The sequence below is a fragment of the Mesorhizobium sp. PL10 genome, from assembly GCF_053714315.1.
This window is the reverse complement of record NZ_JBSKBR010000003.1, coordinates 110,298-221,649: the sequence shown is the minus strand read 5'-3', so window position 1 is coordinate 221,649 and position 111,352 is coordinate 110,298. Positions and strand designations below refer to the sequence as shown.

At 62.9% G+C, this 111,352-nt stretch carries 105 protein-coding genes, 1 tRNA gene, 1 pseudogene and 1 riboswitch (1 of these 108 running past the window's edge); of the genes and pseudogenes, 52 read left to right on the top strand and 55 right to left on the bottom strand.

Features of this window, described 5'->3' with window-relative positions; all coding sequences use genetic code 11:
• From ACWGTO_RS07250 to map, 6 genes are all read right to left on the bottom strand, one after another.
• On the bottom strand, window positions 1-132 hold the beginning of the coding sequence (locus ACWGTO_RS07250; RefSeq protein ID WP_454574189.1) for a heme-copper oxidase subunit III family protein. The gene continues 591 nt to the left of window position 1, outside the view; the window shows 132 of its 723 coding nt (coding positions 1-132); it begins with the start codon at window positions 130-132; its stop codon lies beyond the left edge, outside the window.
• 13 nt (window positions 133-145) lie between these two features.
• Window positions 146-850, bottom strand: a complete 705-nt coding sequence (locus tag ACWGTO_RS07245; protein WP_454574188.1) for a cytochrome c oxidase subunit 3 — start codon at window positions 848-850, stop codon at window positions 146-148.
• On the bottom strand, window positions 847-2,616 hold the full coding sequence (ctaD, locus tag ACWGTO_RS07240; protein ID WP_454574187.1) for a cytochrome c oxidase subunit I: 1,770 nt from the start codon (window positions 2,614-2,616) through the stop codon (window positions 847-849). Before ctaD ends, ACWGTO_RS07245 begins: the two co-directional genes overlap by 4 nt.
• Before the next feature lie 23 nt (window positions 2,617-2,639).
• The gene (locus ACWGTO_RS07235) at window positions 2,640-3,524 is read right to left on the bottom strand and encodes a cytochrome c oxidase subunit II (protein ID WP_454574186.1); all 885 of its coding nucleotides are present in this window, start codon (window positions 3,522-3,524) and stop codon (window positions 2,640-2,642) included.
• A 271-nt stretch (window positions 3,525-3,795) separates the two neighbouring features.
• Complete coding sequence (gene radC / locus ACWGTO_RS07230; RefSeq protein WP_454574185.1) at window positions 3,796-4,578, bottom strand: RadC family protein; 783 nt, start codon at window positions 4,576-4,578, stop codon at window positions 3,796-3,798.
• A 35-nt stretch (window positions 4,579-4,613) separates the two neighbouring features.
• A complete protein-coding gene (map, locus tag ACWGTO_RS07225; protein ID WP_454574184.1) occupies window positions 4,614-5,441 on the bottom strand; it encodes a type I methionyl aminopeptidase in 828 nt (275 codons plus the stop codon).
• 325 nt (window positions 5,442-5,766) lie between these two features.
• Here map and ACWGTO_RS07220 point away from each other — a divergent pair, with 325 nt between their 5' ends.
• The 3 genes from ACWGTO_RS07220 (at window position 5,767) to ACWGTO_RS07210 (ending at window position 7,222) form a co-directional block, all read left to right on the top strand.
• Window positions 5,767-6,063, top strand: coding sequence for a DUF982 domain-containing protein (locus ACWGTO_RS07220; RefSeq protein ID WP_454574183.1), 297 nt, complete (start codon window positions 5,767-5,769; stop codon window positions 6,061-6,063).
• Between the two features lie 145 nt (window positions 6,064-6,208).
• Window positions 6,209-6,484: a DUF6074 family protein gene (locus tag ACWGTO_RS07215; protein ID WP_454574182.1), complete on the top strand. Its 276-nt coding sequence runs from the start codon at window positions 6,209-6,211 to the stop codon at window positions 6,482-6,484.
• Window positions 6,485-6,553: 69 nt separating this feature from the next.
• Window positions 6,554-7,222, top strand: a complete 669-nt coding sequence (locus tag ACWGTO_RS07210) for a DUF2161 domain-containing phosphodiesterase (protein WP_454574181.1) — start codon at window positions 6,554-6,556, stop codon at window positions 7,220-7,222.
• 24 nt (window positions 7,223-7,246) lie between these two features.
• Here the strand turns inward: ACWGTO_RS07210 and ACWGTO_RS07205 are convergent, their stop codons facing one another.
• Window positions 7,247-7,600: a hypothetical protein gene (locus tag ACWGTO_RS07205; RefSeq protein ID WP_454574180.1), complete on the bottom strand. Its 354-nt coding sequence runs from the start codon at window positions 7,598-7,600 to the stop codon at window positions 7,247-7,249.
• Between the two features lie 727 nt (window positions 7,601-8,327).
• Here ACWGTO_RS07205 and ACWGTO_RS07200 point away from each other — a divergent pair.
• The 3 genes from ACWGTO_RS07200 to ACWGTO_RS07190 all read left to right on the top strand — a co-directional run bounded on the left by ACWGTO_RS07200 (window position 8,328) and on the right by ACWGTO_RS07190 (window position 9,649).
• On the top strand, window positions 8,328-8,534 hold the full coding sequence (locus ACWGTO_RS07200) for a hypothetical protein (RefSeq protein ID WP_454574179.1): 207 nt from the start codon (window positions 8,328-8,330) through the stop codon (window positions 8,532-8,534).
• Between the two features lie 38 nt (window positions 8,535-8,572).
• Complete coding sequence (locus ACWGTO_RS07195) at window positions 8,573-9,043, top strand: hypothetical protein (RefSeq protein WP_454574178.1); 471 nt, start codon at window positions 8,573-8,575, stop codon at window positions 9,041-9,043.
• A gap of 318 nt (window positions 9,044-9,361) precedes the next feature.
• Window positions 9,362-9,649 (top strand): hypothetical protein, encoded by a 288-nt coding sequence (locus ACWGTO_RS07190; RefSeq protein ID WP_454574177.1) that lies wholly within the window; start codon window positions 9,362-9,364, stop codon window positions 9,647-9,649.
• Between the two features lie 436 nt (window positions 9,650-10,085).
• On the opposite strand, the gene ACWGTO_RS07185 is transcribed toward ACWGTO_RS07190, so the two are convergent.
• The 5 genes from ACWGTO_RS07185 to phaC all read right to left on the bottom strand — a co-directional run bounded on the left by ACWGTO_RS07185 (window position 10,086) and on the right by phaC (window position 14,710).
• Window positions 10,086-10,367, bottom strand: a complete 282-nt coding sequence (locus ACWGTO_RS07185) for a helix-turn-helix domain-containing protein (protein WP_454574176.1) — start codon at window positions 10,365-10,367, stop codon at window positions 10,086-10,088.
• Window positions 10,368-10,538: 171 nt separating this feature from the next.
• On the bottom strand, window positions 10,539-10,742 hold the full coding sequence (locus ACWGTO_RS07180) for a CsbD family protein (RefSeq protein WP_454574175.1): 204 nt from the start codon (window positions 10,740-10,742) through the stop codon (window positions 10,539-10,541).
• A gap of 244 nt (window positions 10,743-10,986) precedes the next feature.
• Window positions 10,987-11,061, bottom strand: a tRNA-Glu gene (locus ACWGTO_RS07175).
• Between the two features lie 305 nt (window positions 11,062-11,366).
• On the bottom strand, window positions 11,367-12,515 hold the full coding sequence (locus ACWGTO_RS07170; protein WP_454574174.1) for a YcbK family protein: 1,149 nt from the start codon (window positions 12,513-12,515) through the stop codon (window positions 11,367-11,369).
• Between the two features lie 359 nt (window positions 12,516-12,874).
• Complete coding sequence (phaC, locus tag ACWGTO_RS07165) at window positions 12,875-14,710, bottom strand: class I poly(R)-hydroxyalkanoic acid synthase (RefSeq protein ID WP_454574173.1); 1,836 nt, start codon at window positions 14,708-14,710, stop codon at window positions 12,875-12,877.
• Window positions 14,711-14,753: 43 nt separating this feature from the next.
• Here phaC and ACWGTO_RS07160 point away from each other — a divergent pair, with 43 nt between their 5' ends.
• The 3 genes from ACWGTO_RS07160 (at window position 14,754) to ACWGTO_RS07150 (ending at window position 17,888) form a co-directional block, all read left to right on the top strand.
• Window positions 14,754-15,218: a hypothetical protein gene (locus ACWGTO_RS07160; protein ID WP_454574172.1), complete on the top strand. Its 465-nt coding sequence runs from the start codon at window positions 14,754-14,756 to the stop codon at window positions 15,216-15,218.
• 90 nt (window positions 15,219-15,308) lie between these two features.
• Complete coding sequence (locus ACWGTO_RS07155) at window positions 15,309-16,526, top strand: LL-diaminopimelate aminotransferase (RefSeq protein ID WP_454574171.1); 1,218 nt, start codon at window positions 15,309-15,311, stop codon at window positions 16,524-16,526.
• A 48-nt stretch (window positions 16,527-16,574) separates the two neighbouring features.
• A complete protein-coding gene (locus ACWGTO_RS07150) occupies window positions 16,575-17,888 on the top strand; it encodes a homoserine dehydrogenase (protein WP_454574170.1) in 1,314 nt (437 codons plus the stop codon).
• Window positions 17,889-17,956: 68 nt separating this feature from the next.
• On the opposite strand, the gene ACWGTO_RS07145 is transcribed toward ACWGTO_RS07150, so the two are convergent.
• On the bottom strand, window positions 17,957-18,379 hold the full coding sequence (locus tag ACWGTO_RS07145; RefSeq protein WP_454574169.1) for a hypothetical protein: 423 nt from the start codon (window positions 18,377-18,379) through the stop codon (window positions 17,957-17,959).
• Window positions 18,380-18,784: 405 nt separating this feature from the next.
• Here ACWGTO_RS07145 and glpX point away from each other — a divergent pair, with 405 nt between their 5' ends.
• Both glpX and recJ read left to right on the top strand, forming a co-directional pair.
• Window positions 18,785-19,768 carry a class II fructose-bisphosphatase gene (gene glpX, locus ACWGTO_RS07140; RefSeq protein WP_454574168.1) on the top strand — a complete coding sequence of 328 codons (984 nt, stop codon included), beginning with the start codon at window positions 18,785-18,787 and terminating at the stop codon, window positions 19,766-19,768.
• 60 nt (window positions 19,769-19,828) lie between these two features.
• Entirely contained in the window at window positions 19,829-21,613 is a 1,785-nt protein-coding gene (recJ, locus tag ACWGTO_RS07135) for a single-stranded-DNA-specific exonuclease RecJ (RefSeq protein WP_454574167.1), read from the top strand.
• 15 nt (window positions 21,614-21,628) lie between these two features.
• Here recJ and ACWGTO_RS07130 read toward each other — a convergent pair whose 3' ends face one another.
• From ACWGTO_RS07130 to folE, 3 genes are all read right to left on the bottom strand, one after another.
• The gene (locus tag ACWGTO_RS07130; protein WP_454574166.1) at window positions 21,629-22,600 is read right to left on the bottom strand and encodes a patatin family protein; all 972 of its coding nucleotides are present in this window, start codon (window positions 22,598-22,600) and stop codon (window positions 21,629-21,631) included.
• Window positions 22,601-22,684: 84 nt separating this feature from the next.
• The gene (hisI, locus tag ACWGTO_RS07125) at window positions 22,685-23,143 is read right to left on the bottom strand and encodes a phosphoribosyl-AMP cyclohydrolase (protein WP_454574165.1); all 459 of its coding nucleotides are present in this window, start codon (window positions 23,141-23,143) and stop codon (window positions 22,685-22,687) included.
• A 33-nt stretch (window positions 23,144-23,176) separates the two neighbouring features.
• Entirely contained in the window at window positions 23,177-23,812 is a 636-nt protein-coding gene (gene folE, locus ACWGTO_RS07120) for a GTP cyclohydrolase I FolE (protein WP_454574164.1), read from the bottom strand.
• A gap of 240 nt (window positions 23,813-24,052) precedes the next feature.
• On the opposite strand from folE, the gene ACWGTO_RS07115 reads away from it, so the two are divergent.
• Window positions 24,053-24,499, top strand: a complete 447-nt coding sequence (locus tag ACWGTO_RS07115) for an iron-sulfur cluster assembly scaffold protein (RefSeq protein WP_454574163.1) — start codon at window positions 24,053-24,055, stop codon at window positions 24,497-24,499.
• Window position 24,500: 1 nt separating this feature from the next.
• Here the strand turns inward: ACWGTO_RS07115 and ACWGTO_RS07110 are convergent, their stop codons facing one another.
• Entirely contained in the window at window positions 24,501-25,433 is a 933-nt protein-coding gene (locus tag ACWGTO_RS07110; RefSeq protein WP_454574162.1) for a LysR substrate-binding domain-containing protein, read from the bottom strand.
• Between the two features lie 93 nt (window positions 25,434-25,526).
• On the opposite strand from ACWGTO_RS07110, the gene ACWGTO_RS07105 reads away from it, so the two are divergent.
• From ACWGTO_RS07105 to blaOXA, 3 genes are all read left to right on the top strand, one after another.
• Window positions 25,527-25,688 carry a hypothetical protein gene (locus ACWGTO_RS07105; RefSeq protein WP_454574161.1) on the top strand — a complete coding sequence of 54 codons (162 nt, stop codon included), beginning with the start codon at window positions 25,527-25,529 and terminating at the stop codon, window positions 25,686-25,688.
• A gap of 90 nt (window positions 25,689-25,778) precedes the next feature.
• Window positions 25,779-26,153, top strand: coding sequence for a membrane protein insertion efficiency factor YidD (yidD, locus tag ACWGTO_RS07100; protein WP_454574160.1), 375 nt, complete (start codon window positions 25,779-25,781; stop codon window positions 26,151-26,153).
• 123 nt (window positions 26,154-26,276) lie between these two features.
• Window positions 26,277-27,089 carry a class D beta-lactamase gene (gene blaOXA / locus ACWGTO_RS07095; protein WP_454574159.1) on the top strand — a complete coding sequence of 271 codons (813 nt, stop codon included), beginning with the start codon at window positions 26,277-26,279 and terminating at the stop codon, window positions 27,087-27,089.
• 6 nt (window positions 27,090-27,095) lie between these two features.
• Here blaOXA and ACWGTO_RS07090 read toward each other — a convergent pair whose 3' ends face one another.
• The gene (locus ACWGTO_RS07090) at window positions 27,096-27,992 is read right to left on the bottom strand and encodes an SAM-dependent methyltransferase (RefSeq protein WP_454574158.1); all 897 of its coding nucleotides are present in this window, start codon (window positions 27,990-27,992) and stop codon (window positions 27,096-27,098) included.
• A gap of 156 nt (window positions 27,993-28,148) precedes the next feature.
• Here ACWGTO_RS07090 and thrS point away from each other — a divergent pair, with 156 nt between their 5' ends.
• The gene (gene thrS / locus ACWGTO_RS07085) at window positions 28,149-30,122 is read left to right on the top strand and encodes a threonine--tRNA ligase (RefSeq protein WP_454574157.1); all 1,974 of its coding nucleotides are present in this window, start codon (window positions 28,149-28,151) and stop codon (window positions 30,120-30,122) included.
• An 86-nt stretch (window positions 30,123-30,208) separates the two neighbouring features.
• Window positions 30,209-31,150 carry a lysophospholipid acyltransferase family protein gene (locus tag ACWGTO_RS07080; RefSeq protein ID WP_454574156.1) on the top strand — a complete coding sequence of 314 codons (942 nt, stop codon included), beginning with the start codon at window positions 30,209-30,211 and terminating at the stop codon, window positions 31,148-31,150.
• A 65-nt stretch (window positions 31,151-31,215) separates the two neighbouring features.
• On the opposite strand, the gene ACWGTO_RS07075 is transcribed toward ACWGTO_RS07080, so the two are convergent.
• The gene (locus ACWGTO_RS07075; protein WP_454574155.1) at window positions 31,216-32,181 is read right to left on the bottom strand and encodes a hypothetical protein; all 966 of its coding nucleotides are present in this window, start codon (window positions 32,179-32,181) and stop codon (window positions 31,216-31,218) included.
• 166 nt (window positions 32,182-32,347) lie between these two features.
• On the opposite strand from ACWGTO_RS07075, the gene ACWGTO_RS07070 reads away from it, so the two are divergent.
• A complete protein-coding gene (locus ACWGTO_RS07070) occupies window positions 32,348-32,932 on the top strand; it encodes a nitroreductase family protein (RefSeq protein ID WP_454574154.1) in 585 nt (194 codons plus the stop codon).
• A gap of 81 nt (window positions 32,933-33,013) precedes the next feature.
• On the opposite strand, the gene ACWGTO_RS07065 is transcribed toward ACWGTO_RS07070, so the two are convergent.
• Window positions 33,014-33,895, bottom strand: a complete 882-nt coding sequence (locus tag ACWGTO_RS07065; RefSeq protein WP_454574153.1) for an HpcH/HpaI aldolase/citrate lyase family protein — start codon at window positions 33,893-33,895, stop codon at window positions 33,014-33,016.
• Entirely contained in the window at window positions 33,895-34,347 is a 453-nt protein-coding gene (locus ACWGTO_RS07060; protein ID WP_454574152.1) for a MaoC family dehydratase, read from the bottom strand. The genes ACWGTO_RS07065 and ACWGTO_RS07060 overlap by 1 nt, the downstream gene beginning before the upstream one ends.
• A gap of 152 nt (window positions 34,348-34,499) precedes the next feature.
• On the opposite strand from ACWGTO_RS07060, the gene ACWGTO_RS07055 reads away from it, so the two are divergent.
• Window positions 34,500-35,621, top strand: coding sequence for a DUF2336 domain-containing protein (locus ACWGTO_RS07055; RefSeq protein WP_454574151.1), 1,122 nt, complete (start codon window positions 34,500-34,502; stop codon window positions 35,619-35,621).
• A 4-nt stretch (window positions 35,622-35,625) separates the two neighbouring features.
• On the opposite strand, the gene ACWGTO_RS07050 is transcribed toward ACWGTO_RS07055, so the two are convergent.
• Both ACWGTO_RS07050 and parE read right to left on the bottom strand, forming a co-directional pair.
• Window positions 35,626-37,695, bottom strand: a complete 2,070-nt coding sequence (locus tag ACWGTO_RS07050) for an FUSC family protein (protein ID WP_454574150.1) — start codon at window positions 37,693-37,695, stop codon at window positions 35,626-35,628.
• 44 nt (window positions 37,696-37,739) lie between these two features.
• Complete coding sequence (parE, locus tag ACWGTO_RS07045; RefSeq protein ID WP_454574149.1) at window positions 37,740-39,794, bottom strand: DNA topoisomerase IV subunit B; 2,055 nt, start codon at window positions 39,792-39,794, stop codon at window positions 37,740-37,742.
• Window positions 39,795-40,032: 238 nt separating this feature from the next.
• Between parE and cpaB the strand changes: the two genes are divergently transcribed.
• From cpaB to ACWGTO_RS07000, 9 genes are all read left to right on the top strand, one after another.
• Window positions 40,033-40,956, top strand: coding sequence for a Flp pilus assembly protein CpaB (gene cpaB / locus ACWGTO_RS07040; RefSeq protein WP_454574148.1), 924 nt, complete (start codon window positions 40,033-40,035; stop codon window positions 40,954-40,956).
• 32 nt (window positions 40,957-40,988) lie between these two features.
• Window positions 40,989-42,434 carry a type II and III secretion system protein family protein gene (locus ACWGTO_RS07035; RefSeq protein WP_454574147.1) on the top strand — a complete coding sequence of 482 codons (1,446 nt, stop codon included), beginning with the start codon at window positions 40,989-40,991 and terminating at the stop codon, window positions 42,432-42,434.
• A gap of 4 nt (window positions 42,435-42,438) precedes the next feature.
• Window positions 42,439-42,705: a hypothetical protein gene (locus tag ACWGTO_RS07030; RefSeq protein WP_454574146.1), complete on the top strand. Its 267-nt coding sequence runs from the start codon at window positions 42,439-42,441 to the stop codon at window positions 42,703-42,705.
• Between the two features lie 45 nt (window positions 42,706-42,750).
• Window positions 42,751-43,965 (top strand): AAA family ATPase, encoded by a 1,215-nt coding sequence (locus tag ACWGTO_RS07025; RefSeq protein ID WP_454574145.1) that lies wholly within the window; start codon window positions 42,751-42,753, stop codon window positions 43,963-43,965.
• The gene (locus tag ACWGTO_RS07020; RefSeq protein WP_454574144.1) at window positions 43,962-45,380 is read left to right on the top strand and encodes a CpaF family protein; all 1,419 of its coding nucleotides are present in this window, start codon (window positions 43,962-43,964) and stop codon (window positions 45,378-45,380) included. The genes ACWGTO_RS07025 and ACWGTO_RS07020 overlap by 4 nt, the downstream gene beginning before the upstream one ends.
• A gap of 4 nt (window positions 45,381-45,384) precedes the next feature.
• Window positions 45,385-46,350: a type II secretion system F family protein gene (locus ACWGTO_RS07015; RefSeq protein ID WP_454574143.1), complete on the top strand. Its 966-nt coding sequence runs from the start codon at window positions 45,385-45,387 to the stop codon at window positions 46,348-46,350.
• A gap of 1 nt (window position 46,351) precedes the next feature.
• Window positions 46,352-47,317 carry a type II secretion system F family protein gene (locus ACWGTO_RS07010; protein ID WP_454574142.1) on the top strand — a complete coding sequence of 322 codons (966 nt, stop codon included), beginning with the start codon at window positions 46,352-46,354 and terminating at the stop codon, window positions 47,315-47,317.
• A 210-nt stretch (window positions 47,318-47,527) separates the two neighbouring features.
• Window positions 47,528-47,998, top strand: coding sequence for a tetratricopeptide repeat protein (locus ACWGTO_RS07005; protein WP_454574141.1), 471 nt, complete (start codon window positions 47,528-47,530; stop codon window positions 47,996-47,998).
• A gap of 224 nt (window positions 47,999-48,222) precedes the next feature.
• Entirely contained in the window at window positions 48,223-49,329 is a 1,107-nt protein-coding gene (locus ACWGTO_RS07000; protein WP_454574140.1) for a GGDEF domain-containing protein, read from the top strand.
• A 12-nt stretch (window positions 49,330-49,341) separates the two neighbouring features.
• On the opposite strand, the gene gcvP is transcribed toward ACWGTO_RS07000, so the two are convergent.
• From gcvP to gcvT, 3 genes are read right to left on the bottom strand one after another with little or no spacing between them, the layout of a single operon-like run.
• On the bottom strand, window positions 49,342-52,152 hold the full coding sequence (gene gcvP / locus ACWGTO_RS06995; RefSeq protein ID WP_454574139.1) for an aminomethyl-transferring glycine dehydrogenase: 2,811 nt from the start codon (window positions 52,150-52,152) through the stop codon (window positions 49,342-49,344).
• A gap of 17 nt (window positions 52,153-52,169) precedes the next feature.
• Window positions 52,170-52,538 (bottom strand): glycine cleavage system protein GcvH, encoded by a 369-nt coding sequence (gcvH, locus tag ACWGTO_RS06990; protein ID WP_454574138.1) that lies wholly within the window; start codon window positions 52,536-52,538, stop codon window positions 52,170-52,172.
• A 6-nt stretch (window positions 52,539-52,544) separates the two neighbouring features.
• The gene (gcvT, locus tag ACWGTO_RS06985) at window positions 52,545-53,645 is read right to left on the bottom strand and encodes a glycine cleavage system aminomethyltransferase GcvT (protein WP_454574137.1); all 1,101 of its coding nucleotides are present in this window, start codon (window positions 53,643-53,645) and stop codon (window positions 52,545-52,547) included.
• Between the two features lie 148 nt (window positions 53,646-53,793).
• Window positions 53,794-53,880: riboswitch (glycine riboswitch) on the bottom strand.
• Between the two features lie 164 nt (window positions 53,881-54,044).
• Between gcvT and ACWGTO_RS06980 the strand changes: the two are divergent.
• A pseudogene (locus ACWGTO_RS06980) lies at window positions 54,045-55,047 on the top strand (hypothetical protein).
• Between the two features lie 112 nt (window positions 55,048-55,159).
• Here ACWGTO_RS06980 and ACWGTO_RS06975 read toward each other — a convergent pair.
• The 7 genes from ACWGTO_RS06975 to ACWGTO_RS06945 form a co-directional block, all read right to left on the bottom strand.
• Window positions 55,160-55,951 carry a molybdopterin-binding protein gene (locus ACWGTO_RS06975; RefSeq protein ID WP_454574136.1) on the bottom strand — a complete coding sequence of 264 codons (792 nt, stop codon included), beginning with the start codon at window positions 55,949-55,951 and terminating at the stop codon, window positions 55,160-55,162.
• A 1-nt stretch (window position 55,952) separates the two neighbouring features.
• The gene (locus ACWGTO_RS06970) at window positions 55,953-56,828 is read right to left on the bottom strand and encodes a cytochrome b/b6 domain-containing protein (RefSeq protein ID WP_454574135.1); all 876 of its coding nucleotides are present in this window, start codon (window positions 56,826-56,828) and stop codon (window positions 55,953-55,955) included.
• A 121-nt stretch (window positions 56,829-56,949) separates the two neighbouring features.
• Entirely contained in the window at window positions 56,950-57,630 is a 681-nt protein-coding gene (locus ACWGTO_RS06965; protein WP_454574134.1) for a DUF1345 domain-containing protein, read from the bottom strand.
• Between the two features lie 139 nt (window positions 57,631-57,769).
• Window positions 57,770-58,237 (bottom strand): YaiI/YqxD family protein, encoded by a 468-nt coding sequence (locus ACWGTO_RS06960; RefSeq protein ID WP_454574133.1) that lies wholly within the window; start codon window positions 58,235-58,237, stop codon window positions 57,770-57,772.
• Window positions 58,238-58,301: 64 nt separating this feature from the next.
• Entirely contained in the window at window positions 58,302-58,871 is a 570-nt protein-coding gene (gene gfa, locus ACWGTO_RS06955) for an S-(hydroxymethyl)glutathione synthase (RefSeq protein ID WP_454574132.1), read from the bottom strand.
• Window positions 58,872-58,937: 66 nt separating this feature from the next.
• Window positions 58,938-60,065, bottom strand: coding sequence for an S-(hydroxymethyl)glutathione dehydrogenase/class III alcohol dehydrogenase (locus ACWGTO_RS06950; RefSeq protein ID WP_454574131.1), 1,128 nt, complete (start codon window positions 60,063-60,065; stop codon window positions 58,938-58,940).
• A gap of 98 nt (window positions 60,066-60,163) precedes the next feature.
• Window positions 60,164-60,943 carry a hypothetical protein gene (locus ACWGTO_RS06945; protein ID WP_454574130.1) on the bottom strand — a complete coding sequence of 260 codons (780 nt, stop codon included), beginning with the start codon at window positions 60,941-60,943 and terminating at the stop codon, window positions 60,164-60,166.
• Window positions 60,944-61,129: 186 nt separating this feature from the next.
• Here ACWGTO_RS06945 and ACWGTO_RS06940 point away from each other — a divergent pair, with 186 nt between their 5' ends.
• The 3 genes from ACWGTO_RS06940 (at window position 61,130) to ACWGTO_RS06930 (ending at window position 67,271) form a co-directional block, all read left to right on the top strand.
• A complete protein-coding gene (locus ACWGTO_RS06940; protein WP_454574129.1) occupies window positions 61,130-63,142 on the top strand; it encodes an acetyl-CoA carboxylase biotin carboxylase subunit in 2,013 nt (670 codons plus the stop codon).
• Window positions 63,143-63,248: 106 nt separating this feature from the next.
• Window positions 63,249-66,776 carry a DNA polymerase III subunit alpha gene (gene dnaE / locus ACWGTO_RS06935; RefSeq protein ID WP_454574128.1) on the top strand — a complete coding sequence of 1,176 codons (3,528 nt, stop codon included), beginning with the start codon at window positions 63,249-63,251 and terminating at the stop codon, window positions 66,774-66,776.
• 96 nt (window positions 66,777-66,872) lie between these two features.
• A complete protein-coding gene (locus ACWGTO_RS06930; protein WP_454574127.1) occupies window positions 66,873-67,271 on the top strand; it encodes a nuclear transport factor 2 family protein in 399 nt (132 codons plus the stop codon).
• A 44-nt stretch (window positions 67,272-67,315) separates the two neighbouring features.
• Here the strand turns inward: ACWGTO_RS06930 and ACWGTO_RS06925 are convergent, their stop codons facing one another.
• On the bottom strand, window positions 67,316-68,200 hold the full coding sequence (locus tag ACWGTO_RS06925) for a DMT family transporter (RefSeq protein ID WP_454574126.1): 885 nt from the start codon (window positions 68,198-68,200) through the stop codon (window positions 67,316-67,318).
• Between the two features lie 199 nt (window positions 68,201-68,399).
• On the opposite strand from ACWGTO_RS06925, the gene ACWGTO_RS06920 reads away from it, so the two are divergent.
• Together ACWGTO_RS06920 and ACWGTO_RS06915 are read left to right on the top strand one after the other, a co-directional pair.
• On the top strand, window positions 68,400-68,903 hold the full coding sequence (locus ACWGTO_RS06920; protein ID WP_454574125.1) for a hypothetical protein: 504 nt from the start codon (window positions 68,400-68,402) through the stop codon (window positions 68,901-68,903).
• A 182-nt stretch (window positions 68,904-69,085) separates the two neighbouring features.
• On the top strand, window positions 69,086-69,589 hold the full coding sequence (locus ACWGTO_RS06915; protein WP_454574124.1) for a hypothetical protein: 504 nt from the start codon (window positions 69,086-69,088) through the stop codon (window positions 69,587-69,589).
• Window positions 69,590-69,595: 6 nt separating this feature from the next.
• Here ACWGTO_RS06915 and ACWGTO_RS06910 read toward each other — a convergent pair whose 3' ends face one another.
• The gene (locus tag ACWGTO_RS06910) at window positions 69,596-70,924 is read right to left on the bottom strand and encodes a DNA polymerase IV (RefSeq protein WP_454574123.1); all 1,329 of its coding nucleotides are present in this window, start codon (window positions 70,922-70,924) and stop codon (window positions 69,596-69,598) included.
• Between the two features lie 67 nt (window positions 70,925-70,991).
• Here ACWGTO_RS06910 and ACWGTO_RS06905 point away from each other — a divergent pair, with 67 nt between their 5' ends.
• Together ACWGTO_RS06905 and ACWGTO_RS06900 are read left to right on the top strand one after the other, a co-directional pair.
• Complete coding sequence (locus tag ACWGTO_RS06905; RefSeq protein WP_454574122.1) at window positions 70,992-71,567, top strand: N-acetyltransferase family protein; 576 nt, start codon at window positions 70,992-70,994, stop codon at window positions 71,565-71,567.
• A gap of 84 nt (window positions 71,568-71,651) precedes the next feature.
• On the top strand, window positions 71,652-73,139 hold the full coding sequence (locus tag ACWGTO_RS06900; RefSeq protein ID WP_454574121.1) for a hypothetical protein: 1,488 nt from the start codon (window positions 71,652-71,654) through the stop codon (window positions 73,137-73,139).
• Between the two features lie 23 nt (window positions 73,140-73,162).
• Here the strand turns inward: ACWGTO_RS06900 and ACWGTO_RS06895 are convergent, their stop codons facing one another.
• A complete protein-coding gene (locus ACWGTO_RS06895) occupies window positions 73,163-73,816 on the bottom strand; it encodes a hypothetical protein (RefSeq protein ID WP_454574120.1) in 654 nt (217 codons plus the stop codon).
• Window positions 73,813-74,112 (bottom strand): DUF3572 domain-containing protein, encoded by a 300-nt coding sequence (locus ACWGTO_RS06890; protein WP_454574119.1) that lies wholly within the window; start codon window positions 74,110-74,112, stop codon window positions 73,813-73,815. The genes ACWGTO_RS06895 and ACWGTO_RS06890 overlap by 4 nt, the downstream gene beginning before the upstream one ends.
• Before the next feature lie 237 nt (window positions 74,113-74,349).
• Here ACWGTO_RS06890 and ACWGTO_RS06885 point away from each other — a divergent pair, with 237 nt between their 5' ends.
• Entirely contained in the window at window positions 74,350-74,721 is a 372-nt protein-coding gene (locus ACWGTO_RS06885) for a response regulator (RefSeq protein ID WP_023667574.1), read from the top strand.
• A 33-nt stretch (window positions 74,722-74,754) separates the two neighbouring features.
• Entirely contained in the window at window positions 74,755-76,128 is a 1,374-nt protein-coding gene (locus tag ACWGTO_RS06880) for a PleD family two-component system response regulator (RefSeq protein ID WP_454574118.1), read from the top strand.
• A gap of 405 nt (window positions 76,129-76,533) precedes the next feature.
• Here the strand turns inward: ACWGTO_RS06880 and rpmG are convergent, their stop codons facing one another.
• From rpmG to ACWGTO_RS06840, 8 genes are all read right to left on the bottom strand, one after another.
• The gene (gene rpmG, locus ACWGTO_RS06875; protein ID WP_006201775.1) at window positions 76,534-76,701 is read right to left on the bottom strand and encodes a 50S ribosomal protein L33; all 168 of its coding nucleotides are present in this window, start codon (window positions 76,699-76,701) and stop codon (window positions 76,534-76,536) included.
• Window positions 76,702-76,854: 153 nt separating this feature from the next.
• Entirely contained in the window at window positions 76,855-77,313 is a 459-nt protein-coding gene (locus ACWGTO_RS06870) for a hypothetical protein (RefSeq protein ID WP_454574117.1), read from the bottom strand.
• Between the two features lie 113 nt (window positions 77,314-77,426).
• Window positions 77,427-78,605: an MFS transporter gene (locus ACWGTO_RS06865; protein WP_454574116.1), complete on the bottom strand. Its 1,179-nt coding sequence runs from the start codon at window positions 78,603-78,605 to the stop codon at window positions 77,427-77,429.
• A gap of 21 nt (window positions 78,606-78,626) precedes the next feature.
• Window positions 78,627-79,367 carry an NUDIX hydrolase gene (locus tag ACWGTO_RS06860; protein ID WP_454574115.1) on the bottom strand — a complete coding sequence of 247 codons (741 nt, stop codon included), beginning with the start codon at window positions 79,365-79,367 and terminating at the stop codon, window positions 78,627-78,629.
• An 86-nt stretch (window positions 79,368-79,453) separates the two neighbouring features.
• On the bottom strand, window positions 79,454-79,906 hold the full coding sequence (locus tag ACWGTO_RS06855) for a DUF983 domain-containing protein (protein ID WP_454574114.1): 453 nt from the start codon (window positions 79,904-79,906) through the stop codon (window positions 79,454-79,456).
• Window positions 79,906-82,212, bottom strand: coding sequence for a ribonuclease R (gene rnr, locus ACWGTO_RS06850; RefSeq protein ID WP_454574113.1), 2,307 nt, complete (start codon window positions 82,210-82,212; stop codon window positions 79,906-79,908). The genes ACWGTO_RS06855 and rnr overlap by 1 nt, the downstream gene beginning before the upstream one ends.
• A gap of 4 nt (window positions 82,213-82,216) precedes the next feature.
• Window positions 82,217-84,853: a type I DNA topoisomerase gene (gene topA / locus ACWGTO_RS06845; protein WP_454574112.1), complete on the bottom strand. Its 2,637-nt coding sequence runs from the start codon at window positions 84,851-84,853 to the stop codon at window positions 82,217-82,219.
• Window positions 84,854-85,185: 332 nt separating this feature from the next.
• Window positions 85,186-85,563, bottom strand: coding sequence for a COG4315 family predicted lipoprotein (locus ACWGTO_RS06840; protein ID WP_454574111.1), 378 nt, complete (start codon window positions 85,561-85,563; stop codon window positions 85,186-85,188).
• Window positions 85,564-85,782: 219 nt separating this feature from the next.
• Between ACWGTO_RS06840 and ACWGTO_RS06835 the strand changes: the two genes are divergently transcribed.
• The 5 genes from ACWGTO_RS06835 (at window position 85,783) to ACWGTO_RS06815 (ending at window position 91,413) form a co-directional block, all read left to right on the top strand.
• Complete coding sequence (locus tag ACWGTO_RS06835; RefSeq protein ID WP_454574110.1) at window positions 85,783-86,532, top strand: cytochrome c biogenesis CcdA family protein; 750 nt, start codon at window positions 85,783-85,785, stop codon at window positions 86,530-86,532.
• A gap of 81 nt (window positions 86,533-86,613) precedes the next feature.
• Window positions 86,614-87,051 (top strand): nuclear transport factor 2 family protein, encoded by a 438-nt coding sequence (locus ACWGTO_RS06830; RefSeq protein ID WP_454574109.1) that lies wholly within the window; start codon window positions 86,614-86,616, stop codon window positions 87,049-87,051.
• Window positions 87,052-87,186: 135 nt separating this feature from the next.
• Entirely contained in the window at window positions 87,187-88,560 is a 1,374-nt protein-coding gene (gene glmU / locus ACWGTO_RS06825) for a bifunctional UDP-N-acetylglucosamine diphosphorylase/glucosamine-1-phosphate N-acetyltransferase GlmU (protein WP_454574108.1), read from the top strand.
• Window positions 88,561-88,737: 177 nt separating this feature from the next.
• Window positions 88,738-90,561: a glutamine--fructose-6-phosphate transaminase (isomerizing) gene (gene glmS, locus ACWGTO_RS06820; protein WP_454574107.1), complete on the top strand. Its 1,824-nt coding sequence runs from the start codon at window positions 88,738-88,740 to the stop codon at window positions 90,559-90,561.
• Window positions 90,562-90,654: 93 nt separating this feature from the next.
• The gene (locus tag ACWGTO_RS06815; RefSeq protein ID WP_454574106.1) at window positions 90,655-91,413 is read left to right on the top strand and encodes a DUF502 domain-containing protein; all 759 of its coding nucleotides are present in this window, start codon (window positions 90,655-90,657) and stop codon (window positions 91,411-91,413) included.
• On the opposite strand, the gene recG is transcribed toward ACWGTO_RS06815, so the two are convergent.
• Window positions 91,365-93,473, bottom strand: coding sequence for an ATP-dependent DNA helicase RecG (recG, locus tag ACWGTO_RS06810; protein ID WP_454574105.1), 2,109 nt, complete (start codon window positions 93,471-93,473; stop codon window positions 91,365-91,367). The genes ACWGTO_RS06815 and recG overlap by 49 nt on opposite strands.
• Before the next feature lie 314 nt (window positions 93,474-93,787).
• Here recG and ACWGTO_RS06805 point away from each other — a divergent pair, with 314 nt between their 5' ends.
• The 3 genes from ACWGTO_RS06805 to ACWGTO_RS06795 all read left to right on the top strand — a co-directional run bounded on the left by ACWGTO_RS06805 (window position 93,788) and on the right by ACWGTO_RS06795 (window position 99,097).
• A complete protein-coding gene (locus ACWGTO_RS06805; RefSeq protein WP_142864970.1) occupies window positions 93,788-94,075 on the top strand; it encodes an FAD assembly factor SdhE in 288 nt (95 codons plus the stop codon).
• Between the two features lie 13 nt (window positions 94,076-94,088).
• On the top strand, window positions 94,089-97,586 hold the full coding sequence (gene mfd, locus ACWGTO_RS06800; protein ID WP_454574104.1) for a transcription-repair coupling factor: 3,498 nt from the start codon (window positions 94,089-94,091) through the stop codon (window positions 97,584-97,586).
• Between the two features lie 137 nt (window positions 97,587-97,723).
• Window positions 97,724-99,097, top strand: a complete 1,374-nt coding sequence (locus ACWGTO_RS06795; protein ID WP_454574103.1) for a class II 3-deoxy-7-phosphoheptulonate synthase — start codon at window positions 97,724-97,726, stop codon at window positions 99,095-99,097.
• A gap of 55 nt (window positions 99,098-99,152) precedes the next feature.
• Here the strand turns inward: ACWGTO_RS06795 and ACWGTO_RS06790 are convergent, their stop codons facing one another.
• The 3 genes from ACWGTO_RS06790 to ACWGTO_RS06780 form a co-directional block, all read right to left on the bottom strand.
• On the bottom strand, window positions 99,153-99,923 hold the full coding sequence (locus ACWGTO_RS06790) for an RES family NAD+ phosphorylase (protein WP_454574102.1): 771 nt from the start codon (window positions 99,921-99,923) through the stop codon (window positions 99,153-99,155).
• The gene (locus ACWGTO_RS06785; protein ID WP_454574101.1) at window positions 99,883-100,266 is read right to left on the bottom strand and encodes an MbcA/ParS/Xre antitoxin family protein; all 384 of its coding nucleotides are present in this window, start codon (window positions 100,264-100,266) and stop codon (window positions 99,883-99,885) included. Before ACWGTO_RS06785 ends, ACWGTO_RS06790 begins: the two co-directional genes overlap by 41 nt.
• Before the next feature lie 105 nt (window positions 100,267-100,371).
• Window positions 100,372-101,442 carry a diguanylate cyclase domain-containing protein gene (locus ACWGTO_RS06780; protein ID WP_454574100.1) on the bottom strand — a complete coding sequence of 357 codons (1,071 nt, stop codon included), beginning with the start codon at window positions 101,440-101,442 and terminating at the stop codon, window positions 100,372-100,374.
• A gap of 344 nt (window positions 101,443-101,786) precedes the next feature.
• Between ACWGTO_RS06780 and ACWGTO_RS06775 the strand changes: the two genes are divergently transcribed.
• The 3 genes from ACWGTO_RS06775 (at window position 101,787) to ACWGTO_RS06765 (ending at window position 103,317) form a co-directional block, all read left to right on the top strand.
• Entirely contained in the window at window positions 101,787-102,206 is a 420-nt protein-coding gene (locus tag ACWGTO_RS06775; RefSeq protein WP_454574099.1) for a GFA family protein, read from the top strand.
• A gap of 78 nt (window positions 102,207-102,284) precedes the next feature.
• Entirely contained in the window at window positions 102,285-102,644 is a 360-nt protein-coding gene (locus tag ACWGTO_RS06770; protein WP_112625108.1) for a diacylglycerol kinase, read from the top strand.
• Window positions 102,645-102,741: 97 nt separating this feature from the next.
• The gene (locus ACWGTO_RS06765) at window positions 102,742-103,317 is read left to right on the top strand and encodes a hemerythrin domain-containing protein (protein ID WP_454574098.1); all 576 of its coding nucleotides are present in this window, start codon (window positions 102,742-102,744) and stop codon (window positions 103,315-103,317) included.
• Between the two features lie 3 nt (window positions 103,318-103,320).
• Here the strand turns inward: ACWGTO_RS06765 and ACWGTO_RS06760 are convergent, their stop codons facing one another.
• Both ACWGTO_RS06760 and ACWGTO_RS06755 read right to left on the bottom strand, forming a co-directional pair.
• Window positions 103,321-103,929 (bottom strand): DedA family protein, encoded by a 609-nt coding sequence (locus ACWGTO_RS06760; RefSeq protein ID WP_454574097.1) that lies wholly within the window; start codon window positions 103,927-103,929, stop codon window positions 103,321-103,323.
• The gene (locus tag ACWGTO_RS06755; RefSeq protein ID WP_454574096.1) at window positions 103,926-104,489 is read right to left on the bottom strand and encodes a DUF1003 domain-containing protein; all 564 of its coding nucleotides are present in this window, start codon (window positions 104,487-104,489) and stop codon (window positions 103,926-103,928) included. The genes ACWGTO_RS06760 and ACWGTO_RS06755 overlap by 4 nt, the downstream gene beginning before the upstream one ends.
• Window positions 104,490-104,588: 99 nt before the next feature.
• Here ACWGTO_RS06755 and ACWGTO_RS06750 point away from each other — a divergent pair, with 99 nt between their 5' ends.
• From ACWGTO_RS06750 to ACWGTO_RS06740, 3 genes are all read left to right on the top strand, one after another.
• The gene (locus tag ACWGTO_RS06750) at window positions 104,589-105,305 is read left to right on the top strand and encodes a DNA-3-methyladenine glycosylase I (RefSeq protein ID WP_454574095.1); all 717 of its coding nucleotides are present in this window, start codon (window positions 104,589-104,591) and stop codon (window positions 105,303-105,305) included.
• Window positions 105,306-105,367: 62 nt separating this feature from the next.
• Window positions 105,368-107,050, top strand: a complete 1,683-nt coding sequence (locus ACWGTO_RS06745; protein WP_454574094.1) for an NAD+ synthase — start codon at window positions 105,368-105,370, stop codon at window positions 107,048-107,050.
• Between the two features lie 379 nt (window positions 107,051-107,429).
• The gene (locus tag ACWGTO_RS06740; protein ID WP_454574093.1) at window positions 107,430-109,235 is read left to right on the top strand and encodes an ABC transporter ATP-binding protein; all 1,806 of its coding nucleotides are present in this window, start codon (window positions 107,430-107,432) and stop codon (window positions 109,233-109,235) included.
• Between the two features lie 90 nt (window positions 109,236-109,325).
• Here the strand turns inward: ACWGTO_RS06740 and ACWGTO_RS06735 are convergent, their stop codons facing one another.
• The 4 genes from ACWGTO_RS06735 to ACWGTO_RS06720 form a co-directional block, all read right to left on the bottom strand.
• The gene (locus tag ACWGTO_RS06735) at window positions 109,326-109,739 is read right to left on the bottom strand and encodes a GFA family protein (protein WP_454574092.1); all 414 of its coding nucleotides are present in this window, start codon (window positions 109,737-109,739) and stop codon (window positions 109,326-109,328) included.
• A gap of 26 nt (window positions 109,740-109,765) precedes the next feature.
• A complete protein-coding gene (locus tag ACWGTO_RS06730; protein ID WP_454574091.1) occupies window positions 109,766-110,230 on the bottom strand; it encodes an SRPBCC family protein in 465 nt (154 codons plus the stop codon).
• The gene (locus tag ACWGTO_RS06725; RefSeq protein ID WP_454574090.1) at window positions 110,227-110,547 is read right to left on the bottom strand and encodes an ArsR/SmtB family transcription factor; all 321 of its coding nucleotides are present in this window, start codon (window positions 110,545-110,547) and stop codon (window positions 110,227-110,229) included. Before ACWGTO_RS06725 ends, ACWGTO_RS06730 begins: the two co-directional genes overlap by 4 nt.
• 207 nt (window positions 110,548-110,754) lie before the next feature.
• A complete protein-coding gene (locus ACWGTO_RS06720; RefSeq protein WP_454574089.1) occupies window positions 110,755-111,252 on the bottom strand; it encodes an NUDIX hydrolase in 498 nt (165 codons plus the stop codon).
• Window positions 111,253-111,352 lie beyond the last annotated feature (100 nt).

The following is a 111,352-nucleotide window of genomic DNA, read 5'->3' as shown; positions in this document are numbered from 1 at the left end:
CCACATCATGGCCTTGCCCCAGGACACGTTCTTGAACGCGCGCTGATCCGAGGACCAGTCGGCGGCGATGCCATGCCATCCCGCCGGCCGCGGCTCCGTCTGGCTGGTATGTGTCAGGCTCGTCTCAGACATGCTCTCAGACCTCCTAGGTCAGTAACTGCCGGCAAATGTCGATGAACGTCGCGGCCCAGCCGGCCAGGAGAATGAAGATGGCGAGCCAGACGAAAAGCAGGAAATGCCAGTACATGGCGCACAGTTCGACGCTGAGGCTAAGCCGCTCCGGCCGCGCTCCGTTCCAAGCGCCGGCGGTTGTCCTGCTCAGGCCCACCAGCCCGCCGACTATATGCAGGCCGTGCATCCCGGTGATCAGGTAGAAAAAACTGTTGGCCGGATTGGAGGCCAGAAAGTAACCGTCGGCGGTCAGGTCCCGCCATGCCATGAGCTGTCCGACGAGGAAGGCGATCGCGGTGAGCCCGGCCGCGGCAAGGCCGAGCCTGACCGTGTCCATCTGGCGCTTGCGCGCTGCGACCGAGGCGCACTGCAGCGCGATGCTGCTCAGGACCAGCATGCCGGTGTTGAGCCAGAGCAGGCGGGGCATCGGCAGCGGCTGCCAGTCCGACAGCGCCATACGCATGAAGTACGCGCTGGTGAACAGCGCGAACAGGCAACCGACGACGGCGAGGAAGACACCCAGGCCGATCTTGGCAGTCGGCAGGCCCGACCGGTCGAAGGGGACAAAATCTTCCGCCACACCTTGCTCGAGCCATGGCTTGGCCATCAGCCGCTGATGCGAGAGCCACCAGCCGGCAAAGCCGGCGATCACCAGCAGGAAGACCAGGATGACGCTCATGCCGGCTCCCTGGAGGGGCCGAATGTGCCCGGCATGTTTTGCGGAATGAAGTCCTCCTTGGCGCCCGGCACGCTGTAGTCATAGGCCCAGCGATAGACGATCGGCAGCTCCTTGCCGAAATTGCCATGCGCCGGCGGCGTCTGTGGCGTCTGCCATTCGAGCGTCGTGGCCCGCCATGGATTGCCACCAGCCTCGCGGCCATGGCGTATGCTCCAGATCAGATTGAACAGGAACACGACCTGGGCAAAGCCGACGATGAACGCCATGATCGAGATGAACGAGTTCAGGTGATGCGCCGACTCCGTCATGACCGTCACGTCGGTCATCTCGGCGTAGCGCCGCGGCACACCCATCAGGCCGATATAGTGCATGGGAAAGAAGATCAGGTAGGCGCCGAGGAAGGTGACCCAGAAATGGAACCGGCCCAGCGTCTCGTTCAGCATCCGGCCGGTGACCTTCGGATACCAGTGGTAGATCGCGCCGAAGATAACGAGGATCGGGGCAACACCCATGACCATATGGAAGTGGGCGACGACGAACATCGTGTCCGACAGCGGGACGTCGACGACGACGTTGCCGAGAAAAAGCCCGGTCAACCCGCCATTGACGAAGGTGACGATGAAAGCCATGGCAAAAAGCATCGGTATGGTGAGATGGATGTCGCCGCGCCACAGCGTCAGCACCCAATTGTAAACCTTGATCGCGGTCGGGATGGCGATGATCAATGTCGTGGTGGCGAAGAAGAAGCCGAAATAGGGGTGCATGCCGCTGACATACATGTGGTGCGCCCAGACCACGAAGCTCAGCGCGCCGATGCCAACGATGGCCCAGACCATCATCCTGTAGCCAAAAATGTTCTTGCGTGCGTGCGTGCTGATCAGATCGGAGACGATGCCGAAGGCCGGAAGCGCCACGATGTAGACCTCGGGGTGGCCAAAGAACCAGAACAGATGCTGGAACAGGATCGGGCTGCCGCCATTGTGCTGCAGCTGTTCGCCCATCTCGACGACTGCGGGCATGAAGAAGGAGGTGCCGAGCGCGCGGTCGAGCAGCATCATCACGCAAGCGACGAACAGCGCCGGGAAGGCGAGCAGCGCCATGACGGTGGCGGTGAAGATGCCCCAGACAGTCAGCGGCAGGCGCATCAGCGTCATGCCACGCGTGCGGCCCTGCAGCACCGTCACGACATAGTTCAGGCCGCCCATGGTGAAGCCGATGATGAACAGGATCAGCGAGACAAGCATCAGAATGATGCCCCATTCCTGGCCGCCGGGTGTGCCGGTCATGATGGCTTGCGGCGGATAGAGCGTCCAGCCGGCACCGGTCGGCCCACCAGGCGCAAAGAAGCTCGACACCAGAACCAGCACCGCAAGCAAATAGATCCAGTAACTCAGCATGTTGACATAGGGAAAGACCATGTCGCGGGCACCGACCATCAGCGGGATCAGGTAGTTGCCGAAGCCGCCGAGGAAGAGTGCCGTGAGCAGGTAGATCACCATGATCATGCCGTGCATGGTGATGAACTGGTAGTAGGCCTCAGGGGTGATGAAATCGAACGTGCCGGGGAAGCCGAGCTGTAGCCGCATCAGCCAGGACAGCACCAGCGCGACCAGGCCGATGGCCGTTGCAGTTGCCGAATACTGGATGGCAATGACCTTGGCGTCCTGCGAGAAGACGTATTTCGTCCACCAACTGTGGGGATGGTAGAGTTCCATTTCCGCGACTTCGGCGGGCGGGACGGCATCTGCAGGCGTGATATCGACCATATAGGAGCACCTCCGTGCCCTTTTTAGCGGGACCCGACAGTCTCGAGTTTTGCCGCAACTTTCAAAGCTGACACCGTCGCATTGCCCGGCGCCTGTTTTGCCGAGCCCGTCTGCTGGGGCGCCGACAATTGCGCGAACGTCTGCTGCTGGTCGAGCCAGGCCACATAGTCTTCCTGGGTGTCGACCATGACGATGCCATGCATCATCGGATGCCCTTGGCCGCACAGTTCGGCGCACAGGACCTGGAAGGTTCCGGTCTTGGTCGGGGTGAACCAGAAATAGGTGACCGAGCCCGGGATCATGTCCATCTTGGCGCGGAATTCCGGCACGTAGAAATCGTGCAACACATCGATCGAGCGCAGCAGCATCTTGACCGGCTTGCCGACCGGCAGATGCAGGTCGGCCGCTTCGACCACGACATCGTCCTGGCCGTTGGGATCCTTGGCGATCACGCCCAGCGGATTTTCAGCGGTGACGTCACGGGTGTCGGATGTGCCGAGCTTGCCGTCCTTGCCGGGCAAGCGGAAACTCCACTGCCATTGCTGGCCAACGACTTCGACCACGGTTGCGTCGCTTGGAACGTTGACGAACCGGCTCCAGACGAACAGCCCGGGGACCAGCATGGCGGTGACACCCACTCCGGTGACGACCGTCAGCCACCATTCGAGCCGCTTGTTCTCCGGTTCGTAGGCCGCCCGGCTCCCCTCGCGATGACGGAAGCGGAAGACGCAATAGGCCATGAACAGCACGACCGCGGCGAAGACGACGCCGGTGATCCAAAAGGTGATGATGATGGTGTTGTCGATATAGTCCCAGTTCGAGGCAATCGGAGTCCACCACCATGGGCTCAGGAAGTGGAACAACACCGAGCCCACGACGATCAAAACGAGTACAACCACGATGGGCATGTCCCGTTCCTCCCGGTATTTCAGGGGCGCGAAGCCGTCCCGGGAAAATACCGAGTGCATCATGCGTGATTTGCGATCGAAATTCCAGAGCCGGCTGTGGAAGGGGCAAAAAATCGCTTTTGCGGCGGCGGACCATGTCTGGCTGGTGACACCGGATCAAAGCGCCTTGATGACGATGCAGCCGGCCAAAAGCAGCACGACACCGGTGAGCCGCATGCCATGCGATCACGAAGCGGTGACGGCCGTAACAGAGCCTCGGCTTGAGGCAGGCTCAGATCAACAACAAGCCCTTCATCGAGGCATTGCCCTTCTTGCCGATGATGATGTGGTCGTGGACGGCGATGCCGAGCGGCTTGGCGCTGTCGATGATCTGCTTGGTCATCTCGATGTCGGCGCGCGACGGCGTCGGATCGCCCGAGGGATGGTTGTGGACCAGGATGACGGCGCTGGCCGAGAGTTCGAGCGCGCGCTTGATCACTTCGCGCGGATAGACCGGCGTGTGGTCGACGGTGCCGACCTGCTGCACCTCGTCGGCGATCAGCACGTTCTTCTTGTCCAGGAACAGGATGCGGAACTGTTCGCGGTTCTCGAACGCCATGGCCGAGCGGCAGTATGCGAGAAGCTGCGTCCAGTTGGACAGAACCTCGCGGTCGCGAACCTCCGTGCGCGCCATGCGCTGCGCGGCAGCGGCAATCACCTTGAGGTCGACCGCCACCGCGGGGCCGATGCCCTTCACCTCCTGCAACAGCGCCACCGGTGCGCCGAGCACTTCGCCGAATGTGCCGAAGCGCGCCAAAAGCGCCTTGGCGAGCGGCTTGGTGTCAACGCGCGGGATCAGGCGAAAGAGCAGCAGTTCGAGAAGTTCGTAGTCGGGCAGGGCGTCCGCGCCGCCGGCAACGAAGCGCTCGCGCAGGCGGTCACGATGGCCGTGATAATGCGGCTTTTCCGTCGGTTTGTCTTCTGGCGCCTTGTCCTTCGGTGACTTGTAGGTCGCCGGCGGTTCAATCCATCGCTCGGAGAAGAACCCCCGCTCGTCTTCGTCACCTTTCCCCATGGCCGCCATTTCCCTTCCAGGCTTTGGCAGGGAGACTATGCCGGCAGGCCGGGGCGGTCGAGCTTGTTTGGCGAGAGCGTAAAGATCTCGCAACCGGTCTCGGTGACGCCGATCGTGTGTTCGTACTGCGCCGACAGCGAGCGGTCACGGGTCACGGCGGTCCAGCCGTCCGACAGCACTTTCACATGCGGCCGGCCGAGATTGATCATCGGCTCGATGGTGAAGATCATGCCCGGCCGCATCTCGACGCCTTCGCTTGACGTGCCATAGTGCAGGATGTTGGGCGCGTCATGAAAGAGCTGGCCGACGCCGTGGCCGCAGAAATCGCGCACCACCGAGCAGCGCTCGGCCTCGGCAAAGGTCTGGATGGCGGCGCCGATGGCGCCGGTGCGGGCGCCGGGCCGGACCGCCGCGATGCCGCGCATCAGGCATTCATGGGTGACTTCGAGCAGACGCTCGGCGGCGCGTTTGATGGTGCCGACCGGATACATGCGCGAGGAATCGCCATGCCAGCCATCGAGGATGTAGGTGACATCGATGTTGACGATGTCGCCATCCTTCAACGGCTTGTTGTCGGGAATGCCGTGGCAGACAACATGATTGATCGAGGTGCACGACGATTTGGTGTAACCGCGATAGTTCAGCGTTGCCGGCAGCGCGCCATGGTCCATGCCGTATTCGAAGACGAAACGATCGATGGTCTCGGTGGTGACGCCCGGCTGGACCATCGGCACCAGTTCGTCGAGGCAGCGCGCGGTGAGATCGCAGGCCTTGCGCATGCCGGCAAAGCCTTCTTCGCCGTAAAGGCGGATCTGGCCGGTGTTCCTGAGGGGTGCCGTGGCGGCGTCGAGATAGGTGACCATAATGTCCGTTTTTGCCTGTCAGCGGGCCATGCATATCAGCCCGTTCGAAATTTCCCCCAGATTTGGCACTGGAAGCCGCAAGGTTCAAGGAAGAACTGCCGGCGAGGGGCCGGCGCCACGATATTCATGCCTTACGACGCCCTATGCGCTCTTCACAGCCGTGCGCATGGCGTTGAGGCCGAGACCGATCCGGCGAACCAATAGAGCCAAGCGCTCCCCGGCTGCCGAGACCGCACTGACGACACATTTTTGCGCGAAAAGCGGTCAAAGCAACTTTTCGGAACGAACGGCGTTGCTGTGGCTGCGCCAGTTCGGGAGATGTGGAATGGACAGATTGCAATTCGAGGTGCCGGTGCGTATCGCGCCTGCGCCCGGGCTGCCGGTAGAGGAGATCTACAGCGTCGAACAGGCGCTGGATGTCCTGCACGGCTGGCCAAAGAAGCGACAGGGCAAGGTCTTTGAGGCGGCGTTCAATGCCTGCTTCGGGGCCACGGTGGATGTGGTGAAGACCGAGGACGCTTGCCGCGCCTTCATGGCGTTCTGCCGGGTCAGCGGCCTGTTGGCCCGGGACATGATGGTGACAGTCAAGCGCGGCGGCGAGGCGAGGGGCCTGCGGATCTAAAGCCGACAGCCGCCGAGTTCGGTTTGGCCTTTGCCCAAGGCGACTCGCGGACTCCGCAGCGTTAAGGTTCCGTTTCCGACTTCACGGTTAGGCATGAGGCATAGAGCAGCGTCTGATTCGTTGCGTCAGTGTCATGGTGCAGAATATGTCCTCAGCCAATGTGCATGCCTTCCCGCTAGACCGGCAGACCAAGCTGGTGCGCGAGGTGGCAGCCAGGCTGGGCAGGCTGCATGGCGAGGTGGCCACATCGTTCTGGAAGGCCACCGCGCGCGAACTCGTCGACAAGGCCATCACTGCCGGCACCGACGCCGCTTCGGCCGCCAACGATGTCCGCCGGTTCTTTGCCGCCGTTCAGGACGAGATGCATCTGCTTGCCGACGATGCGGCTGCGGCGCAGTACCAGATGGGCAAGCGCATTTAGCCGTCTGAAGGATCGAGCTGCGCCACGCCGATCTGTCGCGACGCGGTCCGAATCGGCTATGCCTGCGCCATGCAGGAAACGTCCCTCTACGTCCCCGTGAAGGGGTTTCTCGAGAGCCTGGAATTCACGGTCAAGGGCGAAATCGGCAACTGCGATATCGTGGCCGTGCGCGATGGCGAGCCGCCGGTGCTGGTCATTTGCGAATTGAAACTGCAGTTCAACCTCGAACTGGTCCTGCAAGGCGTCGATCGCGCTGCCGCCTGCGATGAGGTGTGGCTGGCGGCCCGCATGTCGGCGCGCGGCAAGGGCCGCGAGCACGACCGCCGTTTTCGCGCGCTGTGCCGGCGGCTCGGCTTCGGGCTTTTGGCCGTCAGCGGCAAGGGCGACGTCGAATTGCTGCTCAGCCCGGCCGCCTTGCCGCCGCGCCGCGATCCGAAGCGCCGTTCGCGGCTGATGGAAGAGCACAAGCGCCGGCGTGGCGATCCGGTGGTCGGCGGCGGTTCGCGCGCGCCGATCATGACCGCCTACCGGCAGGATGCGCTGGCCTGCGCCGCCGCCATGACCGATGGCCCGAAGCGCCCGCGCGATCTGAAGGCGATTTCGCCGCGCGCGCCCAGCATCCTGTTGGACAATGTCTATGGCTGGTTCGCCAGGGCCGAGCGCGGCGTCTATGCGCTGACCGAAGGCGGCCACGCCGCCCTGCAGCGCTGGCCACAGGTTGCGCACGACCAGCCGTGAGGATTTTTCGCAGTGCCTGCAGCGTTACTCCCTGGCGGCGCTCAACCGCCGGTAGGAGACGCCATCGAAACTTGCCGTCACAAAGTCGGTGGCCGACATTTTTCGTTTGCGGCCGTCGCTGCAGCTGTAGAGCGGCCAACCGGCATCGCTGCATTCGCTGGCGGAGCAAAAGCGGGCAAGGCAATTTCCGACGGTCACCCGGAAGCCGCCAGTGCCGGCAAACCCCTGCAGCAGGCTGCCGTCGGCCGCGCGCCATGTCCGGGCCCTGAATTCCGCGCGCAGGAACCATGGTTCCAGCGGGACCGCCAGGCTGTTTCGGCCGGCGCCTCCTGCGAGAGCGAGACGGCTGCGGGCCATGCCCGATGTGTAGGCGGTCACAAGGTCCGATCCGACTGAGTAGGCTGAGGCTATGCTGGTGTCATCGAGTATATGCGAGATTTTCTCACCCGCTTCTGCCCGCTGCACCAACAAGGCCGTCAAGACGAGGAAGGCAAAGCACGCTTGCAGACCATTCCCGCCGCTGGCCTGCCGCCGGTCCGCCTGCGATGTCTCCCAAGCCCGCATCCTGCCGATCCCACCCGTAGCGCGTCCGCCACAATCCGCCGTCATCGATGAAGGCACAATGACGGATGAACCCTGACATCCGCCGGTAAAGACGGCGTTGCCAAACGTATGGCGGATGCATCACGGCAGGATGCTTGTTCGTCGGTTCCTATTCAAGGCCCTTGGCGCGGTCCCAGGCTTGCCACCGCCGAGCAGCGGAAGGGCGTTACGCTGGGCAGCCTGACGTTGGCAGCGGCTGCGATTGCTTTGGGAAGTCTCGTCCAGCCATTCGAGCATGTGCTTGACGCTGGGCGAGGTGGTTTGCAGTTTCGACCCGGGACCGACATCGGGATGTCGATGTACTGGGGACGTGGGAGTGGTTGGGCCTACTCGCCGAATAGTGACCGAATGACCGTTGCGCAACAGCATCGCAAGATGCGAATTTAGCGATACGATGTTCTGTTTGGATGCCGCCATGCCTCTACACAAGACAATGCTCTGCGCTGCAGCAATGATCATTGTTGCTACAAATTTCGCCCACGCTCGGCCTGACACGCGCAAGATGACGTGTTCACAGACCCAGGCACTGATCCAGAGCCAGAAGGCCGCGGTGCTGACCACCGGGCCGAATACCTATGACCGCTATGTCCGTCAGTATGGCAATGAGTGCGACGCCCCTTCGGTGCCGAGGGTCCGGTATGTGCCCACCACCGACGGGCAATGCATGGTCTACCGGTGCGAGGAGGCGTCGCCATTGGTCCCGAATTGACCGACACCAGTGGTTTTGCAAAGCCGAGGGGGGAACCGATGAAACAACTGGGCTATTGGATGATGGCGGTCGCAGCTTTTATTCTTCTTCTGCTGGCGGCAATTTTGGTCGGCTATGCCGGCTATCAGATCGTGAAAGCGATCATCCAGGCGCCTCAGCTGCTCGCCGCCGGTGACTTCGGGTACACCATCATCGACGCGGTTGGTTATGTCGTGATCGCGGTCGCAATCCTCGACGTCACCAAGCATCTGTTCGAGGAGCAGGTGCTGGAGCAGGGCCTTCACAGCAAGTCGACGTTCCGGAGCAATTTCGCGAGATTCGTCACGATCATTTCGATCGCGGTATTTCTGGAGGGGTTGGTTCTGGTGTTCAAGGTTACGCAGGACGACGTCAAACTGCTGGTCTATCCGGTGCTTCTTCTCCTCGTCGGCGTCGCGATGACCATAGCGCTGGCTATTTTTACCTGGCTTGGAGCGGACCGCGACCCTTCCGGCGACGCTTCGCATTGACTGCGCTCGCATCGTCGCGGCCATGCTGCACGGTGCAAATTGGCTGTGATTTCCGGTCGAAAAGCATGCGCAGCGAGTCGACCGGGGCATCGGGCATGATCGTGCGGATCTTTTCGATGTTGTAGCCGACGTCGGTCGTTCCCCACATTCACGGCACGCCATGCGCGCTCGTTTGACCTACGCGGTTGATCCCAGCACCGGAACTGCCCGCTGCCAGAGGTGGCGGGCTTTTCGTAATCGAGAAGGAAACTTTCCCGATTCTGGGCATTGAATAGATAGCCGTTCTAAAACGGCTAGCCCTAACAGGAGGATTTGTTCATGACTCGTAAGATGATTGCCATCAGCGCAATGGCTTTCGCGATGATTACCGGTTCGGCGCTGGCTGGTAGCAGCACCGGCACGTCGGCGCTCGATGATCCTGCAAAGATGTCCCCATTCTTCACGGACGCCGGTATGAAGACGATGAAATCTGAAGCCGAGGCCAAGGCCGCCTGGGCGGCCATGTCTCAGGAAGACCGGGACGCAGTGATGAAGGATTGTGCGGACGAAGCCGTAGCAAAAGCCCACGAAGCCTTTTGCAAGATGGCCATGCAGATGGGCAAATAGTTAACCACGCGCAAATAAGGCCCGCTGGCTCCGGCCGGCGGGCTTTTCCATGTGCTGCGGAACCCTTTTTGCTGGATGCGGCATTGAGGGCAGGGGCACTAGGCCACTAACCATTGCCTGACCACAGGCTGAAATCATCAGAGCCGGCTCAAACTAGTCGCGCTTGGCCATCGCGGCTTGGATCATTCCTGCATGGTGAGGGATCTGCAGCCGTTCTTCTATTGTCCGAATTGCCGAGCCGCCGGCCGCGATGACAAGCGCATCGGTCTAATACACCACACGCTGTTCGCACCCTATTCGGAGTGGCCGTGCGAGCGAGAAGAGTGGCGCGAGAGGGTCGGGCGGGCGCGCGCATAGGCGAGCACCGGCGCCGGTTATGAGAGCCGGTTAGCAATATATCAGAAATTGCTAATATGGTCTTCGGTCGACGACTCAATTACAGGCGGTGCCGGCGGCGCCAGGTTCTATTGCCGTGAGGATCACTATTCGGACCTTCAGAGCGTGCGAGCGATGGGCTCCCTTCCGTGAAGACAATTCCTCCGCCCTCCAAAGCCCGGCGCATAGCGGTGATATTACCGGGCCTCGGGCTCCTAAGCCCGTTTTCAAATTCCCTGATCGTCATTTCACTAAGATTGGCCTTGGCAGCGAGTCGCACTCGCGACCAATTCAATAGAGACCGTGCGGCCCTTAATTGTTCTGCTGAGAGTAGGCTGTCCATAAGGAGTCGAACATTCGAGATCCCTAAAATGTTCCGGCTGCCAGTCATTTTTGCGGATTTGCCTGACCGTTTGCGGCCGCCTCACCACGTTTGTCGCCGCGATTTAGCTCGCGAGCTTGGTTTTAGGCGGAAAAAATCAGGGGCGCCGAAGCGCCCCCTGCGAAAACTAGCCTACCAACCTTGCATCGAGTACCAGTCGTCAACGTCTCTGCGGACCCGATCCTTCTCGATTCCGTACCGCTCCTGGATCTTGCCTACAAGCTGATCGCGTTTGCCCGCAATGCGATCGAGATCGTCGTCGGTGAGCTTGCCCCACTGTTCCTTGACCTTGCCCTTTACCTGTTTCCAGTTTCCTTCAACGCGGTTCCAATCCATGGCCCTGGCCTCCTTGGTTGCACACCAGTTGAAACGCCATGTCGAGCGCGAGGTTCCGGAATTGAGGCCGTTGCGTCCACTATGGCCGAGGTTTTTGGTAGGCGCATCGACGCTGGCGATTGCAGCAAATTAGGGAGCGTGATCCAGAGCTTCGCCTAAAATGAAACAGACGGGCATTCCCCCGCGCGGCGCCACCTTTGGTCAGGACCGAAAATCGCCTGCTGCGTCATCTTGTTGAAATTACTGGTACGCCCAAGGGGAATCGAACCCCTGTTACCGCCGTGAAAGGGCGGTGTCCTAACCGCTAGACGATGGGCGCGCTCAGACGAAGCGGCTTATAATTGCGTTGGTGCCAACCGGCAACCCATCAGCGGCCACATGCGACAACTTTTTTCAGGAGGAGTGGAAGACGGCATTCGGTGAGCCAGCGTGGCTTTCTGGTCTGGCGTAGTCGCATGCATCGAAGATTGGCCGGAACGCCCATCGCAGTCGTCATCCACGGGCGGAGCAAGGAGCGAAGCGAGGCGGCGCAGACCCGACGAAGTCGCGGAGGCTTCCGCCAATCTCGAATGGTGCTGGTTGCTACGGAAGAAACGGCGGGCTATCGGCCCGTATGAACGCGTGTTACCCCCGCCGGCGGCAGCGCCAGTTCCAGTCGCGCTCGGGGCCGACATCGACGTGGACGGATTCGGTGTGGCAGTAGGTGCCGACGCCGCCACGGCCGGGCATGGTCCTGATGTAGCTCGCCAGCTCCCACTTCGAGACGCCCGGCACCTGGATGTCAGCGGCGGCGCAATACATGTGCAGCGAATTTTTGGCGCCGTTGGCGCGGCGGTTGCGGGCGGGATCGCGGTAGCCGGAGGTGACCATCATCTTGCGGCCGTAGTGGCCCTCGATGGTCTTCAGCACGCGCACCAGCGACGGCTTCAGGCAGGCGACGTCGACGCTTTCGTTCTGCTTCAGGAGGCCGTTGGGCGCCAACCGGGCGAGGCCGGCGGCGGAGGCCACCTGATAGGCGCCGCCCGAGCCCTCGTCCTCGTTCAAATCGACGTCGCTTTCGTCATCGATGCCGGATTTGCGCTTGATCTCGAACAGTGCCGTCTGGCGCACGCCGGGCAGCGCATCGCTGCCGGTGATGTGGTTGCTGCTGTCGTCGCCGAGCGAAGCGAGCTGCACCGGCTTGTCGGCCGAACTGGCCGAAGCCAGCGTGACGATCGGTTTTGCCGGCGCTGCCTTGGGCTGCGCAGCAACCGCCGGCTGTTCGCCCGAGCGGGAACTGATCAACGGAGCGGGTGCAGCCGAGGCTGGTGCCGTGCTGAACAGCGAAGCGAGGAAACCCTTCTTCGGCGCGTCGACCTGCTGGGGTGCGGCGGCCGTCACGTAGACCTCGTTGGTCGCAGGGGCTGCGGCCGCCGGTTTCGGTGCGGTCACGCCGGCATCGGCGGCCGCAATCTTCTGCGCCACGCCGTCCGTTGCGGCCGCGGTCTGCGCCGGCTGTTGCAGCGCCTGCGGCGTCTGGCCGACGATGGATTCGGCACTGGAGGGAACGTTGACCGGGAAGCTGGTGCCGGGCTTGGCTATCGGCACATAGGCGACCTGCTCGGGCAGCGTAGCATCGCCCGCGGCCGTCATCATCATCTGCGGCCCTGCCGATGTGACCTGCGCAGTCGATGTGACCTGCACGGTCGAATCGCCTGGAGCTGCAGGGCTGGTGGCGGAAGCCGCCGCGATGTCGGAAGCAGTGGAGTTGTAGCCGGGCATGCCGACGGACATTGTCGGGTCGCCGGCGGAGGTGCAGGACGCCAGAAGCACGGAGAAAAGTGCTGCCGCTATAGTGCGACCCTCTCTCCCCGCGAGGCGCGATCCTACTGATTTCAAAACTAAATTCCCCCTCGATGTCCGGTCTGCCGGCTATTGGTGCGGCGTCGAAACGTTCACGTCCAATACCCTTGTGTTCCCAAACCGGAACGAGACTTGTGTCAATTCTGCAAGCCTCTGAATTAATCGCTCCTTGGAGGCGAATTGAGGCGTCTTGATGGTTGACGACACCATTTCGCCCCGTTTTGGCGGCCCGTCAACTCACCAGACATTACATTGCGTTACACACAGGCACCTTCAAACAGGTGCCGCCGTTACACACGCACCTTCACATAGGTGCCGGGGGCATCACCCAGGGTTTTCATATGCTTGCCCGGTTTACGGGCCGGAACGAGGGTGTCGTCCTGGGTCTCGATCCAGTGCTGCCAGTGCGTCCACCAGGAGCCGGGATGCTCCACCGCATTAGCGAACCACTGGCCAAAATCGCCCATTGGCTTGCCGCCGGTCCAGTACTGGTACTTCTTGGCCGCCGGCGGGTTGACGACACCGGCAATGTGGCCGGAGCCCGCCATCACATACTCGACGTCGCCGCCGAAATATTGCGAACCGAGGAACACCGACAGCGCCGGCGCGATGTGATCTTCCTTCGACGCAAGGTTGTAGACCGGGATGGTCACATCGGCCAGCGACACGGTACGGCCGGCGAGCTCCATCACGCCTCGTGTGAGGTTGTTCTCGAGATAGCAGTTGCGAAGATAGAAGGAATGGTTGGCGGCCGCCATGCGGGTGGAATCGGCGTTCCAGTAGAGCAGGTCGAAGGGCAGGGGATCCTTGCCTCGCATGTAGTTGTTGATGACATACGGCCAGATCAGGTCGCCCGAGCGCAGCATGTTGAAGGCGGTCGCCATCTTTGTGCCGTCGAGGTAGCCCTTCTCGTTCATCGATTTCTCGACAGCCGCAACCTGGTCCTCGTCGACGAACACTTTGAGGTCGCCGGCATGGGTGAAGTCGACCTGCGTGGTGAAGAAGGTCGCGGATTTGATGCGGGTGTCGCCTTCCTGCGCCAGGAGCGCGAGGGCTGCCGCCAAAAGCGTGCCACCGACGCAATAGCCGATGGCGTTGACGTCCTTCTCGCCGGTGGCCTTCTCGACCATGTCGAGGCCGTATTGCAGACCCTCCCTTATATAGGCCTCCCAGCCCTTGGCGCCGTGGCGCTCGTCGGGGTTGATCCAGGAAATGACGAAGACGGTGTGGCCCTGCTCGATAGCCCAGCGGATGAAGGATTTCTGCGGGTTGAGATCGAGGATGTAGTATTTGTTGATCCAGGGCGGGCAGATCAGCAGCGGGCGCTTGAGCACCGTTTCGGTCGTCGGATCGTACTGGATGATCTCGGCGACATCGCTGCGCCCGACCACCTTGCCGGGTGATGTCGCGACATTCTTGCCGATCTCGAAGGGCGAATAGTCGGCCTGCCTCAGCTTCAGGTCGCCCTTGCCGGCGGCGATGTCCTCGGCCAGCATCTTCATGCCGCGTACCAGGTTTTCGCCATTGGAGGCGACGGTTTCGCGAAACAGCTCCGGATTGGTCAGGATGAAGTTCGACGGCGAGATGGCGTTGGACACCTGCTTGACGTAGAAGCTGGCCTTGTGGCGGGTGTGCTCGTCGAGCCCTTCCGCGTGCTCGACCAGGTCGGATGCCCAGCGCGAGGTGACGAGATAGGCCTGTTTAAGGAAATCGAAGAAAGCGTTGCGGCCCCATTCAGGGTCCTGGAAGCGCTTGTCGCCGCGCTCGGGCTTGACCGCATCGTCGGTAGCCTCGGCGTTCGGACTGACCTTCTGGATGGCGTTGCCCCAGACGGTCATGTAGCCGGCGAACAGCCGAGTCTGCGCTTCCAGCGCGCGCTGCGGGTCGGCAAGCCAGTATTCCGAGAGCTTGGAAAAGGTTTTGACCATGTCGACCACGGGCTCGGCGACGTGATCGCGCACCTCACCCTTTTCGCGCGGCTCGGCCCAGGCGGAGGCCGCCTTGCCGGCCTGCTCGACCATGCGTGCCATGTTCAACGCGAAGCGTTCCGGGTCTTTCACCAGATATTGCTCGACGGTCGAAGATTGATCATCTTCCGCTTTGCTCGAATCAGGTGCTTGGGACATGGCTCGCGGGGTTCCTCCCGAGGCGTTTTCTTGACATATTATCATGGGACATCTGACCGGGTCCAATGTGCTGTACCCCGGCTGCCAGGAAAACAATATGACGATTAACACCGGCAAGACCATTTATTCGGGGGCAGGCCGCTCTTGCCGCATCGCTGTTGCGATCGCCTGTCTCGCGCCGGGCCTGATGGCAGCAGGCGGTTGCACGAGCGCCAACACCGGCAATGGGATGAATGTCGGCCTGACCCAGGGCGCCCAGGACACCGGCTCCTATCCCAATCTCAACATCCCACCGCAGGTGGCGGCAAAGCAGCTCACCCCTGAGGAGACCCAGGCCAAGCTTGCCCAGTTAAAGGGCGAACAGCAGGGGCAAGCGGCCAAGGGCGGCGGCGGTGTCCCGTCCACCAGCCCGGCGGCCCTGAACTCGCTGGCGAAGAACCATGGCAAGGACACGCTGAAGCAGATCGAAGCCAAATGCGACCCCGCCCTCGACCCTACCTGCAAATAGAGCTATATGGCGCGCCGAAAGCCGCCTTTTCCAAGGTCCGCTTAGCCAAGCCAACTCTGCCAAAGCCAATTCTAATCGTCTGGAACTGACATGGAAGAATTTCACAAGGTCCGCCGGCTTCCGCCTTACGTGTTCGAGCAGGTCAACCGGCTGAAGGCCAGTGCCCGTTCGCGCGGCGCCGACATTATCGACCTTGGCATGGGCAATCCGGACCTTCCGACGCCGAAGGCGATCGTCGACAAATTGTGCGAAGTGGTGCGCGATCCGCGCACGCATCGCTATTCCTCCTCGCGCGGCATTCCCGGTCTGCGCCGCGCCCAGGCAGCCTATTACCAGCGCCGCTTCGGGGTGAAGCTCAATCCCGATACGCAAGTGGTGGCCACGCTCGGCTCGAAGGAAGGCTTCGCCAACATGGCGCAGGCGATCACCGCGCCCGGCGACGTGATCCTGTGCCCGAACCCGACCTATCCGATCCATGCTTTCGGCTTCATCATGTCCGGCGGCGTCATCCGCTCGCTGCAGGTCGAGCCCGATGACGGCTTCATTCCGGCGCTCGAGCGCGGTGTCCGTCACTCGATCCCGAAGCCGCTGGCGCTGATCCTCAACTATCCGTCGAACCCGACGGCGCTGCTCGCATCGCTCGATTTCTACAAGGACGTCGTTGCCTTCGCCAAGAAGAACGACATCATCATCCTGTCGGATCTTGCGTATTCGGAGATCTATTTCGACGGCAATCCGCCGCCTTCGGTGCTGCAGGTGCCGGGCGCCATCGATGTCTGCGTCGAGTTCACCTCAATGTCGAAGACCTTCTCCATGCCGGGCTGGCGCATGGGCTTTGCCGTCGGCAATGAGCGGCTGATCTCGGCGCTGACCCGGGTGAAGTCTTATCTCGACTACGGCGCCTTCACGCCAATTCAGGTCGCGGCGGCTCATGCGCTGAATGGCGATGGCGCCGACATCGCCGAAGTGCGCGAGGTCTATCTGAAGCGCCGCGACGTCATGGTCGACGCCTTCAGTCGCGCCGGCTGGACCATTCCCGCACCAGCGGCCTCGATGTTTGCCTGGGCGCCGATCCCCGAGCCGTTCAAGCATCTCGGCTCGCTTGAGTTTTCCAAGCTCCTGATCGAGCACGCCGACGTGGCGGTGGCGCCGGGCATCGGCTTTGGCGAGCATGGCGACGATCATGTGCGCATCGCATTGGTCGAAAACGAGCACCGGATCCGGCAGGCGGCGCGCAACATCAAGCGGTTCCTGGCGTCCAGCGCCAAGCAGCCGAACAATGTGGTGCCGCTCGCCGCGCATCGCTAATTTCGTCGCACATCTTATTTGAGCAGAGTTTGAGGGGCGTCTCCGGACATGGCTGAAGCGTTGCGTGTTGGAATTGCGGGTCTCGGCACCGTCGGCGCGTCGGTCGTGCGCGTGCTGCGCGACAAGGCGGCCGAACTGACCCGGCAATGTGGCCGCGATGTTGTCGTCACCGCCGTTTCGGCCCGCGACCCCAAGCGCGATCGCGGCGTCGATCTCGGGGCCGCCAAATGGTTCGACGATCCGGTCAAGATGGCGCAGACCGCCGATATCGACGTTTTCGTCGAACTGATCGGCGGCGACGAAGGGGCGGCGCGCTCGTCGGTCAAGGCAGCACTTGAGGCCGGGCGCCATGTCGTCACCGCCAACAAGGCGCTGCTGGCCAAGCATGGCGTGGCGCTCGCCGAAATCGCCGAGAAGAAGGGCGTGCTGCTCAACTACGAAGCGGCGGTGGCCGGCGGCATTCCGGTCATCAAGACGATGCGCGAGGCGATGGCCGGTAATTCGGTCACCCGCGTCTTCGGCATCTTGAACGGCACCTGCAACTACATCCTGACCCGCATGGAAGCCGAGGGCATTTCCTTCGACGAGTGCCTGAAGGACGCGCAGCGGCTGGGCTATGCCGAGGCTGACCCGACCTTCGACATCGAGGGCCATGACACCGCGCACAAGCTGTCGATCCTGACCAGCCTGGCCTTCGGCACCAAAATTGCCGCCAACGACATCTACATGGAAGGCATTTCCAACATCAGCCAGGCCGACATCCGTGCCGCCGGCGACCTCGGCTACCGGATAAAACTGCTCGGCGTTGCCCAGCGCACCGACAGCGGCATCGAGCAGCGCGTGCACCCGACCATGGTACCGACCGCTTCGGTTATCGCGCAGGTGCATGGCGTGACCAATGCGGTGGCGATCGAAACCGACATTTTGGGCGAGCTTCTGCTCTCCGGCCCCGGCGCCGGCGGCAACGCCACCGCCTCGGCGGTGGTCGGCGACATCGCCGACATCGCCAAGAGCCGGCCGGGCTTCCAGCACGGTCCGGTTTTCGGCCTGCCGGCCAGGGAATTGCGCCCCTACAAGAAGGCTCAGATGCGCAGCCATGCCGGTGGCTATTTCATCCGGCTCACAGTGCATGACCGCATCGGCGTCTTTGCCGCGATCGCCAAGCGCATGGCCGACAACGACATTTCGCTGGAGTCGATCGTCCAGCACGCGGCCGGCCCGGAAACCGACGCGCAGAAGACAGTGATCCTGGTCACCCACGAGACGACGGAAGCGGCAGTGCGCAAGGCTGTCGACGGCATCACCAAGGACGGCCATCTGACCGACAAGCCGCAGGTCATCCGCATCGAGCGGGCAGGTTAGGTGCTACTGCCTCCTCTGTCCGAAACAGCCGCGAAGGGGAGGCTCAGGCGCAAGACAATGAAGTGGCGCTAGAAATATTCATAGACGATCTCCACGCCGCTCCAGCGGTCTTTTTTGAGAACCACTCGTTTCCCTGAGTTTGGCGCCGCTATTTGTAGTTTCCGGCCGATCCATCTCAAGCGGATGTTTTCGTCGCCCTGTATGGCGTAGACGGCGTCTCCCCAATTGTCTGATTCCTTCGGGGGGCTTTCTGTTTGTACATAAACAAATGTCGTAAAATCAGTTGTTGCCCCGCAGCTCCTCGTTATCAAACTTGCAGTCATTTTTCCGTCGTCAGAGACCTCATATGATGTGCGATCACTTGAACAATCAAATAACGTGAAATTTAAGTAATATACATAAACGAACAAACAGCCCAAAACCATTAATGACGCGGTGCTGATCGTCCATATATTCGCAAAACGAGAACGCTTCGGTCTACGATCGGTCATCCGTGTGGTCTCCGCAAAAATCAAGTGTCCTGTATTCCTGACAAATAAATATATCGGATGAAAGATTTGACATATGCGATTGCCACTTCTGGTCGGAGCTTACGCTTTGCGATCCAACAGGTCGCGGAGCTGTCGGGGGCCGATTTGGCCTTGCGCTGTTAAATACTTTAATCGATTGATTTTGCTGCGATTTCAAAAAAGTATCGACACCAGTCTTGCCCTTGTCATGGAGCTTTGACACAAGAAGCGCGCCCCTGGAGCATGATGCCGAAAAGTGTGAAGCGGTTTTCGGACGACATCATGCTCTATCTCTTTTGATTTGGAGCCGGATTCAGATTTCAAGTCGAACAGACCTGAAATCATCCGACTCTAGCGCAGGCGGGTTGTGAACGAGGATTTCTCCCGATGAATGTGGCCCAGAACATTGTCGCCGGTCTCGACAGGATACTCACCATGGAAGTCGTGCGTGTCACCGAACGCGCCGCGGTCGCGGCCGCCAGGCTGCGCGGGCGCGGCGATGAAAAAGCCGCCGACCAGGCCGCCGTCGACGCCATGCGCCAGGAACTCAATCGGCTGGCCATCAAGGGTACGGTGGTGATCGGCGAGGGCGAGCGCGACGAGGCGCCAATGCTCTATATCGGCGAGGAGGTCGGCAGCGGCAAAGGTCCGGCGGTCGATATCGCGCTCGATCCGCTCGAAGGCACGACGATCTGCGCCAAGAACCTGCCCAATGCGCTGGCCGTCATTGCCATCGCCGAAAAGGGCAGCCTGTTGTTCGCGCCCGATGTCTACATGGACAAGATAGCCATCGGTCCGGGCTATGCCGAAGGTGTCATCGACATCGATGCCTCGCCGGCTGAAAACATTGCCAGCCTGGCCAAGGCCAAGGGTGTCGCGGTGGCCGAGATCACCGCCTGCATCCTCGACCGGCCGCGCCATGAAAAGCTCATCGAAGCGGTGCGCGCGACGGGCGCCGCTATCCGGCTGATCGGCGACGGCGACGTCGCCGGCGTCATCCACACCACCGATCCGGAGGAGACCGGCATCGACATCTATCTCGGCATCGGCGGCGCGCCGGAAGGCGTGCTGGCGGCGGCGGCACTGCGGTGCACCGGCGGCCAGATGCAGGGCCGGCTGATCCTCGACACGCAGGAAAAGGTGGCGCGCGCGGCCAGGATGGGCATTGTCGAGCCGAAGCGGGTCTATCGCGCCGAGGACATGGCGCGCGGCGATGTGCTGTTTGCCGCGACCGGCGTCACCGACGGCAACATGCTGGCCGGCGTCCAGTTCGGCAGCAATTCCATCACCACGCACACCATAGTGCTGCGCTCGTCTTCGCGCACCGTGCGCGAGATCAAGGCGCGTCACCAGGATCTGGAAAAGTTTTGAGACTTTCCTGTTTAGCCGTCGCATATTGCCGGAAATGACAATCTGCAGACGACGCGTCCTATGACGGGCGACAAACGCCTCTTCCTTGATGTCAGGCAGTCGGCGACCGGTGTTTCCTGGGAACATCGGTTGAGCGAACGGCAGGACATGATTGCGCTTGCCATCGCGCAGGGTCACGGCGTGCCCGACATTGTCGCGCGTGTGCTGGCAGGGCGCAGCGTCACCGCCGACCAGGCCGAGCGCTTTCTCGATCCGACGATCCGCGACCTGTTGCCCGACCCGGCCTCGCTGACCGACATGGACAAGGCAGCGACCCGTATTGCCGAGGCGGTCATCGCCAAGGAGAAGGTAGCGATCTTCGGCGACTACGATGTCGACGGCGCCGCCTCGTCGGCACTGCTCAAACGCTTCCTGACGCATTTCTCGGTGCCGTCGGAGATTTACATTCCAGATCGCATTTTCGAGGGCTATGGTCCCAATCCGGAGGCCATGCGCGAATTGGTCTTACGCGGCGCGACGCTGATCGTCACCGTCGATTGCGGCACCAACAGCGCTGTCTCCATCGATGCGGCCAAGGAGGCCGGCGCCGATGTGGTGGTGCTCGACCACCATCAGGTCGGCGGTGCGCTACCGGAAGCGACCGCGGTCGTCAATCCCAACCGCGAGGATGATCTGTCGGGACAGGGCCATCTGTGCGCGGCCGGTGTCGTCTTCCTCGCTCTGGTGCAGACGGCGAGGATACTGCGCAGCCGATTGCCCGACGCAGCGCAGCCGGACCTGCTGTCGCTGCTTGATCTCGCGGCGCTGGCCACCGTTTGCGACGTGGTGCCGCTCATCGGCGTCAACCGCGCCTTCGTGGTCAAAGGACTGCAGATGGCGCGGCAGCAGAAGAATGAGGGGCTGGCCGCGCTGGCGCGGGTGTCGCGCATCGGCGAGCCGATCAGCACCTTTCATCTGGCCTATCTGATCGGCCCGCGCATCAATGCCGGCGGGCGCATCGGCGATGCCGCACTCGGCAGCCGGCTGCTTGCCACCGACGATCCGGTCGAGGCAGGCACGATTGCCGAGACGCTCGACCGGCTCAACCAGGAACGCCAGCAGATGGAGCTGGAGATGCTGGCCGCGGCGCGCGCCGAAGCCGATGCCGAGCTTGCCGGCGGCAGTGGCCCGGCCGTCATCGTCACGGCCAGTACCCACTGGCATCCCGGCATTGTCGGCCTGATCGCCTCGCGGCTGAAGGACCACGCGCGCCGTCCCGCCTTCGCCATCGCCTTCAACGCCAATGGCATCGGCACCGGTTCGGGCCGTTCGGTGTCGGGCTTCGATCTCGGACGGCTGGTGCGTGACGCCGCCGGCGCCGGGCTGATCGTCAAGGGCGGCGGCCACGGCATGGCCGCCGGCATCACGGTGGAACGCGCGAAACTGGGTGAACTGCGGGCCTTCTTCGAGGAGCGCGCAGCGACCGAAGTGTTCCGGCTGCAGGACGAGGAAAGCCTGGCCATAGACGGCGCGCTCGCCGCCGAAGGGGCGACGCTTGCGCTGTTGGATGCGCTGGAAAAGGCCGGGCCGTTCGGCGCCGGCCATGTCGCGCCGGTGTTCGCGCTGCCGCGCCACCGGCTGGCCGACGCGCGCGCCGTCGGCACCAACCACATTCGCGCCGACCTGCAGTCGGAAAGCGGCGGCCGCATCCAGGCGATCGCCTTTCGCGCCGTCGATACCGCGCTCGGCGAGTTCCTGTTCAAGAACCGGGGCAAGACCGTGCATGTCGCCGGTTCGCTGTCGGGCAATTACTGGAACGGCAACCGCACGGTGCAGTTCCGCATCATCGACGCGGCAAGGGCCTGAGATTGCCGAAGTGGTTCAAGCCAGAACCGTCTGCAGCCGCCTCAACTCGCTGATCTGCGCCATCGTCGCTTGGTAGCCGAGGCTGATGGCCTCGTCGGCGCGGTGGAATTCGGTCAGGCCGATATGGCTGAGTTTCGGCTGCAGCGACATATCAGGCGGATCGCCGGCAAGCCTTGCGCGCGAAATCCGGTCCTGGATGATGTTGAAGGCTTCGACCATGACGCCGGTGATGCCGAGGCGCGTCTGGTGGGCCTGGTGGTCGGGGTCGGCCTGGCCTGGCCGGGGCGCATCCTTCTCGATCAGCAGTTCGCCGGCGCTGTGCTTGATGACGGCGGCGCGGCCGAACAGATCGTAGTGGAGGTTGACCGCGACGACCAACGGCTGCTCGTAGGCGCGGCAGACCGAAACCGGAACCGGGTTGACCAGCGCGCCGTCGACCAGCACGCGGCCGTTGCAATTCACCGGCTCGAACACGCCGGGCAGCGCATAGGAGGCGCGCATGGCGGTGATCAGCGAGCCGCTCGACAACCAGATCTCATGGCCGGTGCGGATTTCGGCGCCAACGGCGACGAAGGGTTTCGTCAGATCTTCGAAGCGGATGCCGGCCATGTGCTCGCGCAAGCGTGCGTCGAGTTTCATGCCGCCGAACAGTCCGCTGCCGCGCAGATTGAGATCGAGCAGGCCGAAGATGCGTCGCTTGGTCAGGCTGCGGGCGAATTCCTCGAGCTCATCCAGCTTGCCGGAGAGATAGCAGCCGCCAACCAGCGCGCCGATCGAGGTGCCGGCGATCATCGATATCTCGATGCCGGCCTCGTCGAGCGCGCGCAGCACGCCGATATGCGCCCAGCCGCGTGCGCAGCCGCCGCCCAGCGCGAGCGAAATGCCTGTCTTGCCCGCAGGTAGCGGGTCAGGCACGCCGCCGGACGATGAGGGGCCATTGGCCTCCCGCATATCCGGCCTGTTACGCAATGACGCCCACTCGAGCATCATGATCTCCCTTGTCCCGCGTCCGTTCTACACGAAGGACGTTTGAGAATAGTGAATATGAGTGGTTTGCGACTGTTGAATGGTTCACGCAGGCTTCCGATACGTTTTTTCCGCATCGAACAGCGGCGTGCTGCCGTCGTCGGCAAGCATTGCCTTGCCGTCGTTGAACCCCACCGTCCGATAAAAGCATGAACGCCGGCCGGTGTGACAGGTTGCGTCGTGGCCCAACACTTTCACCCGAAGCCATATGGCGTCCTGGTCGCAGTCGATCCGCGTCTCGACGACGCGCTGAAAATTGCCGGAGGTTTCACCCTTCTTCCACAGCGCGTTGCGCGAGCGCGACCAGTAATGGGCGATGCCGGTCTCCAGCGTCAGCGCCAGCGCCTCGGCATTCATATGCGCGACCATCAACAGCATGCCGTCTTCAGCATCGGTGACGACGACGGTGACGAGGCCAGCGGCATCGAAGCGCGGCGACAACACCGCGCCTTCTTCGAGAGCCTTCTTGTCCGATGGAGCCTTGGGGAACTGCAATGCCGACATCGCCGGTCCTTATCTAGCGATGCCGCGGGGCAATCAAACCCCGAGGCCGCGCACCATAGTGACGAAACGGACCTGTTCCTCGGGCGTGTCCTTGAACACGCCGGTGAAGGTCGAGGTCAGCGTGGTGGAGCCCTGCTTGCGGATGCCGCGCATGGCCATGCACATATGCTCGGCCTCGATCATGACGGCAACGCCGCGCGGGTTGAGCACGTCCTGGATGACGCCGGCGATCTGCGCCGTCATGGCCTCCTGGGTCTGCAGGCGATGGGCAAAGATGTCGACGACGCGGGCAATCTTGGACAGGCCGACGACCTTGCCGTCCGGCAGATAGCCGACATGGGCCTTGCCGATGATCGGCACCATGTGGTGCTCGCAATGCGAGTGAAACTGGATGTCCCTGACGATGACGAGATCGTCATAGCCGGCGACTTCCTCGAAGGTGCGGCCAAGTTCTTCCGCCGGGCACATGTCGTAGCCGTTGAACATTTCGAGGAATGCCTTGGTGACACGCTTGGGCGTATCGATCAGGCCCTCGCGGTTCGGATTGTCGCCGGTCCAGCGCAACAGCGTGCGCACGGCGGCCTCGACCTCGGCTTCGCTCGGCCTGTCGGTGACCGGCTTGTCCAGATAGTCGGAAGGGGGCATGATTTTCTTGATGACGGCATCCATAAAGGCGTCTCCCGTAGTTCCTCTCTCAGGAGGAACGAGTTGAACGGACCACGACCTTTCGGGTGTTGAAAACTCGCCCGGTTTCCAGCCCGCAAGCGGCGTGAACGAATGGGCAAGGACGGCGGCTTTGCGTTGCCTTGTCGATACCCGACTGCCAGCATTATATATGGTCATGCGGAGCGAATGAAAGACGCCACAGCGGCAATCGCTGTTCGCTTGGCGGCGACGGATTGGAAAAATATGATTGACGATGTCTACAATGCGAAAATTCTGGGTTTTGCCGGAAACATCGCACGCATCGGCCGGCTCGATCATCCCGACGCGACGGCACGCGCCCATTCCAAATTGTGCGGCTCGACGGTCACCGTCGATCTCAAGATGGACGATGGCGTCGTTACCGATTTCGCCCATGACGTGAAGGCCTGCGCGCTCGGCCAGGCCTCGTCATCGATCATGGCTCAGCATGTCATCGGCGCCAGCGCCGAAGAATTGCGGGCGGTGCGCGACACTATGCTGAAGATGCTCAAGGAAAACGGCGCGCCGCCTGACGGGCGCTTTGGCGACCTTAGATATCTGGAGCCGGTGCGCGACTACAAGGCGCGGCATGCTTCCACCATGCTGACCTTCGACGCGGTCGTCGATGCCATCGGCCAGATCGAGAAAAAACGCGCCGAAGAAGCAGCCTGACCTATATAACCATGCCCTGCGGCGTGGCTTCTGGCGGTCGTCTGCTTTGGGCAAATTCGCCACGGATCCAGTCGGCAAAGGCTTTGGCCGGCTCCGGCAGTTTCTTCAAACTTTTGGCAACCAGAAAATAGGCCCCGGAGGCGACGTCAATGTCGAAGGGCTTGACCAGCGCGCCCGACGCGATCTCCTCGCCGACCTGCAGGAGGTCGCCGAGCGCCACGCCATGGCCGAGCAGGGCTGCCTGCTTCGACAGCGACACATCCGCCAGCATCGGGCCGCGCGCCGGAATGGCGTCGGCGGCCACGCCGGCGGCTTCGAACCAGCGCGCCCAGCCTTGACGGTTTTCCTCGTGCAACAGCGTGTAGCGGGCGAGGTCGAGCGGCGTTTCAAGCGCCGGGCCCGACGCCAGCAAGGCCGGAGACAGGACCGGTGAATCCACCGTCGAGGCGAGCCATTCGGCCTCACTGCGCGGCCATGAGGTGGCACGCGCGCTGAAGCGCAGGGCAAGTTCGGGCTGATCGCTGCGGAACTCGATCGGCCTTGGGTCGACTTCGAGGGAGACGTCGATATCGGGCCGCAACTGGCTGAAGCGGTTGAGCCGCGGCAACAGCCATACCGAGGCCAGCGATGGCTCGACGCTGACGCGAACCACAGACTGCGCCGGGGCCGCCACCAGGTCCGAAAGCAGCCTGTCGATATCGTCGAAACTTCTGACCAGCTTATCGAGCAGACGCTGGCCCGCCTCGGTCAGCTCGACGCGGCGGTGATGGCGGTGGAACAAGGGCCGGCGCAGGAACTGCTCGAGCTCGCGGATCTGCCGGCTGATGGCGGCCTGCGAGACGAACAGCTCGTCGGCAGCCCGGCTGAAGCTCAATTGCCGGCCGGCTGCCTCGAAACTTCGCAACGCTGTCAGAGGCAGCCGCCCGCGCTTCATTCGCATAACCCAAAGTTATCCGAAGCGGAAATTATACTCGTTTGAAGGCGAAGACCAGCGGGCGTCTAATTCGCTCTCAAAGGAGACACGGACATGATCCAGTTTCTGGAAATCTTTGGCGATGTGATGCGGATCGTGACGTTTCAATGGCATGGCGACAGACGGCAGGACCGGTGCCGTGAGCAGCGGCCGGCGAGCGTCAGTCGCTGGGCGACGCCGGCCGAGCGGCACCCGTTTCGCCGCTCGCGACCATGAGGCCGACAAAGAGGCGAGTGCGTGAATGGGATTGCGTTTGCCAGCCGAAGCTCACATCTATCGGCTTGGAAACGCGAAACGGAGCAAGTGGTGGGCGAGGAGCATAGGCATGCGCATGTCGCTGGGCCGGTCCGGCGCGGGCGCAACTGGCCCGGGCCCTGGCGCAGAACACCCGGCCGCATTCTCGGCACATCGCTGGTACGGCTCTATCAATTGACGCTGTCGGGCTTTGTCGGCAATTCCTGCCGGCATCTGCCGACCTGTTCCGAATACGCGCATGAGGCAATCGCCCGCCACGGCCTTTGGGTCGGCAGTTGGATGGGCCTTTTCCGCGTGCTGCGCTGCGGGCCATTCGGGACGCACGGTATCGACCGCGTGCCGGAGGTGCTCGCCCCACGCTATGTCTGGTTCATGCCGTGGCGTTACTGGCAGATCGGCAGGAAGCGCGGCGAAGCGGATGCCTGACGGCAGACGCGTTTACGATCCGGTAGGGTTAACAACGGCCTGCACAAAGACTGCGCATTTGAGTCAAAATCGAGCCAAGACACTTCGCTAAGCGCCTCATGGTCATTCCCCAGGAGAGCTCGTATGCGCCGTATCGAAACCCATCCCTTCATCATTGCCGCGGTCCTGTTCCTGCTGGCCTGGTTCTTGGGGTTTCCGATGCGGGCGCAATCGGCGCCGCTCGGCGATGTTCAATGCACGCTGATCCAGGACGCGACGAGCGGCGCGACGCTTTACCAGAACGGCGTCTGCGACCAGCGCGTCAGCCCGGCGTCGACCTTCAAGGTGCCGCTGGCGCTGATCGGTTACGACAGCGGCATCCTGAGCGACGCGCATACGCCGAGCTGGGACTACAAGGCCGAGTTCAAGGCCGTGAAGCGCGACCACAAAACCGTCGACCCGACGATCTGGGAGCGCGACTCGATCGTGTGGTATTCGCGCGAGATCGTGCGCAGGCTCGGAGCTGAGAAATTCGCCGGTTATGTCTCGAAATTCGGCTACGGCAATTCGGATGTCTCGGGCGATGCCGGCAAGGACAACGGGCTCACCCAATCCTGGGTAAATTCCTCGCTCGAGATATCGCCGGTCGAACAGACAGCTTTCCTGCGCCAGTTGCTTTCCGACAAAATGCCGGTTTCTGCCAAGGCGCATGAGATGACCCGCGCCATCCTGCCGAGTTTCCAGGCCGGCGACTGGACCGTCCAGGGCAAGACAGGCAGCACCAGGCTCGGCAAGGACGGCAAGCGCTCGCTCGGCTGGTTTGTGGGTTGGGCGCAAAAGGACGGCCGCCGGATCGTCTTTGCCCGGCTTGTGGTCGATACCAAACCGATCGACACGCCAAAAGGCCCTGCAACGCGCGCAGCCTTCCTGAAGGACCTGCCGCAGTTGGTGAGGTGAGCGATTTCAGCTATTTCGACGGGCACGCATGATGTGACCGCTGGAATTCCTCGTGTCTGTCTTCGGCGCCCTGGAAAACCGGGCGAAAATATCGCTGCTTTCCAAATCCTCGATCTCATCGAAACCAAGCTCGCGAAGAGATTTGGCCAGTGCGCTGGGGACGAAGAAGCTGATCCACGGCTCGCCGACAGCGGCGACGCGCGCCGCATGGAAGGACAGGGCTGCCTGTCCCGCCGCATCGCGGTTCTCTGCCGGCTCGCTGTAGTCGAAGACGACCTCCGATCCGGGAATGCCGGCAATCCAGGACAGCGTGCCGAAGATCGCTTCCTGCGTCAGGTAAGGCACGACGCCCAGCCAGATGAAGCAACAGGGCTCGGTCGGCTTCAGGCCGGCCAATGCCAGTTCGTCGGCCAGGCGCTGGCGCTCGAAATTGACCGGCACGAATGTGGTGGCCGGCGGCTCGGCAAGGCCGGCCTCGGCGAAGCATTTGCGTTTCCAGGCCTGCGTCGCCGGATGATCGACTTCGTACACAGCGAGGTCGGGGTAGGGATTGCGCAGCGCAAATGTGTCGAGACCGGCGCCAAGCACCACCAGTTGACTGATACCGCGGCGCACCGCCGCCGCCAGCCAGTCTTCGGCAAGGCGGGCACGTGCGGCCACGAACAGGCGCATGCGCCGGCCGTGGTCGTCTTCCTGCTCAAGTTCCTGCGCTGCAGGCGCCGCTTCCCCCAGAATCGCGATCGCGTAGGGATCGCGAAACAGTCCTGCCTGCGGTGAGATCTGGTTAAGAGCCCTCAGGCGCGCGACGCGCAGGGCGGTTCGGCTGGGAAATGCGTCTTCCATTTCTATGATTTCAACCTGTGCCGGGAAAATTCGCAAGCCTTCGCGACCGGACTGCGACATCAGTGGCGACATTTCCTGACGGCTGCGCCAACGACGGCTCTTTACCTCTTACCGTGCTGCCTCTAAAACCCGCCCGCTGTTGTCGTCAGTCCAATTGGCGCCTCCGGCTCATTTTACCACCCGCGCTCGTTTGCGGGACTGGATAGGAGATACCTGATGCTGAATTCCGTTTCCCTGACATTTCCCGATGGCTCCGCCCGCGACTACGACGCGGCGATGACCGGTGCTGCTCTTGCCGAATCGATCTCGAAGTCCCTGGCCAAGAAAGCCGTGGCCTACGCTATCGACGGCACCGTGCGCGACCTTTCCGATCCGCTCGGCAAGTCCGGCAAGGTCGAGATCATCACCCGCACCGATCCGCGCGCGCTGGAACTCATCCGCCATGATGCGGCGCATGTGCTGGCGGAAGCCGTGCAGGAACTGTGGCCGGGAACGCAGGTGACCATCGGGCCGGTGATCGAGAACGGATTCTACTACGACTTCGCCCGCAACGAGCCGTTCACGCCGGACGATTTCCCGGTGATTGAAAAGAAAATGCGCGAGATCATCGCGCGCAACAAGCCGTTCACCAAGGAAGTCTGGTCGCGCGACAAGGCGAAAAAGGTCTTTGCCGACAAGGGCGAGCGCTACAAGCTGGAGCTGATCGACGCCATTCCCGAGGACCAGGATCTCAAGATCTACGCCCAGGGCGACTGGTTCGACCTCTGCCGCGGTCCGCACATGGCCTCGACCGGGCAGATCGGCAACGCCTTCAAACTGATGAAGGTGGCCGGCGCCTATTGGCGCGGCGATTCGAACAACCCGATGCTGACCCGCATCTATGGTACGGCCTGGGCCGAGCAGGCTGAGCTCGACGCCTACCAGACGATGCTGGAAGAGGCCGAGAAGCGCGACCACAGGAAACTCGGCCGCGAGATGGACCTGTTCCATTTCCAGGAAGAGGGACCGGGCGTCGTCTTCTGGCACGCCAAGGGCTGGAAGATGTTCCAGAACCTGGTCAACTACATGCGCCGCCGCCTCGACGAGCAAGGCTACCAGGAGGTCAACGCTCCACAGGTTCTGGACAAGAGTCTGTGGGAGACGTCGGGCCATTGGGGCTGGTATCGCGACGCCATGTTCAAGGTGACGGTGGCCGGCGACGATACCGACGACGATCGCGTGTTCGCGCTCAAGCCAATGAACTGTCCGGGCCATGTGCAGATATTCAAGCATGGGTTGAAATCCTATCGCGATCTGCCCGTAAAGCTTGCGGAATTCGGCAATGTGCATCGCTACGAACCGTCCGGCGCGCTGCACGGGCTGATGCGCGTGCGCGGTTTCACGCAGGACGATGCGCATATCTTCTGCACCGAGGAGCAGCTGGCCTCGGAATGCCTGCGCATCAACGAGCTGATCCTGTCGACCTATGCCGATTTCGGCTTCGACCACGTCAGCGTCAAACTGTCGACGCGGCCGGACAAGCGCGTCGGCACCGACGAGGCCTGGGATCATGCCGAGGCGATCATGAGCGGCGTGCTGGACACGATCAGGACACGGTCGGGCAACCGCATCCAGACCTCGATCAATCCGGGCGAGGGCGCTTTCTACGGGCCGAAATTCGAATATGTCCTAAAGGATGCCATCGGCCGCGAATGGCAGTGCGGCACCACGCAGGTCGACTTCAACCTGCCGGAGCGCTTTGGCGCTTTCTACATCGGCTCGGATTCGGAAAAGAAGCAGCCGGTGATGGTGCACCGCGCCATCTGCGGCTCGATGGAGCGCTTCCTCGGCATCCTGACCGAGCACTATTCCGGCCATTTCCCGCTGTGGTTCGCGCCGCTGCAGGTGGTGGTGGCGACGATCACCTCGGACGCCGACGACTACGCGACGAAGGTCGTGGCGCAGCTGAAGGCGGCGGGGCTTATCGCCGAAGCCGATCTGCGCAACGAGAAGATCAACTACAAGGTCCGCGAGCATTCGCTGGCCAAGGTTCCGGTCATCCTCGTCTGCGGCAAGCGCGAGGCGGAAGAAGAGACGGTCAACATCCGCCGGCTCGGCTCCCGCGACCAGCAATCGCTCACGCTGGCCGATGCGCTCAAGCAGCTTGCCGATGAGGCGGTGTCCCCCGACCGCAAGCGCCGCGCGGCCTGAGCGTCGATATCTCGCACGATATGGCGGTGGAGCGATCCACCGCCATTTTCACATGCCTGTCACGCCAAACCTGTAACGAGCCATCCATGCTCAAGCTGAAGATGCGGGAAAGACCGTTTCCCGAGCTCTCCTATGCCAATGCGAGCCAGCCGGCGCTGACGCGCTGGTTCATCCACTCCATCGAAGGCATGTCCGGCCGCGACCGGTATGCTGCGCTTTATGATTTCTGGCGCCGCCAGGTGGTGCCGAGCGGCGAGCGCGTGTTCAGCCGCATGCTGGAACTGATCGACGTCAAGGTGCGCAGCACCGATCAGTGGCCGCCGGCGAAGCTGCCTGATACGCCGCTGGTGATCGTCGCCAACCATCCGTTCGGCATCGGCGACGGCATTGCCGTCTTGTCGCTGGCCGAGCAGCTCGGGCGTCCGTTCCGCGTCATGATCCACAAGGATCTGCTCAGGATCCGCGAGATGGAACCGTATTCGCTGCCGATCGACTTTTCGGAAACCAAGGATGCGCTGAAGAACAACATGGCTGTGCGGCACGAGGCCGTGCGCCTGTTGAAGGAAGGGGTCACCATCGTGATCTTTCCCGCCGGTGGTGTCGCCACGGCGCCCAAGGTTTTCGGCCGCGCCATCGACCTTCCGTGGAAGATGTTTCCGGCCAAGCTCGTCCAAGAGGCCAAGGCCTCGGTTATCCCAATGCATTTTTCCGGCCAGAACGGCCGCCTGTTCCATCTCGTCAGCGGCCCGATGAACATGGCCGAGCGTGACAACCGCGTGGCCAAGCTGATCGGCAAGGCATCGTTGACGCTGCGGCTTTCCCTGCTTGTCCGCGAGTTCGCGCGGCTGTCGGGCAAGGCCATCGAGGTGCGTGTCGGCGATGTGCTGCGTTGGGACGAGCTTGCCCCGTTGCGAGACCGCAAGGCGCTGCTCGACCACCTGTACCGATCGGTGTTCGACCTCTCGACGCCGGGAGCCCAGCGCGGACGAGTGCCCTTCCTGCCAAAACGGATACGCAAGGCGGCCTGAGGCAGCGCGGTTGCCGGCGATATTGAACCGAAACCCGCCGTTTGACCGCGCCACCTTTGCGCCGGTCAGTCGGCGCCTTCCTCGGGATCGATGGCCGAGGCCTCTGTGGCCAGGACCTCGATCTCCTGGTTCTGTCCGGCGACGACGGTGAAATCCTTCTGATAGATGCGGTCGCGGTTCTTGGCGATGATGGTGTACTGACCTTCGGCCAGCACCATCGAGGCGAAGGCGCCGACGGCCTCTTTGATCGGGTCGCCGGATTCGTTGAGCAGCGACCAGGATGTATCGGCGATGGCCTCGCCGCCGGTTTCGCGCACCAGCTTCATGGTCATCTCCGCAGCACGGTGCTCGACCGTGGCTTCGGTCAGTTTTCCGGCCTCGACGCGGATGTCGGAGCGGATGACGGCATTCACCGCGCCATAGGTGGAGACGACATGGTAGACGCCGGCGTTGAGCCGCACGACGCTGTTCGGCGCGACATCGGGGATGATCAAGGCGCGGTCGCCATTGGCCTCGGCAGTGCCCTCATAGATGGAAAAACGCAGCTTTTTCGACGGAATGCGCACGCCGCCCGACAGCACCGCATCTAGTTTCAGGCCCCCGGCATCGAGCACCAGGCTCTCGCGCTTGGCGTCCTTGCCGACGGTGATGCGCTTGGTGGCGCCGGCGCGCCCGTAGGACGCATGGACGAGATAGCTGCCGGGTTGGAGCTGGAATACGGCGGTGCCGCCATGCGCCGAAGCGACCATCGGCAGCTTGCCGTCGCTGGAGGCTTCGGGCTTGAAGACGCGCCAGACGATGCCGCGCGTGATGTCGGCGCCCTTGTCGGTGAGCTGGGCCGAGAGCGTGATGGCGCCCCCGCCACCGAGCGCCAGCGACGTATCGTTCTTGGGCGTGGCATAACTCGAAATGTCGGGGAGTTTGAGATTGGAGATGCCGTCGGCATTCTGCGCCATGGCCATTGAAGCCGGCACCATCAACAGCGCAGCAGCGAGCCAAATCAGGAAAAGGCGCAATGTCCCCTCAAACATGCCTTGCGTTGAAGCCCAAGGCGGTGGCAATTTCAAGGCTTAAGAGTCCGATCCGCCTTGGCACCTGGCTCTTTCGTTCGGCGCGTCCGCGCCGATGCCAGAGCCGCCCCGATCCGCAACGGCGCGCTTCAGCTCAAAATCGAGTGCTTTAGGAGACTAGGCCCCCATGGTGTCGCCGATCATCGACTTCCTGCTGACCCGAAACTCAGCACCGATTCCTGAATTGAAGGAACCGGCGCCAAGCGATGCCGATATCGCGACGATGATCGCCGCCGCGACGCGGGTGCCCGACCATGGCCGGCTGGAGCCCTGGCGCTTCATCCTTTATCGCGGCGAGGCGCGCGTCGAGATCGGCAGGAAGCTGGCCGCCCTTGCCGAGCAGCGCGAGGGGCCGCTGCCGGAAAATCGCCGCAACCAGGAACTGGCGCGGTTTTCGCGCGCGCCGCTGGTGATCGGGGTGGTCTCCAGCCCGAAAGAAAACCCGAAGATCCCGAAGTGGGAGATGTTCCTGTCAGGCGGCATGGCGGCGATGAACCTGATGATTGCGGCCAATGCGCTGGGCTATGGCACCAACATGATAAGCAACTGGTATTCCGACGTGCCGGAGGCCAAGGGGATGCTGGGCCTGGCGCCGCAGGAACGCGTCGTCGGTTTCATCCATATCGGTTCCTACCAGGGGCCGGCGCCGGAACGGCCGCGGCCCGATCCGGCAAAGCTCTATGCCGACTATGCGGGACCGTGGAACGGCTGAATGGCCTGCGGGCGCGTGCCGTCGTGAGCCGGCGGATCCGCGCCGATGAGCGACCGTTGAGCGGCGTCACACTCAACGGGATTAGGCAGAAACGCCCGCAGCGCCGGCCCGGGCCAGGAGCCGTTCGGCCAGCCGAAGATGTGGCCGGTCATACATCTTGCCGTCAATGCCGACCACGCCGGGATTTCCGGCCGCTTTGAACGCTGCGACGATGGCCTGCGAGCGTTCCACCGCCTCGGCCGAGGGCGTGAAGGCGGCGTTGATGACCGGCACCTGCGCCGGGTGGATCGCCATCTTGCCGGTGAAACCGTCGCGCTCGGCCTCGATGCATTCCGCCTCGAAGGCAGCCACGTCACGAAAGGCGGGGAAGACCGTGTCGATCGCCGCGACTTCGGCCGCGCCGGCGGCGAGGATGGTCATGGTGCGGGCGAAGCGGAAGACATCGGTGTAGCGGCCGTTGTCGTCGCGCGCCGCGCGCGCGCCGATCGCCGCCGACAGATCCTCCGCGCCCCAGGTGAGGCCGGCAAGCCGGGCGCTTGCCCCGGCATAGGTCGCGGCGGCAAGTACGCCGGCAGCCGTTTCAGTGATGATCGGCAGGATTCTTATGCCGCCATCTGGCAATCCGTTTTCGGCTTCGTGCACGCGGAGCTTTGCGGAGAGCTGCTGCACGTCCTGGCCGCTGTTCGACTTCGGCAACATGATGCCGTCGGGTTTGACTGCCACCAGCGCCGCCAGATCATCGTCGGTCAATCCGGTCGAGAGATCGTTGACGCGGACATAAATGGCGGCGCTTGTCTGCTGTCTGTTGCCGGCAATGAAGCGTGCGGCGATCTCGCGCGCCGTCGCCTTGTGTTGTGGCGCAACGGAATCCTCAAGATCGACGATGACCACGTCGGCGCCGGCGCCAAAGCCTTTCTCCAGCTTCTTTTCGGAATCGCCGGGCACAAACAGCAGCGAGCGCATCAGGCCGCCTTTTTCATCATCATCGCCTGGCGCGTGCATTTGGCGACGAGCACGTCGTTCTGATTGTAGGCGCGATGCTCGAACTCGACGATGCCGCGATCCGGCTTCGATTTCGAGTCCCTGACCGAGAGTACCGTCGTCTCGACACGGACGGTGTCGCCGTGGAAGACCGGGTGCGGGAACACCGTTTCCTTCATGCCGAGATTGGCGACCGTAGTGCCGACGGTGATGTCATTGACGGAGATGCCGATCATCAGGCCCAGCGTGAACAGTGAATTGACCAGCGGCTTGCCCCATTCGCTTTTGGCGGCGAAATCGAAGTCGATATGCAGCGGCTGCGGGTTCAGCGTCATCACCGAAAACAGCATGTTGTCGCTTTCGGTGACAGTCTTGCGCAGCGTGTGCCTGAAGACATGGCCGACGACGAACTCTTCGAGATAAAGCCCGGCCATTATCGTCCTCCTCTGTTGCCTGAAGGTTGATAGGCGCTGCCCATGCCACCCGCAAGCCAGTTAATAAACATGGTGAACCGTTCGTAAACCTTTTCTGTCTAGGGTCATTCCTGGGGCCGGAAGCTTTCCGGCAAGGGGCGTAAGCAGGCAGTATGGTTGTCTCGCATTTTCTCAAATGGATCTACACGGCGAGGGTTTCGGAGCGTGCCGCGGCGGCGAGTGCGCTGGCCCGCGCCTATATCAATTCCGACCTGCCTTTCGAGGACCGCTGCGCCGCCGAGGCGGCGCTGACGCTGCTGCTCGACGACGCCTCGTCGAAGGTTCGGCTGGCGCTGGCCGAGGCGCTGTCCATGAGCCACCACGCCCCGCTGCAGATCATCAGCGCGCTCGCCTCCGACCAGCCGGAAGTGGCAGCCCTGGTGTTGGCGCGCTCGCCGCTGCTCACCGATGCCGACCTGATCGACCGCGTGGCTGCCGGTCACAAGGCTACGCAAAAACTGATCGCTGACCGGCCGGTCGTCTCGATGGCGGTTGCCGCGGCCATCGCCGAGATCGGCGAACCGGAAGCATGTGCTGTGCTGCTCGCCAATGACGGCGCCGATATCGCGTCGCTCAGCTTTCGCCGCATGGCCGAGCGGCATGGCCATATCGCGCATTTGCGCGAGGCTATGGTTACCGATGTCAGGCTGCCTGCCGACTGCCGGCACATGCTGCTGGTCAAGCTCGGCGAAACGCTGAAGGGTTCACCGCTGGTGATGGCGCTGATGGGGGCGGCCAGAGCCGAGCGCGTCACGCGCGATGCCTGCGTAAAGGCTTCGGTTCGGCTGGTCGAAGGCACGCGCACCGAGGAACATGCCGCGCTCATCGAGCATCTGCGTCTGCGCGGCGACCTGACCGCAAGCTTCATCATCCGCACGATTGCCCATGGCAAGGTCGACTTCTTCGGCTCGACTCTGGTCGCGCTCAGCCAGCAGTCGGAGCAGCGGGTGCGGGCGCTGCTTGCCGGCGGACAGGACGTTGCACTGCAGGCGCTGTTTCGCGGCGCCGGCCTTGCCGCGCCCACCCATGGCATTATCCTGCGGGCGCTCAAGATCTGGCGCGAAGTCGCCAACGGCAAGCGCGTCGCCGGCGTGCAGGAAGTCAGCTGGCTGATGCTGAAGGAGCTCGGCGGCCAGTCCACCGAGGGCGATCTCGCCGGCCTCGTCAAGTCTATCCATCTCGACGCGCTGCGCGAAAACGCGCGTGGCCACGCGCTGGCGATCGCCGCGGCCTGACATCCTAACCCCGATCTTTTGCGAAAAAATCCGGGAAATCCTCGATCGCGGCGGCGATGATGCGCAGCGAGGCTGCGATCTGCAGCGTGTCGGCACTGCCGCTGCGCTCGCTCAGGCCGGCTGCATATTGCCGGGCGACAGCGACGGTCGCCGTCTGCGGGTCGCCGGGTGTGCGAAACAGCAGTTCACGCGCCAGGCCGCGCAGGAAATTGGCGATCGAAAGCGCGGTTTTGGAAGGAATGGTCGGGCCTTGCTGCGCAGCCCGCAGGCGAAGGATTTCGAGGCCGACGGTGACGGCGGCGACGCCGCCGCCGAGGACGGCCTCGCCTTTCCTGCCGGCGTTCTGCAAGAGCGGCATCAGCTGGTTGATCCGGTCATAGGCCAGGCTCTCGAAGGCTGAACGCCGCGGCACGCGCTCGTGCAGGCATAGCCGCGCCAGATCCTCGCGCATGGCGCGCACAATGCGGTTGGCCGCGAGCCATGGGTCGGCGGGCAGCACGACTATGAAGACGCCGATCGCAAGCAGGATGCCGACCAGGATCGACGCTGCGCCGGCGAAAAAGGGGCGGGGGTCGTAGGTCATCGCCTGATGCGGGCTGAGGATGGCGAGGAAATTGATGGCAAAGGCCGTCGCCACGCCGACAGTCCGCGGATTGGCCATGCCTAGCGCCGTCGGTATCAGGATCGGTACAACGAACAGCGTGAACCAGCCGAAGCCGGGTAGGGCAGGCAGGGCGATCTGGCCGACAAGGAAGGCAAAGGGCAAAGCCAGCAGCGTTCCCTTGAAGAAGCCCCAGGACACCTGCACCGGGTCAGGACGCGCGGCGAAAAGACTGGAGACGACGGCAACGAGAATGACGGTGCCGGCCGCGTCGGACCATTTCGTCGTCAGCCAGAAGGCGGCGACCGCCAGCGTGGCAAGGGCGGCGCGGATGGCATTGCGCCAAGCGCCAGGGTAGTCGCGGTGCACCACCAGCGCAGGCGGCTGCCTGTTGCCCCGATCTGGGCGCGTCACTGGTGCGCGCAAAGCGTCGAGACCGCGCAGCACCTGCTTGAAGGCTTCTGCGAAATCGGCGGCGATGGTGAGGCGCGTTATGGTTCCGACCCTGTCGTCACCCTGATGGGTCGAGGCGTCGGGCATTTGCCGGGCCTTGCCGGCGATCGCATCGAGCCGCGTTACCCATGGCGACGTGTCGTCCAGCGCCTCGGGCGTGGCTGCAAGTTCGCTGACCAGCGACTGCAGTTCGGAGCGCACCGGAATGAGCGCGGCGTTTTTCGGCGCGGCGTGCGAATGCAGCGCGCGTGCCGCCGACAGCGCCGACAGAAGCTGGCCGATGGTGCGGCGCACCGGATGGGCGCGGGTGGCGAAGCTCGGCGCTTCGAGCCGGGCATAGGTGCGCATCTCGGCCAGCGTCTGGGCGTCGGCAATCAGCTTGCGGTGCAGGCCGGCCAGGGTCGCCGGGTCGCCGCCGGAAAAAGCGCCGCCGGCATAGGTGGCAAGGTCGAGGATGCTGCGCTTCAGCCGCGAGATGATCGCGTCGGCGGCCAGCTTTGGCAGGATCAGCCGGCTGGTCAGCCCGGCGCAGACGATGCCGAGCACGATCTCGGCGCAGCGCGCGACAGCGAGATCGACGATCACATGCGGCTGGCCGAAGGCAGGGAGCCCAATGATCATCGCGGTATAGCCGGCTAGCGCTGCGCCATAGGCTTCCGGGTTACGCAGCAGCGACGAAACCAGCGTGCACAGCCCTATCCAGACGGACAGCGCCGTGACCAGAAGCCAGGGATTGGCACCGAAAACCGAGGTGATGCTGATCGCCGCAAGCCCACCGGCCAGTGTGCCGAGCAGCCGGTAAAAGCCTTTCGCCAGCACCATGCCGGCGACCGGCTGGGCGACGATGAAGACCGTCATCATCGCCCATTGCGGGTGGTCGAGTTTCAGCGCGTAGGCAACGAGAAGCGCGATCAGACCGGCCGAAACGGTGCGCAGCGCGAAAATCCAGTCCGAGCGTGTCGGCTGCGTCAGGCCAGCCAAGCTGGTTTCGAAGTAGCTCTTCAGCCGCGCCCAGATCACAAGCTGGTCTCCGTATCGGAAGCGCAGGCTAGACCGGCCGGCGCCTAGATATCCAGCACTTCCGTCTCGGCAAATTCGGCGCGTTCCTGAATGAAGCGGAAGCGTGCCTCAGGCTTGGTACCCATCAGCGCGTCGACCGTATCTTTTGTCGCGGCCACGGCATCGATCACATCGACCCTGAGCAGGGTACGCTTCCTCGGATCCATGGTGGTTTCCTTGAGCTGCGAGGCCATCATCTCGCCCAGACCCTTGAAGCGACCGATTTCCACCTTGGCGCGGCCGGTGAATTCGGTGCGCAAGAGCTCGTCCTTGTGGGCATCGTCACGGGCGTAGGCGACCTTGCCGCCCTGCCGGATCGAATAGAGCGGCGGCACCGCCAGATAGAGATGGCCACCATTCACCAGGTTTGGCATCTCTTGGTAGAAGAAGGTGATCAGCAGCGACGCGATGTGGGCGCCGTCGACATCGGCGTCCGTCATGATGATCACGCGGTCGTAGCGCAAATCCTCGTCGCGATATTTCGAGCGCGTGCCGCAGCCGAGGGCCTGGATCAGGTCCGAGATCTGCTGGTTGGCGGCCAGCTTGTCGTTGCCGGCGCTGGCGACGTTGAGGATTTTGCCGCGCAGCGGCAGCACCGCCTGGCTGGCGCGGTCGCGCGCCTGTTTGGCCGAGCCGCCGGCCGAGTCGCCTTCGACGATGAACAACTCCGCGCCCGCTGCGGCGTTTTGCGTGCAGTCGGCGAGCTTGCCGGGCAGCCTGAGCTTGCGCACCGCGCTCTTGCGCGACACTTCCTTTTCCTGGCGCCGGCGCACCCGTTCGTCGGCGCGCGCAATTACCCAGTCGAGCAGCTTCGAGGCTTCCTGCGGATTGTCGGCCAGCCAATGGTCGAACGGATCGCGGATGGCGGTCTCGACAATGCGAATGGCTTCGATCGTCGCCAGCCTGTCCTTGGTCTGGCCGACGAATTCCGGTTCGCGGATGAACACCGACAGCATGCCCGCCGCCGAAATCATGACGTCTTCTGAGGTGACGATCGAGGCGCGCTTGTTGCCGACGAGGTCGGCATAGGCGCGTAAGCCTCGCGTCAGCACGTTGCGGAAGCCGGCCTCATGCGTGCCGCCTTCGCCGGTCGGGATGGTGTTGCAGTAGGAATTGATGAAGCCGTCGCCACCGAACCAGGTCACCGCCCATTCAAGTGAGCCATGGCCGCCCTGTTTCTCGCTCTTGCCGGCGAAGATTTCGCGCGTCACCTGGAAGTCGTCGCCGAGCGATGCCTTGAGGTAGTCCTTCAGGCCGCCCGGGAAATGGAACTCCGCCTTGGCCGGCGTCTGGTCCTTTTCCTTGATCAGCGACGGATCGCAGCCCCAGCGGATTTCGACGCCGCCGAACAGGTAGGCTTTCGAGCGCGTCATGCGGTAAAGCCGCGACGGCTCGAAGGCGGCGCCCTTGCCAAAAATCTGCTCGTCGGGATGGAAGCGGATCCTGGTGCCGCGCCGGTTGTGCACTTCGCCGAGTTGCTCCAGCCGGCTCACCGGAACGCCACGGGAGAATCTTTGGCGGTAGAGCTGGCGACCTCGCGCGACTTCGACCTCGAGATGGTCCGACAGCGCATTGACGACGGAGACGCCGACGCCGTGCAGGCCGCCCGAGGTCTCATAAACCTTGGAGTCGAATTTGCCGCCCGAATGCAGCGTCGTCATGATGACTTCGAGCGCCGGCTTCTTGAATTTCGGATGCGGATCGACCGGGATGCCGCGGCCATTGTCGGTAACGGTCAGAAACCCGTCGGCCGAAAGCTCAACATCGATGAAGGTGGCATGGCCGGCGACCGCCTCGTCCATCGAATTGTCAATGACCTCGGCGAACAGATGGTGCATCGCCTTGTCGTCGGTGCCGCCAATATACATGCCCGGCCGGCGCCGGACCGGCTCCAGCCCTTCCAGCACTTCGATGTCGGCGGCGCTATAACCTTCGCTGCCATCCTTGGTCGCAACAGCACGTTTCGTGGCCTGCACCAGTGGATCAGCCGGGCGCGCTGTTGTCCGGGTCGGTTGCGGCTGCTTTTCCAGATTGCCGAAAAGATCGTTGTTGTCGTCCATGCCTGCCATTGAATCCGGTGCCGCGAATCACCCGTCGATACTGCCACGCTTTTCAGCGCCAAGCGACGGAAGTTCCTGTTACGTTCGGGGATTTAACCCCTTCTTATCCTAAAACCTTTCGATAACCAAGCCGGCAGAAATAGGTCCGTTCGGACCGGCCGGGATTCCTGAATCTTTAACTATGCGGCCTAGCGTGGGCCTCAACAAACAAAAGACCACATGCGTCAGGGGTTTAGTTGTGAGGGGCAAGGCCATAACGATGATCGGCATCGCCGCCGTTTTCGGCGCGATCTCGATCTTTGCCGCGGATTTCTGGGTCAAGAGCCAGGCCAAGGCCGATGCCGAGGAAAAGACGGCATCGATCCCGGCGCCCGTGACCCCCAAGGTCGAGTTCAAGACCATCGTCGTGGCCAATGCGCCGCTGCGTTACGGCATGCAACTCGACCGCGCACAGCTCACCGAAATCCCGTGGTCGGAAGAATCCGTGCCGCAGGGCGCCTTCACCACCATCAATGCATTGCTCGCCGATGGCAGCCGCGTGGTGTTGTCGCCGATCGAGATCAACGAGCCGGTGCTGCTCAGCAAGCTGTCAGGCCCGAACGGCCGCGCGACGCTGTCCAACATGATGACGCCCGGAATGCGGGCGGTGACCATCCGCACCGACGAGATCGCCGGTGTCGGCGGCTTCGTGATGCCGGGCGATCGGGTCGACGTGGTGCTGACGCGCGACGCCGGCGAAATCCAGGAAGTGGCCAAGAATGCGCAAGGCGCGGCGGGCTCGACAGTCACCTCCGAGATCGTCGTCTCCGACGCCAAGGTGCTGACCGTCGGGCAGGGCGCCGACGAGCGCCAGACCACACCGCAAATCGCCAATTCCGTGACCATCGAGGTGACAACCGACGGCGCGCAGAAAGTGGCGCTCGCGCGCACCGTCGGCACCTTGTCGCTGTCGCTCCGCTCGTCCGCCGATGGCGGTGCCGCAAAGGACGGCGTCACCACAATCTCATCCTTCGGCGGCTCGGTCGCCTCCGGCGTCCAGGCGGCAGCCGGCGCGCTGTTCAGCGCCGCGGAGGAGCCGGAGAAGCCGAAATTCAAGACGGTCATCGTGACGCGCGGCACGCAGGCCGAGGAATACCAGGTTCCTGCGCGGGACCAGAAATAACTGCCGGTGGGGACCGGGCGAGGGACGGGACAATGTCTGACTTGAGTGCATATCGGATGACGACACGCGTGCGCGCCGTGCGAGCGCTGGCCGTGGCGGCTTGTCTGGCCGCGGCCGGAATGCTCGGCTTCAGCGCGCCGGCCCGGGCAGACAACGACATCGTCTATGTGTCGTCGACCAAGAATGCGTCGATCAAGGTTGCCAAGGGCAAGCCGAAGACGATCATGACCAATGCCGCTTTCTACCAGATCGTCATCGGCGATCCGGAGATCGCCAACGTCAATCCGCTGACCGACAAATCCTTCTATGTGCTGGGCAACAATCTCGGCACCACCGGCATCGCGCTATTCGACGAGAACAAGCAGCTGGTCGGCACCGTCGACATCGAGGTGACGCTGGACACCGACCAGCTGGCCAGCACCATTCGCGCCAGCGTGCCGGACGCCAAGATCAAGGTCGGTTCAGCCAACGGCCGCGTCGTGCTGTCGGGCGAGGCGGATGACGCGGTCGCGGCCGAGAAGGCAAGCAAGATCGCCAGCCGCTTCTCCGGCAATGAGGAAGTGATCAATTCGGTCAACATCTCTTCTTCGCAGCAGGTTCAGCTCAACGTCCGCTTCGTCGAGATCAACCGCCAGGCCGGACAAGATCTCGGCGCCAAATACAGCGCCAATTTCGCTTACGGCCTTGGCGGGCGCGACGTCACCATCGAGCCTGGCGCGGTCCCGGCGGCCGGCAATGGCGAGATCATCGGCCGGCTGCTGTCGAACGGCCTGTCGATCGACGTCGCCATCAAGGCGCTGGAGGAGCGCGGTCTCGCCAGACGGCTGGCCGAGCCGAACCTGATCGCTCGTTCGGGCCAGACGGCAAGCTTCCTCGCCGGTGGCGAGTTCCCGATCCCGGTCTCCGAGGACAATGGCAAGATTTCCGTCAGCTACAAGAAATACGGCGTCAGCCTGGATTTCACGCCGACCGTGCTGAAGGACGGGCTGGTGAGCCTCGACATCGCGCCGGAAGTATCTTCGATCGATGCCTCGGCCTCCTACAATATCGGTGAGATTTCGGTGCCGGGCTTTATCGTGCGCCGCGCCAGGACCTCGGTTGACCTGAAGAACGGCCAGAGCTTCATGATCGCCGGTCTGCTGCAATCGCAGAACGACATCACCACGTCGCGTCTTCCCGGCCTCGGCAAGCTGCCGGTGCTCGGCTCGCTGTTCTCCTCGAAATCCTATCAGCGGCGCGAGACGGATCTGGTGATCATCGTCACCCCCTACCTGGTCAAGCCGGTCGATCCGTCGAAGAAGTTGCTCGAGCCGACCGACGGCACGCAGCCGGCCAGCAATGTCGACTATTTCCTCAACAACACCGAGGAAGTGAAAGCGTCCGATGCCAACCGTGCAATGGCCATGGCCAGCGGCAGCACGGCGCAGCCGGCCCCGGTCACCACGGTCGGGCATTTCCTCGACCTGCCGAAGGATTGAAGCCATGCGTCTGGGACCATGCACTGCCCTGCTGCTCGCCGGCCTCGCCAGCGGTTGCACGAGCGATGACTATATCCGCAGCGAGGGGCCGACGACCGCCGCCGGCAACGCGCAAGCTGCCAATACGGCGATGCAGATGGTCGATCCCTGGAAGTACGGCGTCCAGAACACAAGGCTGCTGGTGCCGGCGCAGCGCAGTGAGGCGGCGGTGAACGCCGCCGATCAGGCGGCGGGTGCCAAGGCCGTGCAACCAACGTCGACAACCGATTGATCTGCCTGGCGATTTTGACCGGGAATGACCTGACAGGCTGACAAAATGGCAAGCGGCATCAAGACCAAGAAAATCCTGCTGGTGTCCAGCGACCGGACCTTTGTGCAGGATACGCGCACCGCCTTCGCGGCCTCGGAGGTGATCCAGCTTTCGACCGCCGAGAAGAACATTTCCGAGCTGCGCGGCGAGGTCCAGGAAGCCGATTTCGGCGCGCTCATCGTCGACATGGATGCGGCAAAGCTCGAAGAGATCGAGTCGCTGCAGCGCATCATGCGCCGGCTCGAAGGCCGCGTTCCGGTCGTCGTCGTCACGCAGGAGTTCAACGCCGCCGCGGTGCGTATCCTGGTGCAGCTCCAGGTCGCCGATTTCCTGGTCAAGCCGATCACCACGGCCGATCTGGTGCGTTCGGTCGTGCGCGCCCTGCAAGGGCCGGGGCGCGAGGAAAACACCGAGTCGCAGATCTACACCTTCATGCCGGCCGCGGGCGGCGTCGGCACCACGACGCTGGCGCTGCAGACCGCCTTCCAGCTGCATCATTCGGTGACGCGCGGCGCGTCGACCTGCGTGGTCGACCTCAATTTCCAGCAGGGCGCCTGCGCCGAATATCTCGACCTCGAACCGCGTTTCGACATCACCGAAATCGAGAACCAGCCCGAGCGCCTCGACCGCCAGCTGCTCGACGTCATGCTGTCCAAGCATGCGAGCGGGCTCTGCGTGCTGGCCGCGCCTACGCGTCCGTCGGAAATGCGGTCATTCAAGACCGATGTCGTGGTGCGCATGCTCGATCTTGTCTCGGCCTATTTCGACAATGTCGTCATCGACATGCCGCGCACCTGGTTCCCATGGACGGAGACGGTGCTGCTCGGCTCGAACAAGCTCTACATCGTCGCCGAAATGACGGTGCCGTGCCTGCGCCATACGCAGCGGCTGATCCAGGCGGTCTACGAGACGGCCGGCAAGGAAGTGAAGCCGAATGTCATCGTCAACCGGTTCGAGCAGAAGATGTTCGACAACGGCATCAAGCAGGCGGATGTCCAGGAAATCCTTGGCGAGCATTTCGTCGGCGGCATCTCCAACAACTACCGGCTCGTGCGTGAAGCGGTCGACCGCGGCGTGCCGCTGCACGAGATCGACCCGAACGCCAATGTCGTCAACGATCTGAAGAAGATCATCCTGCCGGAAGAAGCCGTCGCGACGCCGGAGAAATCACGCTCGCTGTTCGGCATCGGCAGGGGCCTCCTGAAGAGGAAAGCCGGATGACCAGCCGCTTCTCGACCCTGCAGAACCGTGACGCCCGCCCGCTCAAGCCGGCAGAAGCGCCGGTCGCGCATCATGCGGTGGTCATTCCGACGATCCGCAAGGCCTTGCCGCCGAAGCCAGATACAACACCGGGAAAAAGCGCCAACAAGGTGCTCGACGCCCGCGTGCGCATCCACCGTCTGCTGCTCGAAGAGATCAACCTTGTCGCGCTGGAGCGCCTGCCCAAGGATGAAATGCGCCGGCAGGTGCAGGAATTCGTGTCGGAAAAGACCCGCCAGGAGCGGATGGCGATCAACACCGTCGAACTCGAGTCGCTGGTTGACGACATCGTCGACGAGATGGTCGGCCTCGGTCCGCTGGAGCCGTTGCTCAAGGACCCCGACATCAACGATATCCTGATCAATGGCCACCAGAACTGCTTCGTCGAAAAGCGCGGCAAACTGCAGCAGGTCCATATTCCTTTCAAGGACGAGGCGCACCTGTTGCGCATCATCAACAAGATCGTCGCCGCCGTTGGGCGCCGCGTCGATGAATCGCAGCCGATGGTCGATGCCCGCATGCTCGACGGCTCACGCTTCAACGCCGCCATCCGGCCGGTGGGCGTCGACGGGCCGCTGGTGTCGATCCGCAAGTTTTCCAAGAACAAGCTCGGCCTGCACAAGCTGGTCGAGTTCGGAGCCATCACGCAGAATATGGCCGAGGTGCTGGCCGCCGCCGTGCACGCCCGCAAGACCACCATCATCTCGGGCGGCACCGGCACCGGCAAGACGACGATGCTCAACGCATTGTCGGCCTTCATTCCCGAAGACGAACGGCTGATCACCATCGAGGACGCGGCCGAACTGCAATTGCAGCAGCCGCATGTCGCGCGCATGGAAACGCGCCCCGCCAACATCGAAGGTCATGGCGAGCTGAAGCAGCGCGACCTGGTCAAGAACGCACTGCGCATGCGCCCCGACCGCGTCATCCTCGGCGAGTGCCGCGGCGAGGAGGCCTTCGACATGCTGCAGGCGATGAACACCGGCCATGAAGGTTCGATGGCGACCATCCACGCCAACACGCCGCGCGACGCCATTTCACGCCTCGAGCAGATGCTGGGCATGACCGGCATGCCGATGACAGTGCAGTCGATCCGCAGCCAGATCGCCAGCGCGCTCGACCTTATCGTCCAGCTGACGCGTCTGTCCGACGGCAAGCGCAAGGTGACCAGCGTCGCCGAGGTGACCGGCATGGAAGGCGACGTCATCCAGATGCAGGAGATATTCCGCTTCGTGCGCACCGGCATGGAAGCCGACGGCACCATCCTCGGTCATTACGAGGCGACCGGCATTCGCCCGCGCTTTCTTGAGGATCTGCGCAATATGGGCATTGAATTCCCCGGCAAATATTTCGAACCCGGCCGGCCGCAGGAGTAGGCCGGTGTTCGAGAGTTTCAGCCCGATCTATGTCGTCTATGCCGCGGCAGCGCTGACCGGCATCATGATCGCCGAAGGCTGCTATCTGCTTTATGCCGGACGGAGCGACAAGCGCCTGGCCATCAACCGGCGCATGAAGCTGCAGGAAAACAAGATCAGCCAGGAACAGGTGCTGATCCAGTTGCGCAAGGAGCGCGGCCTGGACGCCGGCACGTCGCTGTTCTCGCCCGACCGCTTCCGCGCACTGCGCACGCAGTCGGGCATGGTGATGCCGTTGCCGAAGTTCCTGACGATCACCACGGGCGTGGCGCTGGCGCTGATGCTCACCGCGCTCTGGTACGGCCTGCCGCTGCTGCTTGCCATCTTGCTGTTTGTGATGCTCGCGCCGCTGCTGCCGGTGCTGGTGCTGCGTTCCAAGCGTAACCGGCGGGTGAAGCGGTTCGGTGTGCAGTTGCCGGAGGCGCTGGAGCTGATCACGCGTGGCCTCAAGGCCGGGCATCCGGTTCCGGTGGCGATCTCCATGGTGTCGCGCGAGATGCCCGATCCGATCGGTACCGAGTTCGGCGTTGTCTCCGACGAGGTGACCTATGGCTCCGACCTGGTCTCGGCGCTGAATTCGCTGTTCGACCGGGTCGGCCAGGAGGATCTGCCGCTGTTCGTCACCGCGGTGTCGATCCAGACGAGTTCGGGCGGCAATCTGCGCGAGATCCTCGACGGCCTGTCGACGACCATCCGCGAGCGCGGCAAGCTGCGCCGCAAGGTGCGCGCCATTTCGACCGAAGGCCGTATGTCGGCCTATATCCTGACGGCGGTGCCGGCGCTTTTGTTCGCCGCCATCATGGTGATGATGCCGCAATTCTATCAAAGCGTCTGGGGCGTGCCGAAGACCTGGTATCTGCTGGGCGGCTCGGTGACATGGCTGATGCTGGGCAACATCATCATGTTCAAGATGTCGAACTTCCGGTTCTAAGATGGAACACGTGATCCGGTTCCTCGCCTCGCTGGCGCCGACGTCACTGATGCCGGTGGCTGCGCTGCTCCTGGCATTGGGCGGTAGCGCGGTGGCATGGCCGCTGGTGGTGGCCAAAGGCGACCGCAACGATCTCAAGCGCCGGCTGAAGGTTGACGACAGCAAGGCTCCCGAACAGGTCGAGGCGGCGCCGAAGAAAAGCCAGAGCGTCGTGCGCGAGAAGGCGGTGAAGCGGGCGCAGGAGTTCTACGCCAAGAGCGATCCGGAAAATGTCGCCCGGCTGCGCATGAAGCTGATCCAGGCGGGCTATATGGAGCCGCGCGCCGTCGGCACGTTCTTCCTGATCCGCTTCGCCTGCCTCGTCGGCGCAGCGATCGCCGCGTTCCTGGTCAATCAGTGGATGGCGAGCGCCGATTCCACCGCGACCAGCCGCTGGGCCTTCATCATCCTGTCGGGAGCCGCCGGCTATTTCGTGCCCGGCCTGGTGCTCGGCCAGAAGGTGCGGGAAAAGATGCGCGAATACCGCAATGGCTTTCCCGACTTCATGGATTTGATGATCGTCTGCTCCGATGCCGGCATGAGCATGGAAGCCGGCATCGAGCGGGTCTCGAAGGAATTGGCCAAGACCTATCCGTCTCTCAGCCAGAACCTGCAGTTGGTGTCGCTGGAACTGAGGGCTGGCCGCAGCCTCGACGATGCCTTGAAGGCGCTCGCCGATCGCCTCAGCCTGGACGAAGTGCGCTCGTTCGCAACGCTGCTGCAGCAGTCAAAGGAACTAGGCACCAGCCTCGCCGGGGCGCTGCGTGTGTTCTCCGACGAAATGCGCCACAAGCGCATGTCGCTGGCGGAGGAAAAGGCACACGCCTTGCCGGCCAAGATGTCGGTGCCGGTGGTGGTGTGCATCCTGCCGGTGGTGCTGATGATCGCCGTCATCCCGATCATCGTCAAAATGACTGCCACGCAGTAGGATATTTCGATATTTGGAGGCGAACTCCTGGCGATGCGTCGCGTAGCGAGCGCCACCGCAATTTAGAACACATCGAAGGGCGCTGTGGTTAATGGCTGGTATGCCGGAAACCAAATTTTTAGCGCATTTCAGCACCGAAGCTTAATCGCTCTCCTGTACACATGATTTCCAGAGAATGACCCGGTAAATCGGGCGATTGGGGCCAGGGGCATGCGTCACAGAAGTTTCACGGCAATGGCCGCGCTAGCGGCCGTCTTGGTGGTCAGCGGCTGTACGACCGAGAACGTCGACAAGACCAAGACCACTTCGATCCAACCAACGGCGAAGGACGTCAGCACGTCCGACCTGGCGCAAGGCAAGGCACAGTTCCGCGACGCCAATTATGGCCTTGCCGAACAGCATTTCCGCAAGGCGGTGGAGCTGAAGGCCGACAGCGCCGAGGGATGGATGGGGCTCGCCGCCTCCTATGACGAGCTCGGTCGCTTCGACTTCGCCGACCGTGCCTACGACCAACTGTTGAAGGTTGCCGGCCGCAAGCCGCAGATCGTCAACAATATGGGCTATTCGCAACTGCTGCGCGGCAACAAGAAGAAGGCGAGGGTCTTGCTTATGGAAGCCAGGGCCGGCATGGCCGACCCGACCGTGGTCAACGCCAATCTGGCGCTGCTCAACAAGGGGTGAGGCGCCGCAACCGGGGTTTGCGGTATCGGCCGCGATCTATCGACGGTTTGTAAACCCTGTCGGAAAGTTGCACTGGAAGCCTGGCCAAAAACGGTATCTCGACGCGACCTCTCGCCTATGATGCGGCGCAACCGACGATCCCTGAAGGCTGTCGTTCACCCATGCTTGATTTCAGTTCGCTCCTGCTGGCAGCCGCGCTGTCAGGCACATGCCTGAGCATTACCATGTTTGGGATCTGGTTCACGGCGCCGCGCGCACGCTTCGTGTTGACGGTAGCGTGCGGCATTCTGGTGCTTGTCGCCCACGTCATCGTCTTTTGGCGCTACACCAGGGAGCCCAGCCCCTTGCTTTGCCAGGCGGCGCTGGCGCTGCTCAGCCTCGGTTTCCTGACCCTCTCGCTTTCGGCCATGCAGTATCTCGGCGTGCGCAATCACAGTCGCGCCGTCCTGCCGACCCTGCTTGCAATGGCGGTCTGCGCAGGCGTGACCTATCTCGGCTTCGACGGTGTCGGCTTTATCCTCACCTATACGACGGTAACAGGGCTGCTCGCCTCGATCGGGGTGATGTTCTGGATCAAGGGCGGTCATGATCGCGGCATTCTGCTGGTCGTTTCGGCCTTGAGCGGCGTCTGTGGTCTGTCCTTCGGGCTCTGCGGCGCGGTGCTTTTGGTCAAGGGCCAGTGGGTGCTTGGCGTTGCGCCCGACAATTGGGCCGAGCGATTGAATTCCGTCGTCGCGGTCGCCTGCATGACGGCGCTCGGCGCGCTGACGCTGTCGCTGCACCATTTGCAGGCGCAGATCGAGTTGAAGGCCGAGACCTTGACCGACCCGCTGACCGGCCTGATGAACCGGCGGGCCTTGAATTCGCTCTATGGTGAGCGCGTCTTCGGTCCGTTCATGTCGGTCGCCATGTTCGACCTCGATCATTTCAAGCGGACCAACGATGTCTATGGCCATCCGGTCGGCGACCGGGTGCTGTGCCGCTTCGCCGCAATCATCAGGAAGTATGACAGGGGCGGCGTCGACGCCTTCCGGCTGGGCGGCGAGGAGTTCGCGCTGGTCATGTCGCGGATGACTGAGGACAAGGCCTACGATCTCGCCAGCAAGATCGGCGTCGCGTTCGGTACGGAAGTGGTGCCTACGCCGCGCGGTCCCCTGCGCAGCAGCGTCAGCGGCGGCATCGGCTTCGGCGAAGAGGGCGGCAGCAGCCTCGACGACGTGCTGGCCGAGGCCGACAAGGCGCTATACGCCGCCAAGCACGCTGGGCGAAACCGCGTGCTTGTCCACGACCGTGCGACCAAGGCCGACGGGCCGGCCTTGCGTTCTGCCTGACAAGCCAGAGTGTTACTCGGCGGCGCCGAGATATTCCGACAGCGGCGGGCAGGAGCAGACGAGGTTGCGGTCGCCGGCGACATTGTCGATGCGGGAGACCGGCGGCCAGTATTTGGCTGCTGTATCCACGTCACCGGCGGGGTAGGCCGCTTCCAGCCGTGAATAGGGGTGGGCCCACTGGCCGGCCAGCGTTTCGGCCGCCGTGTGCGGGGCATTGACCAGCGGGTTGTCCTCGAGCGGCCATTCACCCTTCGCCACCTTCGCGGCCTCGCCGGCAATGGCAATCATCGCCTCGCAGAACCGGTCCAGCTCGCGCTTGGGTTCGGACTCGGTCGGCTCGACCATCAGCGTGCCAGCGACCGGGAACGACATGGTCGGCGCATGGAAGCCGTAGTCGATCAGGCGCTTGGCGATATCATCGACACTGATGCCGGCGCTCTCCTTGAGCACGCGGGTGTCGAGGATGCATTCATGCGCGATGCGATCGTGCCTGCCCTTGTAGAGAAGCGGGAAATACGGCGCGAGGCGCGTCGCCACGTAGTTGGCCGAGATGATGGCGGTCTCCGTCGCCTGCTTCAGGCCGGCGGCGCCCATCATGCGAATGTACATCCAGGTGATAGGCAGGATGGAAGCGCTGCCGAACGGTGCTGCCGACACGGCATGCGCCGAACCTTCGGTGACATGGCCCGGCAGATAAGGCTGGAGATGCGCCTTGACGCCGATCGGGCCGACGCCCGGACCGCCGCCGCCATGCGGGATGCAGAAGGTCTTGTGCAGGTTCATGTGGCAGACATCCGCGCCGATGTCGGCGGGCCGCGCCAGCGCGACCAGCGCGTTGAGGTTGGCGCCATCGAAATAGACCTGGCCGCCATGCTCATGGATGAGGGCGCACAGGTGCCGCGCGCCTTCCTCGTAGACGCCATGCGTCGAGGGATAGGTGAACATCAGCGCCGCGAGGTTCTTCGAGTGCTCGTTGGCCTTGGCCCGCATATCGTCCATGTCGATATTGCCGTCCTCCAGGCAGCGCACGACGACCACACTCATGCCGGCCATGGCCGCACTCGCCGGATTGGTGCCATGCGCGGACTGCGGGATCAGGCAGATGGTGCGATGGCCTTCGCCGCGCGCGCGGTGATAGGCGCGGATGGCGAGCAAGCCGGCATATTCGCCTTGGCTGCCGGCGTTGGGCTGCAGGCTGACGGCGTCGAAGCCGGTGATCTCCGACAGCCATCCCTCTAGTTCGCCGACCATGGCGCGATAACCGGCCGAATGGCTGGCCGGCGCGAAGGGGTGCAGGTTGGCGACGCTCGGCCAGCTCACCGGCATCATTTCAGCCGCGGCGTTGAGCTTCATGGTGCAGGATCCCAGCGGGATCATGGTGCGGTCGAGCGCCAAATCTTTGTCGGCCAGCCGGCGCAGCAGGCGCATCATGTCGGTCTCGGAGTGGTTCTCGCGGAAAACCGGCTGGGTCAAAAACGCCTTGCCGCGTGGCTTGCCGGGCATCGAGCCGGCGTCGGCAGCAGCTGGCTTGGCGCCGAACAGGTCGGCGATCGCCTCGAGGTCTGCCTCGGTCGAGGTTTCGTCGAAGGCGATGCTGACGCGGTCGGCATCGATTACACGCAGCAGCCGCCCACCCTTTTCGGCCGAGGTCGCGAACGAAGCTGCCTTGCCCTTCACCTCGGCCGTCACCGTGTCGAAGCGGCTTGAGCCGAGGACGGAAACACCTGAGGCCTTCAGTCCCGCGGCGAGGCGGCCGGCGAGTTCATGGATGCGCGCTGCGATCGCTTGCAGTCCGGCGGGGCCATGCCAGATCGCATAGGCCGTCGCCATGTTGGCGAGCAGCGCCTGCGCGGTGCAGATGTTGGAGGTCGCCTTGTCGCGTCGAATATGCTGTTCGCGTGTCTGCAGGGCGAGACGATAGCCCGGGCGGCCCTGGCTGTCGGTGGACTGGCCAACGAGGCGGCCAGGCATCAGCCGGGTCAATTTGTCGGAGACGGCGCAATAGGCGGCATGCGGGCCGCCAAAGCCCATCGGCACGCCAAAGCGCTGCATCGGGCCGACGGCAATGTCGGCGCCGAGCTTGCTCGGCGCATCGGTCAGCGTGAGCGCAAGCGGATCGGCGATGAAGACGACCACCGCGCCGGTGGCGCGGGCCTTGTCGATCGCCGCCTTGTGGTCGCCATAGACACCAAACGTGTCCGGCCAGGAGACCAGCAGGGCAGCGGTGTTGTCGTCGATGGTTTCGCCGTCGATCTCAATGCCGAGCGGCTCGGCGCGGGTGCGCACCACGTCCAGCGTCTGTGGATGCGGCGTACCGGCCAGCGCCACTTTGGTGCGCTTGTCGCGGTGATAGCGCAAGGCGATGCCGACCGCTTCGGCGACCGCAGTCGCTTCATCGAGCAGCGAGGCCGATGCCACCGGCAGGCCGGTCAGTTCGGTGACCAGGGTCTGGAAGTTGAACAGCATTTCCAGCCGGCCCTGGCTGATCTCGGCCTGATAGGGCGTGTAGGCGGTGTACCAGGCCGGGTTCTCGAACAGATTGCGCTGGATGACCGGCGGCACGTGGACACCGTGGTAACCGGCGCCGATGAAGCTCTTCAGCACTGTGTTTTTTGCCATTGTCGCGGACAATTCGGCCAGCGCTTCGGCTTCGCTGGCCGGCGCGGGCAGGGTCAACGGCAGGTCGAGGCGGATCGACTGTGGCACGGCCTGGCTGATCAGCGTCTCGACTGAGGGAACGCCGATCACGGCAAGCATGGCTCTGACATCATTGACATCAGGACCGATGTGGCGGGCCGAGAAGGGGATAAGTGCTGCGGTCATGGCAATAGGTCCTGATATCAACCGATATGGGCTTTGTAGGCGGCCTCATCCATAAGGCCGGCGAGCTGGCCTTCGTCGGCGAGCTTCATCTTCCACAACCAGCCGTCGCCGGTCGCTGCCGAGTTGACCAGCGACGGGTCGGACGACAGCGTGCCGTTGGCGTCGGTGATCTCGCCATCGACCGGGGCATAGACGTCGGAGGCCGCCTTGACGGATTCGACGACCACGGCGGTATCGCCCTTGCTCAGCTTCGTGCCGATTTGAGGCAGTTCGACGAAGACGAGATCGCCGAGCTGTTCCTGCGCATAGTCAGTGATCCCGACGGTGGCGATGCCGCCCTCGACGCTCAGCCATTCATGATCTGCGGTGAAATAGGTTTTTGCCATCGGGATTTATCCTTTGCGGTAGCGATGAGGAGTGAAGGGCAAGGAGCTGATATCAATCGGGATTTTTGTCCCGCGAACATCGGCGAAGAGTTTCGTGCCAGGCTTGGCCAATGCCGTTGTGGCATAGCCCATTGCGACGGGATGGCTCGCCGAAGGGCCGAACCCGCCCGAGGTGACGTGGCCGGCCGGATTGCCATCGGCATCGAACAGGGCAGCACCGGCGCGCACCGGCTGACGGCCGTCCGGCTTCAGGCCGACGCGCTTTTGCGACGGGCCACGCTCCACGATCGCCCGCAGCGCATCGGCCCCGACGAAGGAACCGGTCGCTCTGATATCCCTAGGGACTGCCCACATCAGGCCGGCGCTGGCCGGATCGATCTCCGGCGTGATGTCCTGGCCATGCAGGCAGAGGCCGGCTTCCAGCCGCAGCGAGTCGCGAGCGGCGAGGCCGATCCACAGCACGCGCTCATCCTCGACCAGTTTCGCGACCAAGGCGCGCGCATCCGCTTCCGGCAGGCCGATCTCGAAGCCGTCCTCGCCGGTATAGCCGGAGCGGCTCATGAACCAGTTCTGCTTCGGCTCGATGCCGTGCATGAACAGCAGCGAGCCGGTCTCGATGCCGGCGCGGGAGAGGGCGGCCCAGGCTTCCGGCCCCTGGATGGCGAGAAAGACGCGGTCGAGCGCATCGACCGTCACATCGAAATCCGCCGCCAGCGTGCGCAGATGCTTTTCGTCCTCGATGGCATTGCCGGCATTGGCGACCACCATGAACCTGGTATCGCCGAGGCGGGTGACGATCAGATCGTCGATGATCCCGGCGGCCTCATTGAGGAAGAAAGTGTATTTGGACTGGGAAATGTCGAGCGCGCCGGCATCGAGCGGGCAGGCGCGGTTGAGAAGTGCCGCAGCGCCCGGTCCGCTGACCTCGAACAGCTTCATGTGCGAAATATCGAACAGGCCGGCATGTTCGCGGGCGTGAAGGTGCTCCTTCATGACGCCGGCCGGATAGGTCAGCGGCATCGACCAGCCGGCAAAGGCGCCAAAGCGCGCGCCGGCGGCGGTGTGCAGATCCTCGAGGGGAAGGTGTTTGGTGTCGTCGCCCGTCATGTTATCTCCAGAGTCGCACGCAATCGGCCGCTGATGCGACCAGTCCGTGCCCCTCTGTCTGAAGCCTGAGAGACTCGCGCAACCGGAACTCTGTCGGCGACGCTTACACCTTCGGCGCGGGGGCAAGCCCCGACTTTCCAGAGTGTCTTTCCCGTCTACGGTTCTTTTGCCTGAGAGATTTCGGGCGATTTCCCCTTCGGCGGCAGCTCGCGCTGCTCTCTCCCGCAAACAGGTAGGACTCAGAACTGAGCCCTCGACGCGCCATCCATAGCTTGTTGGCGACACCTTGTCACCTGTCAGCGACAAGTCTTCGCTAACCACGCCGTTTGCCGGTTTTTCAAGACATTGCTGATAGCTTGGCCGGCAATTGTGTTGGGCACAGCGGACGGGGACTGACAGATGGGCGAACGGATCGGGAGCGCGCCGGTGGCGGGGCTGGCCTCGAAGGACCGCATCTCGGCGGAAGACGTCGTCATGCTGCGTCGCGAAGTGTTTTCCGATGGCGTGGTGACACGCGGCGAGGCCGAAGCGCTGTTCGCGCTCGACACAGCGGCGACGGACAAATGCCAGGAATGGCCTGAATTTCTCGTCGAGGCCGTCACCGATTACATCGTCCACCAGGAAAAGCCTGCCGGCTATATCTCGGAGGACAATGCCAACTGGCTGGTGAGCACCATCTCGCGTGACGGCATGGTCGACAGCCTGACCGAGCTTGAGTTGCTGGTGCATGTGCTGGAGAGGGCGAAATCGTCGCCTGGCCGACTCTCCGCTTTTGCGCTGGGGCAGGTCGCCCATGCCGTGGTCGACGGCAAGGGGCCGCTGATTTCAGGCGGTGCGCTGGTTCCCGGGCTGGTCGCCAAGGCCGAGGTCGACCTGTTGCGCCGCATCCTCTATGCCTATGGCGGCGACGGCAACATCGCCATCACCCGCGCCGAGGCCGAAGTGCTGTTCAGGATCAACGAGCAGACGGCGGCGGGCGACAATGATCCGTCCTGGAACGAGCTGTTCGTCAAGGCGCTCGCCAATTTCGTCATGTGTTCGGCCGGCTACGAAGCGCCGACGCGCGAGGCTGCCTTGCGCCGTGACAGTTTCTTCGAACAGGCCGAGCCTGAGATTGGCTGCTTTTTCAGCCGCATGGTGTCGGGCGGGCTCGCCGGCATCATGGAAGCCTATCGCTCGCCCGGTGATATCGAGGCCGAGTGGGAATCGAAGAACCGGGCCGCCGAGGCGCTCGCCCGCCGCGCCGAGACGATCGATCTCGGCGAGGCGAAATGGGCTGGCCGAGCGCATCGGCACCGGCCGTCCGCTGCATGACAATGAGCGTGCGTTGCTGACGCTGATCAAGCACGCTTCGACGGAGATCCATCCGGCGCTGAAGCCGCTGCTCGACAAGGTTGCCTGACCGGGAGGCGTCGCCGCTGGATTTTGGCAGGCCGGAAAATACCTATCTGTTTCGAAAGGGTCCAGTCGGCTCGTGGCCTTCCACGGGCCGATCGGCATTTGCGGCGTGACGTTCAGATACCGCCATACCAGTCGTAGCCATTGTCTTCCCAGTAGCCGCCGCGGCCGCCACCGACATTGGCGAAACTGTCGACCAACTCGATCTTGTATAGGTATTTCGGCATCTTGTAGCCGAGCTGGCGTTCGACGCGGACGCGCAGCGGCGCGCCGTTCTCGACCGGCAGCGGCTTGCCGTTGACCCCGTAGGCCAGAATCGTCTGCGGATGGCGAGCATCGATCAGGTCGATGGTTCCGTAATATTTGATCTCGCCGGAGAGAGAACGGTCGATCGTGTCGAGGCAGTGGAACATGACGTAGCGGGCCTCAGGCTTGACCACTGCCTGGTCGAGAACCAGCGACAGCGGCGTTCCGGTCCATTTGGCAATGCAGCTCCAGCCTTCGACGCAATCATGCCGGGTGATCTGGGTGCGGCTCGGCATGTTCTGCAGCTGCTCGCGGCTCAGCGACAGCGGCTTTTCGACCAAGCCCGTCACCTCCAGCCGCCAGTCCGCGAAATTGTTGGCGAGCAGGCCTTTGTAGGTGTCGTCGTCGGGAGCGGTGACGCCGTTCGGGCGCTGCGGCTGACGAATGTCAGCCTCGGTGAATTCCGGCGCCAGCGCGTCGCGGCCGGCTAGCCAGCGCTGCGCGCGATAGGTCAGGCCGTTGGCATTTTCGAGGAAGCTGCGCAGGCCGTCGCCCATGCCGAGCTGGCTGTCGAACGCATCGCAGCCCGACAGCATGATGCCGGAAACGCCGAGGCTGGCGCCGGTCAGGAACTTTCTGCGGCTGATCTGGAATTTGGCCATGTCAGGCGCTCCTCTCCGAGGCTTCGTTGCCATGCGCCGGCGGGTCGGTGCGGTACCAGCCGGTGATGATCGAGCGCAGTTCGTTGATGGGGCCGGCAGCGAGGATCATCAGCATGTGGATGATGAAAAACCCGACCAGCAGCACCATCACCGTGAAATGGATGGTGCGCGCCGTCTGCCGGCCGCCGAGCACCTCGTTAAGCCACGGCAGCACCGAATTCATGCTCGGCGACATGGCAAGGCCGGTAATGATCATCAGCGGCAACAGCACGAACAGCACGCCGCCATAGGCCATTTTCTGCAGCGTGTTGTATTCGCGCGTGTGGTGAAACCTGAGCTTGGCGTGGTCGATAATGTCCTGCGGCAGCCGCTTGAGGTCGTCCAGTCGCGGCGCCAGATCGCGGCGCAGATGGCCGTTGACCAGGCTGGCGACCAGCCAGACGACCAAAGTGGTGGTCAGTATCCAGGCGAAGAAGAAATGCACGACGCGGGCGGTGCCGAGGTCGTAGTAGGACGGGATCGTCGCCCAGGACGGGAAGGCGCGCGAGGTTTCCTGACCGGCCGGGCCCGACCAGCCGAGCACGCCGGTGGTGTCGAAGCGATGGCCGAAGATTTCGGTGTAGCCGCGAGGCCCGGTCGCGGTGTTCTCGGCGCCGATGGCAAAGACGGTGTTGTTGTAGCCGAAGCCCGACTGTTTACCGATATAGAGCTGCGGGCGGGCGCCGAAGATCTGCAGGCCGGACAAGAGCATGAAGAACAGCGAAATGGCCCACAGCCAGTGCGTCAGACGCGTCCAGCGCGATTGCCGGTAGATGAGCGTCGTATCCTTCGGAGCGGCGCTATCGAAGCCAGTCTGGCTCATGGCAACGGTATTCATCCTTTTCCTTGCCTTTCGTCTGCGCGATCCTGGCATGGCCGCGCTCGTCCTTGTCCTTCCAATACGTCGCTATCGAAAGCGATGTTTCATGCGATCACGTTTTTATTACGGGCGCGGATTGCTATGGGTTGCCGAGACTGACCGCGAGATTGACGACGGCGGCGACGATGACCGTGTTGAAGAAGAACGACAGAATCGAGTGGACAAGCACGACGCGGCGCATGTGCGAGGTCGTGATCGCCGTGTCTGCGGTCTGCGCCGTCATGCCGATCACCGTGGCGAAATAGAGGAAATCCCAGCCTTCTGGCCGTTTGCTGCCGGGAAAATCGAGGCCGCCGACCGGCATTTTCTTCCTGGTTTCGGTATCGATTGCGTCGCCGTCCATCCAGTAGACGTGGGCATAGTGAAGTGCGGCCATGGCATGGATAGTGAACCAGCCAAGCGGGACAGACAGCATCGCGATACCCAGCTCGATGGGGTCGCGGTCCTTGTGGTTGATCAGCAGGAACAACAGGACGATGGCGATGCCGACGACGCCGAGCGTGATGGCGAAGATGCCCAGCACCGGCAGGTCGACCTCGCGCGCGTTCTTGCTGAGATAGCGGCCAGACAGCAGCGGCATCTTGGCGATGACCAGCGCAATGAAGACGACGAAGAAGGCGTCGGCGGCAATCGAAATCGAATAGGCAAGCGGCGCGCCCACGATCAGCGCGATCACCAGCGCCGGCAGGCCGACACAGGCCGACACCAGGAATTGCTTGTGCCGGTGCAGCGGGTTTGTGATCGGGATGTCTGTCGCCATGGCCCGGGTGCCGTTTCTGGATCGGTTCACCGTTTCACGGAAACCGCGAACCGCTCTATCTTTTTGTTTTGACGCAATTCCCAAGGGAAAGCACTACGCGCTTTTCCCGGGAAAACCGCTACACACTCCCGAAATTGCTCTAGCCCGGTGTGACGGATTTCAGCGCGCGCCGCAAGATGCGGTCGAGTTCGCCGAGAAAGCGCGAGCGGTCCTGCGGCGCAAAGCTGGCATTGTAGCCCTTGCTCTCGCCGGTCTCGCGCAAATGCTGCTTAAGGTCGCGCATCGCCACCGCCATGCCGATGGTTTCCGGCGTGAACGGCCGCCCGGTCGGCCCAAGCACATGGGCGCCCAGCGCCACCGCGCGGGCGGCAAGCGGGATGTCAGCTGTGATCACGATGTCGTTGGATTTCGCGTTGTCCACGATCCAGTCGTCAGCCGCGTCGGCTCCCTTGGAGACGACGACATTGCGGATCATCGGATCGCGAGAGGGACGCAGCCCGCCATTGGAGACGTAAGTGACGACGACGCCATGGCGCTCGGCGACCCTTTCGACCTCGGCTTTCACCGGGCAGGCGTCGGCGTCAACGTAGATGGCGGGTGCAGGCATTGTCTCTCCGAAACGAACATGGGGCCGGCATGTTACCCGGCCCCATGCCAGAAATCTCTTACTGTCAGGCCGGCAGCGCGCCGGACTTCTTCGCCGTCCAGGTGGCGATATAATCCATCAGGCCGGGGTTGAGGCAGTCATAGGGTTCGAGCCCGATCGACTTCAACTGGGAGCGAATGCCGTCCATGCGCTTCGGATCGACACCGGATTCGATGATCGACGAGACGAAAGCGGTGAAGCCGGGCGGTGACCAGCCATCTTCCTCAAAACGCTCGGGATGGATGAAGGACAGGCCCTTGAACGGATGGTCGCGTTCGACCGGGCCGTGCATGTGGACGCCGCAGCCGGTGCAGGCATGGCGCTGGATCAGTGCCGAGGGGTCGACCACTTTCAGCTTGTCGCCGTTCTCGGTGACGGTGACATCGCCGGTGCCGGCGACGGCCACGACCGAGAACACAGCGCCCTCAGGCTTCCAGCACTTGGTGCAGCCGCATGCATGGTTGTGGGCGATCTGGCCCTTGACCTTCACCTTCACCGGCTTGCTGGTGCAAGCGCAGACCAGCGTGCCGCCGGCAAAGCTTGCGCTTTCCTTTGGCAAACCGTTGTCGATTTTCGGATGCAGTTTTTCCGGCATTGTCTTCCTCCCTTGTTGAACCCGTGCAACTTCAGTCGCTGGCCCTTCGGTCGGCGGCTTTTCTCCTCAGTAAACCACTACGCTTCGGATCGACTTGCCCTGATGCATGAGGTCGAAGCCCTTGTTGATGTCTTCCAGCTTCAGCAAATGGGTGATCATCGGGTCGATCTGGATCTTGCCGTCCATGTACCAGTCGACGATTTTCGGCACGTCGGTGCGGCCGCGCGCGCCGCCGAAGGCGGTGCCCATCCATGTTCGTCCGGTGACCAGCTGGAACGGCCGGGTCGAAATTTCCTGCCCAGCGCCTGCGACGCCGATGATGACCGACTTGCCCCAGCCGCGATGCGAGGCTTCCAGCGCCTGGCGCATCACCTTGGTGTTGCCGGTGCAGTCGAATGTGTAGTCGGCGCCGCCGATCTGGTCAGCGCCGCGCTTGGTCATGTTGACGAGGTGAGGGACGATGTCGCCGTCGACCTCCTTCGGGTTGACGAAATGCGTCATGCCGAAGCGCTCGCCCCATGCCTTCTTCTCGTTGTTGAGATCAACGCCGATGATCATGTCGGCGCCGGCGAGCTTCAGGCCCTGGATGACGTTCAAGCCGATGCCGCCGAGACCGAAGACAACGGCGGTCGCGCCTTGCTCGACCTTGGCAGTGTTGATGACAGCGCCGATGCCGGTGGTGACGCCGCAGCCGATGTAGCAGATCTTGTCGAAAGGGGCGTCCGGGTTGACCTTGGCCACCGCGATCTCGGGCAGCACGGTGAAGTTGGAGAAGGTCGAGCACCCCATATAGTGAAAAATCTTGTCCTTGCCGATCGAGAAGCGCGACGAACCGTCCGGCATCAGGCCTTGGCCCTGGGTGGCGCGGATGGCGGTGCAGAGGTTGGTCTTGCGCGACAGGCAGGACGGGCACTGCCGGCATTCGGGCGTGTAGAGCGGGATGACATGGTCGCCCTTCTTGACCGAAGTGACGCCCTTGCCGACATCGACGACGATGCCGGCGCCTTCATGGCCGAGGATCGCCGGGAACAGGCCTTCAGGGTCGGCGCCCGAGAGTGTGAACTCGTCGGTGTGGCAAATGCCGGTCGCCTTGATCTCCACCAGGACCTCGCCTTCGCGCGGTCCGTCGAGGTCGACCTCCATGATCTCCAGCGGCTTTCCGGCAGCGACAGCAACAGCGGCGCGAGTTTTCATCGGACAGATCCCTCCCAGGCATTCAAGGTTTCATTTTTTGAATGCATACTCAATGCTGCGACGCGCAGCAAATTGCAATGCCAGGGGTGGCTGTAAGCTTAATCTTCCATGGGCTGGATGACCGCCTGCGAGGAAGACCCCGAAACGATGGCGCTTTGCTGGCCTTCCTTGCCCACCGGGTCCGATTGAATTGAAACCGTGTAGATAGAACAGTTTCCATACTGCTCTTTGACAGCGGCGCAGTCCTTGTAGATCGCCTGATAGATTTCCGCGCGCTTCTTCCTGGCAGGCTGCGGATCGATCAAGGAGAACCTCACATCGCCATCGTCCTGGTATCTGAACGAGATCGTGTTGGCGATCAATTTTTCACTCTTGGCGACGGTCCCGAAATCGCCTTTTTGCACAAACTGAAGGCTAAACCGGATCATGGCCGTTTTGCCTGTCCAGAGGTCGGCGGACGTGTCCGATACCCGGCATTTCTCGGCGAAGGTCTTCAATAATTCCTGGCATTCGTTCCGCGCATATTCGAGCGCTGCGATCCGGGCCGCGGATTTCTTGCTCGATGCAGTGGAGCCTTGAAAGAGGCTGGCGTCCAAGACAAGCTGGATGCTGGCCACCCGCAGCCTGTCGAACTCGTTGAAATGCTCGATAGACGACAAGGCATATCCGCTCTTGGGATTGTAGACATTTTTGTATTTGCCATCCGCGGGCGCATCTTTCGTCTGCCCTGCCGAATCTTGCCTCATCCGAGGCGCGAAATAGCTGGAAAGCGCGGCATTCAGTCCAATTCCAGCAAAATTGATCAGTATTACAAATGCCGGTATCGCCAGGGTGATGCTGATCGCCAAGACTGCCAGCCATTTTGCTATTTTGGCCATTGAAATTTGTCTGCCGTCTCTTCTGTGGATCCCGAAACACCACTATCGCCTATTCTTTAACCTGCCCACGTGAAAGTCGATAGAAATTGAACTTGTTCGGCCCCGCACACCCCCCAGGCCAGCCCCTTGAGACGCGCCGGAATTGTCCATAGAACAGGACGGCTTCGCCGGAGGAACGACGTCTGCATGTTCACGAAAATCCTGATCGCCAATCGCGGCGAGATCGCTTGCCGCGTGATCAAGACGGCGCGCAAGATGGGCATCGCCACCGTCGCGGTCTATTCCGACGCCGATCGCGACGCCGTGCATGTCGAAATGGCCGACGAAGCTGTGAATATCGGGCCCTCGCCAGCCGCGCAGAGCTATCTCCTGCCGGAAAAGATCATCGCCGCCTGCAAGGAAACAGGGGCTCAGGCCGTGCATCCCGGCTACGGCTTTCTCTCGGAGCGTGCGGCCTTCTGCGAGGCGCTTGAGGCCGACGGCATCGTCTTTATCGGTCCGAAGCCCAGGGCGATCAAGGCGATGGGCGACAAGATCGAATCGAAGAAGTTTGCCAATGCTGCGAAGGTTTCCACGGTGCCCGGCTGGCTCGGCGTCATCGAAAACGCCGACCATGCCGAAAGAATAGCCGGCGAAATCGGCTATCCCGTGATGATCAAGGCTTCGGCCGGTGGCGGCGGCAAGGGCATGCGCATCGCCTGGAGCCAATCGGAAGTGCGCGACGGTTTCGACCGGGCGCGTTCCGAAGCCAAAAGCTCGTTCGGCGACGACCGCGTCTTCATCGAGAAATTCGTCGTCGATCCGCGCCATATCGAGATCCAGGTACTGGCCGACGCGCATGGCACTGCGCTCTATCTCGGCGAGCGCGAGTGCTCGATCCAGCGCCGCAACCAGAAGGTCGCCGAAGAGGCGCCTTCGCCGTTTCTCGATGCCAAGACCAGGAAGGCCATGGGCGAGCAGGCAGTCGCGCTGGCTCGGGCGGTCGACTATCAGAGCGCTGGCACCGTCGAGTTCATCGTCGACGCTGAAAAGAACTTCTATTTCCTTGAAATGAATACGAGATTGCAGGTCGAGCATCCGGTGACGGAGCTCGTCACCGGTATCGATCTGGTCGAGCAGATGATCCGCGTTGCCGCCGGCGAAAAGCTGGCTTTGAAGCAGAGCGACGTCAAGCTGAACGGCTGGGCGGTGGAAAGCCGCCTCTATGCCGAAGATCCCTATCGCAATTTCCTGCCGTCGATCGGTCGGTTGACACGTTACCGGCCGCCGGAGGAGGGCACGTTCGGCGACATCGTCATCCGCAACGACACCGGCGTCACCGAAGGCTCCGAGATTTCTATGTTTTATGACCCGATGGTGGCCAAGCTCTGCACCTGGGCGCCGACGCGGCTGGCGGCGATCGACGCCATGTCGGAAGCGTTGGACAGTTTCGTCGTCGACGGTATCGAGCACAACATTCCGTTCCTGGCAGCACTGATGCAGCATCCGCGCTGGCGCGAAGGGCGGATATCGACGGGCTTTATTGCCGAGGAATATCCTGACGGTTTTGCGCCGATCGTTCCGGACGCTGACGAAAAGGCGGTGCTGACGGCGATCGCCACGGCTGTCGAGCTTTTGCGCCGCGACCGGCTCGATCGCTTAAGCGGGCGACTGGCGCCGCATTCGGGGGCGCTCAAGCGTGACTGGGTGGTGAAGATCGGCGAGGACTATCTCCAGGTTTCGATGACCGAGGGCATGATCTCCATTCCGATGGAAATCGACCTGTCGGTCGATGGCGGCAAGGCGCTGACGGTGACGTCCGACTGGCGGCCGGGCGATCTGATCTGGCGCGGCACGGTCGGTGCCCGCAAGATCACCGCGCAGATCAGGCCGCTGCCGAACGGTCTACGCATCGCCTGGAAGGGCATGTCGGTGATGGCACGCGCCATGTTGCCGCGCACGGCCGCGCTGGAAAAGCTGATGCCGGAAAAGCTGGCGCCGGACACGTCCAAGATGCTGCTTTGCCCGATGCCGGGGCTGGTCGTGTCGATTGCGGTCGTCGAGGGCCAGGAGGTCAAGACCGGCGAGACGCTGGCCGTGGTCGAGGCAATGAAAATGGAAAACGTGCTGCGCGCCGACCGAGATCTTGTCGTATCGAAACTCAACGCCAAGCCGGGCGACAGCCTGGCGGTGGACGCGGTGATCATGGAATTCGCCTGAGCAGGCTGGAAGTCTGTGATCGGTGGTCGTTTGTGCTGGACTGGCATAGCCCGGTCCGGGACAATACGTCTCCATCGACTCAAAGCCCCAGGCAGCGCGAGAAATCATGGCGGACGACAAACTTCCACGCGATCCTCTGAAGCGCGAAGCAGCGATTGCTGCCGCGCGCCCGGAGACGCCGGCGCGTCCGTTCATCCATCTGCGCGTGCACTCGGCCTACTCGCTGCTCGAAGGCGCCTTGCAGGTCGCCGCCATTGTCGGTCATGCCGTCAAGGACGAGTGCCCGGCAATCGCCGTCACCGATACCAACAATCTGTTCGGCGCGCTGGAATTCGCACAGAAGGCGGTGAAGGAGGGTATCCAGCCGATCATCGGCTGCCAGGTCGATCTCGCTTTTTCCGGCGAGACGAGCGACGCGCAGCGCGACCGCCGCCGTCATGGTCCGGAGATGCATGCCGTGGTGCTGCTGGCCGCCACCGAGGCCGGTTATGGCAATCTGGTCAGGCTGGTCAGTCAGGTCTATCTGGAGACGCCGCCGGGCGAGCCCGTGCATCTGACGTCAGCAATGCTGGAAGGCCATAGCGATGGCCTGATCTGCCTCAGCGGCGGGCCGCGCGGTCCGATCGGCCGAGCGCTGAAGGAAGACCGCCGCGACCTCGCCGAAGCGAGGTTGCTGGCGCTCAAGGCGCTGTTTGGCGACCGGCTCTATGTCGAGCTGGACCGCGTGTCCGGCTATGACCGCGCCATCGAGAAATCATCGGTCGATCTTGCCTATATCCATGACCTGCCGCTGGTTGCCACCAATGAGGCGTTCTTTTCCGCCCGCGACGATTATGACGCGCATGACGCGCTGATCGCCATTGCCGAAGGTTCGGTCGTTGCCGCCGACAACCGCCGCCGGCTGACACCAGACAATTTCCTGCGCAGCCAGGCCGATATGGCACGACTGTTCGCCGATCTGCCGGAAGCGATCGACAACACCGTCGAGATCGCGCTGCGCTGCTCCTATTATCCGAAGAACCGCAACCCGATCCTGCCGCGCTTTACCGGCGGCGATGTCGCTGACAATGAGGTGGCGCTGAAGGCCGAGGCAGACGAATTGCGCCGCCAGGCCCATGAAGGGCTCGACGCGCGGCTGGCGGCGCATGGACCCACTGCCGGCTATACCGCCGAGCAGTATCGCGAGCGGCTCGATTTCGAGCTTTCCATCATCGAGAAGATGAAGTTCCCCGGCTACTTCCTGATCGTTGCCGACTTCATCAAATGGGCGAAGGCGCAAGGCATTCCGGTCGGGCCCGGCCGCGGTTCGGGCGCCGGATCGCTGGTTGCCTATTCCACCACCATCACCGACATCGACCCGTTGCGCTTCTCGCTGCTGTTCGAGCGCTTCCTCAATCCCGACCGCGTGTCGATGCCCGACTTCGATATCGACTTCTGCCAGGACCGGCGCGAAGAGGTGATCCGCTACGTCCAGCAGAAATACGGCCGCGACCAGGTGGGGCAGATCATCACCTTCGGTACGCTGCAGGCGCGCGCCGTGCTGCGCGACGTCGGCCGCGTGCTGCAGATGCCTTACGGCCAGGTCGACAAGCTGTCCAAAATGGTGCCGCAGAACCCGGCCAATCCGGTCAAGCTCGCCGACGCCATCGCCAACGAGCCGCGCTTTGCCGAGGAGGCTGAGAAGGAGCCGATCGTCCAGACGCTGCTCGATATGGCGCAGAAACTCGAAGGGCTCTACCGCCACGCTTCGACGCACGCTGCCGGCATCGTTATCGGCGACAGGCCGTTGTCGGAGCTGGTGCCGATGTACCGCGATCCACGCTCGGACATGCCGGTCACCCAGTTCAACATGAAATATGTCGAACAGGCCGGGCTGGTGAAATTCGACTTCCTCGGCCTGAAGACGCTGACGGTGCTGGAGACGGCGGTGAAACTGATCCGCCGCCGTGGTATCGAGATCGACCTGGCGACGATCCCGCTCGACGACCCTGAAACCTACGCCATGCTGTCGCGCGGCGAAGTGGTCGGTGTGTTCCAGGTGGAAAGTGCCGGCATGCGCAAGGCGCTGATCGGCATGCGGCCCGACTGCATCGAGGACATCATCGCGCTGGTGGCGCTCTACCGCCCCGGCCCGATGGAGAACATCCCGACCTACAACGCCAGAAAGCATGGCGAGGAGGAGATGGCCTCGATCCATCCCAAGATCGACCATCTGGTGAAGGAGACGCAAGGCGTCATCGTTTACCAGGAACAGGTCATGCAGATCGCTCAGGAGCTTTCCGGCTACTCGCTCGGCGAAGCCGACCTTCTGCGCCGCGCCATGGGCAAGAAGATCCGCGCCGAGATGGACAAACAGCGCGAGCGTTTCGTCACCGGCGCCGTCGAGCGCGGTGTGAACAAGCCGCAGGCCGACTTCATCTTCGACCTTCTTGCCAAGTTCGCCGACTACGGCTTCAACAAGTCGCACGCCGCGGCTTACGCCGTGGTTTCCTACCAGACCGCCTATCTCAAGGCGCATTATCCGGTCGAATTCCTGGCCGCGTCGATGACGCTCGACATGGGCAACACCGACAAGCTCGCCGATTTCCGCCAGGATGCCCTGCGTCTAGGCATCGAGGTGGTGGCGCCGTCGGTGATGTCGAGTTTTCGCGACTTCGAGGTCGGCGAAAACCGGATCTATTACTCGCTGGCGGCGCTCAAGGGCGTCGGCGATGCCGCGGTCGAGCACATCGTCGCCATGCGTGGCGAAAAGCCGTTCAAGAACCTTGCCGACTTCTGCGAGCGGGTCGATCCGAAGATAGTCGGCAAGCGGGTCTTCGAAAGCCTGATCATGGCCGGCGCGCTCGACTGTTTCGGTCATGACCGCGCCCAGATGATGGCCGGCGTCGAACGGATGATGGGGCTGGCCTCGCTGGCGCAGCAGAATGCGATTTCGGGCCAGCACGACATTTTCGGCGCGTCGCTCGGCGCGCAGCAGCAGGCGCTCAATCTGCCGCAGACCGATCCCTGGCTTGCCGCCGACCGGCTGCATCGCGAATTCCAGGTGGTCGGCTTCTATCTCTCGGCGCATCCGCTCGATGAGTACAAGACTGCTTTGCAGAAGATGCGGGTGCAGAACTGGGGCGAATTCTCGGCCGCGGTGAAACGCGGTGCCGCCGCCGGGCGGCTTGCCGGCACCGTCACCACCAAGCAGGAACGCAAGACCCGCACCGGCAACAAGATGGGGGTCATCGCCTTTTCCGACACATCTGGCCAGTATGAAGCTGTCCTGTTTTCGGAAGGATTGGCGCAGTATCGCGACCTGCTCGAGCCTGGCCGTTCGGTGGTAATCACCGTGTCGGCCGAGGACCGGCCTGAGGGCGTCAATCTGCGCATCCAGACGGTGCAGTCGCTGGAAGACGAGGCAAGCCGCATCCAGAAGGCGCTGCGCATCTTTGTGCGTGACGCCGCGCCGATCAACATGCTGGCCGGCCAGTTGGCGGTGAAGGGCGAAGGTCAGGTCAGCTTCGTGCTCATCAAAGAGGCCGGGCAGGGCGAGGTCGAGATCGAATTGCCCAACCGCTACCGCATCTCGCCGCAAATCGCGTCGGCCATGCGCGCGGTGCCGGGTGTTGTGGAGGTGGAACTCGTTTAGCCGATCTTCAGGCCACCCATGACGCAATTCCGGACGGAAAACCGTTTCACACTTTTCCTGGAATTGCTCTGAAGAACTTCAAAGGAACGCACAATCATGCCCAGCCGCGAACGCGTCGAAGCCTTTCTCAAGGAGGTGGTCGAAGGCAGCCATGTCAAGGCGATCGCCGACTTCTACCATGACGATGCGACAATGCAGGAGAATCTCGGTGTCCCGAGGCGTGGCAAGGAAATGCTGATGGCGCATGAGCAGGCCGCGCTCGACCGGATCGAGAGGATGCACACGCATCCGGTCCAGACATTCCTGGTCGATGGCGACCATGTTGCCATCCGCTGGACTTTCGACAGGATCGACAAGACAGGAACGGTGCGGCGGCTGGAAGAGGTGGCGTTGCAGCGCTGGCGCGGCGACCGGATCGCCGAGGAGCGGTTCGTCTACGACACCGCCACGGCCTGGCGCCTTGTCGGGCCCGACGGCGCGGTGGTGCAGAGCTGAGCAATCTCCGGCCTCAACCCATCGGAACGGTTCGGTGTCTGTCGCTATCCCGAGGCAGCGACCTCCGCCGGCCGCTCCGCTTTCCGCTGCAGGTTGAGCAGGTTGCCCATCAGGATCAGGAGGGCGCCGGCGGCGGTAAAAATGTCGATTTGCTCGCGATAGAGCAGCCAGCCGATCAGCGCCGATAGCGGCACGCGCAGGAAATCCATCGGCGAGATAACGGTTGCGTCTGCATAGACAAGCGCGCGGGCCATGCAGAAATGCGACGACATACCGGTGAAGGCGATCAGGATGATCCACGGCCACAGTTCGAGCGGCGGATTGCGCCACTCGTAGAGCGCGGGCAGAAGGCCGACCACGGACTGGATGACCAGCATCCAGAAGATGATGCGTACGACGCTGTCGGTCCGCGTCAGCGACTTGACCATGACCACCGAGATGCCGAAACAGACAGCGGCGCCCAGCACGACAATGTGTCCGGGATCGACAGATCCGACGCCGGGGCGCACGATGACCACCACGCCGATCAGGCCGAGCACAATCGCCGCCAGCCTTGGCCGCGACAGTTTTTCGCCAAGGAAGCTGACGGCCAGGATGGCGGTCCAGATCGGCGTGGTGAACTCGATCGAGATCAGCACCGCAAGCGGGATCAGCGTCAGCGCATAGAGCCACGCTGCCTGGCCGGTATAGTGGATGACATTGCGGGCAATATGGGCAAGCGGCCGCTTCGTGCGCATCGCCGAGAAACCGCCTGATATCATCACCAGCGGCAAAAGGATGAAAAAGCCGATCACCGAGCGCAGTTCGAGCACCTGGAAGACGTTGAGCTCGGCGGTGGTTGCACGGCCGGCGACCGACATCGCCAGGAACGAGGCGATCGACAGCGCCATCCAGAAGGCGGCTTTGGGGATCGAGGGAGCAGGGACCATTGGCGCTATGTCGCAAGACGGCGGCCGCGCCGCAACCGTTAGTCGAGGCATTCGACTGGGCCAGTGGGCGCTGTAAAAAACGGTTGTAAAAAAACGGTCACGTCGAAAGCGGAACCTGCCGGCGGGGCGCTCGTTTGAGTCCAGCATCGGCCAGTTCCCGGGGAGTCGCCACCTTTGTGATCGCAAGAGGGGATTCTGGATGAAATCAGTCGTCGGGTTGCTGATTGCCGTCTGCCTGTTGTCAGCACCGGCGGCACATGCCGACGAAGCGGGCTTTCTGAGTTCGTTGCAGGGAAAATTTGCCGGGAAGGGAACTGTCAGGATCAGGACGAATTCACCTGTCATGAACATTTCCTGCACCTTCAAATCGGATACCACGGATACCTCGCTCTCGCTGGACGGCACCTGCCGTGCCATGATGATCATGACGCGCGAAATCCGCGCCGACCTGACGATCAGTGGAGCGACCTACAGCGGCACCTATGTCGGCTCCAAAAGCGGACCGGCGGCGCTCAGCGGCAGCCGCACCGGCGATGCAATCAACCTCGACATCCGCTGGGCAAAGATCGTCAATGGCGATCGCGACGCCCAGATGATTGTCGAAAAGATCGGCGCCGACGCCATGCGCCTTACCGTGATCGATGTCGATCCCAAGACTGGCAAGACGGTTGTGACAAGCCGCATTGATCTCAACCGCACCTAGGTTGCTTCCGCCGCAACCGCTAGCAACGCATTCCAATGGGCCAGCCCCTGGGCCGATTGGACCGACGTTAGAAACAGTCTTATTGAAAGCGGAACCCGTTTTGCGGGCAGGCGTTCTAAGTCTGCGTGGTGCCGGTTTCCGCTGGACGCGCAGCATCTCCAACACCCTCGGGGGAGAGTATGATGAAATCACTTGCATGCTTTGTCCTTGCCGGTTGCTTGATGGCTGCGGCGGACGCCCATGCTGACGAGGCTGATTTCCTGAGTTCCTTGCAGGGGAATTTCTCCGGCAAGGGAACTGTCAAGGTCACCACCGACGCGCCGACGGTGAATGTCTCCTGTACTTTCGATTCCGACGCGACCTCGACCTCATTGTCGCTTGACGGCAACTGCCGTGGTCTTGTCGTGGTGACGCGGGCCATCAGCGCGGATCTGAAGGCCAGCGGAGCGAAATACACCGGCGTCTATGTTGGATCGCGCACCGGACCGGCACAGCTCGCCGGCAGCCGCTCGGGCAACGCGATCAATCTCGGCATTAGCTGGGCGACGGAGGTCAATGGCGATCGCAAGGCGCGGTTGACGGTCGAGAAAACCAGCGGCGACGGAATGCGGTTGACCGTTACCGACGTCGATCCGAAAACCGGCAGGAGCGTTGTGACGAGCCGCATCGATCTGCGGCGCATCTAAGCCGTATTACTCCTCGATCGGCTCGGGCGGGTTGGCGTTGCGGCCCTTTCCGAAGGTGTAGCCGGTTTCCACCGCCTTCTTGCCGAATTTGTCCCGCAGCGTGTCGATTGCGCTTTCCGCCATGGCGCGCTTGCGCGAGCCGACATCGACAAGATCGGGCGGATCGGCCTTCTCGTCATCCGAGAGATCGCTGACACCGATGCCGAGCAGCCGGTATTTCGTCCCGTCCGCTTCCTTGCGCAGGAGGTCGAGGCCGGTCTGGAAGATGCGGTCGGCCAGCCTTGTCGGGTCGCCGAGCTGGCGGTTGCGGGTGCGCAGCTTGAAGTCCTGCGTCTTCAGCTTCAGCACCACGGTGCGCCCGGCAATGCCTGACTTCTTCAGCCTGGCTGAAACCTTTTCCGACAACCCCCGCAGCACCGGGACCAGTTCGTCCATCTCAGCTATATCGGTGTCGAAAGTGGTTTCGGCCGAGACGCTTTTTGCATCCTGATCGGGGTCGACACGGCGGTCATCCTGGCCGCGTGACAGATGGTAAAGCCTTGTGCCCATCACGCCATAGCGGCGCATCAGATCGGCGCGCTCCATGCGCTGCAGCTGGGCGATGGTGCGGATGCCGTCGCGTTCAAGCGTTGCGGCAAACGCTTTGCCGACGCCCCAGATCAACGTCACCGGCTGCTCGGCCAGAAACGCAATCGCCTCGGCCTCGCCGATCACCGAAAGGCCGCGAGGCTTGCGGAAATCGGACGCAACCTTGGCCAGGAACTTGCAGTAGGAGAGGCCGGCCGAAACGGTGATGCCGATTTCCTTTTCGACGGTCCGCGCAAAGCGCGCCAGCACCACCGCCGGCGGCATGCCGTGCAGGCGCTCGGTGCCGGCAAGGTCGAGAAACGCCTCGTCGATGGAGAGCGGCTCGACCAGCGGCGTCAGCGCCTGCATCAGCGCGCGCACCTCGCGGCCGACGCGGACATATTTTTCCATATTGGGCGGGATGACGATCGCTTCCGGGCAGGCTTCGAGCGCCTTGAACATCGGCATCGCCGAGCGCACGCCCTTGATGCGGGCGATGTAGCAGGCGGTGGAGACGACGCCACGCTTGCCGCCGCCAATGATCAGCGGCTTGTCCTTGAGCGCCGGGTTGTCGCGCTTTTCGATGGCCGCATAAAAGGCATCGCAATCGATATGGGCAAGATGCAGCCGGTAGAGTTCGGGATGGCGGGCAAGCCGCGGGCTGCCGCAGCGCTCGCAGCGTCTGACATCGCTGCGCTGAAGGGTCAGGCAGTCGCGGCAAAAACCGTGCTCGGGATTGTTGACAGGGGCCGCCATCGCTGCGAACATAAAGAGAACAAATGCAATGGTACGTCAGGACGGGAGCCGCCACAAGCGGTTAGCCGGGAGAGAACTCATGAGCACGACCATAGCGCCGCTGGCGCCCGACCTATGGGCGGATTTCGAGGATCTTTTCGGCAAGCAAGGCGCCTGTTACGGGTGCTGGTGCACCTATTTCAGGCAGGCGCCGGCGGCGCGGCGCGCCAGCAACAAGCAGCGCAACAAAGATCTTATCAAGGCGCGGATCGAGACCGGGCCGCCGCCGGGGCTTTTGGCCTTCGAGGACGGCGTGGCGGTCGGCTGGATGCAGATCGGCCCACGCGCCGACGTGCCCGAATGGAACAATCGGGGCAGGGGCTCGGCGCCGGTCGATCCGTCGGACGCCGCTGATCCCGGCGTCTGGGCGATCTCCTGCTTCTTCATTCGCGCCAGTGCACGCGGCAGGGGGATCAGCCACCGTCTGGTCGAGGGCGGCATCGCCTTTGCGCGCCGGAACAAGGCGCGGCTGGTCGAGGCCTGCCCGATCGATGTGTCGCGCGATTCGCGTTCGATCGGTCTGTTCGTCGGCTCGTCGCGTGTGTTCGAAAAGGCCGGCTTCGAGCGGCTTGTCGAACGCAAGGCTGGCCGGCCGCTGATGCGGCTGGTGCTGTAGCGGTTGCCGGGTCGGCCTTGTGACTATAACTGTAATCTCATACCAGACGAACCAGCGTTCTTTTGAGTCAAACGGAGAATTGTTGTGAACCGTATCCTGCCATTCGCTTTTTTACTCGCCTTCAGCGCGCCGGCCCTCGGTCAGACTGTCGACAGTCAAGGTGCAAAGAAATTGTCCGATGACCTGGCGCGCTACGTCGGCCAGCAAGTTCTCGATGAGGGCATATTAAAAGTTGCCGCCGAAGGCGATGGCTACAGGATTACCTTCGATTTGAAAGCGCTCGCTGCGAAGTTGCCCAAGGAGGACATGCCAAAGTTCGATTTTCCGCCTTTGACGATGATCGTCAAACCGCGCGCTGCCGGAGGCTGGGATGTCTCTTCGGATTTCTCCACCAGCGGATCGTTTGAGGCGAGAAATCAGAACGGCCCGGTCAGCGGAGAAATCGCCATTAAGGACGGCAAGTTCAAAGGCATATATGACCCTGAACTGGCAGCGTTCACGAGCGGCGAAAGCGCGATGGCCGGCATGGCGATGAAATCGACCATGCAACGGCAGCTGACGGATTTGAGCGTCGGTCCGGGATCGGCAAAGTTTTCTGCCGGCAAGGCCACGGGCGGCGGTGTCGACCTCAATGTGACACAGTCGATGACGGACTTCATCGAAACGATCAAGATCGATGGCAATCAGGTCGGGGCCATCAGGGCTCCGGAGCTTGTGCTGGACATCAATGCCAAGGCCATGCGCACGAAGCCGCTTCTTGATCTGCTCGCATTCGCCGTCGCTCATGATGACGAAGACCGGTTGAAAGCCGATCAGGCAGAGCTGAAAGCGCTTCTGCTCGGCGTACTGCCGTTGTGGGACCGAATGGATGAAACTTACACTTTCAAGAATTTCGCTTTTGAAACCTATGCGGGCAACTTCGGCGCAGCACAGATACATGCTGCGTTGGGCACGGATGGCATCGCAAAGGACGGCAAGCTCAGCTACTCGGTCAAGGCCACCGGCCTCACCATGCCGCAACAAACGTTGCCAGTCTGGACGTTTCCTTTGCTGCCAACCGATATCGAGCTGAATCTCGGTGGCGCCAATATCGACCTCGACAGCATGGCCAGGAAAACCATCGAAACTTTCGACTTGAGCAAGGATCCGCCGTTGCCGGCCGATTTCGGCGACGTGGTTTCAGCCGAATTCCTGGCCAAAATGCCAAAATTCGTTCTCGGGCACAGCACGATCAAAAGGGGCGAGATCGAAGTGGCGATGGAGGGTGAGGTGACGTTCCCCAACAAGAAGCCCGACGCCAGCATGACCATCGAGGTGACCGGCTATGACAAGATCGTGGCGGTCCTGCAGGATGCAGCCAAGACTGACCGGGATGCTTCGCAGGCCTTTACCGGCGCGCTTGCGATCAAAGGATTCGCCAAGACGTTGCCGGATGGCCGCGTTGAATGGGTCATCAGCGCCAAGCCCGACGGCTCGGTGACGGTCAACGGCGCCATGTTGAAGGGGCCGGATCCGGTCGTGGAAGACAACACCGATCCGGGTGCCAGCCCCGGGACAGCGAAGAAGCCCTGAGCGAGCGACTCAGAGGCGGCTGCTCAGAGCCCTAGCGCGCTAGCAATCTTTGGCGCCGCCTCATGCCAATCCTCGACAGAGATGATGTCGTCGGGCACCGGCGGCATGAAGGCGCGCAACGAATTGTCGGCCATCAGATGGAAGAGATGCGCATCGGCGACCGAATTGCGCGCCGAGATGAGGTTGGACGGCTGGTCGTCGACAAAGGCCACCGGCCGCCCTTTGCTGCCGCGCAGTTTCGCTACCGCTGGTCCCTTGGCCATTTCAGTGGTCAACAGCGGATAGGGAAGTCCGAGCGCATCGAGATGGGAGCGGCGCGCCGCGCGATGGCGGTGCGGCATGGCGGTCAAAAGGACGATTTCGGCACGGTCGCCGAGGCTGGCAAGCGCTTGTTCGGCGCCGTCGGTGACGCTTTGCCAGTCAGACTGCGCGTCGAAGAAATCGCCAAGCAGTGCCGTCACCTCCGGCTGTTCGATCAGCCGGCCGCTCGCCGTTTCGGCGATGTTGCCGGTGAGGCGGAAGGAGGCCAGCGTGAGCCCAAAACCGCGCGATTTGAGGAAATGCGGAAATGGCCGGATGAATTCGAGCACGACATCGTCGACGTCCAGGATCAGCAGAGGCCGGTCGTCGGCTGCAAGTTCGGCGATCTGCCGTGCCGTCTCGGGATCGTCGCTCATATCGAACGCTCATGGTCGTCGCCGCCAAGCGGCAGCGCGCGCAAGGCCTTGCCGACTGAGGCCGGCGGGGTGCCGGTTTCCTCGGCAAAGCGCAGCAAGGTTGGCTCGTGGGCAAGGATGAACTGTAGGACGCCGGCAAGGAATCCCGGTTCGGCTGCGGCGCGCCGAATGGCAGAGGCCTCTATGCCGGTGATTGCCAGAAAGCGCGGCAGGAGTTCCGGGTCTGCGGCGACGAAGCCCAGTGCCCTCACGGCAATGGTTTCCGCCTCCTCGCGCATTGACGCTGCGTTTGCCATCATTACCTTCTGGTTTGCGGAAATGAGTCTCTTTTCCGCAGTAATCGCAAGCGTCGCTTGCGGCAAGCCACCACCCCAATCCGATGTGGTTTTCGAGGTGGAATCCGAATGGCTTTTACAGCTGCGGGTTTCCGTTTCGTCAATCATATTGCCCTAGAGTGAAGGAGGGTTTGGTGTGCTCCGACAAGGACGCATGACGGCAGGCTTCGGGCGAAGCCCGGCCGGGACGGGAAATCGATGCCTAAGAAGGTGATGATCGTCGAGGACAATGAGCTCAATATGAAGCTCTTTCGGGACCTCATCGAAGCCAGCGGTTACGAGACGGTGCGCACGCGCAACGGCCTCGAGGCGCTCGATCTGGCGCGCCAGCACCGGCCGGACCTGATCCTGATGGATATCCAGCTGCCGGAAGTATCAGGCCTGGAAGTGACGAAATGGCTGAAGGAGGACGACGACCTCCATTCCATTCCCGTGATCGCCGTCACCGCCTTCGCCATGAAGGGCGACGAGGAGCGCATTCGCCAAGGGGGCTGCGAAGCCTACATCTCCAAGCCGATCTCGGTGCCGCGTTTCATCGAAACCATCAAATCCTATCTGGGTGATGCCTGATGTCAGCACCGATTCCAGCCGGAGCCTTGTGAAATGACTGCGCGGATCCTCGTCGTCGACGACATCCCTGCCAATGTCCGACTGCTCGAGGTTCGGCTGCTGGCCGAATATTTCGAGGTGCTGACCGCCTCCAACGGGCCGGATGCGATCGAGACCTGCGAAAACGGCAAGGTCGATGTCGTGCTGCTCGACGTGATGATGCCCGACATGGACGGGTTCGAGGTCTGCAAGCGGTTGAAAAGCGATCCGGCGACATCGCACATACCGGTGGTCATGATCACCGCGCTCGACCAGGTTGCCGACCGGGTGCGCGGCCTCGAGGCCGGCGCCGACGATTTCCTGACCAAGCCGGTCAATGATTTGCAGCTGATGACGCGGGTGAAGAGTCTGGTCAGGCTGAAGTCGCTGACCGATGAGTTGCGTCTGCGCGCCTCGACCACCCGTAATATCGGCATCGAGGCGCTGTTGAGCCGTACCTTCGCGAGCGACGAGGTGACGCCGAAGGTGCTGTTGATCGACGAGCGCAAACCCTCCTTCGAACGCATCCAGAAGATGCTGCGGGGCAGCGCCGAACTCGACATTGCCACCGATCCGCATACCGGTTTCTTCCAGGCTGCCGAGGCGCCGTATGAATGCGTGCTGATCTCGACCGGTTTTGCCGATTTCGATCCGCTGCGGCTATGTTCGCAATTGCGTTCGCTCGATCGTACCCGCTTCCTGCCGATCATCCTGCTTGCCGAAGAAGGCGAGGAGGGCCGCATCATCCGCGGCCTCGAACTCGGCATCAACGACTATCTGATGCGGCCGATCGATCAGCAGGAGCTGATGGCGCGGCTGCGCACGCAGGTGCGCCGCAAGCGCTACAACGACCAGCTCCGCGCCAGCGTCACGCAGACCATCGAGATGGCGGTGACCGATGGGCTGACTGGTCTGCACAACCGCCGCTACCTGGACAGCCATCTGCAGACGCTGTTCGACCGTGCCGTGGCGAGGCGGCGACCCTTGTCGGTGATGATCACCGATCTCGACCGGTTCAAGACCGTCAATGACGCGCATGGCCATGACGGCGGCGACGACGTGCTGCGCGAATTCGCCCGGCGGTTGCGCAAAAATGTCAGGGGTATCGACCTGGCCTGCCGCTTCGGCGGCGAGGAATTCGTGGTTGTGATGCCGGACACGGACGCAGCGGTGGCGGCAAAGGTTGCGGAACGCATTCGCGCCGAAATCGCCCAACTGCCGTTTGCCATCGGTCAAGAAGGCAAGACGATCGAAGTCACGGTCAGCGTGGGCGTGTCGTCGGTGCTGAACGGCGCGGACACGGTCGCGGCGTTGATGAAGCGCGCCGACGTCGCTCTTTACGAAGCCAAGAGCGGTGGCCGCAACCGCGTCGTCGCCAAGGCCGCGTAGGTCCGACACCGAATTATCCAGTCAACCCGATAGGGTTAGGAATTTACCTTAATCCAAGCGATTCCCGAGCCTTGGTTAAGAAACTGTTGATTTTCATACGTTGTTGCGCAAATGTGCAGTGCAAGAACTAAGGCGATGCGGGCACGAGGGTAGACAGCCGTATCGCTCCGAATACCCCATGATGCTCAGGTCCGCCGCATCTCCTGGGTCCGTGGGGTCGGCCGGCCGGCCTTGGCACATAGTGGCCTCCTCGTACCGCTGCCATACGCCGACCGGCCCCCTTTTTTCCAAAAATCACAAGGAGCTTTCCTCGCCAGGGCGCGGAAGGTCTCCGGCTTTCAGAACCTGCAAAACAAAAACGCCGCCCGAAAGGGCGGCGTTTTTACAGAGCGTGCAGAAACCAGATTACTTGATCTTGGTTTCCTTGAACTCGACGTGCTTCTTGGCGACCGGATCGTACTTGCGGAACGACAGCTTGTCCGTCTTGGTACGGCTGTTCTTGCTGGTCACGTAGAAGAAACCGGTGTCGGCGGTCGACAGAAGCTTGATCTTGATGTTTGCGGCTTTGGCCATTGTATCAGTCCGTTATGTTCGTGGGGTTTTGGCCGCTGGAGCGGGGGAAAACACCCGGACGCGGGAAACTTGGCGCGACACATAAAGAACGTGCCCGGAAAGTCAAGCCCGGCGCGCCAGCTGTGACCAAGTGCAGCCGCCCTTTGGCTGAAATCACACGGTTTGCGCTACCGGCGCAGCCGCTTTCTTCCAGTCGCCGGTGGTGTTCCACCAGCGATTCGGATTGGCGCGGTCGTCCAGGCCCTTGGAGCGGCTGGCGAGGATCGGCTGAATGCGGATCACCGGCTCCTGGTAGGAATGCGCCTGGAAAATCGCCTCGACGACGCGGGCGGCGAGCAGTTGGTCATCGGGCAATTCGAACGAGACCTCGACCGTGCCGGGACGGCGGCGCAATTCGGTCTCGGCGCCGGCGGCAGCACCTTCGAGCGGCCGGTAGCGTTCGATGCCGTGCGCGGACTGGTACGCGTTGCGGTCATACTTGCCCATGGCGAGCGGGGCGATCGCGACCACTGCATCCATGATGCGGTCGACATCGGCGGCCGGAGCCTGGAAGCTGACAAGCAGCAGGAGCGTCATGCGTAACGATGTGGTTTCAAAGCCGCTGTCGATCATGGCAGTATCCTCGAACTCGGGTGTTTTGGGACACCCTTTTAGCTGAGGCCTCCTGACACGGTTCTGTCAGCAGCCGTGTCTTTGCGTCGTGGAAAAGGGCTTGCCGCCGCCGGCTACAACAGGAGTTTGCGGATCAGCCTGACGCTGACCAGGGCGATGTAGGTACCGAAGAACAGGCCGAGCGACCAGCCGAAGCCGGATGGCCCGAAGGCATCCATGCCAATGCCGATCGCCTGCGGGCCGAGCACCATGCCGACACCGTAGCAGAGCACGAAGGCGGCGTTGGCCGAGGCCAGTTCGTGGCCGGAAAGCTGGGAGCCGAGATGGGCAAGGCCGATCGTGTACATGGCGGCGACCACACCGCCCCAGACGAACAGGAGCGCTGCCATCAGATGCCAATTCCCGGCGAAGAACGGCATGAAGATGGTGCCGGCAAGCCCGACAGTGGCGCAGGCCAAAAGCAGGTAGCGGCGGTCGCTGACGCGATCGCTGATCATGCCGATCGGAATCTGCAGCAGTACGTTGCCGAGGCCGATCATGGTCAAGAGAAGGGCCGCGTCGGCCTCGGAGTAGCCTATGCGGTTGCCATAGACAGGAAACAGCGCAAAACCGCCGGTCTCGACGGCGCCGAACACCAGCACGGCGGCGGTCGCCGTCGGCACCAGCCAGATGTAGCGAAGGAAGTTGCTGGTCTCACCGTCGACCACGATGGTGGGGCTTTCGTTCCGCGCGGCCAGCACCGGTACCGCGGCCAGGGCCACCAGGACAATAATGACGCCGAACGGCCTGAAGCCGGCGCTGCCGATATGGGCGAAGATCCACGGCCCGGCGGCAAAACCGAGCGACAGCACGGTGGCGTAGATGCCGAGCACCAGGCCGCGCCGGCGCGGCGGCGCCGAGGTGCTGATCCAGAATTCCGACAGGATGAACAGCACCGTGAGCGCGATGTGCAGCACGATGCGCAGCGGGAACCACATCCAGAAATCGGGCGCAAAATGGAAGCCGACAAAGGCAAGCGCACCGGCGACGATCATGCCGATCATCGTCCAGGCGACGCCGAAGCGCATGGCCAGTGGCGTGGCCAGCGGGGCGCCGGCGATCGAGGCAAGGCCGGCGACCGCGGTGTTGAGGCCGATCATCGAGGCCGAATGGCCGCGCGTCTCGAGGATGACGCTGAGCAGCGGCATGCCGAGGCCGATGGCGATGCCGACGACGCTGATGGACGAGATCGCGGCGATCATCGGTAGCCAATGGACGCGTTCGTCGCCCTCTTGCTGGGTATCGACCGTCATGGGATGCCTGAATACTCGATGCTAGAGAACTTCACGAACGAAGCGGTTGCGGACAAGCCGGTAGAACGGCACGGACCCACCGGGTCGCAGGCGTGGATCGTCGGCAAGCCGCTTCTCCAGGTCCTGCAGGATCGTTCGGGTGATGTCGGGGATGTCGGCCTCTCTGGCCTTGGCAAGCGGCAGCCAGACCAGTTCTTCCAGCTCATTGGTCGGGCCGCCACCCGGCAGCTCGACGGCGACGTCGCTGCGCCATGCACTGAAGAAGCGGGTGTCGAAACGACGCACCCGATTGGGTGGCGTAATGGCGCGGGCGATGAAGCGAAGCGGCGCCAGCGACGGCTGGACGCCGTGTTCGGCAAAACCCTGCCAGTCGCGTTTGTCGGTCGCGAAGGCGCCTTTCTTGCCGATCAGCAGGCCGGCTTCCTCATAGGTCTCGCGGATGGCCGAGAGCGCAATGGCGCGGGCCCGCGACGGGCTGATGCGGCCGACGCTGGCGGTCAGCTTCGCTTCTTCCGCTGGCAGCAGCGGGGTGGCTACGGCAATGCGGCTGTCGGCCGGATCGGTGCGGCCGCCGGGAAAGACGAATTTGCCGGGCATGAAGGCATGGCCGGCATGACGCCGGCCCATCAGCACCAGGACGTCGTCGCCCTTGCGTTCGAGCAGGATCAGGGTGGCGGCGTCGCGCGGACGCATGGGCTGGCCGCCATGGGCGGCCGCGCCACGGTCCATCCTGTCGACTTCCGCCTTGGTCATACCTTCCATGCGCAGGACCTAGCGGAAACTTCTGGCAAGCGAAAGTGGCCTTTCACGGTCGGCATGTTGCGTCAGGCAGCATTGCCCGATGAGCGTCAGGTTCCTGGACGTGGCTCGGTTCCGTCCTTTTCGCCGCCGAATCCGTGCATATAGAGCGCCCATTGCAGTCCTATGACGGCGCCCTTGACCGGTTGAAGCAGAGCGACGGACAGCACGATGGTCAGCGGCACCCAGATGGCGATGTGCTGCCACATGGAGAGCGTCGAGGTCGCCTCGACACCCATGAAGGCGCCAAGAACAATGTGGCCGACGATAACGATGACGAGATAGGCGGGCAGGTCGTCGGCGCGGTGGTGGTCAAGCTCTTCGCCACAGACGCTGCATTTGTCGACGCTCTTGGTGAAGCCGGCAAACAATTTGCCTTCGCCGCAATGCGGGCAGCGGCCAAGCGCGCCGCGCTTCATCGCCGTCCACAGCGGACGGGCGGCGCGGCCCGAATGATGTTCGCCGCCGAAAACCTGTTCCTGGATTCCCAATTCGCTTGCCATCATCGTCTCCTGCCGCGCGAACCCGGGCGCGATTGCGACGCGCGGGCGCGGCCTTTTGCCTTGTGAAACGACCGCTTGGAGCCGGGCAGGGGCTTCGGGTCGGTCAGCATTTCGAAACGCATCGCGCCGGCCATCGGCGCCACCTCGATCAGGCGAACCTCGACGCGGTCGGCAAGCTGGTAACCTTTGCCGGTGCGTTCTCCGAACAGCGATCGCGCGGTTTCGTCGTATATATAGTAATCGCCGTTCAGACTTGACACCGGGATGAAACCATCTGCGCCAAACTGCGGCAATTGGACAAATAGTCCTGATTTGGTGACGCCGGAGATGCGGGCGTCGAAACGGTCGTCGATGCGCTCGGCGAGATAGGCCGCGATCAGCCGGTCGACCGTGTCGCGCTCAGCCGCCATCGCGCGGCGCTCGGTGCCGGAGATCAGCACCGCCACGTCTTCCAGCCGCGCCGCCTCATCCTGCGTCAGCCCGCCCGGGCCAAGCCCCAGTGCGGCAATCAGGCCGCGATGCACGATCAGATCGGCATAGCGGCGGATCGGTGAGGTGAAATGCGCATAACGCCTGAGATTGAGACCGAAATGGCCGATGTTCTTGGGCGCGTATTCGGCCTGGCTCTGCGAACGCAGCACCACTTCGTTGACCAGCCCTTCATTGTCGGCGCCGCGCACGCGATCGAGAATGCCGTTGAACTGGGCGGGCCGCATCTGCGCGCCGCGCGCCAGCGACAGGCCGAGCGTTTGCAGGAACTCGCGCAGCGATTCCTGCTTGGCCAGGGACGGCGCGTCGTGGACGCGGTAGACCAGCGCCTGCTTCTTCGCCTCCAGCGTCTCGGCGGCGGCGACATTGGCCTGGATCATGAATTCTTCGATCAGCTTGTGAGCGTCGAGCCGTTCCGGAACGATGACGCGGTCGACGGTGCCGTCCGGCTTGAGCATGATCTTGCGCTCGGGCAAATCGAGCTCGAGCGGCTGACGGCCGTCGCGGCCACGCTTAAGGATCGCGTAGGCGTCCCACAGCGGCTTCAGCACCGTGTCGAGGATCGGCCCGGTCTTGTCGTCGATCACGCCGTCGATCGCGGCCTGTGCCTGCGGGTAGGCGAGCTTGGCCGCCGACTTCATCATGACGCGGTGGAAGGTATGGCGCAGCTTGCGGCCATCGGCCGAAAAGGTCATGCGCACGGCGAGCGCCGGCCGGTCCTGGCCTTCGCGCAGCGAACAGAGGTCGTTGGAGATGCGCTCGGGCAACATCGGCACGACGCGGTCGGGAAAATAGACCGAATTGCCGCGCTTCTGCGCCTCGCGGTCGAGTGCGGTGTTATAGCGGACATAGGCCGCGACATCGGCAATCGCCACCGTGGCGATCACGCCACCGGGATTCTTCTCGTCGAGGTCGGGCGTGGCAAACACCGCATCGTCATGGTCCTTGGCATCGGCGGGGTCGATGGTGACCAGCGGCAGGTCGCGCCAGTCCTCGCGGTGATCCATCGTCGCCGGTTTCACCGCTTCGGATTCGGCGATGACGTCGGCCGGGAAAATGTGCGGAATGTCGTGCGCGTGGATGGCGATCATCGAGATCGCCTTTTCGCCGGTCAGCGAGCCCAATACCGCCAGCACTTTCGCGCGCGGCAGGCCGTAACGGGAGGCTCGCGCCGGCTCGACCTCGACCAGGTCGCCGTTTTTGGCGCCGTTCTGGAATTCCTTGTCGACGATCAGCTCGGGCTGGCGCCGTTCGACCGGCTCGATGCGGAAAGTGCCGTCCTTGAGGATGCGGAAGATGCCGAGCACGGCATCGGTCCGCTTCTCGAAAATCTTCATCACGCGGCCCGTATAGGCGGGCCCGGTCGGCTCATCGGTCGGGAAGGTCTTGGCCAGCACGCGGTCGCCAATGCCCGGTTGCGGGCCATTGCCGCCGCGTGAGACGCGGATCGAGACGACGGGCGGTTCGCCGGTGCCGACGGCCTCTGCCGGATGCGCCAGCAGGATGCCGTCGCCGTCGCGGCCGAAAATGTCGAGCACCGCGACATGGGGCAAGGCCCCGACGCGGGCCAGCCGCTTGCGCTCCTTGGTCAGGACGCCTTCGTCCTGCAGGTCGCGCAGAATGTCTTTCAGCCAGATGCGGTCGTCGCCGCGCAGCGCGAACGCCTTGGCGATGTCGCGTTTGCCGCCACGGTCGGGATTTTCGGCGATGTAGCGCAGGATCTCGTCACGCGAGGGCCGGTAGTCGTCCTTGACCTTGGCCCTGGTGTCGGCGGTGCGCGGATCGCCGTGGCTTCGTCCGGTGATCCTGCGCGCCACGCTTTTATCCCTTTTTCTTCGCCGCCGGCTTTTTGGCTGCCGGCTTCTTGGCTGTGGTTTTCTTGGCCGCCGGGGCCTTGGCTGCCGCGGCCTTGCGGAACGGCTTCTTGCCGCCGCCGCCCTTGGCTTCCTTTTCGGCAATCAACGCCAGCGCGTCCTCGACGGTCACCGACTGCGGGTCCTTGCCCTTGGGCAGGGTCGCATTGACCTTGCCGTAGTTGACGTAAGGCCCGTATTTGCCGTCGCGCACGACAATCTTGCCGCCGCCATCGGGATGGTCGCCCAGCTCCTTCAGTGCTGCGGCCGTGCCGCCATTGCGGCCGCCCTTGCCCTTCAACTGCTTCTCCGCGATCACCGACACGGCGCGGTTAAGGCCGATCGAGAACACATCCTCGATGCTCTCGACATTGGCGTAGGTGCCGTCATGCAGCACGAACGGACCGTAGCGGCCGAGCCCGGCGGAGATCATCTTGCCGCTCTCGGGATGCTTGCCGACATCGCGCGGAAGCGACAGCAGGGCAAGCGCCTTCTCATGGTCGATCGATTCTGGCGTCCAGCCCTTGGGCAGGCTGGAGCGCTTGGCTTCCTTGCCATCGCCGCGCTGGATGTAGGGGCCGAAGCGGCCTGAGCGCAGCGTGATTTCCTCTGAGGTGTAGGGGTCTTTGCCCAGCACCTTGGTGCCGTCCTCGCCGCCGCCATTCTCGCCATTCGGGTTGGCGGCGTCGCCGAGCTGGCGGGTGAAGGAACATTCCGGATAGTTGGAGCAGCCGACGAAGGCGCCGAATTTGCCGAGCTTCAGCGACAGGTTGCCGGTGCCGCATTTCGGGCAGATGCGCGGGTTGGAGCCGTCTTCGCGCGTGGGGAACACAAGCGGCGCCAGTTCCTCGTTCAGCGCGTCGAGCACGTCGGTGACGCGCAGTTCCTTGATGTCGGCGACAGCGCCGGAAAAATCCCTCCAGAAGTCGCGCAACACGTCTTTCCAGGCGAGCTTGCCGTCGGAAATCTCGTCGAGCTTTTCCTCAAGCGAAGCGGTGAAATCGTATTCGACATAGCGCTCGAAGAAGCTTTCGAGGAAGGCCGACAGCAGCCGGCCCTTGGCCTGCGGCACCAGCCGGCGCTTGTCGATGGTGACGTAGTCGCGGTCTTCCAGCGTCTTCAGGATCGCCGTGTAGGTCGAGGGACGGCCGATGCCTAGTTCTTCCAGCTTCTTGATCAGCGACGCCTCGGAATAGCGCGGCGGCGGCTCGGTGGTGTGCTGGGTAGCGTTGATTGCGTCGCGCCTGAGCTGCTCGCCGGCGCGGATCTCGGGCAGGCGGCGGTTTTCCTCGTCCTCCGCGTCATCGTCCTTCTGGTCCGTGTAGGCGGCGATGAAGCCGTCGAAGCGGACGACCGAGCCGACAGCGCGCAGTTCTGCAGTGCGGGCGCCGTTGACCGCCTCGATCTCGACCGTGGTCCTTTCGATCTCGGCCGATTGCATCTGGCTGGCGATGGCGCGCTTCCAGATCAGCTCGTAAAGCCGCAGCTGATCGGAATCGAGATACTGCCTGACCGAAGCCGGGGTGCGCATGAAATCGGTCGGACGGATCGCCTCGTGCGCTTCCTGGGCGTTCTTGGCCTTGGTCGTGTACTGGCGTGGCTTTTCAGGCAGGTATCTTGGTCCGAATTCCTTGGCGATGGCGTCGCGTGCGGCATCGATCGCCTCGGGCGCCATCTGCACGCCGTCGGTTCGCATATAGGTGATCAGGCCGGTGGTCTCGCCACCGATCTCCATGCCTTCATAGAGGCGCTGCGCCACCTGCATGGTGCGCGTCGCCGAAAAGCCGAGGCCCGACGACGCGGCCTGCTGCAGCGTAGAGGTAGTGAAGGGTGGGCCGGGATTGCGCCGGGTCGGCTTGGCCTCCACCGACAGCGCCTTGAAGGTCGCACCCTCGAGCATGCCCTTGATATCGTCGGCCTGCGCCTTGTTGGCGATGTCGAGCTTCTGCAGCTTCTTGCGCTCGAAAGCGGTCAGCCGTGCCTCGAAAGTCTCGTTGCGCGGCGTGCCAAGGAGAGCGGCAATCTGCCAGTATTCCTCGCGGATGAAGCGTTCGATTTCGGATTCGCGGTCGCAGACCAGGCGCAGCGCCACCGACTGGACGCGGCCGGCCGAACGGGCGCCCGGCAGCTTGCGCCACAGCACCGGCGACAGGGTGAAGCCGACGAGATAGTCGAGCGCCCGGCGGGCGAGATAGGCATCGACCAGCGGCGCATCGATCTGGCGCGGATTGGCCATCGCTTCCAGCACCGACGATTTGGTGATGGCGTTGAAGACGACGCGGCTGACCGGCTTGTCCTTCAATGCGCGCTTCTGCTTCAGCACCTCCAGCACATGCCAGGAAATGGCTTCGCCCTCGCGGTCCGGGTCGGTGGCGAGGATCAGGCCGTCGGCATCCTTGACCGCCTTGGCGATGTCGGCGAGGCGCTTGCCCGACGCGGTGTCGACCGCCCAGGACATGGCGAAATCCTCGTCTGGACGCACTGAGCCATCCTTGGCCGGCAAATCGCGGACGTGGCCGAACGAGGCCAGAACCTTATAGTTCTTGCCGAGGTATTTGTTGATTGTCTTTGCCTTGGCCGGCGATTCGACGACGACGACGTCCATGAGTTCTCATATCAGCTGTGGTGCGGCAGGAGGATTCCGCTGCGCGCGACGAAATCTCGTTCTATTTGTCGCTCACATGGCCGCGCTTTTGCATCCGGTCAAGGGGAGGCGGCCAAATTGCCGGCGTGTCCGCAGCAATACACTCTAAGAGTGTATGGAGAAAATCACAGAATTCGGGGACGTCCGGTTTGGGCGTCAAGTCTTGAACAAACGACTCAGAAGCTGCGGCCGGTCCGTCCTTCGAGCTGCCGAAAAACGAAACTGGCCACCGGGTCGCCTGGAGCCGGCAGCCAGCTGGGTTCCGCCGGTCGGCGGGGTAGAGGTTCGAAAGATCAGTCGGCCTTGACGATGTGCCAGACTTCGCCGACGCCGTCGCCGGTGACGTCACCAGCCTTCTTGTCCTTGATGAAGGTGTAGACCGGCTTGCCGTCATAAGCCCACATCTTGGTGCCGTCGGTGCGGTCGACGATGGTCCATTCGTCGTCCGCCTTGGCGCCGGCCTCGGCCTTCAGCGGCGGCCAGTTGGTGGCGCATTTGTCGTAGCAGTTGGTCTTGCCCTTCTCATCCTTGTCATAGGTATAGAGCGTCATGCCGTTGGCATCGGTGTAGATCTTGGTGCCGTTGACTTCGGCTTCCTTCCACGCTTCGGCGGCGAAGGATGCAGCGGTGCTGAGCAAAAGGGCCGCGAGCCCGACAGTGATCGTTTTCATGGAAATCTCCCTGGGTATCCGAAGAAGCGCGCAGAAATCGCGGGCCTCGCTCTATCAACGCCTGGCAAGGGGCGTTTCTTCCCCGGCTTGGTCATCTGACGATCGGCCGGTAACAATTCCTCCGGCCGGGCCGTACCTATAGCCAAAAGCCACACGATGGTGATTGGCGAACATGGTTTTGCGTCGCTATATCGGCGCCAGCGACTCTGGAGTTTCGGAATGGCATTGGACATCGGCTATGTCAGCGCGGTCGGGGCGGGTGCGATCTCGTTCCTGTCGCCTTGCGTGCTGCCGCTGGTGCCGCCCTATCTCTGCTACATGGCCGGCGTGTCAGTCGACGACTTTCGCGGCGGCGACGCCGGCGTCACGGCCAAGGCCGGTGCGCGCGGCGCGCTCATCTATTCCTCGATCGCCTTCGTGCTCGGTTTCTCCACCGTGTTCGTCGCACTTGGCGCCGGCGCATCGACCATTGGTCACTGGCTACGCGTCTGGCAGGAGCCGCTGGCGATGGCCGCGGGCGTGCTGATCATCCTGATGGGGCTGAATTTCCTCGGCATCTTGCGCATCCCGCTTTTGTCGCGCGAGGCGCGCTTCCAGTCGCAGGGCAAGCCGGCCAGCATGGTCGCCGCCTATGTCATGGGGCTCGCCTTCGCCTTCGGCTGGACGCCGTGCATCGGCCCGGTGCTGGGGCCGATCCTGACGCTGGCCGGCGGTCGCGAGACGGTCGGCGAAGGCGCGCTGCTGCTCGCCGCCTATTCGCTCGGCCTCGGCATCCCGTTCCTGATCGCCGCGCTGTTTTCCGGCGCCTTCATGCGCTTCCTCGGCAAATTCCGCGTCCATCTCGGCCGCGTAGAAAAGGCGATCGGCGCGCTGCTGGTCGTCGCCGGTGTGTTCTTCCTCACCGGTGGCGTGCAGACGGTGTCCTACTGGCTGCTGGAGAATTTCCCGGTGCTGGGGCGGCTGGGGTAGGTCGTCTCGGCACGGGAACGATGCACGAAAACCCGCGTTGGATGTCAGATTATCCACTGACACTTGATCCGGGAGGCGACAATGGTGGCCAAGGCGGACGTGCAAAAGTTCTTCAAGGCCTATGAGAAAATCTATAACGACGCGATTGCCGACAAGGTCGATCTGAATGACGTCGCGGACAAGTATTCGGCCGGTTTTGTCTCGGTGACGCCGGCAGCGGTCATGGTTGGCGAGAATGGCCAGCAGCTGAAGACCATCATGAAAAAAGGTTTTGAGGCCTATCGCGCCATCGGCAGCAAGAAGATGACCTGCACGGATGTCTCGGTGACATCCATCGATCAGGATCATTGCGTGGCTAAGGTAAGCTGGTCCGGCGACTATGAGCGCAAGGACGGCAAGCCCGTGACCATCGACTTCGCGATCAGCTATCTCGTCGAAAAGCGCGATGGCGCGTTGAAGGTGTTTGGCTGGATATCGGGCGACGAGCAGGCGGAATTCAGGAAGCATGGCCTGATGTAAGGTGCCCCGATTGCCGATCTTTGCCTTGCCCGCGCCTGGCTCGTCACCTCACCGGAATTTAACCGCATTGGTGCAGCATCGCGCCAGATGCTAACACTCTCCGAATCCTGATCCCTTTCATACGGTTGTCCTTCCATGAGCCAGAGATCCTGCCTGTCAATCATCCTCGCCGCCGGCGAAGGCACGCGCATGAAGAGCGCGCTGCCGAAGGTGCTGCACCAGATCGCCGGGCTGCCGATGGTTGCGCATGTGGTGAAGGCGGCAGAGGCTGCCGGCGCTGGCAGCCAGGCGCTGGTCATCGGTCATGGGGCCGACGAGATGCGCAAGGCGGCGGCGAAATTCGCGCCCAGGGCCGGGACGTTCGTGCAGGAGAAGCGGCTTGGAACGGCGCATGCCGTTCTGGCCGCGCGCGAAGCGATATCAAAGGGTTATGACGATATTCTCGTGATGTTCGGCGACACGCCGCTGATCGACGCCGAGGCGCTCACGAATGCCCGGCAAAGGCTGGCCGAAGGTGCGGCCGTGGTGGTGATCGGTTTTCGTCCGCCCAACCCGACCGGCTATGGCAGGCTGATCGAAAAAGGCGGCAAGCTTACCGCCATCCGCGAGGAAAAGGACTGCAGCGGCGAGGAGAAGAAGATCGGCTTCTGCAATGCCGGCATGATGGCGGTGGCGGGCAAGCATGCGCTCGATCTGCTCGACCAGGTCGGCAACAAGAATGCCAAGGGCGAGTTCTACCTCACCGACATTGTCGAGATCGCTAGCGCACAAGGCCTGGATGTCGTCGCCACCGAGGCCAGCTTCGAGAGTGCGCTCGGCATCAACAACCGGGCCGAACTGGCGCAGGCGGAAGGCATCTGGCAGCAGCGCCGCCGGCATGAGGCGATGCTGTCGGGCGTCACGCTGATTGCGCCGGAGACTGTTTATTTCTCGCACGACACTGAGATCGGCGCCGATACGGTGGTCGAGCCGAATGTCTGGTTCGGTCCCGGCGTCAAGATTTCTACCGGCTCCACCATCCATGCCTTCAGCCACCTCACCGGTGCCATTATTGCCTCGAATTGCGAGGTGGGCCCTTTCGCACGGTTGCGGCCGGGCGCGGATCTCCGGAACAAGGCCAAGGTCGGCAATTTCTGCGAGGTCAAGCAGGCTATTGTCGAGGAAGGCGCGAAGGTCAATCACCTGACCTATATCGGCGATGCCCGCGTAGGTGCAGGGGCCAATATCGGCGCCGGCACCATCACCTGCAACTATGACGGCTATTCGAAATTCTTCACCGATATCGGCGAGGGCGCCTTTATCGGCTCGAACTCGTCGCTGGTGGCGCCGGTGTCGATCGGCAAGGACGGCTACATCGCCTCGGGCAGCGTGATCACCGAAAGCGTGCCCGACGATGCACTGGCCTTCGGCCGCGCGCGCCAGAAGACAATTCCGGGTAAGGGCAAGGAGTTGCGCGAGCGGTTTGCCTCGGCCGCGGCAGTGAAAAAGAAAGCCACCACCGATCACTAACGATCAATCGGCAGCCTTGCCGAAGCTCGCCGGACGCCTCGAAAAAATCGAGCAATTGCAGGTGCATCGGGTTGACAAGCGTTCCGTTACACCAGACGAAACGCAAAGTGACTTTCGCGGCAGGCCGGCAATCCCTAGATAGCGCTGGTTTTCCATCGGGAATCGGGGGCAGGGGCCATGTGCGGTATCGTCGGAATTGTCGGCCAGCAACAGGTCGCGCCGCTTATTGTCGATGCGCTGAAGCGGCTGGAATATCGCGGCTATGACTCTGCCGGCGTCGCCACCGTCGAGAAAGGCGCGCTCGGGCGCCGCCGCGCCGAAGGCAAGCTGATCAACCTCGAACGCCGGCTGAAGGACGAGCCGCTCGACGGCACGATCGGCATCGGCCACACACGCTGGGCGACGCATGGCGTGCCGAACGAGACCAACGCGCATCCGCATTTCTCCGACGGCGTCGCCATCGTCCATAACGGCATCATCGAGAATTTCGCCGAACTGCGCGACGAGCTGATCCGCGACGGCTATGCCTTCTCGTCGCAGACCGACACCGAAGTCGTCGCGCATCTGGTGGCGCGGGAACTGGCCAAGGGGCTGAAGCCGGTCGAGGCCGCACACCAGGCGCTGAGGCGGCTGGAAGGCGCCTTTGCGCTGGCCATCATGTTCACGGGCGATGAAGACCTCATCGTCGGCGCTCGCAACGGCCCGCCTCTGGCCGTCGGCCATGGCGACGGCGAGATGTTTTTGGGCTCCGACGCCATTGCGCTCGCGCCCTTCACCAATTCCATCACCTATCTGGAGGACGGCGACTGGGCGGTGGTGCGCCGCGGCGGCGTCACCATCTTCGACATCGACGGCAAGAAGGTCGACCGCAAGCGCCAGCAATCGCTGTCGACCAGCTTCATGGTCGACAAGGGCAATCGCCGCCATTTCATGGAAAAGGAAATCCATGAACAGCCGGAAGTGATCTCGCACACGCTGGCGCACTATGTCGATTTCGTCTCCGGCGTATCGAAGCCGCTGGAGCTGCCGTTCGACTTCGCCAAGATCGGCCGCCTGGCGATCTCGGCCTGCGGCACCGCCTATCTCGCCGGGCTGATCAGCAAATACTGGTTCGAGCGCTATGCGCGGCTGCCGGTCGACATCGATGTCGCCTCCGAGTTCCGCTACCGCGAAATGCCGCTGTCGGACAACGATGCCGCCTTCTTCATCTCGCAGTCGGGCGAAACCGCCGACACGCTGGCCTCGCTGCGCTATTGCCGCAAGGCCGGCATGAAGATCGGCGCCATCGTCAATGTGCGGGAATCTACCATGGCGCGCGAATCCGATGTCGTGCTGCCGACATTGGCCGGCCCGGAGATCGGCGTCGCCTCGACCAAGGCCTTTACCTGCCAGCTCTCGGTGCTGGCATCGCTGGCGGTACGCGCCGGCGTGGCGCGCGGCACGATCTCGAAGGACGAGGAAAAGACGCTTGTGCGCGCGCTTTCGGAGGCGCCGCGCTACGCCAACCAGGTGCTGAAGCTCGAGGAGCAGATCGAGCGCATCGCGCGCGAAATCTCGCGCTACAAGGACGTGCTCTATCTCGGCCGCGACACCAATTTCCCGCTGGCCATGGAAGGCGCGCTGAAGCTCAAGGAAATCTCCTACATCCACGCCGAGGGCTACGCCGCGGGCGAGCTGAAGCATGGGCCGATCGCGCTGATCGACGAGAACATGCCGGTGATCGTCATCGCACCGCATGACCGCATCTTCGAAAAAACGGTATCCAACATGCAGGAAGTGGCGGCGCGCGGCGGCAAGATCATCCTGATCACCGATGCCAAAGGTGCTGCGCAGGTCAGCGTGAAGACTATGGAGACGATCATCCTGCCCGACGTGCCGGAAATCATCTCGCCGATCATCTACGCGCTGCCGATCCAGATGCTGGCCTACTATGCCGCCGTCTTCATGGGCACCGACGTCGACCAGCCGCGCAATCTGGCGAAATCGGTGACGGTGGAGTAGCCAGCGCACATTGGCGGTCTTTAAAAACTTCGCAGTTCCAAAGCGCCGTCTGCTTCACTAATGTTGCGCTGCAACGCGCGCGCCCGGTGACCCATGTCCGATGCTCCCAGAACTTCCGGCATGACCCGGCTGAGGAACTATTTCCTCACAGGCTTCATCGTCTGCGCGCCGCTGGCGATCACCGCCTATATCGCCTGGTCGTTCATCGGCTGGGTCGACTCTTGGGTAAAACCCTACATTCCGGCGCGCTACAGCCCCGACACCTATCTGCCGTTTCCGGTTCCGGGTTTCGGCCTGATCGTGGCGCTGGTCCTGATTACGCTGATCGGCTTCATGACCGCCAACATCGTCGGCCGGGCCATCGTCAATTTCGGCGAGCGACTGCTTGGGCGCATGCCGCTGGTGCGCGGCATCTACGGCTCGCTGAAACAGATTTTCCAGACGGTGCTTTCGAACAAGGGCGACATGTTCCGCCAGGTCGGGCTGGTCGAGTATCCGCGCAAAGGGGTCTGGTCGCTGGTCTTCGTCGCCAGCGAGAAGGAAACCGAGATCAACCAGAAGCTCGACCAGGAAGGCGACCCGATGATCGCCGTCTTCATGCCGTGCACGCCCAACCCGACCACCGGTTTCCTGATGTATGTGCTGAAATCCGACATCGTGCTGCTCGACATGACGATCGAGGACGGCGCCAGACTGATCGTTTCGGCCGGCCTGGTAGCGCCCGAGGTCAAGACCAGGCTCGTCGACCTCAACGGTGAGCCGCTCGAGAGCGCGCTTGCCAACCCGTCGGTGGCCGCCCTGGCTCAGCCGGCGCGCAAGAGCCGGACGGCCTCGTCGCGGCCGAACAAGTAAAGCAACAGGCGCAGCGCCTCGCCGCGTTCGGATTGCAATTCCGGATCGCGTGACAGGATCAGCCGCGCATCGTCGCGGGCTGCCTCCAGTAGATCGGCATGCGCCTCGATGCGTGCCACCTGGAAACCCGGCGTGCCGGACTGGCGGGTGCCCAGCAACTCGCCTTCGCCGCGCAGTTTCAGATCCTCCTCGGCGATAAGGAAACCGTCCTCGGTCTCGCGCATCACCGACAGCCTACGCTTTGCCGTCTCGCCGAGCGGGTCCTTGTAAAGCAGCACACAGGAGGAGGGCTTGTCGCCGCGCCCGACGCGCCCGCGCAGCTGGTGCAGTTGCGCCAGGCCAAAGCGCTCGGCGTGCTCGATGACCATGATCGTGGCGTCGGGCACATCGACGCCGACCTCGATGACGGTGGTGGCGATCAGGATGCGGGTTTCGCCGACCTTGAAGGCGCGCATCGCCTCATCCTTTTCGGCGCCCTTCATGCGGCCATGGACGAGGCCAATGCGGTCGCCGAATAGGGGCTTCAGCGAACCAAAACGGTCCTCGGCCGACATCAGCTTGATCTCTTCGGATTCCTCGACCAGCGGGCAGATCCAGTAGATTTTCTGGCCGTCGGCGACGGCATCGAGCATGCGGCCGACCAACTCGTCCAACCGCTCCAGCGGCAGCGTGACGGTGCGGATCGGCTGGCGGCCGACCGGCTTCTCCGTCAGCTTGGAGACGTCCATGTCGCCGAAGGCGGTCAGCACCAAAGTGCGCGGGATTGGCGTTGCCGTCATCACCAGCATGTCGGGCGCATCGCCCTTGGCGGTGATGGCAAGCCGCTGGTGGACGCCGAAGCGGTGCTGTTCGTCGACCACGGCAAAGACGAGATCGTGATAAGTCACCGTTTCCTGGAACAGCGCATGGGTTCCGACCACGATGTCGATCTCGCCGCTGGCGAGACCTGCCAACGTCTCGGTGCGCTCGCGGCCCTTCTCACGGCCGGTGAGAATCGCTACGCGCAGGCCGGCTTTTTCGGCCAAAGGCGTGATCGTTGCCAGATGCTGGCGCGCCAGGATTTCGGTCGGCGCCATAAGTGCGGCCTGGCCGCCCGCCTCGACGGCGCGCGCCATGGCAAGCAGCGCCACCACCGTCTTGCCGGAGCCGACATCGCCTTGCAGCAGGCGCAGCATGCGCTCGGGGTCGGCGAGATCGGCGTTGATTTCGGCGAGCGCGAATTCCTGGCTGCCTGTCAATGAATAGGGCAGGGCCGCCTGCAGTTTCTCGACGATGCGGCCGTCGCCGATCAGCGGCCGGCCCGACAGGCGGCGCACTTTTGTCCGCACCAGCGCCAGCGAGACCTGGCCTGCCAGAAACTCGTCATAGGCAAGTCGCCGCCATGCCGAGCCCTCGATGGCGACATCGATCGGGTCCGCGGGATAATGGACGCGGGCCAGCGCGTCGGCGAAGGCGGGAAAGGTCTGCTTGCGCATGAAGGCGCCGTCCTGCCATTCCGGCAATTCCGGCAGCCGGCCGAGCGCCTGGCCGATGGCGCGGCGCAGCACCTTGCCCGACAGGCCAGCGGTCAGCGGATAGACCGGCTCGACCAGCGGCAGGGTTTCCGCCTCGCTGACCAGCGCGATATGGTCGGGATGGACCATGGTCGGGCGGCCATTGAACCACTCCATGCGGCCGGAGACGATGACATGCTCGCCCACCGGCATCGCCTTTTCGAGATAGGCGGCATGGGCGTGGAAGAAGGTCAGCCCGATCTCGCCGGTGTCGTCGTGGGCGAAGACGCGGTAGGGCACCGACCGGTTGCCGCGTGGCGGTGGCTGGTGGCGGTCGATGCGCACGTCGAGCGTGACGATGGCGCCGGCAGGCGCGAGCGCGATGCCGGGACGATTGCGGCGGTCGATCACGGTGTGCGGCAGCACGAAAAGAAGGTCGCCGGCGCGTGCCGGCCGTTCGCCAAGATCGGCCGCCACCACCTTCTCGATCAGCGCGCCGACCTTCGGCCCAACGCCGGCAAGCGAGGTGATCGGGACGAATAGGGGATCGAGGAGGGAAGGGCGCATCAGGGCTGCGCCGTAGTTGGAGTGAGAAAAGCTGAGTTCCCTCCCACCCCCCTCTGTCCTGCCGGACATCTCCCCCGCAAGGGGGAAGATTGGCAGCTCTTGCGCCGGCCCACTCTCTCGACCTTGCAGGTTAGCGAAAGCCGAGATGACCTCCGATCTCCCCCCTTGCGGGGGAGATGGCCGGCAGGCCAGAGGGGGGTGTGAAAGAATGCAATCATTTCAGATTGATTGTCGGGTGTCTCACTTTGCCTTGCAAGGCTGACACCGCCCTCTATCCACGCTATATGCGCCGCACCACGTAAGGATGCGGCACGATGACCGGGACGAAACGATCAAGCGAGGGGCTGGATATCAGGCGCCGCAAGCTGTTGTTCCGATCCTGGCATCGCGGCATGCGCGAGATGGACCTGATCCTCGGCACCTTTGCCGACAACGAGATTGGCGCCTTGACCGGCGACGAAATCGACCAATATGAAAGGCTCCTCGACATTCCCGACACCGAATTCCTGCCCATGGTCACCGGCGAACGCCCGGTTCCCGGGGATATCGACTGTGCCGTCCTGCAAAAGATCCTGGCATCGCGCCGGACCATGACTTTCTGAAACACGTGCAATCATGAGCCTCATCCCTAAAATCGGCCTGCCGAAGGGCCGCGCCGGCCAGTTCATCGTCGACGGCGTCGCCGACGGGTACGAAGCGTTTGCGCTGGTGCAGGCGATCCACGAGATCGCGCCGGACAAGCCTGTGCTGTTCGTCGCGCGCGACGGCCAGCGCCTGCCGGCGATCACGGAGGCGCTGGCCTTTGCTTCACCCGGCCTGCCGGTGCTGGAACTGCCGGCCTGGGACTGCCTGCCCTACGACCGCGTCTCGCCCGGCTCGGACGCCGCCGCCAAGCGACTCGATGCGCTGACGGCGATGATCGCGCTGGCGAAGAAGCCGCATCGCGCCGTCATCCTGACCACCGCCAATGCCTTGCTGCAGCGCATTCCGCCGGCCGACCTGGTCGAAGCGCAGACTTTTCACGCCAGGCCCGGCAACCAGATCGACATGAACGCGCTGGTGTCGCGGCTGGAGATCTCCGGCTTCGAACGGGTGCCGACCGTGCGCGGCGTCGGCGAATTCGCGGTGCGTGGCGGCATTCTCGACCTCTACGCGCCCGGCTGGACCGAAGCGCTCAGGCTCGATTTCTTCGGCGACACGCTGGAATCGATCCGCGTTTTCGACGCCGCCACGCAGCGCACCACCGGACAGCGCAAGTCGATGGCGCTGCAGGCGATGAGCGAAGTGGCATTGACGCCGGAAACCATCAGCCGCTTCCGCCGCTCCTATATCGAAGCCTTTGGCGCGCCGCAGCGCGACGACGGGCTTTATGCGGCGGTGAGCGAGGGTCGGCGCTTCGCCGGCATGGAACACTGGCTGCCTCTGTTCTACGAGCGGCTGGAGACGGTGTTCGACTATCTGCCGGATGCCCCTGTCATCTTCGACCATCTGGCGCATGAGGCACTGGCCGAACGTCACACACTGATCCTCGATCACTATGAGGCGCGCCGCAAGCAAGCCGGCTCCGCCTTGAAGGATGCCGTGCCCTACAAGCCGGTGGCTCCGGACCTGCTTTATCTCTCGCCGGAAAACCTCAAAGCGTCGCTCGGGTCGCGCGAAGACATCGATTTCACTGTGTTCGATGCGCCCGATGTCGGCGCCAAGAAAGTCTTCCACGGCGGTTCGCGGCATGGCCGCAGCTTTGCCGAGGAGCGCGCCGACCCCAACGCCAATGTCTTCGATGTCGTCGTGAAGCACATCGCAAACGAGCGCGCTGCGCGGCGCCGCGTCATTGTCGCCGGCTGGACCGAAGGCTCGCTCGACCGGCTCGGCCAGATCCTCGCCGAGCATCATCTCGGCAATCTGGTGCCCGTGGCGACGCTGGCCGAGGTTGAAGAGCTGGAGCCGGGGCAGGCAGCCCTTGCGGTACTGCCACTGGAATCCGGCTTCGAGACCGAACACCTGGTCGTCGTCGCTGAGCAGGACATTCTGGGCGACAGGCTGATCCGACGCTCGAAACGCAAGAAGCGGGCCTCCGACTTCATCGCCGAGGCCTCGTCGCTGTCGGCCGGTGACATTGTTGTCCATGCCGACCATGGCATTGGCCGCTTCATCGGCCTGCGCACCATCGAGGCGGTCGGCGCGCCGCACGATTGCCTGGAAATCCATTATGCCGGCGATGACCGGCTGTTCCTGCCGGTCGAAAACATCGAGCTTCTGTCGCGCTATGGTTCGGATTCGGCCGAAGCCTCACTCGACAAGCTCGGCGGCGGCGCCTGGCAGTCGCGCAAGGCGCGGCTGAAGAAGCGCCTGCTCGACATGGCCGGCCAATTGATCCGTATCGCCGCCGAGCGGCAGATGCGCTCGGCTCCCACGATGGTGCCGGCGGAAGGGCTGTACGGCGAATTCTCGGCGCGCTTCCCCTATGAGGAGACCGACGACCAGCAGGGCGCGATCGATTCCGTCATGGACGATCTCGGCGCCGGCAAGCCGATGGACCGGCTGATTTGTGGCGATGTCGGCTTCGGCAAGACGGAAGTGGCGCTGCGCGCCGCCTTCATCGCGGCGATGGAAGGGTTCCAGGTCGCCGTCGTCGTGCCGACGACGCTGTTGTCGCGCCAGCATTTCAAGACCTTTTCGCAGCGTTTCTCGGGCCTGCCGATCCGCGTCGCCCAGGCCTCGCGGCTGGTCGGCGCCAAGGAACTGGCCGAAACCAAGAAAGGCATCGCCGAGGGCCAGGTCGACGTCGTCATCGGCACCCATGCGCTGCTCGGGTCCGCGATCTCGTTCAACAATCTCGGCCTCTTGATCATCGACGAGGAGCAGCACTTTGGCGTCAAGCACAAGGAGCGGCTGAAGGATTTGAAGACCGACGTTCACGTGCTGACACTGTCTGCAACGCCGATCCCGCGCACCTTGCAGCTTGCCTTGACCGGCGTGCGCGAACTGTCGTTGATCGCCACGCCGCCGGTCGACCGCATGGCGGTGCGTACCTTCATCTCGCCCTTCGATCCGCTGGTCATTCGTGAGACGCTGCTCAGGGAGCGCTATCGCGGCGGCCATTCTTTCTACGTGGTGCCACGCATCAGTGATCTCGCCGAAATCCATGATTTCCTGAGGGAATCCGTGCCTGAGCTGAAAGTTGCGGTGGCCCATGGCCAGATGCCGCCTGGCGAGCTCGACGACATCATGAACGCCTTCTATGACGGCCAGTACGATGTGCTTTTGTCGACCACAATCGTCGAATCCGGGCTCGACATCCCGACCGCCAACACGCTGATTATCCATCGCGCCGACATGTTCGGCCTGTCGCAGCTCTACCAGCTTCGTGGCCGCGTCGGCCGCTCCAAGGTGCGCGCCTACGCGCTGTTCACACTGCCGGCCAACCGCAAGCTCACCGACACGGCCGAGCGCCGGCTGAAGGTGCTGCAGTCGCTGGATACGCTTGGAGCCGGCTTCCAGCTCGCCAGCCACGACCTCGACATCAGGGGCGCCGGCAATCTGCTGGGCGAAGAACAATCCGGCCACATCAAGGAGGTCGGTTTCGAACTCTACCAGCAGATGCTGGAAGAGGCGGTCGCCGAAGTGAAGGATTCCGGCGAGGTGCAGGATGGCGGCTGGTCCCCGCAGATCGCCGTCGGCACGGCTGTCATGATCCCGGAAAGCTATGTGCCGGACCTGCAGCTCCGGCTGGCGCTTTATCGCCGCCTTGGCGATCTCGAAAACACCGAGGAGATCGATGCCTTCGGCGCCGAGCTGATCGACCGTTTCGGGCCGCTGCCGGAGGAGGTGAAGCACCTGCTCAAGATCGTCTTCATCAAGGCGCTCTGCCGCAAGGCAAATGTCGAAAAGCTCGATGCCGGGCCAAAGGGTGTCGTCATCCATTTCCGCAAGCGCGAGTTCTCCAACCCGGTCGGGCTGGTCAAGTACATCGGCGAGCAGGGCTCGCTGGCCAAGATCCGGGCCGACCACAGCGTTGTCTTCATCCGCGACTGGCCAACGGCCGAGAAGCGCCTGGCGGGTTCAGCTGTCGTCATGGCGCAGCTGGCAAGGCTGGTGGAGAAGGCGGCTTAAGCCGCCCGCCATCATTCGCCAGCGCTTAAATTCCGGTCTAGAATAGGAAATCGGCTTCGTGTATGGAGCCGCGATCCCCATATGGGGCGGGACATGGCGGGCAAAGGCCCCGCTGGAAAGAGCGTTTGGGTGTTGCGATGACGAAATGGTCGCCGAATTCTTGGAGAGCAAAGCCGATCAAGCAGGTTCCTGCCTATCCGGACCTTGCTGCGCTGAAGAACACGGAAGCCCAACTCGCTACCTTTCCGCCGCTGGTTTTTGCAGGTGAGGCGCGCAAGCTGAAGAAGCAGCTAGCGAGCGTCGCGGCCGGTGATGCATTCCTTCTCCAGGGCGGCGATTGCGCCGAAAGTTTCGCCGAGCATGGCGCCGACAACATCCGCGACTTCTTCCGCGTCTTCCTGCAGATGTCGGTGGTGCTGACCTTTGCAGGTGCGCAGCCGGTGATCAAGGTCGGCCGCGTCGCCGGCCAGTTCGCCAAGCCGCGCTCGTCCGACAATGAGACCAAGAGTGGCGTGACGCTACCGAGCTATCGCGGCGACATCATCAACGGCATCGAGTTCGACGAAAAGTCGCGCATCCCAGATCCGGCCCGCCAGGAGATGGCCTACCGCCAGTCGGCGGCGACGCTCAACCTGTTGCGCGCCTTCGCCCAGGGCGGTTATGCCAGCCTGGAGAATGTCCATCGCTGGATGCTCGGTTTCGTTTCCGACAGTCCGCAGGGCGAGAAATACGGCGCGCTGGCCAACCGCATCACCGAGACGATGGACTTCATGAAGGCCGTCGGCATCACCTCGGAAACCAACTACGCGCTGCGCGAGACCGATTTCTACACCAGCCACGAGGCGCTGCTGCTCGGCTATGAAGAGGCGCTGACCCGCATCGATTCGACCTCGGGCGACTGGTACGCCACGTCTGGCCACATGATCTGGATCGGCGATCGCACCCGCCAGCCCGACCATGCGCATGTCGAATATTGCCGCGGCATCAAGAACCCACTCGGCCTCAAATGCGGTCCTTCGCTGACGCCGGACGGCTTGATGGAGCTGATCGACCTGCTCAATCCGGAGAACGAGCCGGGCCGGCTGACGCTGATCGCCCGCTTTGGCTCCGACAAGGTCGCCGACCATCTGCCGAAGCTGGTGCGCGCGGTGCAGAAGGAAGGCCGCAGCGTTGTCTGGTCGTCCGATCCGATGCACGGCAACACGATCGAGGCCGCCGGCTACAAGACGCGGCCGTTCGACCGCATCCTCAAGGAAGTGCAGACCTTCTTCGAGGTGCACCGCGCCGAAGGCACGCATCCCGGCGGCATCCATGTCGAGATGACCGGGAAGAACGTCACCGAATGCACGGGCGGCGCACGTGCCATCACCGCCGAGGAATTGCAGGACCGCTATCACACCCATTGCGACCCGCGCCTCAATGCCGACCAGGCGATCGAGCTGGCCTTCCTGGTGTCGGATCTCTTGAAGAAGAGCCACCCGGTGCAGCACAAGCAGGCGGCCAACGGCTGAACCTGTTGCAGGTTGAAGAGAAAAGCGCCGGCGAAATCCGGCGCTTTTTTGTTGGTCAGCGGCCGCGTTCCCAGCGCAATCCGTCGAGCCGGGGATCATTGGCGAAGGCGGTTCTGGAAAACTCGATCCGCTTCTCCGGAAATTCGCAGATGGCCTGGACGCCGAATGAGCCGAGCCGGATACGCCATGTGTGCGGCTCCAGCGGCTTGGCCTTGGCAAAGCCGCGGCATGTCAGCAGCGCTATATTGGCGCCCTTCGGATCGCGCGCCGAGCGGTAGCGGATCGCTTCCAGCCCGGCCTCGCGCGCGACATCGGCAATCGCCTGGCAGGCGGCATAGTCGGTCGGATGCGTCCACTCAGCCTCATCGCTGTCGAGCGGCGGCCGCGTCAAGTCGACGGCCTTGTCGGTGCGGATCGCGGCAGCGAAGGCAGTGTATTCGGCGGCGTCGTGCGGCCACGGCGTGTCGGGCGAATCGGCAAAGAACAGCAGGCGGTAGAAGGCCATTTCGGCGACCGCCGTCATGATCGTCTCCGCAGCATAATAGACACCAAGGGTGCGGCCGGCGCGGCGGAAGCGCGAGCCGTAGGGATAGATCGAACCGTAACGGAAGGGCGTCGCCAGGAGGTAATGGAGATGCCGGCATTCAAGCGGAATCTGCGGCTTGGTCTCCTCGATCAGGTCCTCGAGCAGCGCCTGTTCGTCCAGCGTGTCGACGACTTTCAGCGTCGAGACCCGGTGCTGCGCTTCGACCATGCGCCAGTATTTGCCGTCGAGCCGTGCGGCTTCAGACGAGAGCGCGTCGAGAGTCCAGATAGGCAATGACATCGACAAGCCCGGTGATGGTGAGGATCTTTTCAAGCGGGCTGCCGTCGAACGCCGTGTTGGCGTTCTTCAGCCATGCCCGGGCGATCACCTCGTCACCGCCGACAATGGCGTCGAGCGAACGGAACAACCGCACGAACAACACCGCGAGTTCGAACGGCTTGGTGCCGCGCTCCAGCAGGAATTCCTGCCTGCGCATGCGCGAAACCGTGGCTTCCGAGACGCCGATGATCGATGCCAGCATCCTGGCAGTTATATCCAGAAGCTCGGCAGCACGCAGCGTGCCCTTGGTCAGGACCGCGTTTTCGGCCGTCTTGGCGGCAGCATTGCGTTGTGTAACAGGCATGGCCTCTCTCTTTCCATGGAAAATATAGTCCACGAAAATTCATATGGAAAGAGGTGGTGTCCGATAAATTTGCCTATACCCGCGAACTGGCTGTACGCCGAAGCGTCAGTCTTTCTTGTAGAGCAGCCAGTTCTTGCCGGTACGGCCGGCCATTGTCGAATGCCGGGTGACGCGATTGCGTCCGCCGACCTTGGAGCGATAGAGCGCCCGGTCGGCCTTGGTGTAGAGATCCTCCGGGCTTTCGGCCTCGGAAGCCATGCAGATGCCCATGGAAACGGTCACCGTGCCGTAATTGGTTCCGGTCTGGCTGCTGGTGAACGGCGTCTGTTCGATCAGCACGCGGATGCGTTCGGCGATCTCGTAGGTGGTATCCTCGCTGGCGCCCTCGATGATCAACGCGAATTCCTCGCCGCCGGTGCGGGCAACGAACATGTCTTCGCGGATACTGGTCTGGAAGATTTCGGCGATGATCTGGATGATCTTGTCACCGACCGGGTGGCCGTAGCGATCGTTGATGTCCTTGAAACGGTCGATGTCGGCAAGGATCAGCGCGTTGAACAGGATGCCCTTGTTGGAGGTGTAAATCCTTGTGATTTCCTTGTCGAAGGCGCGGCGGTTCCAGATATGCGTTAAGGGATCGGTGTCGGCGAGCCGCTTGTACTCCTCGAGCTTCGACTTGACGCTCTCCAGCTCCGCCGTCTTGTCGCTGAGCGTGCTGGCGACCTGCCTGCCATGGTCGAGGGTCGAATTGGTGGCCACCGCCATTGCATTGGCAACCTTCTGCAGCAAGTCCTGTGAAAGCAGGCTGCGGTTGGCAAGGCCGCTCGATGTTTCGTCGAGGATCTTGCCGTATTTCTCGATATGGCTGCGTTCGCTTCGCAGCAGCAAGGCGATATCCTCAAGTTCCCTGGCCAACACGTCGCGCGCCTGCTCGACGATGCCGGGACCATGATGCTGGGCAAAGAAGGCGCGACCGATGCGGTCGAGATCGTCCTGCGTCGGCCGGTTGCCGAGCGCGACGACGGCAAGGCTGAGTTCGCGATCGGTGCCTTTCAGCGCTTCGTAGAATATCTCGTAATTGCGCGGCAGGCCAAGCACGCCGAGCTGGCGCATGGTCGTCACAACAGCTGTTGCAATGTCGCTGTTTCGGTCGGTCTGGGCGGCTGCCGGCTGCATGTTCTGCTCACTACCCCTGAGAACCATCGCAGACTTGCGCGTGCGAGATGTCGCCGACCGGGGAAGAACCAGCCGTATTTCGGATCATCTTACGAAGGACGCGTCCCCAATCGCGACCTTCGCCTGGTACCGACCATAGATGCGCCGGCGCTAAAGTTTCCTTAATGTGCCGCCCAGGTAACGCGACTATTCTACCTCCGGCTGCAGCAACGCCCTGCGATGATCCTGAGGAGGAAGTCCGAACACGTCCATGCCGTGTCGCATTTGCTCGTGCCTGGCTCTCGCAAAACTGAAATCCTCTCCGTGGCGGCGAAGCCGTGAACGATGGCCGGTGGAGGGCAGGGATGAGCAACAACCACAGTGGATCTTGCCTGTGCGGAGCAGTGCGTTTCCAGACGCAAGGGCCGTTGCGCGGGGTGATCTATTGCCACTGCTCGCAGTGCCGCAAGCAGAGTGGGCATTTTTACGCCGCGACCAATGTCGCGGACGGCGACATCACCGTAACCGGCACCGACAACATCAGCTGGTACGAAGCGTCTTCCTTTGCCAAACGCGGCTTCTGCAAGATCTGCGGCTCGGTGCTGTTCTGGAAGCCTGGCCAGGATGCCTATGTCTCGGTTCTCGCCGGGTCGTTCGATGCCCCGACCGGGCTCGAGGGCGAATGCCACATCTTCGTCGGCGACAAGGGCGACTACTACACAATCGACGATGGGTTGCCGCAGTTCGAGAAGTCGACGCCGGCGATCAAGGTTGCGGACGAGTGATTTTTGCCGCTGCTGCCTTATTCCCTTGATCCAGCCATTGCGTTATCCCCTGCCGGTGATTCGAAGGGGATGCGGGCCATGCAGCGGCTGATCGATGCTTTCTTCAATTCGGTGCGGGCTTTCCGCAAGCTCGCCGCCAGCGAAAAGGCGTTCCAGCAGGAATTGATGCTGCTGGTGCTGGCGCTGCCGCTCGGGTGGTTCGTCTCGGTGTCGTGGCGCGGCTATGCGCTCTTGATCGGCGCCGTGCTGCTGTTGATCATGGTCGAAGTGCTGAACACCGGCATTGAGGCTGCCTGCGACGCCTTCAGCCGCGAGTTCAACGTCGACATCCAACTCGCCAAGGATTGCGGTTCGCTGGCGGTGCTGATTTCGGTGGTGATCGTCGCCGGCGTCTGGGGTATCGCCATCATCGAGCGCATCACGGGGCTACCGATCTGACATTCTGGCTCCTACATGACGGTTACCCCAGCCTGATCCCATGATTTTTTCCGAAAACCGGTATCCACTTTTCGGGATCATGGTCTAGGAGACCGTCATGACTGCGCCCGCCAATTCCCTCTTGCTCGAACGTGCCGCCCTGCCGGACGATCTGCGCTGGCTGGTGCAAAAATATCCGCGCGAAAACTGGCAGGGTCACGCCAATATGTGGCTGCAGCGGCACGACATGTTCCGCGAGCTTGGCGGCATGCTCACCAACGGCATTGGCGACTATCGCGAAGGTCGGCTGACGGCGCAGGATTTCGCGCGCTGGTTCGCGCCGCGGCTCAACCATTTCCTCGGAAATCTCGACGGCCACCACAATGTCGAGGACTACCAATACTTTCCGGCTTTCGCCAAGGCTGAGCCGCGCCTGAAGCGCGGCTTCGAGATTCTCGATGCCGACCATCACACCATCCATGAGGGGCTGGAGCGCAACGCCGAAGCGGCGAATGCCTTCATCCGCACGCTTGAGGAGAGCGAGGACAAGCAGCGCTTTGCCGCCGATGCCTATGCCGACGAGAACAGCCGGCTGATCGCCATGCTGAAGCGGCATCTTGCCGACGAGGAGGATCTCATCATCCCGCTGATCCTCGACCGCGGCGACCGCGCTCTGGTCGAGGACGACGACTGACCCTTACGACGCGGCTTCGCTGTCGCGGGCGTCCTTGGCGCGTTCCTTGCCGGCGACGGTGCGGGCGATGAGCCAGGCAAGAAGCGCGACGGCGAGCCCAATGGCAAGCGCGATCAGCAGCCGTTCATGATGGAGCAATGCCTTGCCGATCATCTGCTCGGCGCCGAGGCCGAAAACATAGCCGATGCCGCAGAACAAGGCTGCCCAGACCAGCGACGATATGGCGTTGAGGATGACGAAGCGCGGCACCGAAATGCTGGCAAAGCCGGCGGCGATGCCGCCGACCAGGCGCAGGCCATAGATGTAGCGGTTGGACAGCACGAAGATGTTGGGGTGGGACGAGACGAGGCGGTAGGCGTGGTTGAAGCCGGGCCTCGCCTTCAGTTTCAGAACCCTGGGATGGTCGGCAAAGCTGCGGCCGAGGACGAAGAAAAACGTGTCGCCGACGAAGGCGCCAATGGCGGCCGCGAGGAAAGCCTGCCAAGGGACGAAGACATGCTGGTGGGCGAAGAAGCCGCCGAGGATCGCGGCACTTTCGCCTTCGGCGACACAGCCCAGGAAAACCGCGATCAGCCCATATTGCTCGATGAGGTGGTGGACGATCCCGGTCATTGAGACGTTTGCCGGCCCGACAGTCTTTCGTCAATGCGGCTCACCTGCTCAGTCAGGCGGGCTATGTCCTCGCGCACGCCGATGATCTGGCTGTGGCGCAACTCGTCCAGCTTCTCATGCAACGCCATGATCTCGATCTCGGCCTTGAGGTTGACCTCATAGTCGTGCGCGGCATCGATGCGGTCGCGCGCGGCCTGGCGGTTCTGCGACATCATGATCACCGGCGCTTGCAAGGCGGCGATCATCGACAGCACAAGATTGAGGAAGATGAAGGGGTAGGGATCGAACGAGTCTCGTCCCAGCAGCCACCAATTGGCGCCGATCCACAGGACCAGAAAGGCGATGAAGGACAGGATAAACGTCCACGAGCCGCCGACGCGGGCGATAGCATCGGCGATGCGGTCGCCAGCCCCCTGAAGACCGGCGAGACTGTCGTTGATGTCCTGAGAGATCGGCTTGCGGTCGACGGTGCTCTGCAACACCCGCCGCTCGAGCTCGCTGAGGGTCTCAGGTGTTCGCCTCAGCCAGCGGTTGGCCAGTTCTGGCACGGTCTTGTGCATGGTCGCCTCCATGGTCAGCGTCTGGTCTAGACCTAGAGACTACCGGCGCGAACGGGAAGTGGTAGATTGCGCGTCCACCGACAGTGAATCAGGGTGCCAATGGCCGACTTCCAGAGGATTCATGCCCGTGCCGCAAAGCGCAAAGGCGGCGATGCGGTGCTGACGTCGCTGCTCGGTCCTTTGCCCGACAACGCCGCCGTGGCCGGAATCACCGACGACCGCATCCTGTCGACGATGGCCGAGCGCGTGTTTGCCGCCGGCTTCGTCTGGCGCGTCATCGAGCAGAAATGGCCGGGATTCGAGGAAGCCTTCCTCCACTTCGAGCCGAAGCGGCTGTTGTTCCAGCCCGACGATTTCTGGCACGATCTGACGGCCGACAAGCGCATCGTGCGCAATCCGCAGAAGATCAAGTCGGTGCGCGACAACGCCGCCTTTGTCGAGCGCGTGTCGAAGGAGCATGGCAGCTTCGGCAAATTCCTGGCTGAGTGGCCGGCCGACGACCAGGTCGGGCTGATGGCGTATCTTGGCAAGCACGGCAGCCGGCTCGGCGGCAACACCGGCCAGTATTTCCTGCGCTGGCTGGAATGGGACGCCTTCGTCATCTCGGCCGATATGGCGGCTGCCTTGCGCGATGCCGGCCTCGACATCGCCGAAAGCCCGACGTCGAAGAGGGATCTCGACAAGATCCAGGCGCAGATCAACCGATGGGCTGAAGAGACCGGCCTGCCGCGCCGGCACATTTCGCGCATCCTGGCGATGTCGATCGGCGAGAACCATTCGCCGCAATCACTGCGCGAGTATATGGGCGACGACTGATCACCGAATTGGTCCAAACGAACGCCATTGCCCGGGCAATTCTGCCGCGCTAAACCGCAGGCATGACCAAGAAGACCGCTCCCGATATTCTGCGCATCGCCATTGCCCAGCTCAACCCGACGGTCGGCGATGTCGCCGGCAATCTTGCCAAGGCGCGTGAGGCAAGGGCGGATGCCGCCCGCCAGGGCGCCGACATCGTGCTCTACACCGAGCTTTTCCTGGCCGGCTATCCGCCCGAGGATCTGGTACTGAAGCCGGCCTTCCTGAAAGTTTGCGAAAAGGCGGCGCAGGATTTCGCCGGGGATACTGCCGATGGCGGGCCGGGCGTCATCATCGGCACGCCGCTGAAGCGCAAGAGCGGCACCCACAATTCCATCATCTTCGCCGATGGCGGCAAGATCCTCGCCGAGCGCTACAAGCTCGATCTGCCGAACTATGGCGAGTTCGATGAGAAGCGCGTCTTCCAGGCCGGACCCGAGGCTCAGGGACCCGTCAACTTCCGTGGTGTGCGCATCGGAATTCCGATCTGCGAGGACATCTGGGGCGACGTCGGCATCTGTGAAACCCTGGCCGAAAGCGGCGCCGAAATCCTCCTGGTGCCGAACGGCTCGCCCTATTACCGCGCCAAGATGGACGTCCGCCACCAGGTCGTTATCCGCCAGGTCATCGAAACCGGTTTGCCGATGATTTATGCCAATCAGATCGGCGGCCAGGATGAGTTGATCTTCGACGGCGCCTCTTTTGCGATCGGCGCCGACAAAAGCCTGGCTTTCCAGATGAGCCAGTTCGAGGAGACTGTCGACGTCACCACCTGGAAGCGAACAGAGGCCGGCTGGGTCTGCTCGGAAGGGCCGATGTCGAAAATCCCCGAGCGCGAGGAGGCTGATTACCGCGCCTGCATGCTGGGATTGCGCGACTACGTCAACAAGAACGGCTTCAAGAACGTCGTGCTGGGTCTCTCCGGCGGCATCGATTCGGCGATCTGTGCCGCCTTGGCCGTCGACGCGCTCGGCGAGGAGCGGTTGCGCGCGGTGATGATGCCCTATCGCTACACCTCGAAAGATTCGCTGAAGGATGCCGAGGACTGCGCCCGCGCGCTCGGCTGCCGCTATGACATCGTGCCGATCTTCGAGCCGGTCGAGGGGTTTTTGCACGCGCTGACGCAGATGTTCGAAGGCACCAAGGAAGGCATCACCGAGGAAAATCTGCAAAGCCGCGCGCGCGGCACCATCCTGATGGCGATCTCCAACAAGTTCGGATCGATGGTCGTCACCACCGGCAACAAGAGCGAGATGTCGGTCGGCTATGCCACGCTCTATGGTGACATGAATGGCGGCTTCAATCCGATCAAGGATCTCTACAAGATGCAGGTCTATGGGCTGTCGCGCTGGCGCAACTCCCATGTGCCGCCAGGCGCGCTCGGCCCTTCCGGCGAGGTGATCCCGAAGAATATCATCGACAAGGCGCCATCGGCAGAACTGCGCGAGAACCAGACCGACCAGGATTCGCTGCCGCCCTATCCGGTGCTGGACGACATTCTGGAATGCCTGGTCGAGAACGAGATGGGCGTCGACGACATCGTCGCACGCGGCCACGACCGGTCGACGGTAACGCGCGTCGAACATTTGCTCTACATTGCCGAATACAAACGCCGGCAGGCGGCGCCCGGCGTGAAGATCACCCGGAAGAATTTTGGTCGCGACCGCCGCTATCCCATCACCAACCGTTTCAGGGATCGCGGCTAAAGCGCAGTTCGCCCGTTGTTGCAAAATAACCTCACAGGTTGGACCAGTTTCGCTTTGCTGCGCGCCCGGTCTTGGCGATCCGATGGAGCGTCTCTATAAAGACGCCTCCGCAATTGTCTTGCGGGAGGTCCGAATGGCAGTAGTCAACATGGTAATGCGAGGCCGCGAAGCCTAGGTCTCTACCGGCGTCCGGCGGAGGTTTGCCCTTCGCGCCGATGCCGGGTCGAGTACAGGCTTCTGCCGATGCCGGTCGCCGCCCGATATCCAGGGCGCGCCGCCACCTATGCCGAACCTCCGCAGCCCCCGGGCGAATTGCCCGGCGCGGTTTTTCAATTTTCGACCTTACCGGGACCGGGCATTTTTGCGCCCGGATGACATCATGGCTCGTTTTCGAATCGATCTGCGCGCAAGCGCGTTTCGCAGCGTTCTTGGATTTACGTTCAGCCATTGGCGGCGCCAGCCGTGGCGGCTTTCGCTGGTCATGGGCGGCTTCCTGCTGGCGACCATAGCCGACGTCCTGACGCCACTCTATTCGGGGCGGCTGGTCGATGCCGTCGCCAGTGGTGCCGCGGCCGACGACATCGCCTGGAATGCGGCGGTAGCGGCTTTCTTTGCGCTCATTGGCCTGGCGCTGGCTGGCCTGGTGGTGCGCAACCTCGCTTTCATGGGCCTCGTCGACCTGACGCTCAAGATGATGGCCGACATCGCCGCTGATGCGTTCCATCGCGTCCAGCGCTTCTCGACCGACTGGCACGCCAACAGCTTTGCCGGATCGACGGTGCGCAAGGTCACGCGCGGCATGTGGGCGCTCGACCTTCTCAACGACACCATCCTGATCGCGCTGCTGCCGTCGGTCGCCATGTTGGTCGGCTCGACGCTGCTGCTCGGCTGGTTCTGGCCGCTGATGGGACTGGTCGTAGCAGTCGGCTCGGTGTTGTTCATCCTGGTGACGGCGACGCTGTCGCTCGGCTATGTGGCGCCAGCGGCGCGGCTCGCCAATGGCTGGGATACACGGCTTGGCGGTTCGCTTGCCGATGCGGTGAGCTGCAACGCCGTGGTCAAGGGTTTTGGCGCCGAGACGCGCGAGGAAAAGCGCCTCGCCAAGGTCGTCGACAAATGGCGGTCGCGCACGACCCGCACCTGGGTGCGCGGCACCATCAACGGCACGACGCAAGGCGCGATGCTGTTGGTGCTGCGGACGGCGGTGATCGGGCTGTCGCTGATGCTGTGGGCGTGGGGGCAGGCGAGTGCGGGCGATGTCGCCTTCGTGCTGACGTCGTTCTTCGTGCTGCAAGGCTATCTCAGGGACGTCGGCACGCATATCCGCAACCTGCAGCGCTCGGTCAACGATATGGAGGAGCTTGTCGACTTCCAGTCCGTTCCGCTCGGCATCGAGGACCGGCCCGGCGCTCCGCCGATCCGGATCACGCAGGGAGGTATCCGCTTCGACGACATCACCTTCCACTATGGCAGCCATCGGCTGCCGCTCTACCGCGACTTTTCGGTGGAGATCGTGGCTGGTGAACGGGTCGGGCTGGTCGGCCACTCGGGCTCGGGCAAGACGACCTTCGTCAAGCTGATCCAGCGCCTCTACGATGTCGGCTCGGGCCAGATCCTGATCGACGGCCAGGACATCTCTGATGTGGCGCAGGCGTCGCTGCGCGGGCAGATCGCCATCGTCCAGCAGGAGCCGATCTTGTTCCACCGCTCGCTGGCGGAAAACATCGCCTATGCCCGGCCTGATGCCACGCAGGCCGAGATCGAGCATGCCGCGAAGCTCGCCAGCGCGCACGACTTCATCACCAGCCTGCCGAAGGGGTACGGCACGCTGGTCGGTGAGCGCGGCGTGAAACTGTCGGGCGGCGAGCGCCAGCGCGTGGCGATTGCGCGCGCCTTCCTGGCGGACGCCCGCATCCTGATCCTGGACGAGGCGACATCGAGCCTCGATTCGGAATCGGAGGTGCTGATCCAGCAGGCGATGGAGCGGCTGATGGTCGGCCGCACGACGCTGGTTATCGCCCACCGGCTGTCGACGGTGCGGGCGCTGGACAGGCTCCTGGTGTTCGATCGCGGCAAGATCGTCGAGGAAGGCTCGCATGACGAACTGATCCGGCTGAAGGGCGGCATCTACCGCCGCCTGTTTGAACGCCAGGCGCTGGAACTGACCAAGGGTCTGGTTGTCTGACCGGACAAAAAAGAGAGTCCCATCCCGGTGAATCAGGATGGGACTCCATCTCTTTGTTCCAGCATTGTTTTCCCAAGCGGAGTGACTGGGCTATCCCGGCATTCGCTCGAAGGCCTGAAGCGCCGGATCGATCGTGTCCCAGGCGTGGCCGCGCACGGTGTAGGTGATCGCGTGTGGGTTAAACTGGCCAGGGTCGTCGAGGCCGGCTGCCTGGATCGCCGTCACCTCCGGCATGGCGACGAAGGTCACGTAGACCGGCGTTCCGCAGGTCGGGCAAAAGGCCTGGATCTTTTCATTGCCGCTGTCTGCGATCATCCGCCAGGTGCTCGGCTGGCCGGTGATCTTTACGTCAGCGCGCCGGCCGAAGGTCACGTAGGAGCCGTGGCCCGTGCCGCTGCGCTTCTGGCAATCGAGGCATTGGCAGTGGTTCTGAAAGATAGGCTCGCCGCTCGCCTCATAGCGGATCGCGCCGCAGGCGCAGCCGCCGGTAAAGTGTCTGGTCATTGTCGTTCTCCCCGCTGGCTGCTTGTTCAGGCCGATTTCGGCTTGGCGAAAAGGTCGATGCCGGTGCCGGTTTCGAGGAAGGATTTCATGCTGGAGAGCACGGCCGGCCAGCCCTGGCTGATGCCTTTGGCCATGCCGCTGCCGGCTTCGAGTTCGTCATGGCTGACGGTGAGCCGAACCATGGCGTCATATTCCTCGATGGCGAAGGTCACCCGGCTCTGTTTGGTCGGATCGTCGGCCTGCGAGGCGTTGGCCCAGGTTATGACCAGACGGGTCGGCGGCGAGATTTCGACCACCTTGCCGACGAGTTCGACGGTTCGCTCGTCATTGGCGCGGATATGCTCCCATTTTGAGCCAGGCTTCCAGTCGGAGACGTTCTCGTGGCCCCAGTAGCGCTTGGCGATATCGGGCCTGGTTATGGCCTCGAACACCTTTTGCGGCGTCGATCTGATGTAGGTCACGTAGACAAAACTGGTGGTTTCTGGGGTCATTGGTCGTCTCCTTCGAGTTCTTGCTTCAGGTCGTGCAGCAGGCTCAGTCGCTGCCGTTCGAATTTGTGCACCCACCGCTCGTAGACTTCGTGCAGCGGCACGGGGTTGATGAAATGCAGCTTCTCGCGGCCACGCTTGACCGTGCTGATCAGATTGGCTGCCTCTAACAGATCGATGTGCTGGGTGGCGGATTGCCTTGCCATGTCGAGATTTTCGCAAAGCTGGCCCAGCGTCTGTCCGTTCTTCTCACACAGAAGGTCGAGCAGCTTTCTGCGTGTCGGGTCGCCCAGCGCTTTGAAAACCTTGTCGGCGTCCATCGGTCTCACTCATCTTGTAGATATAATATGCAGGTAAATACCTGCATGTCAACTCGCAGCCAATCGTGGCCAGAGAGGGCAGGGATCTTGTCGACGTCGGATGAGATTCGGATCAATGGCGCCGCGGGCGAAGCATCGAATGGAATCAATGGACAAGCACCCGATGCGGGAGCATGGCAATATGCTGGGGTCGCTGTGGAGTTGCGTCTAGGTTCTAGCGACGAATTTCTGCGGATCGGCGCAGAAATGCGTGATGATCTGGCAGAGATCGGGCTCGTTGATCATGCGCACGGCGTCGGCCGCGTTGACCCATTTGCGGGTGCGCGCGCGCTTTTCCTTCCAGCGGTCGGAAACGCGCTCGACCTGCATTGGAAACACCAGCACTTCGCAGGGCACTTCCTCGCCGGACGCCAATGCCTTGGCGTAGAAATAGCGGCCAGCCTCGAAATGCGAAATCTTGCCGCGCAATCCGGCTTCCTCGCCGGCCTCGCGCGCGGCAGCCTCGCAGAGCGGCTCCCTGGCTTCGGGCCAGCCTTTCGGCAGTACCCAGCGGCCAGTGTCGCGGCTGGTGATCAGCATGATTTCGATGCCGTTTTCGGTGGTGCGCCAGGGTAGCGCGGCAACCTGCAGACGGCACGGCGCGGTGCCGAAGAGTCGCCGGACCCTTTCGGCCATGTGGTTGTGCGTCGTTGGTCTCGTCAGCATCGGAGAAAGCTACCCCAGCCCTCAGAATCGTTTGCCGTCACACGAATCTTACGGCGGAGTGTAAGTCATAAAAGTAAAAAACGTCACACCAACCCGTCAA

Coding starts and splice junctions, on each gene's coding strand:
- ACWGTO_RS07245 (WP_454574188.1), bottom strand. CDS start 850: ATGAGCGTCATCCTGGTCTTCCTGCTGGTGATCGCCGGCTTTGCCGGC.
- ctaD (WP_454574187.1), bottom strand. CDS start 2,616: ATGGTCGATATCACGCCTGCAGATGCCGTCCCGCCCGCCGAAGTCGCG.
- ACWGTO_RS07235 (WP_454574186.1), bottom strand. CDS start 3,524: ATGCCCATCGTGGTTGTACTCGTTTTGATCGTCGTGGGCTCGGTGTTG.
- radC (WP_454574185.1), bottom strand. CDS start 4,578: ATGGGGAAAGGTGACGAAGACGAGCGGGGGTTCTTCTCCGAGCGATGG.
- map (WP_454574184.1), bottom strand. CDS start 5,441: ATGGTCACCTATCTCGACGCCGCCACGGCACCCCTCAGGAACACCGGC.
- ACWGTO_RS07220 (WP_454574183.1), top strand. CDS start 5,767: ATGGACAGATTGCAATTCGAGGTGCCGGTGCGTATCGCGCCTGCGCCC.
- ACWGTO_RS07215 (WP_454574182.1), top strand. CDS start 6,209: ATGTCCTCAGCCAATGTGCATGCCTTCCCGCTAGACCGGCAGACCAAG.
- ACWGTO_RS07210 (WP_454574181.1), top strand. CDS start 6,554: ATGCAGGAAACGTCCCTCTACGTCCCCGTGAAGGGGTTTCTCGAGAGC.
- ACWGTO_RS07200 (WP_454574179.1), top strand. CDS start 8,328: ATGACGTGTTCACAGACCCAGGCACTGATCCAGAGCCAGAAGGCCGCG.
- ACWGTO_RS07195 (WP_454574178.1), top strand. CDS start 8,573: ATGAAACAACTGGGCTATTGGATGATGGCGGTCGCAGCTTTTATTCTT.
- ACWGTO_RS07190 (WP_454574177.1), top strand. CDS start 9,362: ATGACTCGTAAGATGATTGCCATCAGCGCAATGGCTTTCGCGATGATT.
- ACWGTO_RS07185 (WP_454574176.1), bottom strand. CDS start 10,367: ATGGACAGCCTACTCTCAGCAGAACAATTAAGGGCCGCACGGTCTCTA.
- ACWGTO_RS07180 (WP_454574175.1), bottom strand. CDS start 10,742: ATGGATTGGAACCGCGTTGAAGGAAACTGGAAACAGGTAAAGGGCAAG.
- ACWGTO_RS07170 (WP_454574174.1), bottom strand. CDS start 12,515: ATGTCCGTCGGCATGCCCGGCTACAACTCCACTGCTTCCGACATCGCG.
- phaC (WP_454574173.1), bottom strand. CDS start 14,710: ATGTCCCAAGCACCTGATTCGAGCAAAGCGGAAGATGATCAATCTTCG.
- ACWGTO_RS07160 (WP_454574172.1), top strand. CDS start 14,754: ATGGGACATCTGACCGGGTCCAATGTGCTGTACCCCGGCTGCCAGGAA.
- ACWGTO_RS07155 (WP_454574171.1), top strand. CDS start 15,309: ATGGAAGAATTTCACAAGGTCCGCCGGCTTCCGCCTTACGTGTTCGAG.
- ACWGTO_RS07150 (WP_454574170.1), top strand. CDS start 16,575: ATGGCTGAAGCGTTGCGTGTTGGAATTGCGGGTCTCGGCACCGTCGGC.
- ACWGTO_RS07145 (WP_454574169.1), bottom strand. CDS start 18,379: ATGACCGATCGTAGACCGAAGCGTTCTCGTTTTGCGAATATATGGACG.
- glpX (WP_454574168.1), top strand. CDS start 18,785: ATGAATGTGGCCCAGAACATTGTCGCCGGTCTCGACAGGATACTCACC.
- recJ (WP_454574167.1), top strand. CDS start 19,829: ATGACGGGCGACAAACGCCTCTTCCTTGATGTCAGGCAGTCGGCGACC.
- ACWGTO_RS07130 (WP_454574166.1), bottom strand. CDS start 22,600: ATGCTCGAGTGGGCGTCATTGCGTAACAGGCCGGATATGCGGGAGGCC.
- hisI (WP_454574165.1), bottom strand. CDS start 23,143: ATGTCGGCATTGCAGTTCCCCAAGGCTCCATCGGACAAGAAGGCTCTC.
- folE (WP_454574164.1), bottom strand. CDS start 23,812: ATGGATGCCGTCATCAAGAAAATCATGCCCCCTTCCGACTATCTGGAC.
- ACWGTO_RS07115 (WP_454574163.1), top strand. CDS start 24,053: ATGATTGACGATGTCTACAATGCGAAAATTCTGGGTTTTGCCGGAAAC.
- ACWGTO_RS07110 (WP_454574162.1), bottom strand. CDS start 25,433: ATGAAGCGCGGGCGGCTGCCTCTGACAGCGTTGCGAAGTTTCGAGGCA.
- ACWGTO_RS07105 (WP_454574161.1), top strand. CDS start 25,527: ATGATCCAGTTTCTGGAAATCTTTGGCGATGTGATGCGGATCGTGACG.
- blaOXA (WP_454574159.1), top strand. CDS start 26,277: ATGCGCCGTATCGAAACCCATCCCTTCATCATTGCCGCGGTCCTGTTC.
- ACWGTO_RS07090 (WP_454574158.1), bottom strand. CDS start 27,992: ATGTCGCAGTCCGGTCGCGAAGGCTTGCGAATTTTCCCGGCACAGGTT.
- thrS (WP_454574157.1), top strand. CDS start 28,149: ATGCTGAATTCCGTTTCCCTGACATTTCCCGATGGCTCCGCCCGCGAC.
- ACWGTO_RS07080 (WP_454574156.1), top strand. CDS start 30,209: ATGCTCAAGCTGAAGATGCGGGAAAGACCGTTTCCCGAGCTCTCCTAT.
- ACWGTO_RS07075 (WP_454574155.1), bottom strand. CDS start 32,181: ATGTTTGAGGGGACATTGCGCCTTTTCCTGATTTGGCTCGCTGCTGCG.
- ACWGTO_RS07070 (WP_454574154.1), top strand. CDS start 32,348: ATGGTGTCGCCGATCATCGACTTCCTGCTGACCCGAAACTCAGCACCG.
- ACWGTO_RS07065 (WP_454574153.1), bottom strand. CDS start 33,895: ATGCGCTCGCTGCTGTTTGTGCCCGGCGATTCCGAAAAGAAGCTGGAG.
- ACWGTO_RS07060 (WP_454574152.1), bottom strand. CDS start 34,347: ATGGCCGGGCTTTATCTCGAAGAGTTCGTCGTCGGCCATGTCTTCAGG.
- ACWGTO_RS07055 (WP_454574151.1), top strand. CDS start 34,500: ATGGTTGTCTCGCATTTTCTCAAATGGATCTACACGGCGAGGGTTTCG.
- parE (WP_454574149.1), bottom strand. CDS start 39,794: ATGGACGACAACAACGATCTTTTCGGCAATCTGGAAAAGCAGCCGCAA.
- ACWGTO_RS07035 (WP_454574147.1), top strand. CDS start 40,989: ATGTCTGACTTGAGTGCATATCGGATGACGACACGCGTGCGCGCCGTG.
- ACWGTO_RS07030 (WP_454574146.1), top strand. CDS start 42,439: ATGCGTCTGGGACCATGCACTGCCCTGCTGCTCGCCGGCCTCGCCAGC.
- ACWGTO_RS07025 (WP_454574145.1), top strand. CDS start 42,751: ATGGCAAGCGGCATCAAGACCAAGAAAATCCTGCTGGTGTCCAGCGAC.
- ACWGTO_RS07020 (WP_454574144.1), top strand. CDS start 43,962: ATGACCAGCCGCTTCTCGACCCTGCAGAACCGTGACGCCCGCCCGCTC.
- ACWGTO_RS07010 (WP_454574142.1), top strand. CDS start 46,352: ATGGAACACGTGATCCGGTTCCTCGCCTCGCTGGCGCCGACGTCACTG.
- ACWGTO_RS07005 (WP_454574141.1), top strand. CDS start 47,528: ATGCGTCACAGAAGTTTCACGGCAATGGCCGCGCTAGCGGCCGTCTTG.
- ACWGTO_RS07000 (WP_454574140.1), top strand. CDS start 48,223: ATGTTTGGGATCTGGTTCACGGCGCCGCGCGCACGCTTCGTGTTGACG.
- gcvP (WP_454574139.1), bottom strand. CDS start 52,152: ATGACCGCAGCACTTATCCCCTTCTCGGCCCGCCACATCGGTCCTGAT.
- gcvH (WP_454574138.1), bottom strand. CDS start 52,538: ATGGCAAAAACCTATTTCACCGCAGATCATGAATGGCTGAGCGTCGAG.
- gcvT (WP_454574137.1), bottom strand. CDS start 53,645: ATGACGGGCGACGACACCAAACACCTTCCCCTCGAGGATCTGCACACC.
- ACWGTO_RS06975 (WP_454574136.1), bottom strand. CDS start 55,951: ATGGCCAAATTCCAGATCAGCCGCAGAAAGTTCCTGACCGGCGCCAGC.
- ACWGTO_RS06970 (WP_454574135.1), bottom strand. CDS start 56,828: ATGAATACCGTTGCCATGAGCCAGACTGGCTTCGATAGCGCCGCTCCG.
- ACWGTO_RS06965 (WP_454574134.1), bottom strand. CDS start 57,630: ATGGCGACAGACATCCCGATCACAAACCCGCTGCACCGGCACAAGCAA.
- ACWGTO_RS06960 (WP_454574133.1), bottom strand. CDS start 58,237: ATGCCTGCACCCGCCATCTACGTTGACGCCGACGCCTGCCCGGTGAAA.
- gfa (WP_454574132.1), bottom strand. CDS start 58,871: ATGCCGGAAAAACTGCATCCGAAAATCGACAACGGTTTGCCAAAGGAA.
- ACWGTO_RS06950 (WP_454574131.1), bottom strand. CDS start 60,065: ATGAAAACTCGCGCCGCTGTTGCTGTCGCTGCCGGAAAGCCGCTGGAG.
- ACWGTO_RS06945 (WP_454574130.1), bottom strand. CDS start 60,943: ATGGCCAAAATAGCAAAATGGCTGGCAGTCTTGGCGATCAGCATCACC.
- ACWGTO_RS06940 (WP_454574129.1), top strand. CDS start 61,130: ATGTTCACGAAAATCCTGATCGCCAATCGCGGCGAGATCGCTTGCCGC.
- dnaE (WP_454574128.1), top strand. CDS start 63,249: ATGGCGGACGACAAACTTCCACGCGATCCTCTGAAGCGCGAAGCAGCG.
- ACWGTO_RS06930 (WP_454574127.1), top strand. CDS start 66,873: ATGCCCAGCCGCGAACGCGTCGAAGCCTTTCTCAAGGAGGTGGTCGAA.
- ACWGTO_RS06925 (WP_454574126.1), bottom strand. CDS start 68,200: ATGGTCCCTGCTCCCTCGATCCCCAAAGCCGCCTTCTGGATGGCGCTG.
- ACWGTO_RS06920 (WP_454574125.1), top strand. CDS start 68,400: ATGAAATCAGTCGTCGGGTTGCTGATTGCCGTCTGCCTGTTGTCAGCA.
- ACWGTO_RS06915 (WP_454574124.1), top strand. CDS start 69,086: ATGAAATCACTTGCATGCTTTGTCCTTGCCGGTTGCTTGATGGCTGCG.
- ACWGTO_RS06910 (WP_454574123.1), bottom strand. CDS start 70,924: ATGTTCGCAGCGATGGCGGCCCCTGTCAACAATCCCGAGCACGGTTTT.
- ACWGTO_RS06905 (WP_454574122.1), top strand. CDS start 70,992: ATGAGCACGACCATAGCGCCGCTGGCGCCCGACCTATGGGCGGATTTC.
- ACWGTO_RS06895 (WP_454574120.1), bottom strand. CDS start 73,816: ATGAGCGACGATCCCGAGACGGCACGGCAGATCGCCGAACTTGCAGCC.
- ACWGTO_RS06890 (WP_454574119.1), bottom strand. CDS start 74,112: ATGGCAAACGCAGCGTCAATGCGCGAGGAGGCGGAAACCATTGCCGTG.
- ACWGTO_RS06885 (WP_023667574.1), top strand. CDS start 74,350: ATGCCTAAGAAGGTGATGATCGTCGAGGACAATGAGCTCAATATGAAG.
- ACWGTO_RS06880 (WP_454574118.1), top strand. CDS start 74,755: ATGACTGCGCGGATCCTCGTCGTCGACGACATCCCTGCCAATGTCCGA.
- rpmG (WP_006201775.1), bottom strand. CDS start 76,701: ATGGCCAAAGCCGCAAACATCAAGATCAAGCTTCTGTCGACCGCCGAC.
- ACWGTO_RS06870 (WP_454574117.1), bottom strand. CDS start 77,313: ATGATCGACAGCGGCTTTGAAACCACATCGTTACGCATGACGCTCCTG.
- ACWGTO_RS06865 (WP_454574116.1), bottom strand. CDS start 78,605: ATGACGGTCGATACCCAGCAAGAGGGCGACGAACGCGTCCATTGGCTA.
- ACWGTO_RS06860 (WP_454574115.1), bottom strand. CDS start 79,367: ATGGAAGGTATGACCAAGGCGGAAGTCGACAGGATGGACCGTGGCGCG.
- ACWGTO_RS06855 (WP_454574114.1), bottom strand. CDS start 79,906: ATGGCAAGCGAATTGGGAATCCAGGAACAGGTTTTCGGCGGCGAACAT.
- topA (WP_454574112.1), bottom strand. CDS start 84,853: ATGGACGTCGTCGTCGTCGAATCGCCGGCCAAGGCAAAGACAATCAAC.
- ACWGTO_RS06840 (WP_454574111.1), bottom strand. CDS start 85,563: ATGAAAACGATCACTGTCGGGCTCGCGGCCCTTTTGCTCAGCACCGCT.
- ACWGTO_RS06835 (WP_454574110.1), top strand. CDS start 85,783: ATGGCATTGGACATCGGCTATGTCAGCGCGGTCGGGGCGGGTGCGATC.
- ACWGTO_RS06830 (WP_454574109.1), top strand. CDS start 86,614: ATGGTGGCCAAGGCGGACGTGCAAAAGTTCTTCAAGGCCTATGAGAAA.
- glmU (WP_454574108.1), top strand. CDS start 87,187: ATGAGCCAGAGATCCTGCCTGTCAATCATCCTCGCCGCCGGCGAAGGC.
- glmS (WP_454574107.1), top strand. CDS start 88,738: ATGTGCGGTATCGTCGGAATTGTCGGCCAGCAACAGGTCGCGCCGCTT.
- ACWGTO_RS06815 (WP_454574106.1), top strand. CDS start 90,655: ATGTCCGATGCTCCCAGAACTTCCGGCATGACCCGGCTGAGGAACTAT.
- recG (WP_454574105.1), bottom strand. CDS start 93,473: ATGCGCCCTTCCCTCCTCGATCCCCTATTCGTCCCGATCACCTCGCTT.
- ACWGTO_RS06805 (WP_142864970.1), top strand. CDS start 93,788: ATGACCGGGACGAAACGATCAAGCGAGGGGCTGGATATCAGGCGCCGC.
- mfd (WP_454574104.1), top strand. CDS start 94,089: ATGAGCCTCATCCCTAAAATCGGCCTGCCGAAGGGCCGCGCCGGCCAG.
- ACWGTO_RS06795 (WP_454574103.1), top strand. CDS start 97,724: ATGACGAAATGGTCGCCGAATTCTTGGAGAGCAAAGCCGATCAAGCAG.
- ACWGTO_RS06790 (WP_454574102.1), bottom strand. CDS start 99,923: ATGTCATTGCCTATCTGGACTCTCGACGCGCTCTCGTCTGAAGCCGCA.
- ACWGTO_RS06785 (WP_454574101.1), bottom strand. CDS start 100,266: ATGCCTGTTACACAACGCAATGCTGCCGCCAAGACGGCCGAAAACGCG.
- ACWGTO_RS06780 (WP_454574100.1), bottom strand. CDS start 101,442: ATGCAGCCGGCAGCCGCCCAGACCGACCGAAACAGCGACATTGCAACA.
- ACWGTO_RS06775 (WP_454574099.1), top strand. CDS start 101,787: ATGAGCAACAACCACAGTGGATCTTGCCTGTGCGGAGCAGTGCGTTTC.
- ACWGTO_RS06770 (WP_112625108.1), top strand. CDS start 102,285: ATGCAGCGGCTGATCGATGCTTTCTTCAATTCGGTGCGGGCTTTCCGC.
- ACWGTO_RS06765 (WP_454574098.1), top strand. CDS start 102,742: ATGACTGCGCCCGCCAATTCCCTCTTGCTCGAACGTGCCGCCCTGCCG.
- ACWGTO_RS06760 (WP_454574097.1), bottom strand. CDS start 103,929: ATGACCGGGATCGTCCACCACCTCATCGAGCAATATGGGCTGATCGCG.
- ACWGTO_RS06755 (WP_454574096.1), bottom strand. CDS start 104,489: ATGCACAAGACCGTGCCAGAACTGGCCAACCGCTGGCTGAGGCGAACA.
- ACWGTO_RS06750 (WP_454574095.1), top strand. CDS start 104,589: ATGGCCGACTTCCAGAGGATTCATGCCCGTGCCGCAAAGCGCAAAGGC.
- ACWGTO_RS06745 (WP_454574094.1), top strand. CDS start 105,368: ATGACCAAGAAGACCGCTCCCGATATTCTGCGCATCGCCATTGCCCAG.
- ACWGTO_RS06740 (WP_454574093.1), top strand. CDS start 107,430: ATGGCTCGTTTTCGAATCGATCTGCGCGCAAGCGCGTTTCGCAGCGTT.
- ACWGTO_RS06735 (WP_454574092.1), bottom strand. CDS start 109,739: ATGACCAGACACTTTACCGGCGGCTGCGCCTGCGGCGCGATCCGCTAT.
- ACWGTO_RS06730 (WP_454574091.1), bottom strand. CDS start 110,230: ATGACCCCAGAAACCACCAGTTTTGTCTACGTGACCTACATCAGATCG.
- ACWGTO_RS06725 (WP_454574090.1), bottom strand. CDS start 110,547: ATGGACGCCGACAAGGTTTTCAAAGCGCTGGGCGACCCGACACGCAGA.
- ACWGTO_RS06720 (WP_454574089.1), bottom strand. CDS start 111,252: ATGCTGACGAGACCAACGACGCACAACCACATGGCCGAAAGGGTCCGG.